General features: G+C 34.6%; 109 protein-coding genes, 2 rRNA genes and 1 CRISPR repeat array (1 of these 112 running past the window's edge). Of the genes, 36 read left to right on the top strand and 75 right to left on the bottom strand.

The window, feature by feature from the left end; translation table 11 throughout:
• Positions 1-81, bottom strand: the 5' end (the start) of a protein-coding gene (locus tag BHX94_RS10035) for a 5'-nucleotidase C-terminal domain-containing protein (protein WP_170120825.1). The gene continues 1,731 nt to the left of window position 1, outside the view; 81 of the gene's 1,812 nt are visible here — the first part of the coding sequence; it begins with the start codon at positions 79-81; its stop codon lies off the left edge, out of view.
• Between the two features lie 112 nt (positions 82-193).
• On the opposite strand from BHX94_RS10035, the gene BHX94_RS10030 reads away from it, so the two are divergent.
• Positions 194-1,012 carry a glucose 1-dehydrogenase gene (locus BHX94_RS10030; protein ID WP_111746367.1) on the top strand — a complete coding sequence of 273 codons (819 nt, stop codon included), beginning with the start codon at positions 194-196 and terminating at the stop codon, positions 1,010-1,012.
• 38 nt (positions 1,013-1,050) lie between these two features.
• On the opposite strand, the gene BHX94_RS10025 is transcribed toward BHX94_RS10030, so the two are convergent.
• From BHX94_RS10025 to BHX94_RS10010, 4 genes are all read right to left on the bottom strand, one after another.
• A complete protein-coding gene (locus BHX94_RS10025) occupies positions 1,051-2,004 on the bottom strand; it encodes a diacylglycerol kinase (protein WP_096075915.1) in 954 nt (317 codons plus the stop codon).
• A 12-nt stretch (positions 2,005-2,016) separates the two neighbouring features.
• Entirely contained in the window at positions 2,017-2,205 is a 189-nt protein-coding gene (locus tag BHX94_RS10020; protein ID WP_111746365.1) for a hypothetical protein, read from the bottom strand.
• Positions 2,205-3,656 (bottom strand): helicase HerA-like domain-containing protein, encoded by a 1,452-nt coding sequence (locus BHX94_RS10015; protein WP_111746363.1) that lies wholly within the window; start codon positions 3,654-3,656, stop codon positions 2,205-2,207. Before BHX94_RS10015 ends, BHX94_RS10020 begins: the two co-directional genes overlap by 1 nt.
• A 98-nt stretch (positions 3,657-3,754) precedes the next feature.
• Positions 3,755-4,282 (bottom strand): GrpB family protein, encoded by a 528-nt coding sequence (locus BHX94_RS10010; RefSeq protein WP_096075912.1) that lies wholly within the window; start codon positions 4,280-4,282, stop codon positions 3,755-3,757.
• A gap of 338 nt (positions 4,283-4,620) precedes the next feature.
• Here BHX94_RS10010 and BHX94_RS10005 point away from each other — a divergent pair, with 338 nt between their 5' ends.
• Entirely contained in the window at positions 4,621-5,415 is a 795-nt protein-coding gene (locus BHX94_RS10005; protein ID WP_111746361.1) for a substrate-binding domain-containing protein, read from the top strand.
• Positions 5,416-5,463: 48 nt separating this feature from the next.
• Here BHX94_RS10005 and BHX94_RS10000 read toward each other — a convergent pair whose 3' ends face one another.
• The 4 genes from BHX94_RS10000 to gatC all read right to left on the bottom strand — a co-directional run bounded on the left by BHX94_RS10000 (position 5,464) and on the right by gatC (position 9,621).
• Positions 5,464-6,267: a tyrosine-protein phosphatase gene (locus tag BHX94_RS10000; RefSeq protein WP_111746359.1), complete on the bottom strand. Its 804-nt coding sequence runs from the start codon at positions 6,265-6,267 to the stop codon at positions 5,464-5,466.
• Positions 6,268-6,432: 165 nt separating this feature from the next.
• Positions 6,433-7,860, bottom strand: coding sequence for an Asp-tRNA(Asn)/Glu-tRNA(Gln) amidotransferase subunit GatB (gatB, locus tag BHX94_RS09995; RefSeq protein ID WP_111746357.1), 1,428 nt, complete (start codon positions 7,858-7,860; stop codon positions 6,433-6,435).
• 12 nt (positions 7,861-7,872) lie between these two features.
• On the bottom strand, positions 7,873-9,318 hold the full coding sequence (gene gatA, locus BHX94_RS09990) for an Asp-tRNA(Asn)/Glu-tRNA(Gln) amidotransferase subunit GatA (protein ID WP_096075908.1): 1,446 nt from the start codon (positions 9,316-9,318) through the stop codon (positions 7,873-7,875).
• 3 nt (positions 9,319-9,321) lie between these two features.
• Positions 9,322-9,621 (bottom strand): Asp-tRNA(Asn)/Glu-tRNA(Gln) amidotransferase subunit GatC, encoded by a 300-nt coding sequence (gene gatC / locus BHX94_RS09985; RefSeq protein ID WP_111746355.1) that lies wholly within the window; start codon positions 9,619-9,621, stop codon positions 9,322-9,324.
• A 167-nt stretch (positions 9,622-9,788) separates the two neighbouring features.
• Here gatC and putP point away from each other — a divergent pair, with 167 nt between their 5' ends.
• A complete protein-coding gene (gene putP / locus BHX94_RS09980) occupies positions 9,789-11,318 on the top strand; it encodes a sodium/proline symporter PutP (RefSeq protein WP_111746352.1) in 1,530 nt (509 codons plus the stop codon).
• Between the two features lie 119 nt (positions 11,319-11,437).
• Here the strand turns inward: putP and BHX94_RS09975 are convergent, their stop codons facing one another.
• From BHX94_RS09975 to BHX94_RS09920, 12 genes are all read right to left on the bottom strand, one after another.
• Positions 11,438-12,616, bottom strand: coding sequence for a CamS family sex pheromone protein (locus BHX94_RS09975; protein ID WP_111746350.1), 1,179 nt, complete (start codon positions 12,614-12,616; stop codon positions 11,438-11,440).
• A 19-nt stretch (positions 12,617-12,635) separates the two neighbouring features.
• On the bottom strand, positions 12,636-14,618 hold the full coding sequence (ligA, locus tag BHX94_RS09970) for an NAD-dependent DNA ligase LigA (RefSeq protein ID WP_111746348.1): 1,983 nt from the start codon (positions 14,616-14,618) through the stop codon (positions 12,636-12,638).
• A 3-nt stretch (positions 14,619-14,621) separates the two neighbouring features.
• On the bottom strand, positions 14,622-16,781 hold the full coding sequence (gene pcrA / locus BHX94_RS09965; RefSeq protein ID WP_111746346.1) for a DNA helicase PcrA: 2,160 nt from the start codon (positions 16,779-16,781) through the stop codon (positions 14,622-14,624).
• A gap of 4 nt (positions 16,782-16,785) precedes the next feature.
• Positions 16,786-17,469, bottom strand: a complete 684-nt coding sequence (pcrB, locus tag BHX94_RS09960) for a heptaprenylglyceryl phosphate synthase (protein WP_111746344.1) — start codon at positions 17,467-17,469, stop codon at positions 16,786-16,788.
• Between the two features lie 94 nt (positions 17,470-17,563).
• Entirely contained in the window at positions 17,564-18,445 is an 882-nt protein-coding gene (locus tag BHX94_RS09955; protein WP_111746342.1) for a M15 family metallopeptidase, read from the bottom strand.
• A gap of 21 nt (positions 18,446-18,466) precedes the next feature.
• A complete protein-coding gene (locus BHX94_RS09950) occupies positions 18,467-19,174 on the bottom strand; it encodes a M15 family metallopeptidase (protein ID WP_111746340.1) in 708 nt (235 codons plus the stop codon).
• 73 nt (positions 19,175-19,247) lie between these two features.
• Positions 19,248-19,550: a YerC/YecD family TrpR-related protein gene (locus tag BHX94_RS09945; protein WP_096075899.1), complete on the bottom strand. Its 303-nt coding sequence runs from the start codon at positions 19,548-19,550 to the stop codon at positions 19,248-19,250.
• A gap of 212 nt (positions 19,551-19,762) precedes the next feature.
• Positions 19,763-21,058, bottom strand: coding sequence for an adenylosuccinate lyase (gene purB, locus BHX94_RS09940; RefSeq protein ID WP_111746338.1), 1,296 nt, complete (start codon positions 21,056-21,058; stop codon positions 19,763-19,765).
• Between the two features lie 182 nt (positions 21,059-21,240).
• Complete coding sequence (locus BHX94_RS09935) at positions 21,241-21,414, bottom strand: NETI motif-containing protein (protein WP_096075897.1); 174 nt, start codon at positions 21,412-21,414, stop codon at positions 21,241-21,243.
• Positions 21,404-21,961 carry a DUF2179 domain-containing protein gene (locus tag BHX94_RS09930; RefSeq protein ID WP_111746454.1) on the bottom strand — a complete coding sequence of 186 codons (558 nt, stop codon included), beginning with the start codon at positions 21,959-21,961 and terminating at the stop codon, positions 21,404-21,406. The genes BHX94_RS09935 and BHX94_RS09930 overlap by 11 nt, the downstream gene beginning before the upstream one ends.
• 76 nt (positions 21,962-22,037) lie before the next feature.
• A complete protein-coding gene (gene nadE, locus BHX94_RS09925) occupies positions 22,038-22,862 on the bottom strand; it encodes an ammonia-dependent NAD(+) synthetase (protein WP_111746336.1) in 825 nt (274 codons plus the stop codon).
• Entirely contained in the window at positions 22,863-24,320 is a 1,458-nt protein-coding gene (locus BHX94_RS09920) for a nicotinate phosphoribosyltransferase (RefSeq protein ID WP_111746334.1), read from the bottom strand.
• A gap of 145 nt (positions 24,321-24,465) precedes the next feature.
• Between BHX94_RS09920 and BHX94_RS09915 the strand changes: the two genes are divergently transcribed.
• On the top strand, positions 24,466-25,629 hold the full coding sequence (locus BHX94_RS09915) for an MFS transporter (RefSeq protein WP_111746332.1): 1,164 nt from the start codon (positions 24,466-24,468) through the stop codon (positions 25,627-25,629).
• A gap of 73 nt (positions 25,630-25,702) precedes the next feature.
• Positions 25,703-26,746 carry a nitric oxide synthase oxygenase gene (locus tag BHX94_RS09910; RefSeq protein WP_111746330.1) on the top strand — a complete coding sequence of 348 codons (1,044 nt, stop codon included), beginning with the start codon at positions 25,703-25,705 and terminating at the stop codon, positions 26,744-26,746.
• Positions 26,747-26,758: 12 nt separating this feature from the next.
• On the opposite strand, the gene BHX94_RS09905 is transcribed toward BHX94_RS09910, so the two are convergent.
• Positions 26,759-27,895 carry a glycosyl hydrolase family 28-related protein gene (locus BHX94_RS09905; RefSeq protein WP_111746328.1) on the bottom strand — a complete coding sequence of 379 codons (1,137 nt, stop codon included), beginning with the start codon at positions 27,893-27,895 and terminating at the stop codon, positions 26,759-26,761.
• Positions 27,896-27,995: 100 nt separating this feature from the next.
• Here BHX94_RS09905 and BHX94_RS09900 point away from each other — a divergent pair, with 100 nt between their 5' ends.
• From BHX94_RS09900 to BHX94_RS09890, 3 genes are read left to right on the top strand one after another with little or no spacing between them, the layout of a single operon-like run.
• Positions 27,996-28,553: a cysteine hydrolase family protein gene (locus BHX94_RS09900; RefSeq protein ID WP_111746326.1), complete on the top strand. Its 558-nt coding sequence runs from the start codon at positions 27,996-27,998 to the stop codon at positions 28,551-28,553.
• 39 nt (positions 28,554-28,592) lie between these two features.
• Positions 28,593-29,513, top strand: coding sequence for a manganese-dependent inorganic pyrophosphatase (locus BHX94_RS09895; RefSeq protein WP_199798150.1), 921 nt, complete (start codon positions 28,593-28,595; stop codon positions 29,511-29,513).
• Positions 29,514-29,531: 18 nt separating this feature from the next.
• A complete protein-coding gene (locus tag BHX94_RS09890; RefSeq protein ID WP_242446687.1) occupies positions 29,532-29,801 on the top strand; it encodes a GNAT family N-acetyltransferase in 270 nt (89 codons plus the stop codon).
• A 99-nt stretch (positions 29,802-29,900) separates the two neighbouring features.
• On the opposite strand, the gene BHX94_RS09885 is transcribed toward BHX94_RS09890, so the two are convergent.
• Positions 29,901-30,863, bottom strand: coding sequence for a Gfo/Idh/MocA family protein (locus BHX94_RS09885; RefSeq protein ID WP_111746320.1), 963 nt, complete (start codon positions 30,861-30,863; stop codon positions 29,901-29,903).
• A 76-nt stretch (positions 30,864-30,939) separates the two neighbouring features.
• Here BHX94_RS09885 and BHX94_RS09880 point away from each other — a divergent pair, with 76 nt between their 5' ends.
• Complete coding sequence (locus BHX94_RS09880) at positions 30,940-32,310, top strand: aldehyde dehydrogenase (protein WP_111746318.1); 1,371 nt, start codon at positions 30,940-30,942, stop codon at positions 32,308-32,310.
• Positions 32,311-32,548: 238 nt separating this feature from the next.
• Here the strand turns inward: BHX94_RS09880 and BHX94_RS09875 are convergent, their stop codons facing one another.
• Positions 32,549-33,319 carry a carbon-nitrogen family hydrolase gene (locus BHX94_RS09875; RefSeq protein WP_111746316.1) on the bottom strand — a complete coding sequence of 257 codons (771 nt, stop codon included), beginning with the start codon at positions 33,317-33,319 and terminating at the stop codon, positions 32,549-32,551.
• A 273-nt stretch (positions 33,320-33,592) separates the two neighbouring features.
• Positions 33,593-34,624: a 6-phosphogluconolactonase gene (gene pglS, locus BHX94_RS09870; protein ID WP_111746314.1), complete on the bottom strand. Its 1,032-nt coding sequence runs from the start codon at positions 34,622-34,624 to the stop codon at positions 33,593-33,595.
• Between the two features lie 207 nt (positions 34,625-34,831).
• Between pglS and BHX94_RS09865 the strand changes: the two genes are divergently transcribed.
• The 6 genes from BHX94_RS09865 to BHX94_RS09840 all read left to right on the top strand — a co-directional run bounded on the left by BHX94_RS09865 (position 34,832) and on the right by BHX94_RS09840 (position 40,298).
• Positions 34,832-36,340: an aminotransferase class I/II-fold pyridoxal phosphate-dependent enzyme gene (locus BHX94_RS09865; protein WP_111746312.1), complete on the top strand. Its 1,509-nt coding sequence runs from the start codon at positions 34,832-34,834 to the stop codon at positions 36,338-36,340.
• Positions 36,341-36,342: 2 nt separating this feature from the next.
• Complete coding sequence (gene speD, locus BHX94_RS09860; RefSeq protein ID WP_111746310.1) at positions 36,343-36,768, top strand: adenosylmethionine decarboxylase; 426 nt, start codon at positions 36,343-36,345, stop codon at positions 36,766-36,768.
• A 13-nt stretch (positions 36,769-36,781) separates the two neighbouring features.
• Positions 36,782-37,642, top strand: a complete 861-nt coding sequence (speE, locus tag BHX94_RS09855; protein ID WP_111746308.1) for a polyamine aminopropyltransferase — start codon at positions 36,782-36,784, stop codon at positions 37,640-37,642.
• Positions 37,626-38,477, top strand: a complete 852-nt coding sequence (gene speB, locus BHX94_RS09850) for an agmatinase (RefSeq protein WP_111746306.1) — start codon at positions 37,626-37,628, stop codon at positions 38,475-38,477. The genes speE and speB overlap by 17 nt, the downstream gene beginning before the upstream one ends.
• 92 nt (positions 38,478-38,569) lie before the next feature.
• Positions 38,570-39,811, top strand: a complete 1,242-nt coding sequence (locus BHX94_RS09845) for an MFS transporter (RefSeq protein ID WP_111746304.1) — start codon at positions 38,570-38,572, stop codon at positions 39,809-39,811.
• 85 nt (positions 39,812-39,896) lie between these two features.
• Positions 39,897-40,298, top strand: a complete 402-nt coding sequence (locus BHX94_RS09840) for a YolD-like family protein (RefSeq protein WP_111746302.1) — start codon at positions 39,897-39,899, stop codon at positions 40,296-40,298.
• Positions 40,299-40,323: 25 nt separating this feature from the next.
• Here the strand turns inward: BHX94_RS09840 and BHX94_RS09835 are convergent, their stop codons facing one another.
• Genes BHX94_RS09835 through BHX94_RS12875 form a run of 4 tightly spaced genes read right to left on the bottom strand, consistent with a single transcriptional unit; the run spans position 40,324 to position 43,890 of the window.
• Positions 40,324-40,935 (bottom strand): response regulator transcription factor, encoded by a 612-nt coding sequence (locus BHX94_RS09835; protein ID WP_111746300.1) that lies wholly within the window; start codon positions 40,933-40,935, stop codon positions 40,324-40,326.
• Positions 40,936-40,945: 10 nt separating this feature from the next.
• The gene (locus BHX94_RS09830; protein ID WP_111746298.1) at positions 40,946-42,919 is read right to left on the bottom strand and encodes a sensor histidine kinase; all 1,974 of its coding nucleotides are present in this window, start codon (positions 42,917-42,919) and stop codon (positions 40,946-40,948) included.
• Positions 42,903-43,712, bottom strand: coding sequence for an isoprenoid biosynthesis enzyme family protein (locus tag BHX94_RS09825; protein ID WP_111746296.1), 810 nt, complete (start codon positions 43,710-43,712; stop codon positions 42,903-42,905). The genes BHX94_RS09830 and BHX94_RS09825 overlap by 17 nt, the downstream gene beginning before the upstream one ends.
• A 1-nt stretch (position 43,713) precedes the next feature.
• Positions 43,714-43,890 carry a hypothetical protein gene (locus BHX94_RS12875; RefSeq protein WP_170120824.1) on the bottom strand — a complete coding sequence of 59 codons (177 nt, stop codon included), beginning with the start codon at positions 43,888-43,890 and terminating at the stop codon, positions 43,714-43,716.
• A gap of 302 nt (positions 43,891-44,192) precedes the next feature.
• On the opposite strand from BHX94_RS12875, the gene BHX94_RS09820 reads away from it, so the two are divergent.
• Complete coding sequence (locus BHX94_RS09820; protein ID WP_111746294.1) at positions 44,193-45,497, top strand: LPXTG cell wall anchor domain-containing protein; 1,305 nt, start codon at positions 44,193-44,195, stop codon at positions 45,495-45,497.
• A 38-nt stretch (positions 45,498-45,535) separates the two neighbouring features.
• Here the strand turns inward: BHX94_RS09820 and BHX94_RS09815 are convergent, their stop codons facing one another.
• A complete protein-coding gene (locus BHX94_RS09815; RefSeq protein ID WP_111746292.1) occupies positions 45,536-46,057 on the bottom strand; it encodes a hypothetical protein in 522 nt (173 codons plus the stop codon).
• Between the two features lie 59 nt (positions 46,058-46,116).
• A complete protein-coding gene (locus tag BHX94_RS12870; protein ID WP_170120823.1) occupies positions 46,117-46,287 on the bottom strand; it encodes a hypothetical protein in 171 nt (56 codons plus the stop codon).
• 129 nt (positions 46,288-46,416) lie between these two features.
• On the opposite strand from BHX94_RS12870, the gene BHX94_RS09810 reads away from it, so the two are divergent.
• On the top strand, positions 46,417-46,794 hold the full coding sequence (locus tag BHX94_RS09810) for a hypothetical protein (protein WP_111746291.1): 378 nt from the start codon (positions 46,417-46,419) through the stop codon (positions 46,792-46,794).
• Positions 46,795-47,043: 249 nt separating this feature from the next.
• Positions 47,044-48,567, top strand: coding sequence for a M4 family metallopeptidase (locus BHX94_RS09805; RefSeq protein ID WP_111746289.1), 1,524 nt, complete (start codon positions 47,044-47,046; stop codon positions 48,565-48,567).
• A 121-nt stretch (positions 48,568-48,688) separates the two neighbouring features.
• Here BHX94_RS09805 and BHX94_RS09800 read toward each other — a convergent pair whose 3' ends face one another.
• Genes BHX94_RS09800 through BHX94_RS09790 form a run of 3 tightly spaced genes read right to left on the bottom strand, consistent with a single transcriptional unit; the run spans position 48,689 to position 49,669 of the window.
• Positions 48,689-49,066, bottom strand: a complete 378-nt coding sequence (locus BHX94_RS09800; protein ID WP_111746287.1) for a hypothetical protein — start codon at positions 49,064-49,066, stop codon at positions 48,689-48,691.
• 10 nt (positions 49,067-49,076) lie between these two features.
• On the bottom strand, positions 49,077-49,451 hold the full coding sequence (locus BHX94_RS09795) for a hypothetical protein (protein ID WP_111746285.1): 375 nt from the start codon (positions 49,449-49,451) through the stop codon (positions 49,077-49,079).
• Between the two features lie 11 nt (positions 49,452-49,462).
• A complete protein-coding gene (locus tag BHX94_RS09790; RefSeq protein ID WP_096075866.1) occupies positions 49,463-49,669 on the bottom strand; it encodes a helix-turn-helix transcriptional regulator in 207 nt (68 codons plus the stop codon).
• 120 nt (positions 49,670-49,789) lie between these two features.
• Between BHX94_RS09790 and BHX94_RS09785 the strand changes: the two genes are divergently transcribed.
• Positions 49,790-50,827, top strand: a complete 1,038-nt coding sequence (locus BHX94_RS09785; protein ID WP_111746283.1) for a C45 family autoproteolytic acyltransferase/hydrolase — start codon at positions 49,790-49,792, stop codon at positions 50,825-50,827.
• A gap of 31 nt (positions 50,828-50,858) precedes the next feature.
• Here the strand turns inward: BHX94_RS09785 and BHX94_RS09780 are convergent, their stop codons facing one another.
• Positions 50,859-51,617 (bottom strand): NUDIX hydrolase, encoded by a 759-nt coding sequence (locus BHX94_RS09780; RefSeq protein ID WP_111746281.1) that lies wholly within the window; start codon positions 51,615-51,617, stop codon positions 50,859-50,861.
• Positions 51,618-51,805: 188 nt separating this feature from the next.
• On the opposite strand from BHX94_RS09780, the gene BHX94_RS09775 reads away from it, so the two are divergent.
• The 4 genes from BHX94_RS09775 to BHX94_RS09760 all read left to right on the top strand — a co-directional run bounded on the left by BHX94_RS09775 (position 51,806) and on the right by BHX94_RS09760 (position 55,157).
• A complete protein-coding gene (locus BHX94_RS09775) occupies positions 51,806-52,846 on the top strand; it encodes an NADH:flavin oxidoreductase/NADH oxidase (RefSeq protein ID WP_111746279.1) in 1,041 nt (346 codons plus the stop codon).
• Positions 52,846-53,499: an HAD family hydrolase gene (locus tag BHX94_RS09770; protein WP_111746277.1), complete on the top strand. Its 654-nt coding sequence runs from the start codon at positions 52,846-52,848 to the stop codon at positions 53,497-53,499. Before BHX94_RS09775 ends, BHX94_RS09770 begins: the two co-directional genes overlap by 1 nt.
• A 60-nt stretch (positions 53,500-53,559) precedes the next feature.
• Entirely contained in the window at positions 53,560-54,006 is a 447-nt protein-coding gene (locus tag BHX94_RS09765; protein WP_170120822.1) for an Hsp20/alpha crystallin family protein, read from the top strand.
• A 98-nt stretch (positions 54,007-54,104) separates the two neighbouring features.
• Positions 54,105-55,157: a S66 family peptidase gene (locus BHX94_RS09760; protein ID WP_242446686.1), complete on the top strand. Its 1,053-nt coding sequence runs from the start codon at positions 54,105-54,107 to the stop codon at positions 55,155-55,157.
• A gap of 113 nt (positions 55,158-55,270) precedes the next feature.
• Here the strand turns inward: BHX94_RS09760 and BHX94_RS09755 are convergent, their stop codons facing one another.
• On the bottom strand, positions 55,271-56,500 hold the full coding sequence (locus BHX94_RS09755; RefSeq protein WP_111746273.1) for an aminopeptidase: 1,230 nt from the start codon (positions 56,498-56,500) through the stop codon (positions 55,271-55,273).
• An 89-nt stretch (positions 56,501-56,589) separates the two neighbouring features.
• Positions 56,590-57,072, bottom strand: coding sequence for a hypothetical protein (locus BHX94_RS09750; protein ID WP_111746271.1), 483 nt, complete (start codon positions 57,070-57,072; stop codon positions 56,590-56,592).
• Positions 57,073-57,354: 282 nt separating this feature from the next.
• On the opposite strand from BHX94_RS09750, the gene BHX94_RS09745 reads away from it, so the two are divergent.
• The gene (locus BHX94_RS09745; protein WP_096075858.1) at positions 57,355-57,906 is read left to right on the top strand and encodes a thioredoxin family protein; all 552 of its coding nucleotides are present in this window, start codon (positions 57,355-57,357) and stop codon (positions 57,904-57,906) included.
• A gap of 11 nt (positions 57,907-57,917) precedes the next feature.
• Here the strand turns inward: BHX94_RS09745 and BHX94_RS09740 are convergent, their stop codons facing one another.
• From BHX94_RS09740 to BHX94_RS09730, 3 genes are read right to left on the bottom strand one after another with little or no spacing between them, the layout of a single operon-like run.
• A complete protein-coding gene (locus tag BHX94_RS09740) occupies positions 57,918-58,394 on the bottom strand; it encodes a DinB family protein (protein ID WP_096075857.1) in 477 nt (158 codons plus the stop codon).
• The gene (locus BHX94_RS09735) at positions 58,387-60,459 is read right to left on the bottom strand and encodes a HelD family protein (protein ID WP_111746269.1); all 2,073 of its coding nucleotides are present in this window, start codon (positions 60,457-60,459) and stop codon (positions 58,387-58,389) included. The genes BHX94_RS09740 and BHX94_RS09735 overlap by 8 nt, the downstream gene beginning before the upstream one ends.
• The gene (locus tag BHX94_RS09730) at positions 60,456-60,965 is read right to left on the bottom strand and encodes a hypothetical protein (RefSeq protein ID WP_111746267.1); all 510 of its coding nucleotides are present in this window, start codon (positions 60,963-60,965) and stop codon (positions 60,456-60,458) included. The genes BHX94_RS09735 and BHX94_RS09730 overlap by 4 nt, the downstream gene beginning before the upstream one ends.
• Before the next feature lie 72 nt (positions 60,966-61,037).
• On the opposite strand from BHX94_RS09730, the gene BHX94_RS09725 reads away from it, so the two are divergent.
• Entirely contained in the window at positions 61,038-61,469 is a 432-nt protein-coding gene (locus tag BHX94_RS09725) for a DinB family protein (RefSeq protein ID WP_111746265.1), read from the top strand.
• 31 nt (positions 61,470-61,500) lie between these two features.
• On the opposite strand, the gene BHX94_RS09720 is transcribed toward BHX94_RS09725, so the two are convergent.
• The 4 genes from BHX94_RS09720 to BHX94_RS09705 form a co-directional block, all read right to left on the bottom strand.
• Positions 61,501-62,616 (bottom strand): FAD-dependent monooxygenase, encoded by a 1,116-nt coding sequence (locus BHX94_RS09720; protein ID WP_111746262.1) that lies wholly within the window; start codon positions 62,614-62,616, stop codon positions 61,501-61,503.
• A 15-nt stretch (positions 62,617-62,631) separates the two neighbouring features.
• A complete protein-coding gene (locus tag BHX94_RS09715) occupies positions 62,632-63,246 on the bottom strand; it encodes a cyclase family protein (RefSeq protein WP_111746260.1) in 615 nt (204 codons plus the stop codon).
• A gap of 84 nt (positions 63,247-63,330) precedes the next feature.
• Positions 63,331-65,409 carry a heavy metal translocating P-type ATPase gene (locus BHX94_RS09710; RefSeq protein ID WP_146606920.1) on the bottom strand — a complete coding sequence of 693 codons (2,079 nt, stop codon included), beginning with the start codon at positions 65,407-65,409 and terminating at the stop codon, positions 63,331-63,333.
• Positions 65,402-65,707 carry an ArsR/SmtB family transcription factor gene (locus tag BHX94_RS09705; RefSeq protein WP_242446685.1) on the bottom strand — a complete coding sequence of 102 codons (306 nt, stop codon included), beginning with the start codon at positions 65,705-65,707 and terminating at the stop codon, positions 65,402-65,404. Before BHX94_RS09705 ends, BHX94_RS09710 begins: the two co-directional genes overlap by 8 nt.
• Positions 65,708-65,932: 225 nt before the next feature.
• Here BHX94_RS09705 and BHX94_RS09700 point away from each other — a divergent pair, with 225 nt between their 5' ends.
• Positions 65,933-66,166 carry a hypothetical protein gene (locus BHX94_RS09700; RefSeq protein ID WP_096075849.1) on the top strand — a complete coding sequence of 78 codons (234 nt, stop codon included), beginning with the start codon at positions 65,933-65,935 and terminating at the stop codon, positions 66,164-66,166.
• Between the two features lie 50 nt (positions 66,167-66,216).
• On the opposite strand, the gene BHX94_RS09695 is transcribed toward BHX94_RS09700, so the two are convergent.
• Complete coding sequence (locus tag BHX94_RS09695; RefSeq protein ID WP_170120821.1) at positions 66,217-66,861, bottom strand: metallophosphoesterase family protein; 645 nt, start codon at positions 66,859-66,861, stop codon at positions 66,217-66,219.
• A gap of 201 nt (positions 66,862-67,062) precedes the next feature.
• On the opposite strand from BHX94_RS09695, the gene BHX94_RS09690 reads away from it, so the two are divergent.
• Positions 67,063-68,391 carry a TrkH family potassium uptake protein gene (locus BHX94_RS09690; RefSeq protein ID WP_111746252.1) on the top strand — a complete coding sequence of 443 codons (1,329 nt, stop codon included), beginning with the start codon at positions 67,063-67,065 and terminating at the stop codon, positions 68,389-68,391.
• Positions 68,392-68,429: 38 nt separating this feature from the next.
• On the opposite strand, the gene BHX94_RS09685 is transcribed toward BHX94_RS09690, so the two are convergent.
• Positions 68,430-68,681: a hypothetical protein gene (locus tag BHX94_RS09685; protein ID WP_111746250.1), complete on the bottom strand. Its 252-nt coding sequence runs from the start codon at positions 68,679-68,681 to the stop codon at positions 68,430-68,432.
• Positions 68,682-68,799: 118 nt separating this feature from the next.
• Positions 68,800-70,200, bottom strand: a complete 1,401-nt coding sequence (locus BHX94_RS09680) for a dihydrolipoyl dehydrogenase family protein (protein ID WP_111746248.1) — start codon at positions 70,198-70,200, stop codon at positions 68,800-68,802.
• A gap of 413 nt (positions 70,201-70,613) precedes the next feature.
• On the opposite strand from BHX94_RS09680, the gene BHX94_RS09675 reads away from it, so the two are divergent.
• Positions 70,614-70,835 carry a hypothetical protein gene (locus BHX94_RS09675; RefSeq protein WP_111746246.1) on the top strand — a complete coding sequence of 74 codons (222 nt, stop codon included), beginning with the start codon at positions 70,614-70,616 and terminating at the stop codon, positions 70,833-70,835.
• On the top strand, positions 70,813-71,649 hold the full coding sequence (locus BHX94_RS09670; RefSeq protein WP_111746244.1) for a hypothetical protein: 837 nt from the start codon (positions 70,813-70,815) through the stop codon (positions 71,647-71,649). Before BHX94_RS09675 ends, BHX94_RS09670 begins: the two co-directional genes overlap by 23 nt.
• A gap of 69 nt (positions 71,650-71,718) precedes the next feature.
• On the opposite strand, the gene BHX94_RS09665 is transcribed toward BHX94_RS09670, so the two are convergent.
• Together BHX94_RS09665 and BHX94_RS09660 are read right to left on the bottom strand one after the other, a co-directional pair.
• The gene (locus tag BHX94_RS09665) at positions 71,719-72,141 is read right to left on the bottom strand and encodes a hypothetical protein (RefSeq protein ID WP_096075839.1); all 423 of its coding nucleotides are present in this window, start codon (positions 72,139-72,141) and stop codon (positions 71,719-71,721) included.
• A 35-nt stretch (positions 72,142-72,176) separates the two neighbouring features.
• A complete protein-coding gene (locus BHX94_RS09660) occupies positions 72,177-72,716 on the bottom strand; it encodes a hypothetical protein (protein WP_111746242.1) in 540 nt (179 codons plus the stop codon).
• Positions 72,717-72,821: 105 nt separating this feature from the next.
• Between BHX94_RS09660 and BHX94_RS09655 the strand changes: the two genes are divergently transcribed.
• On the top strand, positions 72,822-73,574 hold the full coding sequence (locus tag BHX94_RS09655) for a GNAT family N-acetyltransferase (protein WP_111746240.1): 753 nt from the start codon (positions 72,822-72,824) through the stop codon (positions 73,572-73,574).
• A 29-nt stretch (positions 73,575-73,603) separates the two neighbouring features.
• On the opposite strand, the gene BHX94_RS09650 is transcribed toward BHX94_RS09655, so the two are convergent.
• From BHX94_RS09650 to groES, 10 genes are all read right to left on the bottom strand, one after another.
• Entirely contained in the window at positions 73,604-75,478 is a 1,875-nt protein-coding gene (locus BHX94_RS09650) for a DUF262 domain-containing protein (RefSeq protein ID WP_111746238.1), read from the bottom strand.
• Positions 75,468-76,817, bottom strand: coding sequence for a DUF262 domain-containing protein (locus BHX94_RS09645; protein ID WP_111746236.1), 1,350 nt, complete (start codon positions 76,815-76,817; stop codon positions 75,468-75,470). Before BHX94_RS09645 ends, BHX94_RS09650 begins: the two co-directional genes overlap by 11 nt.
• A 484-nt stretch (positions 76,818-77,301) precedes the next feature.
• Positions 77,302-83,287: direct repeats of the CRISPR family, unit length 36 nt; unit sequence GTTTCACTTCATTCTAAAAGATCATAGTTCTAAAAC.
• 83 nt (positions 83,288-83,370) lie between these two features.
• Positions 83,371-84,216, bottom strand: coding sequence for a hypothetical protein (locus BHX94_RS09640; RefSeq protein ID WP_111746234.1), 846 nt, complete (start codon positions 84,214-84,216; stop codon positions 83,371-83,373).
• Positions 84,213-84,536 (bottom strand): CRISPR-associated endonuclease Cas2, encoded by a 324-nt coding sequence (gene cas2, locus BHX94_RS09635; RefSeq protein WP_242446684.1) that lies wholly within the window; start codon positions 84,534-84,536, stop codon positions 84,213-84,215. Before cas2 ends, BHX94_RS09640 begins: the two co-directional genes overlap by 4 nt.
• Positions 84,537-84,547: 11 nt before the next feature.
• Positions 84,548-85,423, bottom strand: coding sequence for a type II CRISPR-associated endonuclease Cas1 (cas1, locus tag BHX94_RS09630; protein ID WP_111746232.1), 876 nt, complete (start codon positions 85,421-85,423; stop codon positions 84,548-84,550).
• Entirely contained in the window at positions 85,420-89,445 is a 4,026-nt protein-coding gene (cas9, locus tag BHX94_RS09625) for a type II CRISPR RNA-guided endonuclease Cas9 (protein WP_111746230.1), read from the bottom strand. The genes cas1 and cas9 overlap by 4 nt, the downstream gene beginning before the upstream one ends.
• A 670-nt stretch (positions 89,446-90,115) precedes the next feature.
• Positions 90,116-91,330, bottom strand: coding sequence for an ATP-binding protein (locus BHX94_RS09620; RefSeq protein WP_111746228.1), 1,215 nt, complete (start codon positions 91,328-91,330; stop codon positions 90,116-90,118).
• Between the two features lie 245 nt (positions 91,331-91,575).
• The gene (locus BHX94_RS09615; RefSeq protein WP_111746226.1) at positions 91,576-92,721 is read right to left on the bottom strand and encodes a DUF5780 domain-containing protein; all 1,146 of its coding nucleotides are present in this window, start codon (positions 92,719-92,721) and stop codon (positions 91,576-91,578) included.
• A 268-nt stretch (positions 92,722-92,989) separates the two neighbouring features.
• On the bottom strand, positions 92,990-94,609 hold the full coding sequence (gene groL / locus BHX94_RS09610; protein ID WP_111746225.1) for a chaperonin GroEL: 1,620 nt from the start codon (positions 94,607-94,609) through the stop codon (positions 92,990-92,992).
• 53 nt (positions 94,610-94,662) lie between these two features.
• Positions 94,663-94,950: a co-chaperone GroES gene (gene groES, locus BHX94_RS09605; RefSeq protein WP_096075825.1), complete on the bottom strand. Its 288-nt coding sequence runs from the start codon at positions 94,948-94,950 to the stop codon at positions 94,663-94,665.
• Positions 94,951-95,165: 215 nt separating this feature from the next.
• On the opposite strand from groES, the gene mroQ reads away from it, so the two are divergent.
• Positions 95,166-95,933, top strand: a complete 768-nt coding sequence (gene mroQ, locus BHX94_RS09600) for an intramembrane glutamic endopeptidase MroQ (protein ID WP_111746223.1) — start codon at positions 95,166-95,168, stop codon at positions 95,931-95,933.
• Between the two features lie 114 nt (positions 95,934-96,047).
• On the opposite strand, the gene BHX94_RS09595 is transcribed toward mroQ, so the two are convergent.
• Positions 96,048-97,490, bottom strand: a complete 1,443-nt coding sequence (locus BHX94_RS09595; RefSeq protein ID WP_111746221.1) for a phosphate--AMP phosphotransferase — start codon at positions 97,488-97,490, stop codon at positions 96,048-96,050.
• A 131-nt stretch (positions 97,491-97,621) separates the two neighbouring features.
• Here BHX94_RS09595 and BHX94_RS09590 point away from each other — a divergent pair, with 131 nt between their 5' ends.
• Positions 97,622-99,316, top strand: a complete 1,695-nt coding sequence (locus BHX94_RS09590) for a M3 family oligoendopeptidase (protein WP_111746219.1) — start codon at positions 97,622-97,624, stop codon at positions 99,314-99,316.
• Positions 99,317-99,363: 47 nt separating this feature from the next.
• Here BHX94_RS09590 and BHX94_RS09585 read toward each other — a convergent pair whose 3' ends face one another.
• Positions 99,364-100,347, bottom strand: coding sequence for a hypothetical protein (locus BHX94_RS09585; RefSeq protein WP_111746217.1), 984 nt, complete (start codon positions 100,345-100,347; stop codon positions 99,364-99,366).
• A 218-nt stretch (positions 100,348-100,565) separates the two neighbouring features.
• On the opposite strand from BHX94_RS09585, the gene BHX94_RS09580 reads away from it, so the two are divergent.
• On the top strand, positions 100,566-101,417 hold the full coding sequence (locus BHX94_RS09580; RefSeq protein ID WP_111746215.1) for a VOC family protein: 852 nt from the start codon (positions 100,566-100,568) through the stop codon (positions 101,415-101,417).
• 24 nt (positions 101,418-101,441) lie between these two features.
• The gene (locus BHX94_RS09575; RefSeq protein ID WP_111746213.1) at positions 101,442-102,065 is read left to right on the top strand and encodes a nitroreductase family protein; all 624 of its coding nucleotides are present in this window, start codon (positions 101,442-101,444) and stop codon (positions 102,063-102,065) included.
• Positions 102,066-102,122: 57 nt separating this feature from the next.
• Here BHX94_RS09575 and BHX94_RS09570 read toward each other — a convergent pair whose 3' ends face one another.
• From BHX94_RS09570 to BHX94_RS09555, 4 genes are all read right to left on the bottom strand, one after another.
• A complete protein-coding gene (locus tag BHX94_RS09570) occupies positions 102,123-102,974 on the bottom strand; it encodes a MurR/RpiR family transcriptional regulator (RefSeq protein WP_111746211.1) in 852 nt (283 codons plus the stop codon).
• A 160-nt stretch (positions 102,975-103,134) separates the two neighbouring features.
• Complete coding sequence (locus BHX94_RS09565; protein ID WP_111746209.1) at positions 103,135-104,085, bottom strand: carbohydrate kinase family protein; 951 nt, start codon at positions 104,083-104,085, stop codon at positions 103,135-103,137.
• Complete coding sequence (locus BHX94_RS09560; RefSeq protein ID WP_111746206.1) at positions 104,082-105,566, bottom strand: glycoside hydrolase family 32 protein; 1,485 nt, start codon at positions 105,564-105,566, stop codon at positions 104,082-104,084. The genes BHX94_RS09565 and BHX94_RS09560 overlap by 4 nt, the downstream gene beginning before the upstream one ends.
• 46 nt (positions 105,567-105,612) lie before the next feature.
• Positions 105,613-106,587 carry a LacI family DNA-binding transcriptional regulator gene (locus BHX94_RS09555; RefSeq protein WP_111746204.1) on the bottom strand — a complete coding sequence of 325 codons (975 nt, stop codon included), beginning with the start codon at positions 106,585-106,587 and terminating at the stop codon, positions 105,613-105,615.
• Positions 106,588-106,685: 98 nt separating this feature from the next.
• Here BHX94_RS09555 and BHX94_RS09550 point away from each other — a divergent pair, with 98 nt between their 5' ends.
• Positions 106,686-107,579, top strand: a complete 894-nt coding sequence (locus tag BHX94_RS09550; protein ID WP_111746202.1) for a nuclease-related domain-containing protein — start codon at positions 106,686-106,688, stop codon at positions 107,577-107,579.
• 8 nt (positions 107,580-107,587) lie between these two features.
• Here BHX94_RS09550 and BHX94_RS12710 read toward each other — a convergent pair whose 3' ends face one another.
• The 4 genes from BHX94_RS12710 to BHX94_RS09535 form a co-directional block, all read right to left on the bottom strand.
• Positions 107,588-107,926 (bottom strand): hypothetical protein, encoded by a 339-nt coding sequence (locus tag BHX94_RS12710; protein WP_170120820.1) that lies wholly within the window; start codon positions 107,924-107,926, stop codon positions 107,588-107,590.
• A 12-nt stretch (positions 107,927-107,938) separates the two neighbouring features.
• On the bottom strand, positions 107,939-108,694 hold the full coding sequence (tatC, locus tag BHX94_RS09545; protein WP_096078055.1) for a twin-arginine translocase subunit TatC: 756 nt from the start codon (positions 108,692-108,694) through the stop codon (positions 107,939-107,941).
• Between the two features lie 61 nt (positions 108,695-108,755).
• Positions 108,756-108,950: a twin-arginine translocase TatA/TatE family subunit gene (gene tatA / locus BHX94_RS09540; protein ID WP_096078054.1), complete on the bottom strand. Its 195-nt coding sequence runs from the start codon at positions 108,948-108,950 to the stop codon at positions 108,756-108,758.
• Between the two features lie 12 nt (positions 108,951-108,962).
• Positions 108,963-109,595, bottom strand: a complete 633-nt coding sequence (locus tag BHX94_RS09535; RefSeq protein WP_111746200.1) for a redox-sensing transcriptional repressor Rex — start codon at positions 109,593-109,595, stop codon at positions 108,963-108,965.
• Between the two features lie 156 nt (positions 109,596-109,751).
• Here BHX94_RS09535 and BHX94_RS09530 point away from each other — a divergent pair, with 156 nt between their 5' ends.
• Positions 109,752-111,668 (top strand): ABC-F family ATP-binding cassette domain-containing protein, encoded by a 1,917-nt coding sequence (locus BHX94_RS09530; protein WP_111746198.1) that lies wholly within the window; start codon positions 109,752-109,754, stop codon positions 111,666-111,668.
• A 442-nt stretch (positions 111,669-112,110) separates the two neighbouring features.
• Here the strand turns inward: BHX94_RS09530 and tsaD are convergent, their stop codons facing one another.
• The 6 genes from tsaD to BHX94_RS09500 form a co-directional block, all read right to left on the bottom strand.
• Positions 112,111-113,112 (bottom strand): tRNA (adenosine(37)-N6)-threonylcarbamoyltransferase complex transferase subunit TsaD, encoded by a 1,002-nt coding sequence (gene tsaD / locus BHX94_RS09525; RefSeq protein ID WP_111746448.1) that lies wholly within the window; start codon positions 113,110-113,112, stop codon positions 112,111-112,113.
• A complete protein-coding gene (gene rimI, locus BHX94_RS09520; protein ID WP_096078152.1) occupies positions 113,109-113,531 on the bottom strand; it encodes a ribosomal protein S18-alanine N-acetyltransferase in 423 nt (140 codons plus the stop codon). Before rimI ends, tsaD begins: the two co-directional genes overlap by 4 nt.
• Before the next feature lie 11 nt (positions 113,532-113,542).
• Positions 113,543-114,205 (bottom strand): tRNA (adenosine(37)-N6)-threonylcarbamoyltransferase complex dimerization subunit type 1 TsaB, encoded by a 663-nt coding sequence (gene tsaB, locus BHX94_RS09515; protein ID WP_096078051.1) that lies wholly within the window; start codon positions 114,203-114,205, stop codon positions 113,543-113,545.
• Positions 114,177-114,647 (bottom strand): tRNA (adenosine(37)-N6)-threonylcarbamoyltransferase complex ATPase subunit type 1 TsaE, encoded by a 471-nt coding sequence (gene tsaE, locus BHX94_RS09510; protein WP_096078050.1) that lies wholly within the window; start codon positions 114,645-114,647, stop codon positions 114,177-114,179. Before tsaE ends, tsaB begins: the two co-directional genes overlap by 29 nt.
• 252 nt (positions 114,648-114,899) lie before the next feature.
• Positions 114,900-115,014, bottom strand: a 5S ribosomal RNA gene (gene rrf / locus BHX94_RS09505).
• A 208-nt stretch (positions 115,015-115,222) separates the two neighbouring features.
• Positions 115,223-115,343 (bottom strand): 23S ribosomal RNA (locus tag BHX94_RS09500); the annotation flags it as partial.

Raw genomic sequence — 115,343 nt, 5'->3', positions numbered from 1 at the left:
CAGATCACTTTCTAAAAAATAATCATATAAACTAATATGACTATGTGTATCTGTCGTTGCTAATATCGATAATCTATACATATGTGCGCCACCTTTCACATTTATTTTATTAGAAATTAAATAGAATGTCATTTTTTCTATCATAGATTAATCTTGTAAATTACGGGTATTGAATCAAAAAGGGAGTGACTTTATGTATAAAGATTTAACAGGAAAAGTGGCTATTATTACTGGCGGGGCATCAGGTATAGGAAGAGCAACAGCCATACGCTTTGCAAAAGAAGGCATCAACGTAGTTATCAACTATCGTTCTCGCGAAGTTGAAGCAAATGAACTTGTCAATATCGTAAAAGAGATTGGTGTCGATGCACTTGCAATAAGAGCAGATACTACAAATAAAAATGAAATGGAAAGTCTGGTAAAGCAGACAATCGATCATTTCGGTGCATTTCATATTATGGTAAATAATGCTGGTATTCAGTCTGATATACCAAGCCATACGATGCCCATTGATGAGTTTGATAAAGTAATTGATGTTAATCTTCGTGGTACATTTATCGGTTGTCAACTGGCGCTAAAGCATTTTATGGATCGCAAATTTAAAGGCAGTATCATTAATATTTCAAGTGTTCATGAAATCATTCCATGGCCACATTACGCACACTATAGTGCAAGTAAAGGTGGCGTAAAATTGATGACGCAAAGTTTAGCGTTAGAATATGCGCGCGTTCAAATTCGTATTAATAATATCGCCCCTGGCAGCATCAATACACCGATAAATGCTGAGAACTTTAAAACACCTGAAGCGAAACGTGATGCTGATTTATTTGTCCCTATGGGCTATGTTGCCGAACCAGAAGAAATTGCTAGTGTAGCAGCATTTTTAGCCAGCAAGGAGAGTAAATATATTACAGGTCAAACGATTGTGGCGGATGGTGGACTAAGTCTTTATCCTTCACATCGTAATTTCGAATACGATGAATTATTAGAATCGTTTACAGATGAAATTTAAATAAAAACTGCTTTCTCGCATTGAGAAAGCAGTTTTTATTATTCCTTTTCAAGGTCTTGCTTATATTGAATGATAATCTCATTTTCTTTATCTGGATGTAATTTATCTAACTGACTATATACATTGATATGTCTTTCTAAATTCACAAAATGCGCCGGTAGTATCCCACCAAACTCACCGTCAACATTGAGCTGTACTTTTTCAAAAGACGATACTTTTATATCTTTCGCTTTTATATAATGTACTTTCGGATGTTTAATGTGATCCCCACGTGAAGCAAGTGAGAATACATGTCCGAATTCAGCAAAATTTACTTTTTCTAAAAATAATAAAGTAAAGTATCCATCATTTATCGATGCGTTCGGTACTAACTTTTCAAATCCACCTACAGAGTTCGTCAATCCGATTAAAAATAACATCACTTCACCACTAAATACCTTACCGTCATATTCAATACGAATATCCGTCGCCTTTATTTCCGGCAACATCTCTAAACCTTTAATATAGTATGCTAAAGGCCCTAGCACAGTCTTAAGTTTGCTCGGCGCTTCATAACTTACTTCAGTAATCTTACCACCACCTGCAATGTTGATAAAATAACGATTGTTCATCTTACCTACATCAACCGGTACAGTGTTTCCTTCTATAATCACATCTACTGCTTGTAAAATATCTTTCGGAATGAGCAATGCTCTACCGAAATCATTTACTGTACCCATCGGTATTACACCAATATTCGGTCGATATTCCTGTTCAGCAATACCGTTTATTACTTCATTAATCGTCCCGTCACCACCCGACGCAATAATAAGATCAAAGCGATCTTCTACAGCTTGTCGCGCCGCTTGTATCGCATCACCTTCTGCTTTTGTTGCATAGGCACTCGTTTCATACCCTGCATCTTCTAGCTTAATTAATACATCAGCCAATGACTTCTTAAATAATTCTCGTCCTGAAGTTGGATTATAAATAATTCTCGCTCTTTTTCTCAAAAAGCACACCACCTATTTCTTCTCTTTTAAAAATCCACGGTCTTTCAAATACATTCTAAATAGAATAAATGTTACAATCACGATACATACTTGTACACCTTTAATAAATATTTCGTTATTCTGGACAGTAGGTGTCATCAATACAATCACCAATGAAATATTAATTGCGATGAGTACAATATAAATCCATCCACTTTTCATTATCGTTTTCTCCCGCCGAATATATTTCGTACAATTTCACGACCGATTTGTCGACCTACACTAGTAAGTACACTTGTCGCAACTTTTTGTAATTCTGATTTTGGTTTTCTTTTTTCAGCTTTTACAGTTTTATCTTGTAATTTTGCTTCAGCTGCCTTTTCCTTTTCAACTTCTAATTGCGCAAACTTTTCCTGTAACAATTCATATGCACTTTCTCGGTCGATTGCTGTGCCGTATTTCGCTTGATAAGGATTTTCTGTAAGTACAGTTTGTTTAACGGTACTATCGATAACGCCTATCTTACTTTCAGGTGGTCGTATAAAGGCACGTTCTACAATGCTAGGTTGACCTTCTTCATTTAAACATGATATTAATGCTTCACCTGTCTTTAATTCACCGATTACAGCCGCCACATCCAGTTCCGGATTTTGTCTGAATGTTTCAGAAGCACTTTTCACTGCTTTCTGATCTCGTGGTGTAAATGAACGTAATGCATGCTGTATACGGTTACCAAGTTGTCCTAACACTTCATCAGGTAAATCTACTGGATTTTGAGTAATGAAATACACCCCTACACCTTTAGATCGTACAAGACGAACGACCTGTTCAACTTGCGTAACAAATGATGCTGGTGCATCTTTAAATAGTAAATGTGCTTCATCAAAGAAAAATACAAGTTTCGGTTTATCTAGATCACCAACTTCAGGTAATTCCTCAAACAATTCTGTTAATAACCACAAAAGGAAAGTTGAATAAAGTACGGGTTTTGTAAATAAGTTATTCGCCATAAGCACATTGATAATGCCTTCACCGTCAGGACTTACTTCCATAAAATCAGTTAAGCTTAAAGCAGGTTCACCGAAAAAGTTCTCAGCACCTTGTGATTCAAATGATAACAGTTTACGTTGAATCGCTCCCACTGATTGTTTTGTAATATTTCCATATTTACTGCTATATTCAGATGCATTATCCGCCATTTCTTTCAGTAAAGATTGTAAGTCTTTTAAGTCTAATAGCAATAACCCATTGTCATCACTAATTTTAAATGCGATATCTAAAATACCAGATTGCGTATCGTTTAATTCTAATAAACGCGCTAAAAGCATCGGTCCCATTTCAGAGATTGTTGCTCTAACTGGTGCGCCATCAACGCCAAATATATCCCACAAACGAACAGGATAACTTCTCGGCTGGTAATCTGTAATATTTAAGTCTTTTAATCGTTGTTCAATTTTTTCATTTAATGTCATCGGTTCAGCGATACTTGCCAAGTCCCCTTTAATATCTGCCAAAAACACCGGTACACCTGACTTTGAAAATTGTTCTGCTAAAACTTTTAATGTTACAGTTTTCCCTGTACCCGTTGCACCAGCTATCAATCCGTGACGATTTGCCATTTGTAATTGTAAAGTTATATCATTTATGTTTTTCGCAATATTTACTGTCGTCATCCATATCCCTACCCTTTTTATTTTGCATAGTTACTATTTATTTTACAATAATCTATATATTATGCAATTTTGACAGAAAAAAAGGCTAAGCAGAATGCTTAACCTCTTTTCGCTTCATACCAGCGAAGTGCTTTTGCTTCTAATTTCAAAATATAGTCATTCTTCGTTACATTATAAGTGTTGAAATCATTTCTATATTGCACTGCTTGTTGCATCTTAAATTTGGCATATGCCAGACGTTCAAGTTTATGTTCACGTAAATAGTCTCTTAATGCGAGTCTTCTTGTAATTGCATTAAAGTTTGTTCTTTCAATCATCGTTACATAGAACGTCAGTTGATTTTTCTTTGCTACAAAGAGTCTGCACTGTTCATCAGTCATCTCTTTTACTTCTACTTCTTTATAACCGATAGCCTCCATCTTATCTTTATATAAACTCACTTGTGATAAAGTTTTTACGATTGGTAATATATCTATCGTCTGATTACCAGGTAAATCTTTCACTGAAGTGCTTCCAAAATGATGAAGTTCAACGATTTCATTTCTGAAAATTTCTATCAGTTCTTTTGCCTCATGGATAAAAATCTGATGATAGTCTTTTTCATTCCAAGGCGTATAATCAATCATAAAGATCCTCCGATTCAGGAAATGATACCATCGACACTTATATAGAGATATTTTACCATATCAATTGTAGTATTACTATCTTATTTTAATCATTTTCCAATTTGTAATGTTCACAACTTAAGCTACACTTTTATAATATATTTACTTATTATTATCCTAAAAATCTAGTCGAAAAATCTAGTATTAAACTTAAAATTTTATTTTAATTATGTCTTAACTTATCATGTTTAGGGTATATATCTTAAAGAAAAATTTATCAAATAGTACTTGTATGTATAAATTTTCTCATTTTTTTGTTACTATATTAGTATTGAATAAAGGTGGAGGAACAATTCGCAATGAAGAATTTATTGTTTTGGATTTATATCGTTTTAGCAGTAATTCTAATTGCAGTGGGTTATACATTTTGGGAAACACGTGTAACTGACTCTGAGGCTAGAGAAAAAGCAATCTCTGAGCAAAGCGATAAAGATTACTATGCTGAACAAGATAATAAGACTAAAAAAGAAGTAAAAAAAGATACAAACAAAAAACCGAATACAAATCTTTTTAAAAAGAAAACTTTCCAGTCTATCTATAACAATGCAGTTAAAGATAAGAAAGTCATGAATATCACACTTGTGTCTACACCGTATCAAACATCTGACGAGAACACGACAGTTAAAGATGAGTTAGCATATGCTTCTGACGATCATATTAAAGTGAATGAAGTAGAAGTATCTGGTTCTTCTTCAACAGTAAGTATCGAAAAAATTAATAAAACTAAACCTGACTTAGTCATTTTAGATGCATTAACTTTAAACGATTTCTATGAAAATGTATCGTCAAACGACCACATCGCAAAGATTGAAAGTATCTATTCTGCAGCAGGTAACGATAATACGCCTGTAGTAATCATTGGTACAAGACCTGAATACAATGATTCTAATTTTGCTAAATATCAAAAAGCTGAAGCAGATTATTTCGGTAGTCAAAGCAATGAATTTTTCTATGTGAATCAATCTAACAAATGGCCGAACAATAAGGCAATTGAAGATTATTACAACGTAGATGATGGTTTATTGACAGACCGTGGTGTAACAAGATGGGTAACATCAATTTCAGATTATTTATTTAACGATAAAGTTGAATAGTTAAAAGCCTGTCTCCAATGATTTTGGAGACAGGCTTTTTTGTTATATTTAAAATAATCCTAAAAATTTCTTCTTCTTTTTCTTAACAGGTTTCTCAATTTTATCTTTCTTCCCTACTTCAATCGGACTGACATAACGAATCGTTTCACCCTTTAACACTTTTAGGGCATTTTCTTTATACTTGTTAACTGCTTCATCACCATATTTCCAGGCAATTGCTTCATACGCTTCATTCATATAATAATTTCTTGAAGTTACATTATGAGCATCACTCGCTACTATATGAATTAAACGATGGTCCATCATCATTTCAGCACACTGCTTGCTAAATTCACCTAAATGACCACAAACAACCCCGGCAGTAACTTGAGCGAGCGCACCAAGTTCTATAAGTTCAGCCAATCTATTTGGATTTTTTTGAAGCTCAGAATTACGCTCAGGATGTGCTATGATCGGAATATATCCTTCTAAAGCCATCTTCGTAAATAATTGCTCTGTAAATATTGGTACTTCATGTGAAGGAAACTCAATTAACACATAAGGACTATCTTCAGATAAAGTTAAAGCCTGAGCATGTTTTAAATCTTCAACAACATCTCCATAAATTCTTACTTCCTGACTGGCATGTACTTTTACAGGTATACCTTCAGCGGCAATAATTGTATTCACTTCTTCTGTTAAAGCTTTAATTTTCGGTCCAAAATTTTCGTACACACCAATTTTATGATGGGGTGTCGCAATAATATCAGTTATTCCTTCTGCATGTGCGGCTCTTGCCATATCAAGCATATCTTCTTTTGTTTGTGCACCATCATCGATACCGAATAATATATGGTTATGAATATCAATCATTCTATTTATCTCCTCGTCCTAAGTTCATTAAAATAATAGTATCAATTTGATAATAATTGTCAATTATTTTATGACTGTTAATTATTACACCTTACTATCATTGTATTATAAAAGCTCTAAAGATAGGCACATATTGTCCTATATCTAGAGCTGATAATACATATATTAACGTTTTTCTAATTCTTCTTTAAGAATTTTGTTAACCATTTGTGGGTTAGCTTGTCCTTTAGAAATTTTCATAATTTGACCAACTAAGAATCCTGTCGCTTTGCCTTTACCATTCTTAAAGTCTTCAATCGATTGTGGATTGTTATCTAAAGCTTCAGTAACGAATGCTTTTAATTGCTCAGGATCAGAAATTTGAACTAATCCTTGTTCTTCCATAATCACTTTCGGTGCTTTTCCACTTTCAACCGTTTCAGCGAATACTTTCTTCGCGATCTTAGAAGAAATTGTACCTTCTGCAAGTAATTTCACCATTTCAGCTAAGTTTTCTGGTGTTAATTTTGTATCATGTAAATCCTTTTGATTTTTGTTTAAATATTCGTTTACGCCACCCATTAACCAGTTTGAAGAAAGTTTAGCGTCTGCATCTAAAGCAATCATTGCTTCGAAGAAATCAGACATTTCTTTCGTTAATGTTAATACGTGTGCATCATATGCAGGTAATCCGTATTCTGAAACATATTTCTCTTTACGTACATCAGGAAGTTCTGGAATAGACGCACGTACGCGTTCTTTCCATGCTTCATCAATGAATAAAGGAACTAAATCAGGTTCAGGGAAGTAACGATAATCATCTGAACCTTCTTTAACACGCATAAGAATTGTTTTACCAGTAGATTCATCAAAACGACGTGTTTCCTGAAGAATTTCGCCACCATTTAGTAAAACTTCTTCCTGACGTTTCACTTCATGCTCTAATCCTTTTTTAACGTAAGAGAATGAGTTTAAGTTTTTAAGCTCTGCTTTCGTACCGAATTTCTCTTGACCAACTGGACGAAGTGAAATGTTTGCATCGCAACGAAGTGATCCTTCTTCCATACGTACGTCAGATACACCTGTGTATTGGATGATTGCTTTTAACTTCTCTAAGTAAGCATATGCCTCTTCTGGTGTGCGGATATCTGGTTCAGATACGATTTCAACTAACGGTGTACCTTGACGATTTAAATCGACTAATGAATAACCGTCTTTATGGCTTAATTTACCAGCATCTTCTTCCATATGAAGACGTGTAATACCGATACGTTTCGTTTCACCTTTTACTTCGATATCAATATATCCATTCTCACCAATCGGCTCATCAAATTGTGAGATTTGGTAAGCTTTCGGATTATCTGGATAAAAGTAGTTTTTACGGTCAAATTTCGTAGAAGTTCTAACATCCATATTTAAAGCCATAGCAGCTCTCATTGCCCAGTCTACAGCTGTTTTATTCACAACAGGTAATACACCTGGATATCCCAAGTCAATCACGTTAACATTTGTGTTCGGTTCTGCTCCGAAATGTGCAGGAGAAGCCGAAAACATTTTTGATTCTGTTTTAAGTTCTACATGGACCTCAAGTCCGATTACTGTTTCAAAATGCATAGTATATTCTCCTTATAATGATTGATAACGTTCAGACATATTAAATACTTGCTCGTAGTTATATGCAACGTTGTATAATGTTTTCTCATCGAACGGCTTACCGATTAACTGTAAACCGATTGGACGTCCATTTGCTTCACCACATGGTACAGAAATTGAAGGTAATCCTGCTAAGTTAATTGGAATTGTTAAGATATCATTAGCATACATTGTTAATGGATCATTGATTTGAGCACCGATATCGAATGCAACAGTTGGTGCAGTAGGTCCAACAATAACATCATATTCTGCAAATACGCGTTCAAAGTCCTGTTTAATTAACGTACGGACTTTTTGAGCTTTTTTATAATAAGCATCGTAGTAACCAGAACTTAAAGCATACGTTCCTAACATAATACGACGTTTCACTTCATCGCCGAAACCTTCCTGACGCGTCTTTTTGTATAACTCTTCTAAGTTTTTAGCACCTTCTGCCTGATAACCATAGCGAATACCATCGAAACGCGCTAAGTTCGCTGACGCTTCACTAGAAGAAAGAATATAGTACGTTGCTACACCATATTTAGAATTTGGTAACGAAACTTCTGAAATTTCAGCACCCATTTTTTCTAATGCTTTAATCGCATTCTGAACTGAAGTACGCACCTCTTCAGATACACCTTCTCCTAAATATTCTTTTGGTACTGCAACACGTAATCCTTTAATGTCCTTTTCAATATTAGAAGAAAAGTCAACATCTTCTACCGGTGCACTTGTAGAGTCCATATTGTCGTGTCCAGAAATAATTTCTAATACTTTTGCATTATCCTTAACATTTCTTGTAATCGGTCCGATTTGATCTAAAGAAGATGCAAATGCCACTAAACCATAACGTGATACGCGGCCATATGTTGGTTTCATACCGACAACACCACAGTATGATGCTGGCTGACGAATTGATCCACCAGTATCACTACCTAAAGAAAATGGTACTAAACTAGCTGCAACAGCAGCAGCAGATCCACCTGAAGAACCACCAGGTACTGCAGAATGATCAAACGGATTGACAGTTTTCTTATAGAATGAGTTTTCAGTTGATCCGCCCATTGCAAACTCATCCATATTTAATTTTCCGACAACAATACCATTTTCCGCATTTAACTTATTCATAACTGTCGCATCATAAACCGGATTAAAACCTGTTAAGATTTTTGACGCACAAGTCGTTTCTAGATCTTTTGTCACGATGTTATCTTTAATACCCATCGGAATTCCGAAAAGTTTACCTGTAGGTTCCTGATTATCCATCGCTTTCGCTTTATCCATAGCAACAGCTTCATCTAATGCTAAGAAAGAATTGATTGTTGCATCAGTTTGTTTAATATTTTTAAATGTTTCTTCAATTAATTCAGAAGGTTTTACTTTTTTCTCTTGAATCAATTTCGTTAAATTTTCTATAGATTCATATCTTAATGACATTTGTTATTCTCCTCCGTCTAAAATCGATGGTACTTTAAATTGACCTGCTTCTGTACTACGCGCATTTCTTAAAATTTCTTCTTGTGTTAAACTCTTTTCTGCAACATCTTCACGCAATACATTTTGAAGATCTAATACATGGAATGTTGGCTCAACATTTTCTGTATCTACTTCTTCTAATTGGTCTGCAAAGTTAAGAATCGCTTCTAATTGAGAGCTGAACTTTGCTGCTTCTTCTTCAGTAATTTCCAGACGTGCTAAATGTGCAACGTGCTTTACCTGCTCGTTCGTTACGTTTGACATGAATATATTCCTCCTGAACTTTATATCATCCTTAGATTTTATCAAATTTTTTAAGAAAAATCTAAAGTTATTAAAAATTATCTTTGAAAACGCTTTAAAAGGACTTATAATAAAGTGTACAAAATATTCTGATTTAATGTATTAAAGGGATAAAAGGGGGATAAATAATGTTTTTATTAGGAAATACGTTTCAAAACGTAAAAATTGAAGCAACATGGATGACCTATGTCATGATTGCTGTGTACTTCTTCATCTTGCTTGGCATCGGATACTATGCCTACAAGCAATCAACAAGCACGCTGGATGAGTATATGCTTGGTGGTCGTAATCTTGGTGCTTTAGTTACAGCGTTATCAGCAGGCGCTGCTGATATGAGTGGATGGATGCTGATGGGATTACCTGGATCTGTTTACTCAACAGGTATTTCAGCAGCATGGATTGCAATCGGGTTAACGTTCGGAGCATGGCTTAACTACATTTTAGTTGCACCACGTTTACGTGTTTACACAGAACTTACAGATAATGCAATTACCATTCCAGATTTCTTTGAAAAACGTGTTAGTGACCATACACGTATCTTAAAGATAATTTCAGGATTAGTAATCATCGTCTTCTTCACATTATATACACATGCTGGAATGGTATCAGGTGGCGTATTATTTGAAAGTGCATTTGGATTAAATTATCATGTCGGGTTAATTTTAACGGCAGGTATCGTAATTCTGTATACATTGTTCGGTGGATATTTAGCAGTATCTTTAACTGACTTCTTCCAAGGGGTTATCATGTTAATCGCTTTAGTATTAGTTCCGATCGTAGCGATTATGAAATTAAATGGATTAGAAGTATTTGATACAGTTGTTGAATTAAAACCAACTAACTTAGACATCTTTAAAGGAACAACAACAGTAGGTATTATTTCGTTACTTGCTTGGGGATTAGGATATTTTGGACAACCACATATTATCGTAAGATTTATGTCAATTAAGTCTCATAGAATGTTACCAGCAGCACGAAGAATCGGTATCTCATGGATGGCTGCTTCATTGATTGGTGCTGTCGTTACAGGTCTTGTTGGTATCGCATTCATCAATGAATCAGGTACAAAATTAGAAAACCCTGAAACAATTTTCGTAGTGATGAGTCAAGTGCTCTTCCACCCGTTAATTGCAGGATTCTTCTTAGCAGCTATTTTAGCGGCCATTATGAGTACGATTTCTTCTCAGTTACTTGTAACAAGTTCAGCTTTAACACAAGACTTTTATATGTTATTCACGAAATCTAGTTTACAGGATACAAGTCGTGAGAAAGAATTCGTTTTAGTTGGAAGAATTTCTGTATTGCTTGTAGCAGTAGTCGCTGGTGCGATTGCATGGAGCCCAAATGATACAATCTTAAACTTAGTCGGTAATGCATGGGCTGGATTTGGTGCTGCATTCGGACCACTTGTATTGTTATCCTTATACTGGAAAGGCTTAACGAAACATGGTGCAATTACAGGTATGGTATTAGGTTCAATTACCGTAATCTTCTGGATCTTCATGAAATCTCATGGCGGCATCTTCGAATATTATGAAATCATTCCTGGATTTATCATCAGCTTAGTTTCTACTGTATTAGTGTCTCTGATGACACCAAAGCCAGAACAACGTATTATTGATGAATTTGATGAAATGAAACGTATTGTTAGAAGTTAATCATTATATTTTTATATGAAAGTGACCTCAGATTTATTTTGAAGACACTTACCCTTCCTAAAATCATTTCACACAAAAAGCCATTCAATACACTTTCGTATTGAATGGCTTTTTTAAATTTACTGACGATATACATGAATCGTCGGTTCTTTAGCACCTTTATTTTTCACGATTAACGCAAGTGGTTTATCGTTATCTACGATAGAGATTTCTAAATTATCAACTTGACTGAAATTCTTCATTGCTAGGTCTGCAATATATTGTGTAACACCTACCACCTCTGCTTTACCAAAGTAGTCTAATGGCACATTAATATTCAGCTCTTTAATCGAATCGTTGACAAAATAACCTGTTCCTATTGATTGCGTAAAGTTTGGAAAATACGTTTGTAGCTGATCGTTAAATTGTTTATAATCATTATTTAATTTCTCATTTAATTTATCTGCATCAGCTGAAGGTAACAATACATACTTTTCATTTATAGACTTCCATTTTCCAATCTTCTTACTGCTTTCCTCACTTACAGCATAAGAGACAAAATTCCCTGGAGTAATACTTTCTGATGATGATTGTATAAAGATTGCAAACGTAATCGGAATATCCTTTAATTCCTGTTTCACACGTAAGCGAGATAGTATCTCATCTGCCATTGCTTTCCCTTTTTTCTCAACTTCTTTTTTATCTAAATTTTCACTATACACTTCACCATATGCTTCTTTTTGATAGTAGTAAACACTATTCATCGCAAGGCCGATTGTCATACCGGAAATTCTCTTACGTTTTGCGTCTGATTCCGTAAAGAAGTCCTGTTCAATAATATGCGATAAATAAGCTGGCGATTCTTTTGCAATCTTCGTTGGATCTGTTTCACCTTTATGCGATGGATTTAAACCGAAGTTGGCATATGCATTTTTTTCGATACGTTCATCCTTGTCCATCTTGTCTATTTCAGTTTTTGTATATTGTGGTTCCAGATAACTTTCTACAGCACTTTTTGTCAGTAATTGGCCATCGCGATACAAATACTCATCAGGAGAAAAAATCTTCTTACTGATACGTAATAAACCTGTTTCAAATGCTTCTCCATTGTAGCTGCTAGACATATTTGTACTTGTTAATCCACGTGCCTGACTTTCTTTAAACGGTAATAACGTTCTAAAATAGTCATTTGAAATTTGAATATCAGTAGCAATTTGCTTTTCTTCTTTTTCTTTATTCTGATCATTGGTTGTCGTTGCAGAATTCGAACAACTTGCTAATATAAGTGTCGATAATACTAAATAGCCTAAACGTTTCATCTTTTTCTCCTAACTATTATTACTTAAGTGCTTCAATCATCATTGTTTCATTCCAGACTTCAATGCCTAATGTTTGTGCTTTTTCAAGCTTACTTCCAGCATCTTCCCCCGCTATGACTAAATCTGTTTTTTTCGTTACAGAACTTGTTACTTTTGCACCCAGATTAGTAAGTGCTTTCGTTGCATCACTACGTGACATTATGTTTAATTTCCCAGTAAGTACAATGGTTTTATTACCAAATACCGGATGAATTTCGATATCTTCTTTTTTCTGTCCATTATACGTCATATTGACGCCGCTTGACGCGAGTTTATCTATTAATTTAATAATATCTTCATTTTGCATATAAGTAACGAGTGACTGCGCCATTTTATATCCAATATCATCTATTTCAGTTAACGCTTCTATTGTAGCAGATTTTAAGCGATCCATTGTATGATATTCCTGTGCTAATATCTGACTTGCTTTAGCACCTAAATGTCGAATACCTAATCCAAATAATAATCGTTCCAGCGAATTGGATTTCGATGCTTCTATTGCGCTAAGTAGTTTATCCACTTTCTTCTCACCCATGCGTTCAAGCGGTAAAAGTTGTTCACGTGTTAAATTATAAATATCTGCAACATCATGAATGATACCTTCCTGATATAAGCTTTGTACAATACGTTCTCCAAGTCCATCGATGTTCATCGCTGTTCTTGAAACGAAGTGTATTACTCCTTCTACAAGTTTTGCATCGCATTTCGGATTAATACAACGTAAGGCAACTTCTCCTTCAATACGCACAAGTTCATGACCACATGACGGACATACTTCAGGCATATGATAAGTTGTTGCACCCTCAGGTCTACGATCAAGTACGACACGCACAACTTCAGGAATAATTTCCCCAGCTTTACGAATAACGACAGAATCTCCAATACGAATATCTTTTTCGTGAATCAGATCTTCATTATGAAGTGATGCACGTCCAACAGTCGTGCCTGCAACATTAACGGGTTCTAAAATCGCAGTTGGTGTTACAACGCCCGTCCTTCCGATAGATAGCTCAATATCGTTTAATGTCGTTACAACTTCTTCTGCCGGAAACTTATAAGCAATTGCCCATTTCGGTGATTTAGCTGTAAATCCTAATTCATCCTGTTTCGCTAAATTATTAACTTTAATAACGATACCATCAATATCGTATGCTAAATTCTCACGTTTTTCTGTCCAGAACTTAATATATTCAAAAACTTCCTGCATATCCTTACATAATCTACGTTCAGGGTTTGTCTTAAATCCAATTGCATCAAGTCGATCTAATGCTTCACTTTGACTTGATGCATTAATCTCACGTAAATCATTCACACTGTACAAGAAGATATCAAGCTTTCGTTTAGCGGCAAGCCTTGAATCAAGCTGACGCAGTGAACCTGCAGCAGCATTACGAGGATTTGCGGCCAGTTGTTCACCATTTGCAGCACGTTGTTCATTTAATGCGATAAATGAACTTTTAGGCATATAAGCTTCACCACGCACTTCAAACGTTAACGGCTCTTTAATTGTTAATGGTATCGCATAGATGGTTCTTAAATTTTCAGTGATATTCTCACCGGTCGTTCCATCACCACGTGTTAATCCCTGAACAAAGACACCATCCACATATTTTAGTGAAACAGCTAATCCATCTATTTTTAGCTCTACCATATATTCTACGCTACCTACTTCGTTTCTAACACGTGTATCAAATGCGATTAAATCCTCTTCGCTAAAAGCATTACCTAGACTTAGCATCGGTGTATCATGATCAACTTTATCAAACTTGGATAAAGGTTCAGCTCCTACACGAACCGTTGGTGAATCCTGAGTTTTCAGTTCAGGATGCTTCTCTTCTATAGCAATTAATTCGTGTAATAGCTTATCATATTCTGCATCCGGTACCGTTGGATTATCCAATACGTGATATTCATAATTATATCGATGTAAAAGTTGATGTAATTCCTGAACTCTTTTTTCCATTGATTACTCCTTTTTTTCAATCGGTGCAAACTGACTTAATAGACGTTTCATACCAACTGATTTAAATATAATATCAAGTTCTGTTGAACCATTCTTTTCACTAACGTTACTTACTAAACCTTCTCCCCAGGCTTTATGCATAACTTTATCGCCAACTTTATAGTCACTCGGTGCTGAGGTTGCTGTAGTCGTCATTCGTCTTGCAGGTCCTCGTTTCACACCTTTAGGGTACGTTGGTCTAGCTGGTGTATCTAAAATATCATCAGGAATTTCAGTAATAAATCGCGACTTTCTATTTGCTTGAGTTCTTCCGAATAAACTGCGCATATCTGCATGTGTTAAATAGAGATGCTCTTCAGCACGTGTAATTGCAACGTACATCAATCTACGTTCTTCTTCCATCTCACTGTCACTATTCAAACTTCTTGAATGTGGAAAGATCGTTTCTTCAAGTCCTGCAATAAATACCACTTTAAACTCTAAACCTTTTGCTGAGTGCATTGTCATCAATGTAATTCCTGCTTCTAAATCTGCGTTATCAACATCTGCAACAAGTTGTAGGTCCGTAAGGAAATTAATCAGTGACTGTTCTTCGTCGGGTGTTTCCTTTTCATAATCTTTCGGTACACTCATAAACTCCTGAATATTTTCAATACGTGACTGAGATTCTAGTGTATTTTCCGCTTCTAACATGCGCATATATCCTGTTTGTTCAAGTACTTCTTCTGCAAGTTCAGAAACAGACAAAAATTCCTGCTGTTTCATAATGTTATCTAACATGTTATAGAACTGGACAAGCTTTTCAGTCGTCTTTTTCGGTAAACCGATAAAGTCTACTTCAGCTAACGCATCAAAATAACTTAAACCATTGTTCTCAGCATACGCTACGATTTTATCTAACGCAGATGGTCCAATGCCTCGTTTAGGCGTATTAATAATACGCGTGAAACTAATATCTTCATTACTATTTGCGATTAATCTCAAATAGCTTAATATATCTTTAATTTCTTTTCTATCATAGAATTTTGTTCCACCGACCATCGTATAGTTAACATTTGATTTCATCAAAGTTTCTTCCAGTACACGTGATTGTGCATTCGTACGATATAGAATTGCCATGTCTTTCAAGGCATAACCATCACGCTTTTTCTTCAATATTTCCGATACAATATATTCTGCTTCAGAACGTTCTGATTGTGCTTTATAATAATTAATTTTAGAGCCGTGATCATTATCTGTCCATAATGCTTTCGGCTTACGTTCTGTATTATTTTTAATGACTTCATTGGCAGCAAATAATATGTTCTTCGTTGAACGATAGTTTCTTTCTAAAAATATCGTCTTCGCATCTTTATAATCTTTTTCAAAACTTAAGATATTATAAATATCTGCACCACGCCAACCATAGATAGATTGATCCGAATCCCCTACGACACATAAATTTTTGAACTTGTCTGCGAGCATCTTAACAAGCATATATTGCGCCCTATTCGTATCTTGATATTCATCGACGTGAATATACTGAAATTTATTCTGGTAATAATCTAATACATCAGGTACACGTTCAAATAGCTTTAATGTCATCATAATTAAATCATCAAAGTCGAGCGCATGGTTTTTAAGTAATTTCTCCTGATATTGTTTATACACTTTTGCAACCATCACACTCATAAAATCATTTGCATCTGCTTGTGCATCATCAGGTGTTTTCAGTTCATTTTTTAAATTAGAAATTTCACCGACAAACATTCTTGGATCATATTTCTTCGGATCAATATTCTCTTTTTTCAGTATATCTTTTACAACAGAACGTTGATCAGTCGGGTCAAGTATCGTAAAGTTGCGTTCGATGCCTATTCTATCGATATCACGTCTTAAAATTCTTACACACATACTGTGAAACGTAGAAATCCATATTACGTCTGATGCATCGCCGATAATATTTTTTACACGCTCTTTCATTTCTTTTGCTGCTTTATTTGTGAATGTTATTGCTAATATTTTATATGGAGATACATCTTTTTCATCGATTAAATAAGCAATGCGGTGTGTTAGAACACGGGTCTTTCCTGAACCTGCTCCTGCCATGATAAGCAGTGGTCCTTCTGTCGTCTTCACTGCATTCTGTTGCTCTTCATTCATGTTCTTTAATAAATCATTCACAATATTAACCCCTAACCTTTACTGTTTGTAATGCACTTTTGATATCTGTATAAATTACGTTTCCTACTACAATCGTATCTGCTACTTCGAACATCTCACGTGCTTTCTGTAATGAATCAATACCACCACCATAGATAAGTCGCGTTTGATTCAGCCTTTCTTTGGCAGCCTCAACCAGACTGACGTCTCCATATGTGCCACTATATTCGATATACATTGCTTTTAAGCCATATAGATGTTCGATCATTTCTGCATAAGCAGCAATATCATCTTGATTTAAATCTGTATTACTACGCGTTAGTTTCGCTACTTTACTGTCCGGATTTAATACTACATAACCTTCCATTGTAAATAAATCATAATCCATCATATGTCCCATCTGTTTAATCGCTTCGTGTAGCATACCATTATGAAAATGAACGTTATCACTATTTAACACTGAAGGAATTAAATAATGATCAAACCCTGGAATCGCACTTTCAATATTTGAAATTTCTAATACACAAGGCACAGGATAGCGTCGGACGCGACTCATTAAATCTAATACATTTTCCATCGTCACATTATCTGAGCCCCCGATAAAAATTGCATCTGTACCTGATTCACAAATACGTTCTAAATCATTATCGCTGATTTCTTTTGCAGGATCTAACTTGAATACATGTTGCCAATCTTGAATCTCGTACATAAGGTGTCTCCTTTTATAATAATAATGAATATTATATCATTTTTTTGTGCATTTTTAATGCGAAACGAAACATATGTTTGCATAAAAATAACACCTACTGTGAGGTGTTATTTTCTATTGTTGGTTGTTCTGTTAATGGTTGTTCTGTTAATGGCTGTTCTATGGTTAACATTTCTGTTGTTGACAGTTCAGCTGTAGATTTTTCAGTTGTTGGTTCTTCCGTTGTGGGTATTTTTCGAGAGATTTTTTTCGCAATCGGCTTTTTGTATACACCTAAATATTCTTCTAAAGTTTGACCAGAGCGGTATAACTTTGCTGCATGTTCGTTACCGACATAGCGAATATGCCACGGTTCATAGCGGTAGCCTGTAATATGCGTTTTATCTTTGCCATAACGGATAATAAAGCCATATTTATGTGCATTTTCTTTCAGCCAATTCCCTTCAGGTGTTTGCCCAAACTGAATACTCATGTTGGCTACTGATTCGCGTGAACCGATATCATATGCAAGACCTGTCTGATGCTCTGATTGCCCAGGTTTTGCACTATATGATTCAGCAATTTGCTGACCATCTAAAGCAACAAATTTATCGTACAATGTTTTCTGGGCCGCATAACTGCGATATGCACTGCGTACAACAAGATGCATATTATCTTTTTGGGCATCCACGATCATCTTATTTAATATCTTTCTGACATTTTTATTTTCTCCAGGATTATACGTTGATGGTAAACTAATTTTTTTATTTACAATAAGAATTCCGTTAATATATGTCACGCCATTTTTAACTTCTTTCTTGTATTTTGTCACCTGTTTTTTCTGCAATGCTTCTTTTTTCTGTTGTACTGCTTTATCTTTCTTTTGTGCGTCTTTTGTGTCAGCTGCTTTTTCTTCGCTTTTTTCAGGCTTAACTATAGATTCCGGAAGACTACAGCTTGTAAGTAATAACACTGATGCTAATAATATTTTCTTCATTTGTTTCTCCTTAATATCTAACTACTTCAAACCAAGGTATTCTTCTAGTGTCAATCCACTTGTTTTGACTTTCTGAGCTATTTCTTTACCTAAATATCTCAAATGCCAAGGTTCATATTGATAGCCGGTAATATCTGTTTTGTCTTTAGGGTATCTTATAATAAAACCATATTCCTGAGCATTTTCTTTGATCCATTTACCTTCATCCGTGTTTTCAAAAGAAACTTTAAAATCATCTGTTCCGGCAGTATTTCCTAAATCAAATGCTAATCCTGTCTGATGTTCAGAATGCCCTGGACGCGCACTATACGTATCCGCTTTACTTTGACCGTCTCGTGCTACATAATTGTTATATAATTCAGTTTGCGTCGCATAACTTCTAAATCCACTGCGTAATACCAGGTTTAGACCTTGTGCATTACCTTGCTGTATCAAGTGATCAATCGCTTGTCTTGCTTCTTGTATTTCGCCTGGTGCATATGACTCAGGTAATGCAATATCTTTATTCACAATTAATATATTATCAATATAAATTATGCCATCTTTTACTTCTTTTTGATGTTTTTTATGGTCTGATGGTATTGTAGTAGAACCATCAGAAACAGTAGTCTCTTTTTCTGAAGACATTTCTGTCTGCTGTGTTGAATTCTTATGTGTTTGTTGATTGGTTTCACCTTGATTACAGGCAGCTAATAGGATAGCTGACAATACAAGCAAAGATTTTTTCATGTCTTCTCCTCATTTCATTTACTATTATATGCCAAAAAAAATACTGAATCAAATATGACCCAGTACTTGGAAATTAAGATTTTGTTTCGATATTCATTCTGTCTAAAACCATCGTATAGGCATCGTTTCCCCATTGTAAAGAGCGTTTCACTCTTGAGATAGTAGCAGTTGATGCACCTGATTCTTTTTCAATTGCAGCGTATGTAAATCCTTGTTTAATCATCTTAGCAACAAGTAGACGTTGTGATAAAGACTGAATTTCATTCACTGTGCAAAGATCATCAAAAAACTGATAACATTCTTCACGAGATTCCAGCGTTAGAATTGCATCGAACAATTCATCTAGTTGTTTCCCCTTAATTTTCTCGATTTGCAATATCAACACCCCTTAAACTTTAGTACTTATATTTTAATGTATTACATTGTTAAAGTACAGCAATACAGTATTACTCTATATCATTTAACAAAATTCGTATAATATAATTTTATTCAAATTTTAAAAAAATGTAAATTAATTTTTAATTTAATATTGTTAAAAAAGTTTAAAAAGACAAAAAAAGAATCTCCGAAGAGATTCTTTCATAAATACTATTCTAATCCAGCACGGCGGAATAATGTATCAATTTGATTTAAATGATGGTTTTCGTTGAAGCATTCATCTAGTTCTTCTTTTGATAATAAGTCAGTAATCTTGCTATCTTGTTCAACTAGCTCACGGAATGGTGTCTTCGTTGCCCATGATTCCATCGCTTTCGGTTGAACTGTATCATACGCATCTTCACGTACCATACCTTTATCGATTAATGTTAACATTACACGTTGTGAGTAGATTAAACCGAAAGTTTTTTCCATGTTCGCTTTCATATTTTCTTCGTAAACTGTTAAGTTATCGATGATATTTGTGAAACGATTTAACATGTAATCTAACGCAATCGTTACGTCTGGTAACATAATACGTTCAGCAGATGAATGTGAAATGTCACGTTCATGCCATAATGGTACGTTTTCATAAGCTGTTGTTAAGTAGCCACGAATAACACGTGCGATACCTGTAACATTCTCTGAACCGATTGGATTACGTTTATGCGGCATTGCTGAAGATCCTTTTTGACCTTTCGCGAATGCTTCTTCAACTTCACGTGTTTCAGTCTTTTGAAGCCCACGTACTTCTACAGCAAACTTCTCAATTGAAGTAGCAATTAAGCTTAATGTTGCAATGTAGTAAGCATGACGGTCACGTTGAAGCGTTTGTGTTGAAATTTCAGCATATCCTAATCCTAATTTCTCACAAACATAGCTTTCAATTTCAGGTGGTATGTTTGCAAACGTACCTACTGCGCCACTCATCTTACCAACTTCGATTTCTTTACGCACTTCTTTAAAACGCTTTAAGTTACGCTGCATTTCCATGTACCATAACGCCATCTTTAAACCGAATGTTGTCGGTTCAGCATGTACACCGTGCGTTCTACCCATCATGAGTGTTGTTTTATGCTTTAATGCTTTTTGTTTTAATACTTCGATGAACCTTTCAAGATCTTTCTCGATAATGTCATTCGCTTGTTTAATCACATAGCTTAACGCTGTATCCACTACATCTGTACTCGTTAAACCATAGTGCACCCATTTCTTCTCTTCTCCTAATGTTTCGGATACTTGACGTGTAAAAGCAACAACGTCATGACGCGTTTCCATCTCAATTTCTTTTGCGCGTTCAACATCAACACGAGCATTCTGACGGATTAACTTCACATCTTCTTTAGGGATATATCCTAATTCTGCCCATGCTTCACTTGCAAGTATCTCAACTTCTAACCAAGCCTCAAATCTGTTTTGTTCCGTCCAGATGTTCGACATCTCTTCTCTTGAATAACGTTCAATCATGAATAGATTCCTCCGTAAATGTTTTATCTTAATCAGTATAACAAACTTTTAAAATTCCGTACATTTTTTATTTATTCATTTATAAAGTTCGTGTATTTTATGCTACACCTTCTATTTTAACAGATATTTCGATGAGATAAAATTCTCATTAAAAAAAACGGCCCTGAACGGACCGATTTTCATTATTGAATCTTTTTCCCAGTAAAAATAATCTGTTCTTTATACACTTCTATTTCACCTTTTTCATTTTCATGAAAAATTGGCTTTTGAAATCTTTTTACTGGTGCATAACCTGCTTGCTTCATGCGTTCTAAACATTGTGTAATTGTTTCATTGTCTTTAACTTCAAACTTCATCTGTATCATACGCCTTTAACTTTTTACTGCGCACACCTTTAACCCAGAATCCACCATGAATATTCTTAGGCTCATATGCAATGATAAATGCTTTCGGATCAAGCTGCTTCACTGTGTCCATTAATTTAAGTTCAAAACGACGTGGGGTTAAAATTTGCATTACAAGACGATCACCATCACGGCCATGTGCTGCATAGTGCGTTACACCGTAACCTAGGTCACGCAAAGTTTTCGGAATTTCCTTATCATATTCCGCAGTCGTCACATTGATAACGATATAGCCTAATGCAATCATTTCTTCAATCTTCATCCCTACAATAATCCCTGCACCAAATCCTAGTGCATAAGCGATGATGTTTTCTATCTTATCTAGACCATTCATTACCATACCTAATCCTACGATATAGACAAGTACTTCTAATACTGAAACAAAGGCTGCGAGATATCTATAACCTTTAAGTGTCAGAATCATACGCATCGTTAAGAACGATACATAAAAAATATTGATAACAAATATTAATAGCACGGTAATCCATGGGTTATCCATTGCCGGCACTGTAATCCCCCCTATAAAAAATCATTCTTAAATTCTACTACTGAAGATAAGGGTTTGCAATGGTAATTTATTTTATGAGTTCCTCGATTGAATAACGTGTGATCGGAAGCATACGCTTATGCTGAGTTTTTATATAATGACTTTCTATCTTTTCTCGAGACTCAGCATCTACTGTCTTACCTTCAAGGTAGTCATCGATTGCTTCATAAGTCACACCGAGTGCGACTTCGTCAGGCAATTGTGGTTTATCTTCTTCCAGGTCAGCTGTCGGAACTTTTTCATATAGATGAAGCGGACAACCTAAATACTTCAGTATAGATTTACCTTGACGCTTATTTAAGCCGGCAAGGGGGAATATGTCGGCTCCGCCATCTCCAAATTTCGTGTAGAATCCTGTAATACTTTCTGCCGCATGATCCGTACCGATAACTATACCACTATGAACTGCTGCGATAGAATATTGTGCTTTCATACGCTCACGTGCTTTTTCATTTCCTTTTTGAAAATCCGTTAAAGTAACTCCTTGGGCATCTAATGTCGCAATACTCGCATCAACTGCATCTTTAATATTGATTGTATAAATTTTATCCGGATTGATATAGTCAAGCGCGTCCTGACAATCTTGTTCATCTTTTTGCACACCATAAGGTAGTCGAACAGCAACAAACTTCACATCTAACCCCTCACTTTGTAATTCAGTGGCTGCAATTTGTGATAGTTTGCCCGCTAAAGTAGAGTCTTGTCCTCCTGAAATACCTAGTACTAGAGATTTGATAAATGGATTTTGTTTAACGTAGTCTTTTATGAAGTCTACGATGGCTCTATAAGTCTCTTCGGGATTAATCTCTGGCTGAACATAAAGTGACTTTATAATATCTTGCTGTAATGTCATTTACTTCACTTCTTTCACTTTTTTAGATACTTCATAAATTTCCTGATTTTTCTTTTCCCAGCATAGCGTACTTAAATCTACAGGATATTCTTCAGGATTTAAATAGCGCGTTGTTTCTTCCCATAACAATGCCAGATTCGCTTTTAAATATGCACGTGACTGTTCTAAAGTAGGTACTTCGTATACTAACTTTCCATCAACAAATATGTCCTCGTGAAGATCTTTTGCTGTAAAATCATTGATCCATTTCTGTTTATACGTATGAATCGGATGGAACATCTTTAACGGCTTTTCTTTAGATGGGTCTTCAAAATCTAAAGTGATATAATCACCTTCTGATTTTTTTGTCTGATTATTTATAATACGATATACATTCTTTTTACCCGGTGTCGTTACTTTTTCAGCATTATTTGATATTTTAATACGATCTTCTAATTGCCCCGCTTTATTTTCAATTGCTACAAGTTTATATACAGCACCTAATGCGGGTTGATCAAACGCTGTAATTAATTTTGTACCAATACCCCAGGCAGTTATCTTTGCACCTTGTAACTTCAAATTAGTAATTGTTTCTTCATCTAGGTCATTTGAGGCAAATATTTTTGCATCTGGGAATCCCGCTTCATCTAACATACGACGTGCTTCTTTTGATAAGTATGCTAAATCTCCGGAATCTAAACGGATGCCGACAAAATTAATCTTATCACCTAATTCTTGTGCTACACGAATCGCGTTCGGTACACCAGACTTTAACGTATGGAAAGTATCTACAAGGAAGACACAGTTTTTATGGCGTTCTGCATATTTTTTAAACGCATTATATTCATCATCATACGCTTGTACCATCGCATGCGCATGCGTCCCTGACACTGGAATGCCGAATAACTTACCTGCACGAACGTTACTTGTTGAATCAAATCCAGCAATATATGCTGCACGTGTACCCCAAATTGCAGCATCCATTTCCTGGGCGCGTCGTGTTCCGAATTCCATTACAATTTCATCACCAACAACTTGTTTAATACGACTTGCTTTCGTTGCAATAAGCACCTGGAAGTTCACAATATTTAATATTGCTGTTTCCAGTAACTGCGCTTGAATTAATGGTGCTTCTATACGTAATAACGGTTCGTTATTAAAGCAGATTTCCCCTTCCTGCATCGAACGGATATTACCTGTAAATCTTAAATCTTTTAAATAAGCGAGATAATCATCCTGATATCCTAAAGTCTTTAAATATTCCATATCCGTTTCAGAAAATTTGAATCCTTTAACATAATTGATTACACGTTCAAGACCTGCGAATACAGCATAACCACCATCGAATGGCATACTTCTGAAATAGACATCAAAGACTGCTGTTTGCTCGTGGATACCATCATTCCAGTAAGTCTCACCCATATTAATCTGATATAAATCTGTATGTAACATTAGGCTATCGTCAGCATAATTGTACATTGCTTCATCTCCTCAACAAGTTTATAATTATCTATTAGTGATTTATTTTACACTTTGAACTGATATATTAAATTCATATTAACATACCGCTTACATTTAGGCATTGCCAACGCATTCTGATACAATCAAAAATAAGGAGGACGCTATGTTTAAGAAAAATTTCATTATACTCACTATCATTGTATCTATTTCCGGTTTAACTCAAGGTATGTTATTACCCCTTATCGCCATCATCTTTGAACGTGATGATGTGCCTAGTTTTATCAACGGATTACATGCATCATCTTTATATATTGGTGTTTTTTTAGCGTCATTATTTTTAGAAGGCCTGCTAAGAAAAGTAGGTTACAAAAATCTTGTCGTCATTGGCGCAATCATCATTGTAATATCGATGTCACTTTTTCCAGTGTATAAAGCAATGACATTCTGGTTTATATTACGACTGCTTGTTGGTGTCGGCGATAATATGCTCCACTTTGCTACACAATCTTGGCTTACTGAAACAACACCAAAGCATAAACTCGGCCGTATCATCTCTTTTTATGGCTTAAGCTTCTCACTCGGCTTTATGGCAGGGCCATTGCTCGCTAAATTATACGAAGTACATACAAGCCTTCCATTTCTATTAAGTGCAGTATTCACACTTACAGCGAGTGCCCTTGTATTTATGCTAAAAAATGAATTTCCTGAAGATAATCATTCAAAAATATCGTTTAAATCAACAACTATCAACTTTGGTAAAGTAATGAAGACGAGCTGGGTTGCATTCTTATTTCCGATGATGTACGGTATATTGGAAGCATGTCTCAACAGCAACTTTCCTGTTTATGCGATGAAGCAGGATATTCCTGTTAATTTGATTATAATTATCTTACCTGCGTTTAGTTTAGGTGCGATCATTTTCCAGGTGCCTCTTGGTATGATTTCTGATAATATGAATCGTAATATCTTACTTACTATTGTGACTTTTATCGGTGCAATGTTATTTATGATGTGCCAGATCTTCAGTCACTCTGGCTATGTGTTAGTCGGACTCTTTTTTATTACCGGTATCTTTGTCGGCTCAATGTATTCTTTAGGAGTAACATTTATGACCGAAATCACTCCGAAATATTTGTTACCTGCTGGGAATTTAATGTGTGGTCTCATATTCAGTATCGGTAGTATATTAGGTCCGATAATAGGCGGACTTGTTATACAGATATCTCATAACACACAATTTTTTAGTTATATCGCTTTTATATTACTCGCAATAAGCTGTGCTACATTTTATGATTATAAAAAGCGACAACAACTACAAACAGATTAATCAAAAAGCCCAAATCGGGCTTTTTTTATTGTAGAATAGAAATAATCAGAATAAATAAAGTGAGGTGACACAATTGTTATTCGAAAAAGCTAAATTATTTATAAAACAGATGGGCAATGAATTAAACATTGATGGAGATGCAACCAACGAAAGATTACTGTCAATTCAACAAGAAATCGAGCGTACCGGCTCTTACATACATACAGCAGAAGAATTGACATACGGTGCACGTCTTGCCTGGCGCAATAGTAATCGCTGTATCGGTCGTCTTATATGGGATAAGTTAAATGTCGTTGATATGCGTCATGTAGCAGATGAAAAAGACTATCTCACAGCACTTGAAACACATATCGTGCGTGCAACAAATAACGGGAAAATTATTCCGACCATCACAATCTTTAATCAGCAATCTAAAATAAATTTCGAACTGCTAAACGATCAGCTTATTCGATATGCTGATGATCCCATCGTTAGTGATACGAAAAAATTAATTGAACATACCGGTTACAAATCTTTCGGAAAATTTTTACCGTTACTCTATCGTTATGATAATCAATACAAAACATATGATATTCATCATGACCTTATAAAAGAAGTTCGTATTGAACATCCTGACTTTCCAAAGTTTAATGCCTTAAATCTTCATTGGTATGCTGTACCGATTATATCTGGCATGGATTTATCTATTGGTGGTATTACTTATCCACTTTGCCCTTTTAATGGCTGGTATATGGAAAGTGAGATTGCAAGTCGTAATTTTCTAGATGATTATCGTTTTAACTTACTGGAACCTATTGCCCGCAGTATGGATTTAGATACAAGCAGAACTACGAGTTACTGGCGCGATAAAGTCGTCGTTGAATTAAACTATGCAGTTTATCATTCATTTAAACAGCAAGGCTATTCCATCGTTGATCATTACAATGCCAGCAGACAATTTTTAAAATTTGAAGAGAATGAAGCGGCAAATAATAGAAAAGTAACTGGAGACTGGACATGGCTTATTCCTCCGATATCTCCTTCCCTTGTTCATAACTGGCACAAAGGCTACGACAATACGTATCACGAAACGAATTTTTATTATAAAATGAAAAAAGCAGCGTGTCCGTTTCATTAGGACACGCTGCTTTTATAATTCACCAACAGATTCATCTTTAGCTATCGTTTCTGCATAAAAATCATCTACTTCTACTTTTTTAATCTGCTTTAAGTTTTTATTTTGCATACAGACAACATTTTTCGCTGCACCTATTTTAATAGTACACATATTATCTTCGCTGAATTCATTATCAATGATATAGATATCTTTATTCTTCTTACCATCGTAACTCAGAAATAATATTGCGTATTTATCATTGATAGAGTGAAAATGATTGTTACGTATAACAGTCATTTCCCCTGCTTGAGCTCCGTGGTCGTTCCCGTATAGATCAAGTGAATATTTCCCCTTCTTCGTTGCTAAATAGCGTATACCTCCGTTACAGTCATTAAAGGTATTATCATATACATGCAATACTTTTGATTTTAGGAAAGTAAGTGCATAATCTCCCATTTTGTCAAAAGTATTATTTTTTACAGTTATATTCTCATAATAAATTTCATACGTGCTGGCATGACTACCTATCGCCCTGTTCCATGGTTTCATCATCGGTTCATTAGAATTACCGAAATAACAGTTTTCAATGATGACATTCTTCGTCACTGTTCCATCATATTCACCGAACTTAGGGAATGAATCTTTCAGCTGTAAGTCCAGTTGAATGGCTTCACTAAAAGCACGTTCTCCACTATCATCACGAAACCCGAGAAACTTACATCCTGATACTTTAAAACCATCGATACCACATGCATCTATCGCATGCCCTTGTACAACATTTTTAAATGTTACATCTTTAATTTCAATTTCACGCGCATGACCGAGCGACATGATACTATTATTGAAATTTAGGACATGACCATATTGATCAAACGTTCCACCTTCAATCTTAATATAACCATTACCATCGTACCCTTTATATCCTTCACTTTTCCTACCATTTTTAAGCATTGCAAAAGGACTCATTCGGCGCAAAACAGCATCAGGATGCAAATGTAAATAAGTGTGTGCATAAATCACTAATTCTTTACCGATGTAATATGTCCCTTTTGGAACATAAACTTCTACAGGCTCTTTTTTTGCATGATTAAGTGCACGCTGTAAGCCAATCGTATCAAAAAGAACATGGCGACCCTTTGCACCAAAATCTTTAATATTAATCTTTTTCATTTATAACACCTTCAAATCATTTATAATGTAATTAAGATTATACCCTGTTTTAATCAGCTGTATACTCTAAATTTTGATAATATATAAAGGAGCGCTGACGATGAGTGAAGCTTTATTAGTTATTGATTATTCCAATGACTTTGTAGCACTTGATGGTAAACTGACGTGTGGAGAACCTGCAATTGCGCTGGAAGATACGATGGTTAAAAAATGGAATGACTATAAAGATAACAATAAGCCGATTTTTGTATTGATGGATCTACATTTTGAAAACGATACTTATCATCCTGAAACGAAATTATTCCCACCGCACAACATTAAAGATACGGATGGTAGAAATCTTTATGGTAAGTTGCACGAACTTTATTTACGCGATAAAGATGATAACAATGTATTCTGGATCGATAAAATACGTTACAGTGCGTTTAGTGGTACGCCATTATTACAACTTTTACGCGAAAGAAATATAAAAGAGATCGAACTTACTGGGGTATGCACTGATATTTGTGTACTTCATACAGCAGTAGAAGGGTATAATTTAGGATTTGAAATGTCAGTCGATGAACGAGCAGTTACTTCATTTAATCCAGAAGGGCATCATTATGCACTGCAACACTTCAAACATGTATTAGGCATGACTGTAGAAGAGATTAATTAATCATGATAAAATAGATAAGACTTATATTAAAAGGAGACTATTATGAAAATTTTAACTTTCGGACATAAAAATCCAGATACAGACACAGTAACATCAGCTTTAGTAATGGAAGATTTACAAAAAGCTTTAGGAAAAGACATCGAAGCGGTACGTTTAGGTGACTTAAATGGCGAAACAGAATTCGCTTTAAAACACTTCAGCGTAAATGCACCACGTGTGATTGAACGTTTACATGGTGAAGATGTTATCTTAGTTGACCATAATGAGTTTCAGCAATCAGCTGACGGCATTGAAGATGCGAATATCTTAATGGTAGTAGATCATCACCGTATTGCCAACTTTGAAACAGCAGGTCCTTTATACTACCGTGCAGAACCAGTTGGTTGTACTGCAACAATCTTAAATAAGATGTACAAAGAACATGGTGTTGAAATTAAACCTGAAATCGCAGGATTGATGTTATCAGCAATTATTTCAGATTCATTATTATTTAAATCTCCAACTTGCACAGATGAAGACGTTAAGGCTGCTGAAGAATTAGCTGCAATTGCTAACGTTGATATTCAATCTTACGGATTAGATATGTTAAAAGCTGGCGCAAAGACAGCTGATAAGACAGCTGAAGAATTATTAAACATCGATGCTAAATCATTCTCTATGGGTGAGCACGAAGTTCGTGTCGCGCAAGTGAATACTGTTGATATCGATGAAGTATTAAGCCGCCAGGAAGAACTAGAAAATGCAATCAATGCTGAAACAGCACAGGAAGGATATGCATTATTTGTACTTGTTGTTACTGATATATTAAACTCTAACTCTAAAGTGTTAGCATTAGGACAACAACAGGCAGCAGTTGAAAAAGCATTCAATGTCGTATTAGATAAAAACACAGCTGTACTTGAAGGTGTTGTATCTCGTAAGAAACAAGTTGTTCCACAGCTTACAGATGTATTATCATAATTAAAAGAGGTGTTTGTCGTGAAAATTATTCAAGGTAATAATAAGTTTTATATCGGTGATGAAGCACAACCAGAAGCAGAAATCACTTTCCAGCCTTCAGGACAAGACACAATCACAATCGATCACACATATACAGATCCATCATTACGTGGTCAGGGCATCGCAAAAGAACTAGTGTTAAAAGTTACAGATTACGCTAAGGAAAATAATTTAAAGATAATACCGTTATGTTCTTATGCGCGTATCGTAATGGAACGCGATGATGCATTAAAACAACTGATTAAATAACAAAAAGAGACGCGGGGTGCGTCTCTTTTTGTAATATTTGAAAGAATGAAAAAATGGTATGGCTTTATTATAATTTAAATTTTCTGAATAATCAATAACTTATTTAATTAAAATACCAATTTGTCTTTTTACTTCATCAATAACTTTCATCGTGTGATGTGAAGTTTCCAAATTGAGTGCATTAAAATCTTTATTTTTAATCGCTTCTATAAAATGTGCTATTTCATATGACATAGGTGGTGCATCACTCACTATTTCATCAACGACTTCTCCATGACGATTCAACTTCTGGACTTTATTTGGTGCAGAGATTTTATCTATTAGTAGAATACCTTCTTCACCAATAATCTCAGATGGTAGATGGCTATCAATAATTTTTGAATAGCTGAGTACAGATGTCATATAATGATGATTACAAATTATCGTACCTTGCCCATCAGCGCCAGTTGACAACAGTTTGCCAGTCGCCTGAATTGTCTTAGGCATTCCGAATAAATTAACTAAAGGACTGATTGTATAAACGCCTAAGTCCATTAATGCCCCATTTCCCAGTTCAGGTTTAAAAGCATTTTCTACAATGCCATCCTTATATTTATCATAGCGAGAAGAATATTGATTATAGTGGAAGTTAGCACGACGTATTGTTCCAATTTCTTTTATCCATTCATGAAGTTTGATAAAAGATGGTGAGTAAATACTTTTCATCGCTTCCATGAAGAACACATCGTTATTTTCCATCGCCTGATACATTAAATTAAAGTTTTTTTCACTTGTGGCGATCGGTTTTTCGCATAAAACATGTTTCCCATGATTCATTGCTTGTATTGCCTGTTGATGATGTAATATATTTGGTGTAGCTATATAAATGATATCCACTGCTTCATCATTCAATAATTTATCCATATTATCTGTAAAGTTAGGAATATCATATTTTTCCGCAAAACTTTGCGCACGTTCAATCGTTCTGGAATAGACACTATGTAGTTCAAATTCTGGAACAGTTTTACCAGCTTCGATAAATCGATCAGTAATCCAATTTGTTCCGATAAGACCAAATTTCATTTATTTCACCCCGGAATTTTTATCGTTTATTTATTAATTAGTATACACCTTAACAATGCTAAATGGAGGAATTTTCATGAATATTCACGAAGATATCATAAAGATGAAAGACTATTTTGCAACACATGAAACAAAGCAGATTAAAATAAGAAGAAAAAAATTAAAAGCGTTAAAAAAAGCAATTAAAGCACATGAAACCGATATTATCGACGCTTTAAACAGCGATCTTGGTAAGGGAAAAGTTGAAGCGTACGCTACTGAAATCGGCATCGTGTTAAAAGAACTTTCTACATATATTAAAGAAATCAAAAACTGGAGCAAGGTGAAGTCTATCAATACGCCGATGATGCAATTTCCAGGTAAAAGTTATTTAATGTATGAACCTTATGGTACTGTGCTTATCATCGGACCATTCAACTATCCTTTCCAACTCGTCATGTCACCATTAATCGGTGCTATCGCAGCTGGAAACTGTGTAGTTGTCAAACCTTCAGAACATACACCTCAAACAAGCATTGTTATCGAACAAATTTTGGAAGAAGTCTTTGAACCTGAATACGTAAAAGTGATTCAAGGAGAAAAAGAAGTGACATCAGCTTTGCTGGACGTTCGATTTGATTATATCTTCTTTACAGGTAGTACAAAAGTAGGACAAATCGTCTATGAAAAAGCAAGTAAACATCTTACACCAGTAACGTTAGAACTCGGTGGTAAGAGCCCTACAATTATAGATGATACTGCTAATATTAAAGTGGCGGCTGAACGCATTGCGTTCGGTAAATTCATGAATGCCGGTCAAACTTGTATTGCACCTGATTATGTATTGATCGACAATAAAGTTAAAGAAAAATTTCTTAAAGCGATGCAATCTACATTGAATGAATTTTACGGAAAGAATGCTTTAGAAAGTGAAGACTATGGTCACATTATCAACGACCAGCACTTTAATCGCTTAACAGCAATGATTGATCAAGCACATGAACGTATTCTTATCGGAGGCACATCAAAAGCAGATGTACTACATATTGCACCGACACTTATTGATGCTAGATTAAACGACTTAGCGATGCAGGAAGAAATATTCGGGCCTATCTTACCAATCATCGGTTACAATAACAAAGAAGAAATTTTTGAAACAATTCATCAATATGAAAAACCATTAGCATTATATATATTTAGCGATGATCAGGATTTTATTAGAGACGTATTCACACGTGTATCATTTGGCGGTGGATGTGTAAATGATACAATCATGCATGTCGCTAACCCTTATTTGCCTTTTGGCGGTGTTGGACACTCAGGTATGGGACACTACCACGGAAAATATACATTTGAATTATTCAGTCATCAAAAAGCATATATGACAAAAAGTACCAAGCTGGAATCCGGTATTATGTTCCCTCCTTACAAAGGAAAATTCAGATACGTCAAACAAATATTTAAATAATATAGTAATAAAAAAGGAAGATCTCAAATTCGAGATCTTCCTCTTTAGGTTAATTATTAAATTTCTTCGTCTCTTCTTTTACGAGAAGCTGCGATGAGTGCGCCACCAGCTAATAATGCTGCTTCACCTGTATCAGGTAAGTTATTGCTATCTGAGTCTCTGTCATCACTTGCATCAAAATCAACGTTAACGATAACAGGTGACCAAGTTAATGGATTTTTAAATGTTACATTAAGTACTAATATATATCTGCTCTGCGTGTTTTTAATAAAGGTATTTTAGTTCTTATATTTCTAATTAACTCTAAATTAACAGTTGCTTGAATTGTCCCTTCTCCTAATATTATTTTTGTAGCGGCTTCCCCTAATGGATTTATCACCATCGATTTTCCACCAAATACCGTATTATCGCACTTTCCGATACTGTTGCTTGCAATGACATAAACTTGGTTTTCAATTGCTCTGGCATACAGTAATTTTTCAAATTGCTTGATACGTTCTATCGGCCACTCTGCTACAACAAATAGTACTTCAATTCCTTCTAAAGCTAATTTCCTCGATATTTCAGGGAATCGCAGATCATAACAAATAATAACGCCCATCTTTACATTATCTATTTCAAAAATTGAAATATTATTCCCTTGTGTTAAATAATTTGGTTCATCTAGCATAGGTACCAAGTGTAATTTATCGTATTGATGTATAAGTTCACCTTTTTTATTAATAACAATTGCTCGATTGTAAATCTTATCTTCGACTCTGACAGCAATTGATCCACCAACAATATTTATTTGATATTGCTTTGCAAGTTCACTTAACTTCTCAATTTCTCGTTGCCCATTGTCAGATGTGATATGCACTAACTCCTTCAATGTATATGAGGTGTTCCACATCTCTGGTAATACAGCAATTTCTACATCATCGAGTGTCGATAACCAATTTGCAACTTTCTCAATATTTTTCTCGGGTTCACCAGGAATAATCTTCATTTGATAAATCGCAATTTTCATATTACCACTCCATTTTTACAATTATTTTACATGTGTTTAATACTATTTTGTTATTATTATTTTATCATTGAAATGGTAAAATGAGTTTTTTTTATGATTATTAAAGAAAGAAAATACGTACATATATGAATACACATCATAAAATATTTAAGAATGGGCCTTTAACATTTTATCGTTAATAACTTTAATTGATGCTGAAATTGGGGTTTTACCAATTTCAAACCTCACTACTCACAAAAAAATTCCTACCTCAATTCGAGGTAGGAATTTTCTCTATAAAAATTGAACACATACGCCTTCTGGTGCACGTTTATCGTTTTCTAACATTGTTAACCTTCCTGTTTCTTTATCTCTTTCAAATAAAGTCAACACACCATCAGCTTCATGCGCACAAACAAGAAAAGTATCGCTTCGATCTATATTAAAGTCACGTGGCCAGTCTCCACCAGTTCCTACAATTTCAACTAATTCAATCTTTTCTCCTTCACCTAATACTTTGAATACAGCAATAGATTGATGTCCACGGTTGGAAGCATATAAATATTTACCGTCATGACTTAATCGAATCGCTGCTCCTTGTGAGTTTTCTGTAAAGTCACTTGGAATAGTAGATAATTTATCTAGCATTTCAAATTTACCATCTGCATATTTCATTACAACAACTTCATTGCTTAACTCTGTAAACAAGTATGCATATTTGCCGTTTTCATTAAAAATTAAATGTCTAGGCCCCATTCCCGGCTCAACTTTTAAAGTCTCAACGCGTTTAAATCCATTATTTCCAAAAGTAAATGTAATTACTTCATCAGTTCCCAAATCAACAGCAACTGCATATTTTCCATCTGGTGTTTCCTGGATATAATGCGTATGTGCATGATCCTGGCGTTCTTTATTCGGTCCGGTTCCTTCTTGCTGTGCAATATCAATTAATTCTAATACTTCACCAGTTGTTTCATCTAATTTATATAACCTCACAACACCTGGTCCGTAAACTGCTTCTAATAAATATTTCCCATCTTGTGTTATCCAGATATGACATGCTGAATCTGTAGAAGATAAGTTGTCATTAATCACTGTTAATGTTCCATCTTCATTAATTTGATAACTTTGTATACCTGCATTGCTGTCTGCTTTTTTAATACCATACAATTTATCACCATGTTGTTGAATATATGTTGAGCCCGGCACTTCATATCCTGTTTCTACTGTCTTGATTGTCTTTTCTTCTGTATCTAATGTAAAGTTATAAATCCCTTTACCGTCTTGCTTTGTATAAGATCCGATAAATCCTTTTACTTCACTCATTGTATCGCCTCCTGTTAATTTCATTTTAACAAAATCACATTCAGATTGCGAAAAGTTGAAAATAATTTAGCAAAAATAAAAATTTTTTGTTGCTAATAGTTTAGTAATACATTACAATTTGTTTGGTATTAATAAATGACAGTTTTACATTACTAATAGTTAAGTAAGACTAATATTTAAATCTTTCCCAATTTTAAGGAGTGGCCAATGACTCAAACATATTACTCCAAGGCTTTTCATAGTATCGATAAATCAAAGCATACATTGACGCCTTTATTTACGGCCTTAAAAGAGTACGAAGAACAACACGTTACAAGTTTTGATGTTCCAGGACATAAGCGTGGCCTGGATCCTGACTATAAATTGAACTACTATGGTACGCGTACTTTACGTCACGATGTAAATTCAATGCCAACGTTAGATAACTTTGATCATCCAACCAGTGTCATCCAGAAATCACAAGCTTTGATGGCTGATTTGTTTCAGGCAGAGGAAGCACACTTTTTATTAAATGGTACGACGTCTGGTATACAGGCAATGATTCTGTCTACACTCAAGCCGAAAGATAAACTGTTACTTCCAAGAAATGTTCATAAATCAGTACTGAATGCGATGGCACTCGCTGATGTTACACCTGTTTATATGGTACCTGAATTTGATACAGAATACGGGATTGCACATAATATCAGTGTAGAAACTATACGCAAAACGATTGCTGCACATCCCGATGCGAAGGCATTGTTCATTATGAACCCGACTTATTTCGGGGCAGTAAGCGATTTAAAAGAAATTGTTTCAATTGCACATAACGCTGGCATTCCTGTTCTTGTAGATGAAGCTCATGGTGCACATTACCGTTTCTCAGAGCACTTACCATTGTCCAGTATGGAAGCTGGTGCCGATATGGCAGCAACGAGCCTACACAAAACAGGCGGCTCATTTACACAGACGAGTGTCCTCCTGTTTAACAGTAAGCTGATTGATAAGCATAAGGTAAAGAGTATTATCAATATGCTGACATCAACTTCTGCATCATTTCTGCTGATGTCATCGCTTGATATTGCACGTCATCATTTAGCACTACACGGTGAAGAGAAGATCACCAATGTATTATCACTCGTTCAGTCATTTCGAGAAAGAATTAATAAAATTCCTGGTTTCTACATGTTAGAGCCAGAGAAGTTTAACAACAAATATCATCAGCAGTTAGACGAAACTAAACTGACCATCTATATTGATCATCGTCTTGATTTATCTGGTTTTGAAGTGTATCACCTACTACGTAGCGACTACGATATCCAAATGGAGCTTGCAGAACCTAATATCGTCATGGGGATTGTGTCATTTATGGATAATGAAAACGAATTGAATCAACTCTTTGATGCACTTTCAGCTATTAGCGCTAAACATTTTAACCTAAACAAACCTTTCGTCCCACCGATTCTGAAGCAAATGTCGATTCCGATGCAGAAGATGGGCTTGAGAGATGTCTTTTACTCTGAGACGAAAGTCGTTCAGATTGAAGATGCACTAAACGAAGTTTGTGCAGAAAGTTTAATGATCTATCCACCGGGTATTCCGATCCTGATGGCAGGTGAAATGATCACCCAGGAAGTCATCGACTACTGGAAATTTATTAACGACCAGCCAATTATTAAGATTGGCGCAGAAAACAAAAACGAAGTATTTATAATTGATAATAAAGGAGATATTTAATAATGAAATTAACTACACTTGGAAGACACGTTTTAATCGAATACTATAACTGTGACAAAGATATTTTAAAGGACCATGATAAAGTTGAAGAAATCATGAATGAAGCTGCCCGCGTAAGTGGTGCAACAATCGTGGAAAGCTGTTTTCATACATTCAATCCATACGGTGTAAGTGGTGCTGTTATCATCTCAGAATCACATTTAACAATCCACACATGGCCTGAATATGGTTACGCTTCAGTTGATGTATTCACTTGTGGTGATACTGTAGACCCATGGCGTGCAGAAGATTACTTACAGAAAGCTTTAAAAGCTGAACTTTCTGATTCATATGAAATCGGTCGTGGTATGGCTGATAAAATCCACAAATATTCTAAAGGTCAAATCGTCGTAGAATCATTCAAACCTGTTGAAGTAGCAGCTAAATAAGGAGGAATTGTACATGTTAGATTTATGGTATACAGAAAATCACACGGATAACGTGAAATTCTCTATTAAAACAACTGAGCATATCTTAACCGAAAAAACACCATTCCAGCAAATTGATTTCTTCAAGTCAGAAGAATTCGGTACTTTCTTTACTTTAGATGGTTTAATGATGGTTAACGAAAAAGATGAATTCGTGTATCACGATATGATTACACACGTTGCAATGGCAACAAATCCTAACATTAAGAAAGTGCTTGTTATCGGTGGTGGTGACGGTGGTACTGTACGTGAGTTAACACGTTACGCATCTATCGAGCAAATTGATATGGTAGAAATTGATGAACGTGTTGTACGTTTATCTCAAGAATATCTTCCAATCACTGCAGGGAAACTTGAAGATCCACGTGTCACTTTATTATTCGAAGACGGTTTAGCCTATGTGAAGAACAAAGAAGATGATTACTATGACCTTATCTTAGTGGACTCTACGGACCCAATAGGTCCTGGTGAAGGTTTATTCTCACATGATTTCTACAACAACTGTTTCCGTGTATTAACAGATGACGGTATATTAATCAATCAGCATGAATCACCTTACTACCCAAGTTACGCACATGAAATGAAACGTGCACACTCTAAGATCAAAGGTCTGTTCCCGATTACGCGTGTGTACCAGTTCCATATGCCGACGTATCCATCTGGTCACTGGTTATTCGGATTTGCTTCTAAGAAGTTCGATCCTTTAAAAGATGCTGACTTAGATGCATGGAACGCGCTTGGCTTAAAAACAAAATACTATAACACTGATATCCATACAGGTGCATTCGCCCTTCCAACATTCGTTAAGGAGATGCTCGATGATGCAACCGAATAAACATGTGTATATGAGTTGCGAAGCTTCATTTGAAGAAGCAACAACAGTAATATACGGTGCACCATTTGACGGTACGGTTTCAAACCGTCCTGGTACACGCTTTGCAGCTGATGCAATCCGTTCTGAATCCTATGGTCTTGAAACATATAGCCCATTCTTAAACAAAGACTTAGAAGACGTTCGCATTATGGATTCAGGCGACGTTGATATTACAATCGGCAACAAAGTGAAAGTGTTAGAAGAACTTGAAGAGACAGCACGTACGATTTTAAATGCAGGCAAACTGCCGTTTATGATTGGGGGCGAACACTTAGTAACGCTTGGCCCTATGCGTGCTGTTCTTGAAAAGTATCCGGATACGGTTCTTGTGCAACTCGATGCACATACGGACTTACGTGATGACTATATGGGGGAACCATTATCTCACGCGACAATCGTACGCCGCATACATGACCTTATCGGTGATAACAGAATTTATCAGTACGGTATTCGTTCAGGTACGAAAGAAGAGTTCGACTGGAGCGATACACATACAATTCTTGAGAAGTTTTCAATTGATACATTAAAGAATTTACCCGGTATTATCGGTAATACGCCTGTATATGTTACAATTGATCTGGATTGCCTAGACCCATCAATCTTTCCTGGCACAGGAACACCTGAACCTGGTGGATTAACTTATAAAGAACTTGAACCTGCATTTAAAGTCTTCGAACAACTGAACGTTGTTGCAGCAGATATCGTAGAATTGTCACCACCATACGACCACAGTGGCGTTTCTAATGCAGTTGCTGCAAAAGTTGCACGTGAACTAATGCTTTCAATTACGAAATAAGTTAGAACTTTTGTTCTAGCTTATTTTTTTATGTATATTTTCAGATTATTATGAAATATAATAAGAATAAAAACAACTAGAGGTATCCCGTAATGAAATTTAAAGACTTTCCATCTAATGTTAAACTACGAATTATTTGTGGTTTCTTTGATCACGCTGCGTCAATGAGCGTTATGCCTTTTATGGTTTTATATATTGCTGATGAACTCGGTAAAGTCACTTCAGGTATCCTCATGTCACTGAATGTTATTTTCGGATTGCTTTGTAATCTTGTCGGTGGCTACTTTGCAGACCGCTTCAGTCGGAAAGGACAGCTTATCTGGGGACAATCTATATTTGCTATCCTTTTTACAGTGATGGCGATTTTCATTCACCCGGATATTAATCTTGCATGGCTTGTGGCCATTATCTTTATGTGTCTCGCTATTCCTAGTGCTATGATTTTTCCGGCACTTGAAGCATTGATCATTGATTCTACCGATGAAGTAAGCAGAAAATCAGTTTATGTGACGACATACTGGTCTAATAACCTCGCTACTGCTGTCGGAACAGCAATTGGTGGACTATTTTATAAAGAACATCGATTCCTGCTCTTTATCATTATCATTGCAATCATGTTAATTAATACGTTTATCTTCTACAAGTTTTTAAAAGATCCAACGACCGAAAAAGAGAAAGTCATCGTTGATATGCACTGGATGCGCGATCTATTCGGTAAATATAAAGTTGCTTTAAAGGACACACGCTTCGTGCTCTTCACTGCTGCTGCCGTATTTATCTTCTCTGCTGAATTTGCTTTAACAAACTATATCGGGGTACGTTTACATGAAGTATTTAAACCTATTGATTTGTTCGGTATACACATTGATGGTGTACGCATGATGAGTTTAATGCTCATTGAAAATACAGTACTTGTTGTAACGATCACTTTTCTTGTCAATAAACTCGTCGAACCATTTAATCAGCGTACAATGCTTGTCATTGGTGGACTAATGTACACATTCGGGTATGCATTAACGCATACAATTACAGTGTGGTGGATGCTCATGCTATGTATATTATTTGCAACTATCGGAGAATTGATTCAAAGTCCGATTTATTCTGTATATATGGCGAAACTGATGCCAGATGATGCACGCGCAAGCTATATCGCATTTAGTTCGCTTGGTTATAGCGGTGCAGGACTTGTAGCAAGTTCCGGTTTAATCGTGGGTGTTGTGTTAAACAGTGTAATGATGAGTGTCTATGTCGCACTTCTTGGCATTGTGGGTGTGACGCTGATTGTCATTGCTCTTAATCTCCCTGGTAAACATCAATTTAAAATGAACAAATAAGCAGTGGAAAATTCCACTGCTTATTTTCATTGAAAATAAGAACGTATGTTCGTATAATGAAAGAAAAGAAGAAGGATGTGAGACAATGATCCACCCTATCTATGGCGAAACTGATTACAGAAAAGTTGAACCGGAGCAACTGAACCGCAACATTCCTAAAGGACGCGGTATGATTAAATGGGCTCCATTTGCTACGATGCCACAACAATTCGCCGATGTACGACGACAAATAGAAAATCAAAATAAAGTTGAACGCCCAGAGCTTTCTGAAGATCGTATGCAGGAAATCAATGAAACATTACACATTGCACTTGCTAAACATCAGGATGTGACAATCGAATACTATATGGATGGTTATATTCAGTCTGTCGATATGACGATAGAGCAAATAGATCAATGGGCAGCCATTATCATAGGTTCTGTAACAAGTAATCATCAGACTTTCTTTATTTCATTTATGGATATCATCAATATTTACACCCATTAAAAAAACGCAGGACAATGTCCTGCGTCTATATTTTCGTTTCACTTTCTTCAATAATCCCTAGCTTTATCCCTTTAATTACAGCACCTAACCTTGATTCCACACCAAGCTTTCTAATCAGCTTCGTAATGTGATATTCAACCGTACGCTTACTGATAAATAAAGCTTCACTGATTTCCTGATTTTTCATATCTTTAGCAATCATACGCAAAATCTCTTTCTCCTGATCACTAAGCAAAGGTTTCGCTAATACCATATCATGCTTTAAATTTTGATTAAAATAGTAAACTGCACGTATGCCATCTACAAGTTTATCAGTAGATTCATCCTTTAAAATAAATCCGACCGCACCGTTTTCATAAGCTTTAATCTTATACTCTTCTAAGTTGTACCCACTAAGCATAATAAACTTTACTTTCGGATATTTTTTAGAATATGTCTTTACGATGTTTAAGCCATTCAAATCTTTTATTTTAATATCACACAGCACAATATTAGGCTGTAACGTTTTAATATAATGCGTGAGCAGATTCGGATCTGTAAATACTTTTAACACTGACAAATCGTCTTCAGCCTCAATAATCTTGGCAACCCCGTGACCGAATAATTCATGGTCATCAAGTATAATAATTTTTACCATGAAACCACCTCTATTCTAACGGCAATGTAACACTTACAATAAGACCTTGTCTGTATGCATTTTCGTCAAACACCGAAAATTCTACAGTACCATCAAACAAGTTTACCTGGTTTATCAAGTACTTTAACCCATTGTTAGATCCTCTTACTAAAATATCGGATACGTTATGATACGGGATACCTTTACCATCATCTGAAACTTTAAATGATAAAGATGAGATTGATTCAACCACTTCAACTTTAATATGTTTAGCATCGGCATGTTTTATCGCATTATTAATCAATTCTTTAATCATGCGATAACTACTAATTTTTATGAGTTTATCAATTATAACGTTGCTTTCCTGATAATCCAGCTGAATATCAATAATTGATTCATATAGATGACGACGAATTAAACTATTTAAACTTTCGTTTAACCCAAAGTCGTCTAAATCTGCCGGAAATAGATCCTCACATGCTTCACGAATCGCATAAATTGATTCATCTAGAATCTCTTCAATGTGCGCACGACTTCCATCTTTATCTAAAGATTTCGTCTCATTCAATGCGAGAATAATATTCTGCAAAATATCATCATGTAAGAAAAGCGATAAACGTTCGCGTTCTTCTTCAAGTGCAGCATGTGATAAATAAATACGATTCTTATAATCATCATCCATTAACTTCGTAGAATAGTTTTTCATAAAGAACTCAAACTGTTCTAATAAATGAACAAATTCAAGATATTTAAACTTTTCAGCCTCGGAAGAATGGATGGCTATAAATGCATTATTTACTGCAGTACGATGAACATATACGGTAATATCCTGCAGCTGATTAATCGCAATCGTTGAACGCTCATAAATCATATGCGTCTTAGAGATGATATCATCATAATTAAACGTTCCAGCCGGAAACTTATACTGTTCAGATTGGTCCTGCGTTTCAATAAATAAATAATAATTAGATAACTTAATATTATTCTGGATTAAAGTATCATATATATTTCCATTAATATTGTTTGTAATATTCACAGCACGATATTTTACAGTGTAACGATTACGGAAATAGTATAGTGCTACACATCCAACCAATAATAAGCTATGGAAAATGATTGCGGTAATGAGCAATGGATGCTCGATGAAAAATATATAGAACACAATCATAGAACATAACATCAATACATTCCAAATCTGGAACAAACCAAAGACAATAGATAAAAATGATTCTGAAACAATTATCTTGAATTTACAGAAAGAATAAAGTAAATACAATGGGAAGATAATGAGTGTCGGTAATAAATAGTAGTAAGGAATACTGCTATTAAAGAAATGCAAAAATAAATTAAGCGTAAACATCGGTAAAATACTAAGTAACAGCGAAGCAAGAATAAAATACAACTCACGACGAATCATACCGTGCGAGTTACGAATGATTGAGAAAATCACATAAAATACACTTAGCAATAAAATGATGCACACTGTGATGAGCATAAACATCGAGAATGTAACAAATTCACCGTGTCTTGCAGCAATATTCAATACTGTCGCAATTACGATAAGTACGATGATAAGATAATTGTTAAATCTAACAATACTACTTAAATGACTTGAACGCGAAAATACTGGGTATACACTAAAAAATTTAGACAACATCGCAAGTACAGTGAATAATAAAAATATTTCAATTGTTGTTACCCAGTCGTTAATTTCATCTCCATGTTTAGAAAATGAGATTGTATTTGCAAGTAAAAGACAAATAATAAAATAATGATTTAATACATAAGAAATAAAATTATTGAATAACTGATATAACATCGATGCAACAAAAAAATTGAATACTACTGTACATATAGTAAAAATCAAAATTTCTGTTTGATCGTCTCCTATGATAATGACTTCTTTACATGCAGCGTAGAATCGGAGATTAAGAATTAAAGTAAAAATAATAAAAAAGAAATATTGATAAATACCAAACTTCTTATTTCTAAAAATTGAATTCATCTTTCAGTCCCTTTAAATCATCTGACATTGATGGAAAAGCATCAAATAAAATAGTATATGCTTTTTCAATGTAATAATTATACAACAGTTTACAGTAATCTAAAGCCCCTGATTGAATAATATTTTCACGTGTACAGTTGATTAAATTTATATCCTCTGAAAAGAATATATATTTTATAAGTGGTAAATACATTTTTTTATCTTCAAAATCACTTTTTTCTTTAATAAGAATGCCATCAATATCGTTTTTTATTTGGGCAGCAATTCCAATATTGAGCATAAAATCTCTTAATGGTTGGTTTTCCTTATCAATTATTACAGCGATAAGTTCCATAAGTTTCCCTGATTTAGAGGTTGTCATCTTGATATAATCATCTTCAGTAATATTACTATACATATTATAAGTAAAATTTATATCTTCAAACTCACCATATCCAGATAAAGCGATTAAAGACATGATGTCTTCTCTTATTTCAATATCAAATAAGTTAATTGCTTTCATCATCACAATATGTGAAAGTACAATCTGTTGCTCATGGGATAATCCAGGCGTCGTCTGATCACCATCTACAGCATCATCAACAAGGTCAAATGCCCAAAAGACAAGCTGAATAGCAACAGAATTCTTTTGCATATCAGCTTGTCTTCGATTAAATAATTTACTAATAATATAATAATAATTTCCCCAGCCATCACGCTTAATCTTTTTTAAGGCATATGACTGAAGTTCATTTTTATGATTTTCTTCTAATTTCAAAGGAGAGATTATATCTTTAATATATTCTTCTAACATATCAAGGATCTTGAACCCATAAGTTAGTCTGCCCTCTGAAGTTTTGATGGATGGTAGAGTCAATTACAGTTACTACGTCTTCGCTAAATCCTAAATTTTTGTTTTGGTTTAGCAATTCTTCTAGAGATAAGTTCATTTCTTTCATCTTTAAAACAACTTGTTCTAACTCTTCTCTCATAATAATTTCCTCCATTCACTAAATGATATATTGCTAATATAATAATACACGAAATATTCAAAAAATTCGATAGAATTTAAAAAAATAATTACAATATTATTTCATTGTAGTCGATTTACTATTTTCACTTAATAACCATTTAATGGGCATTAACAAAGAAAAAACACCGTTTATATGACAATATATTAAACAATATAAATTACGTTTTAACTTACTAAATCAATTGTGAATTATTGGATACTCTATAGCACTTACTTTTGAATTATGTCATAATATATTCAACAAGCAAAAAGGAGTTCCATATGAAAAAAATACTTTTATCATTTGCTATTATGGCTTCCCTCACGACAGTTTCAACAGCACATGCCGAAGCAACCTCTACAGTACTTTATTTTCATGATATACACGATGAACCCATTAAAGACTTTCCTTTTATTATCAATGTAAACGAAGAAGAACAATCTCTTACTGCTTTAGATGATGGTTATTCAGTGATTGCTGAAGATATTAAAGTGATTGAAATAGCCGGACAAGAATATGAAATTAATCCTGGCGAACTGAATAATATCGAAGTTGTTAATCCCGAGAAAGTTATACCTTCTTCAGAAGATATGCCGGTGACTGAAACTCCTCTTCCAGAAGATAATCTAACGATTAAAGTTCATGCAGTAGATCGTTCATTTTTAAATCTAGAAGATGGTACCATTGTATATTTAAAATATGATGGAGAACTTGTTGATCAAGCTGAAGTATCAAACGGAAGCGTAACTTTTAATACAACTGAGCCACACAAGATCTATGAAGTAAGTTTCAACAAAACTATGGAATCAGATAATGTAAAGATTGAACCTGGTGAAGAGAAATTTTTAATCTTTGAAGCACAAACAAAGCCGATTAAACGAGATCGTTCTGTTGAATCGACAACTAAAAATTCACAGTTAAAAGAAACGATTCGCAAATCTCCTGATGATATACCACCATTACTTGCAAGAAGTAAGAAAGAAGATAGCTCTAATGAAGTAACGGATAGAGAACCGTCACGTACACGTAATTCAACTAATAATATTAACGTAAAACCACAGCTTCCAGTAAAACCACAGGCAGTAAATCCGATGAAACGTAATAGTGAGTCTTCAGTTACGTCTGGCACAACAAGTAAAGAAAATGGTTATTATAGTACTGAAAGTAATAATAATATTCCAGCAAATAATTATTCCAGCAACACAACAAGTAAAAAAAACACACGTCCATCATTTACATCGGATGATACGTCACAACAAAAAACGCTAAGTGATGACTATGCATCTGATAGCAGCTATGCATCGGGCAGCAATTATAATGACTATCGTAATAATAGCACTACCAACGGTTCTAGTGATCAATCTGATAGCGCTTCTGATAATCGTATTGGGAAAAGTTCGTATAATAATACTTCAACAAACAATGCAACAACGAACACAAAATCGACAAACAATGAAGAACAATATTTACCGCACACTGGTGAAGCAATGAGCTTATTACTCCCATTAGCTGGTCTTATGACAATCGCAGCGGGTGTTGCATTATTGTACTTCACACGTAAAAAGCGTGATGATGATATTATTTAATGAGAAAACGCACATGCTTATGGCATGTGCGTTTTAATTTATGTAATTTGAATTAGTCCATTACGAACTGAAAAATAAGTACCGAGTTTTGAAGTGCCTTGCATACCTTCAAAGATAAAGATACCACCACTATTAATCATTTGCTGAGATTCTAAAGAAGAAAATACAAATGTTCTATCTGCTTTTACATCTGTGAAACGATGCAATCTTCTCATAATTTGTTCAAAACCTCCAGTTTCTCCGATTGCTACGAAACCATCTGGTATGTGTCTGGCGATACGTTTAACATATTTATTAAATGAAGATGAGTGTGGGTTCCAGCTTACAATTGCAAGCACAGTTCCACCTGTACCTCCTAAACCTCCAAATTGTTCCCACAAAAATTTAAACTGATATGCTTTTATCAAATCAAGATTATTCCTACTACACCCTATTACGATATCATGAATAACTGGTCTTTCTTTTCTCATCAATTGAATCAGCTGTAACATTTCCTGCTCTGAATGAATATTTTCTAAACCATGTAATTCTTCTTGTGAAATAGATTGTAATGGACTCAATTGAACACCCCGGATAAATTTATTTTATGCAAAATAAAAAGACTCTAAATAACAGAGTCTTAAACATTTTCTGATTCAATTTTAGCAATGATTGCTTTCGTACGACGTTCGATATCTTCAAAATCTTTCTTAAAGCTGATAACAAATAAAGCTGCACCAGCAGTAACAATAACAGATAATACTAAAAATGTAATAAAGATTGCTTTGAATAGAGATTTAACAAATTCCATCTGTGTTTCACTCCTCTACTGATTCTTTAAATATATTTTACCACATGAGTAAAATGGAATGAAATAATTAATATTATATATTTAAGATTATGATATAGTATAAATAAAAAAGAAGATAGGATGAGACAAATGCCACACGTACATTTACTAGCTGCTTGGCAGAACAACAACATTGAAAAAATTAAAGAAATCATCGATAAAAATGTTCAAACGAATATCATCTATGATGACGGCATTAAATATGAACAAGGATATGATGAATTCATCGCAGGTATCCAGCGTTGTCTCGATGAAACCAAAAGCTCAAATTTAGAATGGCAATTCGATGTAATGCATAAAACTGAACGCGGTACAGCTAATGTAGTTATTATTAAAATATCTCGTGGTGATGAACATTATAATGTTTCAGAGAAAGCAGCATTATGTATATTTACTTTTGAGACAGTTGGAGAAAAAGATCGTAAATTGATTCGAGCATATGTTGAAAAAGGTGTAGCTAATAATTAGCTACATCTTTTTTTACTTTTTTAAATTAACATCTAATAAATTGTTAATTTTGTTAAATATCTTAAAATCAAAGGGTTTTGTTCAACATAAATTTTAAATAATTCTATGAAAAAGACATAGAATGAGTAAAATACGTTCATGTTAACTTTTTTGAGTAAAAATAATTGCGGTGTATACGAGTGTATTAAAATTGATAATCCGTATAATAAATCTTGTAATTAAATTTTAGACAAATAAGGAGTGTTATTAATGAATAAAAAGTACATTTTACCTGCTGTCGTATTATCATCGACTTTACTAGCAAGTTTATCTCAAGGCGAAACAGCTTTTGCTAAAACAGAAACAAGCAAATCACTTCACCACCTTCAGAAAGTACAATCAAAAATCGATGCAAAAAACTTCTTAAAATCTTTACCAGGTGACAAAGCTGCAAAGAAATTTTATAAACAATATGAAATTACAAAAGTAGAAAAAGACGATAAAGGATTCACACACTATACATTAAAACCTCATAATAACGGTAAAAAAGCACTAAATAAAGAAATTAAAATTCATGTTAACGATAAAAACCAGGTCGTTCATGTAAATGGTGAACTTGACCAAAAAGAAGTGAATCCAACAAATGTACAAAAATTATCTCAAGATCAAGCAGTTGATTTAGCATTTAAAGCAGTCGGTGCAGATAAAGATAAAGTAAAAAATCTTGATAACCGCAAAGTCGTTAAAAAAGCTGAAGTAGCGGTCAATGCAGATAAAAATAAATATGTGTACAATATCCAATTAATCTACGTTTCTCCAGAAGCTGCAAACTGGCACGTTCAAATTGATGCTGAAACTGGCGCAATTCTCAAAAAACAAAATATGTTATACGATGCTGCAACGACAGGTTATGGATACGGTGTTGATAATAAATATAAAAATTTAAATATCTTTCAGGAAGGTAGTTACTTCTATCTAGCCGATACTACACATACTGGGAATATTGAAACTTATGATGCTTCTAACACACAAACAAACTTCAATATCGTAAGAGACACTGATAAATACTTCACATCTTCAAGTCAAAAAGCAGCAGTTGATGCGCATTATTATGGCGATGTAGTTTACGATTACTTTAAAAATACTCACAATCGTGACTCTTACGACGGAAAAGGCGCACCTATCTACTCAGTAGTTCACTATGGTTCAAATTACAACAATGCATTCTGGAATGGCGAAGCTATGGTTTACGGCGATGGTGATGGTGTTACTTTCACTTCATTATCAGGTGCCAACGATATTATCGCACATGAATTAACACATGCTGTAACTGAACATACTGCAGGGCTTGTTTATGAAAATGAGCCAGGCGCAATTAATGAATCAATGTCGGACGTATTCGGTTACTTTGTAGACCCAGACTTCTTGATGGGTGAAGATGTTTATACACCGAGAAAAGCTGGGGATGCATTACGTAGTTTCTCACAACCAGAACTTTACAATCAACCATCGCATATGAATAACTACCAACGCTTACCTAACACTGAAAACGGTGACTGGGGTGGCGTACACATCAACTCAGGAATTCCTAACAAAGCATTCTACAATACTGTGACAAAAATGGATAAATCAAAAGCAGAACAAATTTATTACCGTGCATTATCTTACTACTTAACATCAACATCAAACTTTAAAGATACTAAAGCAGCATTAATTCAATCAGCTTTAGACTTATATGGTCAAACTGAAGCAAATACTATCAAAGCAGCTTGGGATGCAGTTGGTGTTTACTAGTAGTTGATTTTAGAAATGATTATGGGCCGATTCTTTTGATGAATCGGCCCATTTTGTTTGTTTTGGGGCGGTTATCGATTAGAACCGACCATCACTATTCATGCTCAACTTAAATTTTTATTCACATGATAAATTTACTAAGAATTACTCTAGCTATTGATTGTATAAGGATACAAACCGCCATCGGTATGATAATATACATTTCTTTAGAAAGATGAAAAAAACTAAACGAAGCTCCAATGTATAATACAGCCCATATAATATATAAACACATTGTCATCCATCTAAAACTTTCAAGTAATACACGTTGATCCCTTTCATCATCCACTTCAGCACCAGGTTCTATTGCATTAATTAAATAACTTAATCCTACTGCCATAATCATAATTCCTCCATCCATAGTAAACCCTGAAGTGATATAAGCAATAAGGATCATCGAAGTAATTGCCGTACCAAAAATAATCAATTCTCCTCTACTAAGTTTTCTTCTACTAAACATACACATCCTCCTAATATTTTCGCCATAGCATGAAATTACTCACTGAAAAAGATAAAAACATTATAGCCAAAATTATCACAATTGCACTTTCTGCTCTTATAGTGATTAATCCAAACGTATAAAGTGTAAAAAATAGCATCCCTGTAAGTAGTGTCACCATATAAGATGTTTTAAATGCTCTATTGCTTAATGCGACAACGCGTTCATCTAACAATTCATCTCGATTTTGTATTCCCATTAAAATCATATGAATGCCAAGTACTAACTGCATCGCATATAGTTCCGGTTTCTCGAATATCACAACCATAAAAAATAACGACATCAGTAACAATCCACCACCAAGAAAATATAGCATCGGTCTATTGCCTTCTAAATGATTAAACATACGCATCCTCCTCACTCATAGTCACTTTCTTCTAATATAAAAATTGCTTCAACACTTACATTAAAAACTTCAGCAATCATCATTCCAAGTGGTAATGATGGATTATACTTCCCTTTTTCAATTGAAATAATGGTTTGTCTTGATACCTTCAGTTGTTTTGCTAATGTTTCCTGTGAGTATCCATGTAACTTTCTAAATTCAGCTAATTTATTCTTCATACACTCACCTCTTCAATATCATTATAATGTAAAGCTTCCTTTACGTAAAGTTCACTTTACATTATTCATTCTATTTATTCTTTGTTATACTTTCTCTATAGTGTTTACGGAGGTGTATCAATGCAACAAGTTAAAAGTGTAATCACAGAGTTTCGTGGGAGTCATTTCGATTTCGGCATAGAACAGGGAAAGTGGCTTCAAACAACATTAATGATGGAGAATCGCGCACGTGAATGGCGTATTCGTCGCCCACGTTTCGATATAGATATTCAGGAGACAAAAGCTGCATTTAAACGTTTCGCGCCAGGTATCTGGGAAGAATTGCTTGGATTGCAGGCTGTATTAAAGATGGATATGACTCAAATCATACAGAACTTTGGTCATTACCGAGTGTATGCTAAACCTAGCGGATGTAGTGTATTCACCACGGAAAATTTTTTAGTTAGAAACTATGATTATCATCCTGCTACTTATGATGGCCGCTTCACCTTCTTCCAGCCAAATGATTCCGGCTATGCAACGATGGCACCTGTTTCACGTATCACAGGTAGAATGGACGGGATGAACGAACATGGTCTTACGATGGGATATAATTTCATGCATCGCAAAATACCGGGAGACGGTTTCGTATGTTATATGATTGGTCGTATGATACTTGAGTGTTGTCAGTCGGTTGATGATGCTGTGCAATTCTTAAAGGAAATTCCACACCGCTCTAGTTTCAGCTACATTCTGCTTGATAAAAAAGGTATTACGCAAATCGTCGAAGCCACACCGCGCGACATCATTGTACGTGAACATCATTACTGCACAAATCACTTCGAAGTGTTAACACATGAGAATCGACGTGCACTAACAGATTCTGAGATGCGGATGCGTAATTTAAAAGCGCAGACAAATAGTAATACGGATGCCGCTAATGCATTTAAAATAATGAATGACCCTGAAGCTGGCATATTCAGCGAACTATATTCCAGCTGGAGCGGAACGATTCATACAAGTTGTTACTTCCCTAAAGATTTAAGCGTCCAATTTGCGCTCGGTGGTAACAATACACCAACAACCTTAAATTTTCAGGATTGGTTAGATGGTAAACCACTACCAGTACAATCGTTTACGGGACAAATCAACAGCGATATTACTTTTGCCAGTGAATAAAATAAACCCTGAATCGACGTAGATTCAGGGTTTATTTAAATGATTGAATTATTTTATACGGATTATTCTCATACAGATCAAATTTTTGTGCTTTTTTCTCTAATGCATTAAGTATGCGGTCTTCCGAAACTTTACGTGTCACAAACTTCGAAATATTCTTTTTATTGATAGCATAAAATCCAACATCCGTTGTCTCTTCATCACCATTTTGCAATGTACCGCCAATCACTTCACCTAAAAAAGTAAAATTGACGATCCCGCTCGTTTTGTTATGCGAACTGTACAATAAACCTTTAATCGCGACATCTAATCCAGTTTCTTCTTTTACTTCTCGCACTGCACCACTAATCATATCCTCATCTTTATCTAATCGACCCCCAGGTAATTCTAACGTGTCACTACGATGTAAACTTCTTACCAGTAACACTTCATCTTTTTCATTCTGTACGAGTACATTTGTAGAGACGATATGTAAGTCCATCTTATAATCACCAGTCGGCGTTATGATCATATCTTTCTTTGAAATAATCCACTTATCATTTGCTAACTTATCTGGTAATGAGTTTTGATAGTGTTTCGTCTTTTTACGGAGCTCAAAGAAATCTCGATAATGCTTTTCGTCTAAGTATCCCCAAATCTCTGTAATGATTGTCTTGTCCTCATTCACCCATCGACCGATCAACGTAACACCTAACTCTAAATAATTATTTAATACATGCTTATGGAAATAACGGTTTGTAGATTCGTAGCCATCAGGAATAATTTTAATCTCTGTTTTCACTTCAAACATCTCATACACACCCTTTACCTTCACTTACTTTTATTATACGTTATTTAAAATGATATTTCATTTAACTAAAATGTAAATTTAATTAATATTTAATTAATGCTACAGTTCAGCATTGTTATTCAAACAGATGTTTATCATTCTCCGGATAGAAGCTTTATAATAAATAAAAAAACTAAAGGAGCATCATTATGAAAACATTATTAAATACCCCTTATTCATTCAAAGGTCTGGAACTAAAAAACAGAATCGTCATGCCACCGATGTGTCAATATTCTGTAGAAAAAGAGGATGGAACGCCTACTGAATGGCATTACGTCCATTATGCATCACGTGCTGTTGGTCAAACGGGGCTTATTATTGTAGAAATGACAAATGTTGAACCAGAAGGTCGTATTACGAAAAACTGTCTTGGTTTATGGGATGATGCCCAAATTCCAGCTTATAAGCATATTGTAGAAGGTATTCATAATAATGGTGCCAAAGCTGCTATTCAAATTGCCCATGCAGGTAGAAAAGCTCGTGATGTTGAAACGCCAGTTTCATCATCTACAACGCCAGTAGAAGAACCTACAGATTTCGGTCCAATTCGCTATCCTCGTGAACTTTCAAACGAAGAAGTCAAAGCGATGGTCGTTAAATATAAAGAAAGTGTACGTCGAGCAGTTGAAGCTGGGTTTGATGCAATTGAACTTCACGGAGCACACGGTTATTTAATTCATCAATTCCATTCCCCAGGTATCAATAAACGTGACGATGAATACGGCAAGGACCTTTCATTGTTTGGCGTTGAAGTAATTAAAGCTGCAAAATCAGTAATGCCGGAAGATATGCCTTTAATCTTTAGAATTTCAGCACGAGAATATATGGATGGTGGCTATGATATAGAACATGCTTTAGCCATATCAGAAAAATATTTAAATGCTGGTGTCGACATGTTTCATATTTCTACAGGAGGTGAAGCACCTGCTGGCATTGATAAACCAGGTAACTATCCTGGCTATCAAGTACCATTTGCAAAACGCTTCAAAGAAAAGTTTGATGTACCCGTAATTGCTGTAGGTATTTTAGACGCACCCGAAACAGCTGAAATGACACTTCGTAACGATGATGCAGATTTAATTGCAGTCGGTCGCGGAATGCTTAACGATCCATACTGGGCAATCCATGCTGTGAAAGCATTACGCGATGATATTAATGTGCCTATGCAATATGAAAGAGGCATCCATTAATGTATCAACATATACTTTTTGATTTAGATGGCACGTTAACTGACCCTTATATGGGCATTACGAATAGCATTATCTATTCTCTGCAAAAATTAAATATTGAAGCCCCGGATAATGCAGCACTTATTCCGTTTATCGGTCCACCACTGCATGAAAGTTATGAAACTTTCTATCAATTATCAGGCGACAATAATGCCGAAGCAATCAGACTATACAGAGAATACTTCAGCGATAAAGGAATGTTTGAAAATGAAGTATATCCAGGCATTCCATTACTATTACAAGCATTAAAATCGATGGATAAAAAGTTGTATATCGCAACAAGTAAACCAACGTATTTTGCTGTACCGATTTTAGAACATTTTAATCTTGCACATTACTTCGAGTCTATTACCGGTAGTGAGTTAGATGGCACACGGACTAATAAAGCAGAAGTAATCCAGCATGTCATTGATACACACGGACTCAATAGAGATGAATGCATCATGATCGGTGATCGCAAACATGATATCATCGGTGGACAAAAGAATAATATCGATACAATCGGTGTACTCTATGGTTACGGAGATGTAGATGAGATTAGAGAGGCACAACCAACCTATACTATTGCAACCGTCGATTATTTATTAGATGCTATTACAAATGACACTCAATAATTTGACCATATTTGACCTTAGTGTTATGATAAATATATCAAATCAATAGGAGTGATGAACATGGATAATAAATATAGTATCTTTTCTCGCGGACAAAATGTATTTGATGTTGCAAACGACATGTTAACGAAATCGGTCAGTCAATTTGCAGATAACGCTTATAATCATAGTTTTAAGTTAGATATTAAAGAAACAAATAATGATTATACTGTTCATGTAGATTTACCAGGAATTAAACAGGAAGATATCCAACTAGACTATCAAAATGATGCATTAAGTATTACAGCGAAGCGCCTTGAAGAAACTGTAGTAGAGAACAATGAACATAACTATATTAAACGCGAACGCTCATTTGGTTCAATGCATCGTTCTTTATACTTACCAGATGTTCAGGTGGAAGCGATTAAAGCAACTTTTAAAAAAGATGGTACGCTAGATATCTTATTACCAAAACTACATGTTACTGAAGCACCAAAACAATCTATTAAAATAGACAATGAAATATAAATTAATAAAATGAGTAGCAGGAAATTAATCTTTTCCGACTACTCATTTTTTATATTCAGTTTTATTTTCTAAATTTTCTGATATAATTGAGATAATTTATGGAAAGTGGTGATATTATGCTTCAACTTAAGAAACCAAAACGCCTTAATAAAGGAGACACGATTGCGCTTGTTTCATCATCTTCAGGTTTAGCAGGCGAGCCAACGATGAAACATCGTACAACGCTTGGCATTAAACGTATTGAAGAGATGGGCTACAAAGTAAAAGTTATGCCTAACGCGTTAAAAGGTCTCGCATTTAACTATGATCATCCAAAAGCACGTGCTGAAGAGTTAATGGCAGCATTTATTGATCCGGAAGTTAAGGCGATTATCTCTACGCTTGGTGGCGATGATAGCGTACGTTTACTACCTTATCTGGATTTTGAGATCATTAGTCAGCATCCTAAAATCTTTATGGGTTATTCCGATTCAACGTTTACACATTTTGTTTGTTTAAAAGCTGGATTTTCAAGTTTTTATGGTTTGTCACTACTTACGGATTTTGCAGAAAATAATGCTTTTCCAGAGTATTCACGAAATCATTTTAATAAGACGCTTACTCAGAATGAAATCATCGGTGACATTCCGACATCAGACTTTGTATACAAACACGGATTAAGCTGGGATAAAGAAAATGAATTAATAGACCGTGAAAAAATTGATAATACTGGATATGACGTAGTAAATGGAAAAGGACAGGCAAGCGGACCGTTAATCGGCGGTTGTCTGGAGTTAATGATCTCTCTACGTGGCACTGATGTTTATCCAGATGAAACAGATTTTGATGGTGCAATATTATTTTTAGAAACCTCTGAAGTATTGATGCCACAATGGTTGATGGAAGATTTTATGCGTAGTTTAGGTGCATTAGGTACTTTAGACCGTATTAACGGCATTATATTTGGACGTCCTCAAAACGGTGATTTATATGATGAATATAAAGAAGTCGTTCAGAAGATCATGAAAGAATGGGGACATGAGGATAAACCGGTGTTGTTTAATGCATCATTTGGACATAATGAACCAAAATGTATTGTACCGTATGGACGAAATGCGGTAATTGATGCAGATAATAAAACATTTATTATTACTGAAAATGCCGTCGAATAAAAAATGAGTGGGCCGAAAACAATGTTTTTCGCCCACTCATTTATTATTTTGAAGTTAAAATGTGCTTGAGTGGGCGAATTATAACTTAAATCGACCACTCAACCTACTAAAAATTAAATTACCCAGTTACCATCTCTAAATACTGGTTCAACTGTGCCATCTTCTTTAATACCATCAATTGATAGATCACTGCCACCCATCATAAAGTCAACATGAATCATTGATTGATTTAACCCTTTATCCATCAATTCTTCTTTGGATAAAGATTTACCATCTTTAATCGCATTAGGGAACGAACGACCTAATGCAACGTGACAAGATGCATTCTCATCATATAACGTATTGTAATAAAGGATGCCAGAGTTAGAAATCGGAGAATCGTCTGGTACTAATGCAATTTCACCTAGACGACGTGCACCTTCATCATTGTTCAGCAAATTCTTCAGAACGTCATAACCGACTCCTGCTTCAAAGTCAGTAACCACACCGTCTTTAAACGTTAATTTAAAGTCATCTATAATTGCGCCTTGATAAGCAAGCGGGCGTGTATTACCGATAACACCATTAACTCGACGATAGTCTGGTGAAGTAAATACTTCTTCTGTCGGCATATTAACCTGAATCTCTACGCCGTCAGAGTTTATCGCACTCGCTCCTAACCATACATGTCCTTTCGTCAAACCAATTTCAACGTCTGTTGTAGATGATTTATAATGTAATTTATCATATGCTTTTTCATTCAACTGCTGTGCTTTTTTATTTAAAGTTTCATTATGTAGTTTCCATGCAGCTACAGGATCATCCTGATCGACACGCACTGCTTTTATCATCGCTTCAAGTAACTTTAACTTTGCATCTTCTCCTTTGAGTTCAGGGAATACAAGTTCACCCCATTTATCATTCGGAAATCCTACAATACACCAAGAGAAGTCATAACGACCAACTGCTCTTGAGAAATCTTTATTCGCTTCACCTAATGCTTTTGCCTGTGCAGCAATCTTTTTTGGGTCTGCATCTTTCAATAACTCAGGCGTTTGTGAATAGACACGTAAATGTGCTACTTTATTCTGTACAAAATCATTCGTTTCATCAATTCTATATTGCGGAATATGTTCAAACACTTCAATTGGCGCAAATTCAAATTTCATTTGAGATGATGGACCATCTGTTAGTTTCTGAATTACTTCTCTTGCACCTTTTTCATACGCTGCTTTTGTCACTTCACGTACAAAATCAATTGCATCAATATCAGCTGTTACTACAACCGTTTGGTCTGGTTGTACATTTAAACCTACGCTTACAACTGTTTCAGCATATTTTTTTACAATTTCTTTATAATTCATATAATTTCCTCCTCAATCTCTTATTGATATCATTATATCGGAAACCGAAGTAAATGAAAACAAAAAAGATGAGGCGACGATGTCACCTCTTACTCTGCAAATATTTCTATTCTTTTTACTTTATTATCTCTAAAGACAAATTTCATACCGATATGATGCTCTTTATCCTTATAATGAAATTGTGTCTGCTGTTTGGGTAATAACGACTTTTTATAAGTATTTCCGTATGCATCGATAACCTCTTGTTTCGAACTATCGATTGTAATATCACGACTCGTTTTAACAGCGGGGTTCTTAAATAAAGATACTGCTGTGATATGATTGTTTTTATTATCTTTTCTAATGATTAACCCTCTGCGTTTAACAGATCGATAAAATGTTCTACCTTCTAACTGAATACGTGCATCTTTCACAAAATCTTTATCTTTTTCTTCATACTCTTCACCAATTTTAACATCACCTAGGCGTTCTTCACTTAAATCATTGTCAGGCGTAGTACAATAGTTATATAACCATAATGCGATGCTGACACTTAGTATGAGCACGATAATAATTGATACGTATTTTTTCATACTTCTCACACTTTCCTATTTTATCTCTACTAATATACCATAAAATTACAAATGTTGAAAATAAAAAAAGATGGGTAGTTAAACTACCCATAGAGAAGACTTACATGTATGAAAAATTATTAGCTAAGGTAAGTGTATCACTTCACATCACGCTAAACATCCGTATATACCGTAATATTTATGAATTTATGTTCATTTATTTAGTGAAAATAATATCTTTTGTTTGATTATTCTGATATTGTTATAATACATTTATATTATTAAAGCTTACAGGAGGCACTTATGACGACTTTAATCGAATATTTTAATCAAGGCTTATCTTTAGAGCAATATATTAACCAAATGGAAGTAAATAAAGCAGAAATGCATAAAATCTATGAAACTTTTGAATTACCTGCAGATGATCCACGTTTACAAACTGTAAAAGACAAACACTTAAAGGCCATCGTCATCACTGAAGATTGGTGTGGTGACGCGATGATGAACTTACCTGTGCTAATGAAAATTGCGGAAGCGACAGATATGCCGTTAAGCATTAGTTTACGTGATTCAAATCCATCATTAATGGATCAGTATTTAACAAATGGAGGACGTTCTATTCCGAAATTTGTCTTCCTGGATGAATCGGGTAAAGAATATACAAACTGGGGTCCTCGCGCTGAGAAAGTTCAAAATTTTGTTATGGTTTTACGTAAAGATTTACCCGCTAAAGATGATAAACTTTTTGAATCTAAACAAAAAGAAGTCCACCATCAAATTCATGAAAAATATAAAAATACACCTGAATTCTGGAATGAAGTATACGAATCAATTATGGAACAGCTGACAAAATAGTCAGCTATTTTTTATTCAAATAAATTACTTAATCCTTCATCATCACCAAATTGTCTAACCGCACTATACAACTGTGCTCTATGATGTGTTAAATGCGTCAAAATAACGAGTAACCAGTCTAAATATGTTTGACGTGTCTGCCAATATGTCATTTTCATATTAAGCATTTCATCTTCTTCAAGCTGATTATAAAAATCATGAAGCATATTCATGCTGAGTTCAAGTCTCGCTTCAAAAACCTCTATTGATGTCACTTCTTTTTGCCAGTAGTGATAATAATCATCCATTTCAGACTTCTCTGCACCTTTGATAAGCATTACATCAGCTTCAGGTATCAATGCAATATGTGTTAGCAATTCAAAGCAAGTTCTGCCACCCGGATAGATTTCCTGTTCTAACATAAATATATCTACTTTGTTTGCAAGCATTTTTATACTTTCTACCTGAAATTCAATTTGCCTAAATATCGGTTCTATAATACTAATCATTGATATCACCTACCAAATAAAGATGACGTGTCGCTCTACTGGCGATTGTATACAAAAGTAACTGATCTTGTTCCCGATCATACTGATTAAACCCGACAATAAATACATGCGAGAATTCAAACCCTTTGGCCATATAATTCGGCATGATAACTTTTCCTTTAGTGAATGTATATTGATCGTGCGTTAATAAAGTACATCCCTTTAAAGTCTGGGCTATCTTATTAGCATGTCGAACATCACGTGCGATAATGGCGACACTTTCAGATTGCAATGCTTCTACAGTATTAACAAACGCTTCGTAATCTAGTTCTAATACATCTTCGCCTTGAACACCTAAAGACTCTGTATCATTGTTACCTATCAAACCTTTCGTAAATTCAGTAATTTGAACTGTAGAGCGATAAGATTTTGTTAAATGAATGACATTGATGTCATCTGGTAATTTAAATGTCACTGCAGGATGTACAATTTGATTACTATCGCCGAGCATCGTCTTTCGTGCATTGGGATAGACCGCACTAATTGCAGCTAATTGGACGACTGAATAATCCTGCACCTCATCAATAATGATGTGCTGCATCATACTTTCTCTGTGCAATCCCTTTATCTTAACTGATAAATATAGCAATGGCGCTATATCTTCATAATATATTTGTTTGTTTCTAAATTGATTGAGTGTTGCTTCGTATGCTTTCTGTTCTATCGACTTTAATATATTGAGATAAATACGTTCAATATTGATAAACTGAATATCTTTAATATATTGTTTCAGCACTTTATATTGCTTTGTCTTTTCACGTTTAGCACGCTTCTCAAGTTCTTCATCTGTACCGATATATCGCGTTACTTTCTTTAATGCTTTCGTTCTGTCTTTTATCGCTTGCTGTAAATGTTCCTCGTAAATCGGCTCTAATTCTACCTGAATTTTTTTAAGTCGTGCATCAATCGGAGATTCACCAAATTTATCATAAAATAAATAAGATAGATGCTCTTTCGTTACAAAAGGTGTGCCTCCAATTGTTAATATATTAAATTTAATATTTTTCACTGCAATCGATGCAATCTTTTGTTCCATCTTTTGTAGCAGTAACTTACTATTTTTAATTTTAAATAACGCTCGTTCGTGATCATCTGCATGACGCATGCGCTCGATATTTTGAAATAACGATTCGACATGAAAGTGACGACGATTCATTTTATCTTTTAACCTGAAAAAGCTCGTCGCATTAATCGGTGCTTCTCCTAACTCCGGTAATACATCAGATATATAATCGCCGAACATCTCATTGGGTGTAATAAACAGCATATGTTCTGCTGTCATTTTATTTCTATGTAAATATAGAAGGTAGGCAATACGCTGCATTGCAATCGATGTTTTACCTGATCCTGGTGGTCCTAATACTAAAATATCATGATTTGAAGTCATACGTATAATTGCATTCTGATCCTGCTGAATCGTTGTAACGATAGATTTCATCTTATCTTTTGCACTATCAACGAGCAGATGCTGCAGTGCATCATCACCAATATATATTTCTGAATCGAAAACATCTAACAGACGCCCTTGTTCAATAACAATCTGTATACGTGACAACACATCTACGACTTGTGTACCGACAGACGGCACATTATAGCTTACTTCACCAAGTTGGTTCTCATAATATGTACTGGCAATCGGTGTTCTCCAGTCATAGATTATGAGATCTCCTGTTGAAGGATCCTTCAGACTATTTAATCCGATATAAAACTTTTCTGTTTCATGCTCGTCATCTTTTAAAGTGACAGCACCAAAATAAGGACGATTTTTCATCTTATTAAACTGCTGTGTGACCTTATTTCGGTTAACCTGAATTTCTTCTTGTAATTTTAAAGAAGGTAGTACTTGCGAATATTCAATCTGCGCATCATCAGAAATTTCTGTACCGAGCTCTTCAAAGGCAAAGCGGCGTTCTTCGATGAGTTCAGTCGTAGATTTTGTGAGCTCTCCGGTTAATTTATTCTGAATGATATCAATTAAAGCATGCACTGCTGTTAAATATTTCGTTTCACTCTGTTTTAAGTTCAATCTCTAACCTCCTCGTACATGACGCGATTTAAGTGCGAACGCCTCAATCTTTTATGTTTAAGCAGTGCCCCAAATTCTCGCGGCGTTAAATAGGATAATCGAATATGAAAATAATTGATGTATTCAACAATCACAAAGCAAAGTAATAAAGCACTTAACAATAAATATCGTTCACTTGTCATAAACCCATAGAAAAATATCATACTACAAATCATGATGAGTATAATAGATACACGCTTAAATAAAATGAACAAATGCTGCTGCTTAATCGTCATATGCATCTTACCACGCTTCTTTACTACGTCATGCATCAGTTTCCAGAAATGCGCACCAATAGCAAGGATAAAACATAACGTTATGAGCGGAAAAGCAATATGGAGGCTACGTGCTATTTCCTGATACTCATGATTGAAACAACAGTACAACCAGATGAGAAAGAACATTACACTTGAAAATCCTTCACCCGTGTATAAACTTTTTAATTCTTTAATCAATGAATTTTGCATTGTTTCTCCTTTTTATGTCATAAATATATGCTTTCAGGGTATAAGTAACTATCAAACTGTGAGGTGAACTGAATGAACAATAGTAATCAAATTTATACAGAAGTCAAATCTTCAAGAGATGAATTGCTCAGCCAAATCCAAAAACTAAGCGCGTCACAATTTAACTATAATTTCGGATCAAAGTTTAAAAGTATCAAATACAACTTACTCCAAATCGCTTATGCATATCATGAAGGCTTAGATCAACATAAAGACCAGATTGGTGATTACGCGCTATTTAAAGAAAAAGGTCACACATTAAATTTTCATGATGTAGAAAATTATTTCGATAACATTGATTATGCAATCGAACAAAATCCAGTACATCCTAACGATGTGATGCCACTTATCTTCAATGAATATGAGTTACGTGGTAAAATTCGTTTCTTAATGACTTTCTTTGAAGTGCTTGATAACACTCTGGATCAGGAAATTCAAAATTTAAAAGTGACTAGACTTAATTAAAAAAGCTCATGATGAGCTTTTTTATTTTGTATTAATTAATATGACGATGACTTAAGAAGAATGTTTGTTTCTCTAAAAATGATAAAGGTACTAATTTCAACGCTTTGTTTCTTGCTTTAATAAGTGTTTTATTTTCTAGTTGTGCTGATTTACCGATTTGACGTGATTTTAAAATCACCTTTTTCGTGTGATTTACACTTAATTTATCATATGCTTTTAATGCATCATCTATCGGGTACTTCTTGAGTTGATTCGCCAGACATACCGCATCTTCCATAGCGAGTGATGCGCCCTGTCCCATATTAGGTGTTGTTGCATGTGCTGCGTCCCCTAACAATACGACGCGGCCTTTATAAAATGTCTTCAATGGATTGATATCATAAATATCATGTTGAATAGGATCTCCGACAGTCTTTTCAAGCGTTTCTAACACAGCATCAGGGAATGATTTAAAGTATTGCAACAGTTTCTTCTTATTATAATTTCTAAATTCTGTATCTCTTTCTTCGGCATTCATACAGCAGAACCAATACACTTGATTATCTTTCAGTGGTACGATACCAAACCTACCTGTATCTCCCCAATACTCAAGCGCAACTTTATGATCAACAGATACTGCCTTACTCGTTCCTCTAAAACACGTGTAACCTTGATAGATTGCTTCACTATCTTTAAACATCTGTCGTCTAATGTTAGAATGTACGCCATCAGCTGCGATAATTAAATCATACTGATATTTGGCACCATCCTGTAATGTTAAAGCTGGATTATTAAAGTCTTTAATACCTACAACATCTTTTATTAAATGGATATCGGCATCATTATGCTGCAATAAAATATCATGTAGTTGCTCACGCTGAATCGTTATATTTTCTTCTTCTGATAATGATAATATAAGTGTATTTAATAGCTCATCGTTATCTGTTCTAAACTGACATTCAATTAACGGGTTTCCCGCTGCACGAATATCTTCGTCTATTCCATACTGTTTCAAAGCACGTATAGCATTACCCCCAACACCTAAACCAACACCGAGCTGTTTCAATACATGGCGCTTTTCTAATATATCCACCTCATGTCCGGCAGACTTTAGAGCAATTGCAGCAGTTAAACCGCCAATACCTGCCCCGATAATACCGATGCGCATGTAACTCACCTCATCTTATAATTTCTTTTTTACAACTGCACGAATTGGACTGGCATCAGCTTCTATCTTAAGTGGCAACCCGATAAAATCATAATACCCTACTCTCACTTTATTTAATTCTAAATTTTCTATAATCAATATTTGATTTTCTAAACATGCTTTGTGTGCATCGAGCGTTTCATTATCTACAGTATCTATACTTGGCATATCCGTGCCAATCACTTCAACACCAAGGTCTCCCAGATAATGAATGGCAGCACTTTCAAAGGTCATAAAGTCTCCTAAAAATACACTTTGTTCTTTGCTGTATACTGACTTAAACAATACAATTGGCTTATCAATCACAAAGTCCTCTAATAATTTCTGAGTAACAATTTCCTCATCGATTAATTCAATCACCTGCGCTTCACCGATTAAGCGATTAATATCAATCTCATCAATCGTTACGCCTTCATGGTCATAGTGAAAAGGTGCATCTAAATGTGTACCAGTATGTAAACTCATTTTAATACTGCCTACGTTGGCACCAGTTTGACCTTCTAACTGACTATCCATCTGATACACAAAAGGCTGATCCCCTGGCCATGTTGCTATACCCTGCTTTAATGTCTGAGAAATATCAATCCACATAAAAACCCCTCACCTTCAACTGTCTGCTTTACTTACATTATAACGTAGGCACGGCCTTTTTACAGTTTTATGGTGAGGGATGCATTATTTATGTTTCAGTAATCTTAAACTGTTTAAAGTAACGAGTAATGTAGCACCCATATCAGCAAATATCGCTATCCATAACGTTAACCAGCCTGGAATAACGAGTAATATCACAATTAATTTAAGTCCCAAAGCAAACCCGATATTTTGTTTGATGATATTTAATGTACGCTTGCTCAGGCGAATCACTTTCGGTAAATCGCTTAAATCATCCTTCATAAATGTAATATCAGCAGTCTCAATTGCAGTATCAGTTGCTGCACCGCCCATTGAGAATCCTACGTCTGCCTGTGCGAGTGCCGGTGCGTCATTCACACCATCACCAACCATGGCAATGTGACTTCCTTTTCGCTGATAGTCTTTAATTAATTTCAACTTATCTTCAGGTAATAACTCTGAGTGCACGCGTGTGATAGATAAAGTATTTCCAATTGCATCGGCTACAGCTTTATTATCACCCGTGAGCATCAGTGTCTCTATTCCTTCTTTATTCAACCTGCGCACGACATCTTTTGATTCATCGCGAAGTGTATCCTGAATAAAGAAGACAGCTATTATACGCTCTTCTGTACCGAACAATACTTTTGTTGCGCCACTTCTATTAGTTTCAGCAAGTTTCTGTGCATCAGTCTCATTTACATTAAAGAATTTCGGTTGTCCGATACGATATTTTTTATCTTTATAACTACCTTGTACCCCTTTAGCAGTAACAACTTCATAATCTGTTAACTCGACTGTTTCACAATTTGTCAAACTGTTCACGATTGCTTTACTTAATGGATGTCCGGCATCTTTTTCAAGGGTATAGATAACATTTTTTTCGTCTTGCGTTAGTACTGTGAAATCAACACGTTCAACAACAACAGGCTCTCCTTTAGTTAATGTGCCTGTCTTATCAAAAGCAATCGTATCGATATGACCTGCGTTCTCTAAATGAATACCACCTTTTATTAAAATACCACGACGTGCAGCACTACCAATTGCGGTAACGATAGCAACCGGTGTTGAGACAACAAGCGCACAAGGACAACCTACAACGAGTACTGATAAACCTTGGTAAAGATAATGTTTGAAGTCACCACCAAATAATGGTGGGATTACGATTACAAGCAATGCTATGAGCATAATGAGCGGTGTATAGTATTTCGCAAACTTATCTACAAATTTCTGTGTCGGTGCTTTCTCACTTTGCGCTTCTTCCACAAGATGAATCATCTTCGCAAGCTTTGTTTCATGGCTGCGTTTAGTAACTCGCACTTCTAACTGTCCAGACTCATTCAGTGTTCCTGAGTATACTTCGTCATCCATTCCCTTTGTAACAGGGATACTTTCGCCTGTAATACTTGCCTGATTGACATTGCTCTGACCATTTATTACTATGCCATCAATCGGTACTTTCTTACCTGGCAGTATTCTCACGACGTCATCAATCATTAAATCATCTACAGCAACTTCTACGTATTCATTACCAATTCGTTTTAATGCCATGTCAGGTGTCAGATCAATCAGACTCTGAATACTGTCACGTGATTTCTCCATCGCGTATCCTTCAAGCGCTTCACTTATTGCAAATAACAGAACGACCATGGCACCTTCCTGTACTTCGCCAATTAACATCGCACCAATAATTGCAATGGTCATTAAGACGTTCATATTAAAGTTTAATTTGAACAGTTGTTTCATACCTTCAATAAACAATGAATAACCACCGATTGCAATCGCTGCGATAAAGATTACTTTCGTATACAGACTATCTTCACCAACATTAAAACCTGTGATTAAGCCCGCAATAAACAGAATTAAAGCAATGGCAAACGGTAAATGCGCTTTATTCTTATAAAACGGAACTTTCTTTGTACGTTTTACATTCGCCGGACGTACTTTAATATGATCAAATTTCCCCGCCGCTTCTAACTGTTCAACAGTGACGTCACCCGTTACATTCAATTTCGCAGCCCCAAAATTTAAATCCACTGTATCTACACCAGGAATCGCTTCAATATTTTTCACAAATTTTGCTGCACAGTTCGTACAGCTCAAACCTTCCAGACGATATGTTTCCTCTTTCTCCTTACTCATCAGATTCACCCCCATGCGCTAATGCTGTACGGATCAATGTCTTAATATGATCATCTTTCAAACGATAGAATGCATTTTTACCTTCTTTTCTAAAATCAAGCACTTTCGTCTGATTTAAATATCTGAGATGGTGACTTGTCGTAGCGACACTCGCATCCAGTATGTTTGCCAGGTCACATACACATAATTCATCTTCGAGCAATAAACTAAAGCAAATTTTCAAACGTTTCTCATCTGCTAAGGCTTTATAAATAACAAGCACTGGATTTAAATCAACTAAATCCTGTTGTGATTTCACACGCTTTACCTTCTCAACATCAAACAAATATAAATCACAAGTATCTTGAGCTATCTACAACACTCCATTCATAATATATCTTACTGTCATTCAAATATTCATTTGAATATAGTATACAACAATGCACTCATCCAAACAATTATTTGAATGAAATGTTTATTAATTTTTAATAAGGGAACATTAATTAATGAATAAATAATATTTTAAAAGGAGCTTTTAATTTAAATGGATGCAGAAAGCAATTATTTAAACATTGAAATTCAATTAGACAACGGTGAAACAGTAAACCATCAGGAGTTCTTTACGACAGATGAAAAGATCGCATTTAATAACTTCATTAAGAAACTTGATTTAAATGAGACAGGCTTTTTACCGATTAACGATGAATCATCAACTTGCTCAATTAATATCGATAAAATCGTAAAAATTACACCAAAAAACGTTAAAAATATGGGCTAACCATTATAAATACTAAAAGAGAGCGGATAAAATATCCGCTCTCTTTCTGTTTAATAATCACTCTTCAATATTTCCTCAATATACGTTCTAACCAATTTACCATTCTTATTAATGACGACTGCAGCAAGCGCATCATGATTCCCTGCTCCGGCATCAATGTTTAACACATTGTATTGTTTTAAATATATCGGCTTCCCGATTTCAGTTGGTGTATGTCCAATGACCTGAAGCTTCTTCATCTTTTTAAGCTTACCGCGGAAACGTAACACACTCCACATACTCTCTGTATGAAACTTTCTAAACCCTAAAAAGTTAACACCCGCATGAGATACATACAGCACACCATTCTCGTAAAACAACGGTAAACCCCGCATCCATCTTGCATCATCTATATGTTTATCACATAAGTCATAATCTTCTATCGTATGCTTATAATTCTCTTTCATGTCTGACTTTGACGTTTCATTAAAAATATACTGCGCCATTTGATACTCGTGATTGCCCTGAATACAAATTGTATTCGGATAATCCTGCTGAAGCTTGCGTACACAGCGGACAACCTCTTTAGAATGTTTTCCTTTATTGATATAATCTCCGACAAAGATCAGCTGCTCATCTTTTGGATTCCAGTGCTTTAGTATGTTCTTTAATGTATTGTAACACCCATGTATATCGCCAACTAAAAAATAGTTCATTATTAACATCCTTAATGTTTGAATTTCTCTTAGTTGATTATAAAGGAGTTTCAAAGCATTCTAAAGTTAAGATTGTGTTAAAAAATATCCCTATAAATTAATTAATAAATATCTTTTCAAAATATTAAAATTTGAATTGTATTTTCTGTAACTATCATGTACGCTATTCTTACTTAATCATTCTAAAAAAGAGGATGCCAAATGGAAAAAAAAAATAAAGTAAGTACAAGAAACCCATATTTAGTTATTATCAGTGCATTCTTAGTCTTTCTTACGATCGGTACTTTATTACTTTATATGCCATTCTCTCAGAAACAACCTACATCATTTGTAGATTGTCTGTTTATTGCTACAAGTGCATTTACTGTTACCGGATTGGCAACAATTGATATAACAGCCAACTTCAATTATATCGGCTATATCATCATTATGATACTTGTACAGGCCGGTGGTCTCGGGATTATTACGTTGGCCATGATCGTATTTATCATGCTCGGTAAGAAGGTAGGATTCAAAGGAAGATCTCTCGCAACCGAAGCCTTAAACCAACAGAATACAGGCGGAATCATACGTCTCGTACTCATACTTTTCTCAGTCAGTTTAATCTTTGAAAGTATCGGTGCATTGTTACTCTGTCTGGAATGGATTCCTCAACTAGGGTTTAAAAGAGGATTATTTCATAGCGTCTTCACTGCTGTCAGTGCGTTTAACAATGCAGGGTTTGCCTTGCATAGCGATAACTTAGTACAATTCAGAACGAATCCAGTCATCAACTTCATCATTACAAGTTTAATCATCATCGGTGGAATCGGGTTTACAGTTATTCTTGATCTATACAAAACAAAGCACTTTAAAAAACTAAGAGTGCATACGAAAGTGATGTTACTCAGTACATTAATTATTAACTTTTGTGCAACACTCATCATCTTTATACTCGAATATGGCAATAAAGCAACGCTTGGTGGGCATTCAACGTTTGATCAGTTCCAAATGGCTTATTTCCAGGCGATCACGACGAGAACAGCAGGATTTAATACGATTGATATCGGTGCTCTAACAACACCAACCATCCTTATTATGATGCTGCTCATGTTTATCGGTGGTGGACCAACATCGACTGCCGGTGGTATTAAATTGACAACAACCGTCGTTATCATATTTGGTACGTTAAGCTTTATTAAACAAAGAGCACATTTAAGTTTATTTAAACGTACGATTGATCCAAGATTTTTATTTAAAAGTTTAGCGATTGCAGTATTGAGCTCAGGATTCTGTTTTACGATTGTCTTCTGTCTCGTGCTGGCAGAACCAAATCTACCGTTCTTACCACTCATGTTTGAAGTTATTTCAGCATTCGGTACAGTCGGTCTGACGATGGGGATTACCGGTAAACTCTCGGTCATCGGTAAACTCCTTATCATCCTGATGATGATGATCGGTAAAGTCGGTGTACTGACAATCGTCCTTACATTCTCTAGACCAAATAAACAACTTTATAGCTATCCAAAAGAAGATATCTTAACAGGATAAAAAAATTCGTAGCCATTAAAGGGCTACGAATTTTTTCTTTAATATACAGTTTGTTTCGGATCTTCTCCGTATTTATTTGGACCATGATTACCACGGATGAAGTTGCAGATAAATAAGAATAACCAAGGCAGTGATAAAAGAAGTGTCAACATCAGCATCTGTGCCAACCCACCCTTATCGGTGAAATCAATCGGTAAAATAGGATAAACGTGGGTGAAAATGAAACTAAGCACAACGTCGACTGTCATGATTACAATCGCGATTAATATACCTAACAATATCTTTTTCATCATCCATCTCCTATAGGCATTTGTTATTTTTACCATTAATTCATATTAGTACTAAATGTCATAAAAAGTCAATATACATTAAAAAAGTGCAAAAGACTAATGTCTTTCGCACTTTATTTTATAAATCAATATCCACGCCCATCATATGCATGCCAAGAAGCTGGATAACACCACTTGATGCACTTGGAAATGCAAATATCATCTTATTTACTTCCCGACCACTCATTTTCTTATTAATAATCAGTGTTAGAATATTGATTAAATCATCTGCTGCACTGCCATAGATTACAGCACCTTTCAATCTATTACGACCATCAAGCACGACTTTCATTTCAGCATCACGTTCATGCTTATACTGAAATTCAAGCTGTTCACCAAATTTAATCGTCTTCACTTTATATCCCGACTTCTTACTCGCCTCTTCTACGGTCATACCAACGTGTGCAATTCGAGGAAGTGAATACACGACATTTGGAATCGCTGGATATTTAATCGGTAATAACTTTAATGCCTTTAGCGGGAATTTCTTCTTGTCTGCATCGCTTCCTAAAATATTTAATGCAATATAGTTCGATTCGAATGTTGCCGTCGGTGTTAATTTCGGTATTTTCTTACTTACCACATCCCCACTGGCATAGATGTTTGGCACAGATGTCTGCATGAACTTGTTGACTTTAATACCTTGCTTATCGTAATCCACACCCACTTGCTCTAATCCGATACCTTCCACATTCGGTACACGCCCTGTTGCATCTACAACGTAATCTGTATATAGTTCAAAGCCTTTGTCGTCAGTGAACTTCAAACCATCCTCTGTCTGTTCAAGCTTATTGACATCAATATTCAGGTGGAATTTCACACCTTCATCTTCCAGCTTCTTGACCAGTTTCTGTACATATGGCTGATGATATTGCTTCAGCACAGTATCAGAATGACCAATCACCGACACTTCACTGCCCATCTTGGCAGCAATTGAAGCGAACTCTATGCTGATATAACCACCGCCCAGGAAGGTGATGCGTTCAGGGAACGTATCCAGCTCCATAAAGTCGGTACTGTTGTGCATAAGTTCCTTACCTTCAATATCTAGTATATGACTACGCTGTCCCGTTGCAAGCACGATGAACTTCCCGTGGTATTCTGTTCCATCAACGCTCACCGTGTGCGCATCTTTCAGCAGCCCTTCACCTTTGATAATATCAATGCCCTGATCTTTGAAGATTTGTTCCAATCCTTCATGCATCGGATTAATCGTCTCGCGTTTATAATCCATTAACTTCGACCAGTTCACTTGAGGGAGCGTATCTACAATATCACCATAATGCTTGAGAGACTCAATCGCTTCAAATGGTCCTTCTAATAAGATTTTAGGATTACACCCATAATTCGTACACGTACCAGCAATCTTATCTTTTTCAATTATCGCTACACGCTTCTTCATCTGGTTCAAGATAAGTGCGCCGTGCCATGCTGCATGACCACTTCCGATATAAATCACATCATAATGTTTATTGTTCATATATTCCCCACCTCAACTTTATATTATTGTTCTCAATCATACTAATATAATAACACTTAAGATTAACTTACAACAAAGATTATGATTTATTATTCAACAATAATACTAGAAACGCTTTATAATATAACCTTCCTCTATCAAAGAACGTCCTAGAGGTTCGCATTCAATCCACATCTTATTCTCACGTGCTATATGGAAAGATGAGTTCCAGTTCGCCGACAAATACTGCTGAACCATAATCCAGCATAAACAACCCCTTATATGACTTGTAATATTCAAAGAATGATTATATATGAGTTCCCTCAATCTTTATAGTATGTATGTTTTAACATAGTACAGAAAGGTATTTGATCTAGATGTCCTTTTAAGATTTATTTGCTAAGATAGAGGGTATAATAATATACAAATAAACGATGCATCTGAATAATAAGATTGGATACAAAGATATCAATATTACGATGCAAAATGCAAAAGGTATGGACGCAAATGACCTGGCAATTATAATGGAGGACTATCATGCAAAGTATGATAATTCGATTAACTACGAAGCTAGTGAACTTAAACACCAAAAGACTTATCCTATATACATATTAATGTTCGAAAGGATGCACTATGACAAATACGTCACGAAATAAACTTATTATTGTATGCTTCAGCTTAATCGTTCTGATTACTCTATTCATTATCGTCACGAATAAAACGACACATGTTGTAACCCACAAAGCAAATAATCCTGAACACTTCACTACGAGTGATGGTACGCAGATTAACTATCTTATCTACCCTGCAACACACGCAAAAGGAACGTTACTCTGGCTACATGGTGACGGGGCAGCAGAATTTTATGAACCTGATACAAAGTATTATCTGGAAGGACCACACGGCATAAAACAGACAGCTGCAGCACATCAATTAACGCTCATTGTACCGAAGACGCCGAGTAAGGACAAGACTTGGTGGACAAACGGGGAGCAGAATAATGAATATCTCGTCGAGCTTATTCACACATTACCAGCTCACGACAACTTATGGATCGGGTCATTCTCGGGAGGTTCTGAAGAAGTGGCATACTGGTTGCTTCATGATTTGAAGAAAGCAGGTGTGAAACGCGGTGGTGCTGTATTATTTGGTGGCGGGGGCTCACCGAAGTCTGAAGGTATTACAGATACATTACCTAAAAGTGACGTCATCCAGGAACCATTCCCATTAACATGGATTGTAGGAGAACATGATGATGGTACTGACAAATACGCGAAAGGCTTTAATACATTAAAGAAAAGTAAGGAAAGTGAGGCTTTCTATCGAAGTCAGGGATGGGATACAAGACGTATCGTGCTGGAAGGTTATGGTCATTTAATTTCTAAAGACGATGAAGGGTTATACGGTAAATATTTAGACGATGTTTTAAATGGTAAGCGTGATGAGATTAAGTCATTACCCAAGAAATAAAAGGCTTAATACAAATAAACGGCACCCTGAACGTTTGACTTAAAATCTAACTTTCGGGGTGCAGTTTATTCACTTAAACATGGATTTCTCTTTTATTTCTTTTATCTCCTGTCTATCAACAATATGCCTCATGTTCGTACCTACCGCTGCACCGAAAATAGCAACGGTAAAATTGAACAACCCTGACGTATCCATATCATTCATCTTGTAATACATATGCAATAACAAAGAGATAATCAACATCACTGCAAGCACTGTATATTCGTACTTCTTCTGTGCTACACGTTGCTCTAACCCTGCCAGTCGATTTCTATGAAGTAACTGCCTGAGTCTCGTTTCGTGAGAAATGATAAAGAATGGTCCAATTAAAACTACTATAAGAAAAGTAAATATAAACGGTTCCTGCTGCACGCCACTATCAATCAATAACCATAATAACATCACTACAATAATTCCATAGATAAGATAATTTAGCCATAGTTTCTTCGTCATATCACGACATCCTTTCTATATGTTTTAATATAACTTCACTGTTCCAACTTTTCGATATCCTCAAAATCATAGTCTTCATACAATTTGTCGCGGTCGGTCGGTTTATTCTTATTGTTCGCAAACCACGGTATTAAAATGATGAGTAATATGCCGACGGTACTCGTACTATGCATAATAACGTTAGAATAATAACTATAGGCATAGATTAAAGGTAAACCTATGCATCCAAGCGCTAAATACACAGCTGGTGACTTCCTTAGAAATCTGAATCGCTTTATCTCTGTAGATAAAGATGATAAATACAAGAATACGAAGAAAAATATAATAGCACTAAAGCGTTTGAACTGATCCAGTGCCTCTAGACGTTCTGCTTCTTTCAGCGACAAATCGTGATAAGGATAACCACTGAATATATCTTTAAATAAATAGATCATGAATAATGCAAGTATAATAAAAGCACAGATTTGCGGAATAAGCATCAGCTTCTTATACAGATGAAATGGCAGTTCTCCTTTAAAGTTAAATAAATTCTTTATAAAATATTGAAATGTTCTCTTGAAATCCTTTTTATCCATGTAGCACCTCTTTTATCATATTAATACCATTTTAATACAATTACTGTAAAATATATAGTGTATATAAAATCATGTATAATAAATAATAAAAAGCGAGGTAATAACATGCTGTCATTTAAAGATACACATAATAGTGCGGACATATTAGAAGAAAGCGCCCGTTATATTCACTATCATACGTCGAGTCAGTTAATTAAGTATTACGCAAACTACTTCGAATATAAAGAGATGCCGACGCTAGAACTATTTAAAGAAGATTTATCATATCAGCGTGATTTTCATATGAAATATCATCAACAACACCTACTATTCATCTTTCCTGACAACGAAGTGATTCCGGAATCAATTGTCGCTTATGCGAAATCACATGGTTGTAACCTAGAGATGATGGAATTGTATGAACTAAAGCATCCGAAACAGTTAAGACGTAACGATGAGGTCGTTTGCGAGGTAGTTACACAGGACGGACCCATATTCGATGACTTCCTAAAGGTCTGTGCAGCTGGAGAAATCGAGTACGGAGAAGACTTTGTAAAGCTGAAAGACGAGACACATAGACGTGATTTGTTAAAGCATAACATACTACAGATTGTCGCATACATAGACAATATGCCTGCAGGTAAGATAGAAGCGATTATAGAAGACGAGACGGTAGAAATCGATGACTTCTACGTGATTGAAACGTATCGTAAACGTGGTATCGGGAGTCGTCTGCAAGAAGCGGTGTATGACTTGGCCCACGGCAAGCAGGTATTCCTTATTGCAGATGGAAACGATACCGCACGCGATATGTATCAGCGACAAGGTTATGAAAAGATAGCTGAACGCTATGAACTGTTGCTGGCGCCAGACAATTAAGCTTCATTCAATAATTAAAGCCGATTCGATTATGAATCGGCTTTTCTAATATCATTATCTATTATCGTTATCATTTCATCACAATGACATTTAACCTTTTCTTTACTCCACCCTGATTTTTTCGTTATATGTGCCATAATCTCCAGTTTCAAGCTTTGGTTAATGATATGCTCAACTTTAGCTTTCTCTTCCGGTATACGATTGGAGAACATTGAATTGCCACTTACTGATATAAGTGCGAGATTACCGAAGCTATTTAATTCATCGTGTTCATCCCATATATCTCCATTCAAAGGATGTTGTGGATAGAAATGTTCAATTGAGTTTCTAAATTGGAACTCCCAGTTTGATAACTTAGTAATCACTTGCTTTTGTTCATTTTCATACCCATCTCTGTACAATAGATAATCCAGATAATTAAATACGATATGTTCTATCTGAAAACCACGTTTGTTCTTATAATCAGATTTTCTTACGCTTTCTCTACAGTAATCTTCAAGTATCTGAATAACATCTGATTCCTCTTTATTCTCATTCAGGATACTTTTAAGCACTAGCGTAATCCAGCGCATTGCTTTCGGTGATGTATAGGTCACTCTAAGCGCTGATTGTAACACTTTTAATTGTTTATTCTCTGACCCTTTTAAAGTATCAACATAATCAGCTGTATAATTTTCTCTCTCGACATATCTTTTCATTTTCTGTAATGACCATCTACCTTCATTTAGAGCTTTACCTTTGTATTCTCTTTTGATAATTATTCTATCGAATATGATTCTTGTCTTTAATAGTTGAAATAGAAAGTCTTTAGATTGCTTTCCTCTGTCTTCATCGCTTTCATCATCATTTTTCTGCCAGACCCACGCTAAGCTTTGTAATAGCTGTTTATCATCTAAACCCGGTGTTTCATTATCCTCTTTACTTAAGGCAGCGTTAACCTGGAGCAAAAAATTAGGAAATGAAATAATAGAATCGAATCGTTCACCATCATTTTCGAATACAGTGTTGCTCGTATCTCCTTTTGTATCACCTTTACCCTTAATTCTATCTATTAGTGTCATTTGCTCGTTGTGATTTCCACTATTATTATTCGTTGATAAATCATCGAAGCACTTTAGATTTTCTTTAAGATTATCCCAGTTATCATTAAATATTTCTCCCCTAAAATCGCTGCTAAAATTCATCTGTACATATCGATTCATATTGGAACATGCATCCCAGATTGTTGCAGCTAACGTTTGATCATTACTAGATGTCATTTGCTCTAAGATTCTTGCCTTAGCAATTTCATGTAGTTCAAGCTGCTCACCACGTGTATTCATAATTTCAAAGTAATGGTTCAAATCAATATCTTGTGGGACATAGATAACAACTAACTTCACTTTAGTTAACTTAGTTTTAAAGTCTTCTTTAACTATTTTATGTACCAGGAAATAATTTTTAATAATCTCATAACCTTTTAAGATTTCATCAGATAGTATACTGCCATAATTATTAACATTAGCTTCATTAATTAAATCCAACGTCTGATTTGACTGTACTCTCGCTTCAAACCTCAATGCTTCTTTATCAAAGTCGATGCCTAAATAAATACATAGTAAATACAATGTCGTGAGCCTCTGCTGCCCATCAATGACTTCATTCGTATATAGATAGTCTTCGTCAGATAACGTATCTCTTTTATTTAAGATTAAATTTCCTAAGAAGTACTCACCTGTATCCGTATCCAGTGTCACTGCACTGTCTATATCTTCAATGAGTTGTACAATTTGAGTCTCACCCCATGCATAATTTCGTTGATAGATGGGGATCAAGAAACGCATGTTCTTAAAAATTTCGGATGCTGATTTGGTAAATACATTTTTATTTGTATATCCTGATATACTCTGTTTATTATTCGTCATTATTTAAGCTCCAATGATTAATTTTGAAAATTTCTTCTTTCATTATTTTATATTTATTATGGTGTTCAGGTTGTTTAAACAGTATTTCCATAAGTTCATTTGGATGTCTCATTTCTTTAATACGCTCAAATAAATTCAATCCTGGATTAATTTCATGATTGCCTTGCGCATACTTATTAATCGTTAGTTTGCTCACTCTTTTCATATGCAGTCTAATCGAATAACTCCATGTATATAATATATTTTCAATCCTTGGAGTGAATGCTTCCTCTCCAAAACGATCAATACACATTAATACTAAAGCTTCATACAACCTTTTCGTAAGCCAATCGCCTCGCACACTTTCGTCCCCCAGCACTTCTGGATGCTCACGGTTCGCATTATTGATTCTATATGCTACTTTCTTTAGCAATTTCTCGTAATACAATATATATTCAAAAAAACGCCTACCTGCTATAATCGGTTCTGTTAATTGAAACTGCGTTATAGGAGTAGAAGCGAAGAGCTCATTGTTGCCACTTCTATTAAACTGTTCAACATAAAGGTGACTTGCTTTATGATACATTGCATAGTTAAACGTACTGTCAGCGTTAATCCCTTTAAATACATCTATATTCTTTGAAGAATAACCAATACCATCTTTATTTCTTTGCCACTGATGGATTGGATAGAGATACCACTCAAATATCAGTGAAAGTCTCGCTTGATCGATATTCTCCCACTGCTGAATTAAATCCATAGTCGCTTGTTCATCATTATGTTTCATTTCTCGTAAATGATAAGACTTGAGTAAATCATGCGGCGCAAGTGCCTTTCCTCTAGAATTCTGAGAATCAAAGAACTGAAATGCTTCCTGAACGTTGTCTGTAACAATCTGAACGATTGTACATCGTTCTAACAGATACTGCTCTAATCTCTTTATTTCATCCAGACTTAATTCTCCAACACGTTTGTTCAAGATATCAAAGTTACGAACGATCGCTGCATGAGACAAGTCGTCATACTTTTCATTAAGTAAAGATAATCTGTCTTCATAATCACTGTTTTCACTTTTTATAACAAATAATAAGATAGATAATGTGGTAAGCCTCTGCTGACCATCTACAATATTATAGAAATCGTTATCTTTGTGAAGAATCACACTCCCTAAGCGATATTCTGATATATTATTATTAAATGCTTCATAGATATCCATAAATAATTGATTAGCAGATTTAGAACTCCAGCGATAAGGCCTTTGATAGGAAGGAATTTTAAGGGTTAATGATCCTTCTCCATTTGAACTCAACATCAAATCTTTAAGCGATAGTATCTTTAAGTCATTAGTTATAAGTGTCATGTCGTATCCTCTTAATTAATATTTTCTTTATTATAATATAAATACATTAAATATTTGAAAATTATGTGATATAGTGAAAAATTTTGGACATGAAAAAACGATTCGATTAGGAATCGGTTGTAAAGAATCATTTTATATTATTTTTCTAGAAACAATTCTAACTTCTCTTTATCCTTACCTAACTCTTTAACGTTCATCTTGTATTTCTTATTAACGTTTTCGAGCGTATAGTTAAAGTGTTCACTATCCGAAATCAATCTGCATATTCTCTAGATTACTAACCTCGGAACATCTAATTTATAGGGTTGGTCAGAATCCATATTTCACAGAGTACTATAACGCATTTTAAAGATTTATAATACGCATCAAAATCTCACTTATACTAAATTTCGCAGAGTACTAAAACTACAAACTCAATCTCTCTATCCCATCCACCATCTCATAGTTCTAAAACACTCGTGCAATCCTACTCTTAAAGCGATAGGTTTCACTTCATTCTAAAAGATCATAGTTCTAAAACAAACGCAGACGTAGAAAAGCAGTAGATTAAGTTTCACTTCATTCTAAAAGATCATAGTTCTAAAACATACATTCTAAAAGATCATAGTTCTAAAACACAAAGTAAGCTGTCAATGCGTTCTTTTTAGTTTCACTTCATTCTAAAAGATCATAGTTCTAAAACGTAAGTCTAAATATTCAGTTGCAATATTTGTTTCACTTCATTCTAAAAGATCATAGTTCTAAAACGTTGAGAATGCGAAGAATAAGATAAAAGGAAGTTTCACTTCATTCTAAAAGATCATAGTTCTAAAACACGTATGTTGCGCCGGCCTGGTCCGCTGCCGTTTCACTTCATTCTAAAAGATCATAGTTCTAAAACCCAGCTATCGTAATTTTGAGTAATACCGCCGTTTCACTTCATTCTAAAAGATCATAGTTCTAAAACATCAACTCTGCGAACTCTCCTAACATTTTAGTTTCACTTCATTCTAAAAGATCATAGTTCTAAAACAGATACGACCATGTGCAGGGTTCTCGATAAGTTTCACTTCATTCTAAAAGATCATAGTTCTAAAACATAAGATACTCATTATTTAAGTACGGAACAGTTTCACTTCATTCTAAAAGATCATAGTTCTAAAACATTGTTGCTCAAATTGTTGCAGTTGTTATGTTTCACTTCATTCTAAAAGATCATAGTTCTAAAACCGTTAAACCTCCCACAAATTAAATTTTTCGGTTTCACTTCATTCTAAAAGATCATAGTTCTAAAACAACGGAGAAGGCGCAAGTACAGATATAGCAGTTTCACTTCATTCTAAAAGATCATAGTTCTAAAACCTAACTGTTCACTTACATAGCGCTCAACCGTTTCACTTCATTCTAAAAGATCATAGTTCTAAAACACAAACACTGAGACAACAACACAGCTTGTAGTTTCACTTCATTCTAAAAGATCATAGTTCTAAAACATATATTTTAAAGTAATTGCTTCACTACTAGTTTCACTTCATTCTAAAAGATCATAGTTCTAAAACGAAACAGGGTTATTAACATTTGGTCCTAAAGTTTCACTTCATTCTAAAAGATCATAGTTCTAAAACACGAAATATAAACGAAATTAAACGGAGGTAGTTTCACTTCATTCTAAAAGATCATAGTTCTAAAACAAAAAACATGGGAAAGAAAACTGATTTTAGTTTCACTTCATTCTAAAAGATCATAGTTCTAAAACGGATAGATTAAGTGGTTTTTAATACCATTTGTTTCACTTCATTCTAAAAGATCATAGTTCTAAAACGTAGATGTAACAGTATTATCTGTGTTGTTGTTTCACTTCATTCTAAAAGATCATAGTTCTAAAACATAAACGGAGGATTATACCTCCATACTGCGTTTCACTTCATTCTAAAAGATCATAGTTCTAAAACGAGTTAAAGTTATTCTCAACTGATGGACCAGTTTCACTTCATTCTAAAAGATCATAGTTCTAAAACATTAAGTTATAAGATTTTGTCTGATTATATGTTTCACTTCATTCTAAAAGATCATAGTTCTAAAACTATCTTCCCAATATTTAATTGTCTTCTTATGTTTCACTTCATTCTAAAAGATCATAGTTCTAAAACTTACCAACTTTTTTAATTTCCATTTCTTTTGTTTCACTTCATTCTAAAAGATCATAGTTCTAAAACACTTACTAAAGTAATCCATTGGATCGATATGTTTCACTTCATTCTAAAAGATCATAGTTCTAAAACTTCACGGCTACAGATGGCACGCAAAAAGATGTTTCACTTCATTCTAAAAGATCATAGTTCTAAAACATATATGATTATGAGCGTTTAGTAGTTTTTGTTTCACTTCATTCTAAAAGATCATAGTTCTAAAACGTCAAAACAGTAAATCAAGTCACTATGATAGTTTCACTTCATTCTAAAAGATCATAGTTCTAAAACATCGCAGTACTAACCATTTCAGAACAAGCGGTTTCACTTCATTCTAAAAGATCATAGTTCTAAAACCTCCTCACACTCCCTTTGTCATAATAACTTGTTTCACTTCATTCTAAAAGATCATAGTTCTAAAACGTATTCACACGTGATCTATACGTATTTCGGTTTCACTTCATTCTAAAAGATCATAGTTCTAAAACGAGATATGGAACTCATATCAAGTGAGTATGGTTTCACTTCATTCTAAAAGATCATAGTTCTAAAACGCTCCGATTAATCTATAACCGTCACGTCCTGTTTCACTTCATTCTAAAAGATCATAGTTCTAAAACAAATGATGAACCTCTGTATCTCGAAAACGAGTTTCACTTCATTCTAAAAGATCATAGTTCTAAAACTAACTTTAGAAGTTTGTGCCATGTCGCTACGTTTCACTTCATTCTAAAAGATCATAGTTCTAAAACTGAAACGTCTTATATAAAGCGATGAACCTGTTTCACTTCATTCTAAAAGATCATAGTTCTAAAACAACAATTTCCTGTTCCTTACGTCTTGCTTGTTTCACTTCATTCTAAAAGATCATAGTTCTAAAACACCGAAAAAGATATGGGGAAAATCATATGGGTTTCACTTCATTCTAAAAGATCATAGTTCTAAAACACTTCGTAATCCTTGTTCACAAACATATCTGTTTCACTTCATTCTAAAAGATCATAGTTCTAAAACATTGAGAAGATAAAACTTGATAAGACTTTTGTTTCACTTCATTCTAAAAGATCATAGTTCTAAAACAAAATATCACGAAGAACCGTGAAATTTACAGTTTCACTTCATTCTAAAAGATCATAGTTCTAAAACTTATTCGAGTGGGTAGGAAAAGGCTTACTCGTTTCACTTCATTCTAAAAGATCATAGTTCTAAAACTTTACACCCGAGATACGCCACGACTCTGTGTTTCACTTCATTCTAAAAGATCATAGTTCTAAAACATATTCATAGACTGTTCAGTTACAGAAAAAGTTTCACTTCATTCTAAAAGATCATAGTTCTAAAACCATAGGCTCGACATCCGAAATAAATGTGTTGTTTCACTTCATTCTAAAAGATCATAGTTCTAAAACAACATGCGATATGCAGATGGTAAACAGTATGTTTCACTTCATTCTAAAAGATCATAGTTCTAAAACAAACACTACTCACACTATCAACTAAAATTGTTTCACTTCATTCTAAAAGATCATAGTTCTAAAACCGTAGCTTTTTCCATAAGTTCATCTAATGTGTTTCACTTCATTCTAAAAGATCATAGTTCTAAAACACCTGTTATGTAGATTGTACGACCAATACTGTTTCACTTCATTCTAAAAGATCATAGTTCTAAAACTATTCCCATGAGTCCATCATTACAGATGGTGTTTCACTTCATTCTAAAAGATCATAGTTCTAAAACCAACCGTACTAGCTTTAGAACTAGTACGGAGTTTCACTTCATTCTAAAAGATCATAGTTCTAAAACGGCATCTCTTTATCATAAACTAATTCTAATGTTTCACTTCATTCTAAAAGATCATAGTTCTAAAACAAATATCCATCAATTTATGAATTCGGATATGTTTCACTTCATTCTAAAAGATCATAGTTCTAAAACATGGCGCTCATTCCACGGATTGAACGTTACGTTTCACTTCATTCTAAAAGATCATAGTTCTAAAACAAGTAATAATCATATACAAGTTGACCACCAGTTTCACTTCATTCTAAAAGATCATAGTTCTAAAACAGTACGCATCTGCTCCCCACGCTGAATTGCGTTTCACTTCATTCTAAAAGATCATAGTTCTAAAACCAGTCGTTAAATGTAGGCTTTCTATTCTTGTTTCACTTCATTCTAAAAGATCATAGTTCTAAAACACAGATGCCATGGCAGAACCTAAAGCAAGGTTTCACTTCATTCTAAAAGATCATAGTTCTAAAACTGGACGCTTTCAAACGAATCATTATTTGAAGTTTCACTTCATTCTAAAAGATCATAGTTCTAAAACTAAAATTAGTGAAACGGTTTTAATTCAGAAGTTTCACTTCATTCTAAAAGATCATAGTTCTAAAACTACGTATTTGTTTCCTCCAGTTTTCTTTCTGTTTCACTTCATTCTAAAAGATCATAGTTCTAAAACTCGTATATTTCAATAAACTGTGCATCTTCAGTTTCACTTCATTCTAAAAGATCATAGTTCTAAAACAACCATGCTTATAACATTCAATGGTACAAGTTTCACTTCATTCTAAAAGATCATAGTTCTAAAACAATCTTTTTCTTGGTCACTTGTTAAATAATGTTTCACTTCATTCTAAAAGATCATAGTTCTAAAACTTACCTTGAAACAATTGGAAGAATCCTTTAGTTTCACTTCATTCTAAAAGATCATAGTTCTAAAACTACATGAGCGGTTCCTATGATTTCTCTTTGTTTCACTTCATTCTAAAAGATCATAGTTCTAAAACATACTACAACGACATCCAGCATTCTCTTTCGTTTCACTTCATTCTAAAAGATCATAGTTCTAAAACGCAAGCCACTTAACGCCCTCGCCAGCCTTAGTTTCACTTCATTCTAAAAGATCATAGTTCTAAAACGGAGGAAATCGTGCGAATGGGCAACAAAGTGTTTCACTTCATTCTAAAAGATCATAGTTCTAAAACAGAGAACATATGTATTATCAAAACATTTTAGTTTCACTTCATTCTAAAAGATCATAGTTCTAAAACATACTTCCATATGTCGTGACACTCATTGACGTTTCACTTCATTCTAAAAGATCATAGTTCTAAAACAATGGTGCTTTATTAAATGATGCAGTAAACGTTTCACTTCATTCTAAAAGATCATAGTTCTAAAACGGAACCAATCTTTCTTATTACCTACTAATCGTTTCACTTCATTCTAAAAGATCATAGTTCTAAAACAACAAATAATAAATGGTGTGCTTTCATTTAGTTTCACTTCATTCTAAAAGATCATAGTTCTAAAACGTGGTTTGCCTGTCTCTGTTTCAAATCTGTGTTTCACTTCATTCTAAAAGATCATAGTTCTAAAACATAGACTTACTTAAGTTAGTTATCAATCATGTTTCACTTCATTCTAAAAGATCATAGTTCTAAAACACATGATGATTAATTCAATTAGTTCACTTGGTTTCACTTCATTCTAAAAGATCATAGTTCTAAAACTGTACATCATTCTTAAGCACTCTTACGAACGTTTCACTTCATTCTAAAAGATCATAGTTCTAAAACTACTACTTAAGAAATTAAGTAATAGGGTTGTTTCACTTCATTCTAAAAGATCATAGTTCTAAAACGCGCATCATTAAATCATCGCCATAAATGATGTTTCACTTCATTCTAAAAGATCATAGTTCTAAAACTTATGATTTGGACGAAGAAAGGTAGACGATGTTTCACTTCATTCTAAAAGATCATAGTTCTAAAACGCCATTTCAAAAGCTACAGCGTTCCAAGTGGTTTCACTTCATTCTAAAAGATCATAGTTCTAAAACAGCTCTTTTATTGGCACCTTCTCGTCAATGTTTCACTTCATTCTAAAAGATCATAGTTCTAAAACTTGCTGCTTGTGATGTCTGCGTTTCTGCTAGTTTCACTTCATTCTAAAAGATCATAGTTCTAAAACATAACAATATTTACCGTCTTATCAAAATCAGTTTCACTTCATTCTAAAAGATCATAGTTCTAAAACAATATTGCAATATACTCAGATGATAAAACGTTTCACTTCATTCTAAAAGATCATAGTTCTAAAACTTTAATAATGCGAGTGGACCAATCGATATGTTTCACTTCATTCTAAAAGATCATAGTTCTAAAACGAAGCTTTAAATGACTTTGCCATACCTTTGTTTCACTTCATTCTAAAAGATCATAGTTCTAAAACCTACTGCTTGAACTTTAGCAACTGCCATAGTTTCACTTCATTCTAAAAGATCATAGTTCTAAAACTCAAAACACGAAGTTATGAGGTATAAACTACTCTTTGTAATGATAATGAAACAGTTTTTATAGTTATTACTTATTATACACGACTAGTACTCATTAATAAATCTGATATAGCGCTCATCTTTAATAAAGTATTGTCGAGAAAATTCATTAATAGCTATTTGTCTCACAATGTTCTCATCTATCTCTTCGTTTGGGAACATTAATCGAAATTCGTCTCTAACCTGATTAATATCAAATAAAGTCATATTATCCTTACTCATAGACAAAGAATCCGCTTCTATCATAAAATACGGATGATTTGTAACCATAATCGTTGTCATTCCATAATTTTTAATTAAATCCATAAAAGCTTTAACGTCTTTCACACCCAGATTTGATTCAGGAAACAACAGAAAAAGAATATTTTCTTTTTTCTCCTCCTTCATCAAATCAATACATGCTTTCCTCGCCTGTATTGCACTTAAATGACTAAAATCATTATGAACATCTATTTTAAAAAGCTTTAAAAATTGTTTAAACTTCAACTGAGTTTCATCTATCTCAATTTGATAATAATCATCTTTTATCTTCATTATAGAAGATAAAAGGCTCATTTCTTTTTCAATGCGTTCATATATATTTCCTATCTCTTCTTTACCTAGACAATCTTGCTCAAGTCTTTTCATCATAGCATCTTTCATCTGTTTCTCTGATATCAAATCTAAAGTCCCACAATTAAGTATAATACTATGAAATGACTTTACATTAACTGTTTCAATATCTTCATCTATCAGCTCACTAAATAAGTCATCTCCGTCTTCTTTAGCATTAAGGTAGTTAAGCAAATTTCTTATAAATTCATTACATTGATAAGTATCCTCAAAAGTAATTGCGTTAATTTTATTTTCTTTAATATCAATTACTGCAGACAGATTACTTGATATTTTCATAACTCAATCATCCTATCTGTTCGTAATCCAATCATGCCTTGCGGAGGTTCTCCTACCAAATATGTCATTTCACTAAATTGCTTCTCAGTTACTGTTAAGGTCTGGACTGTTCCGTTAAGTGGTACTTCTTGCTTTAACTTATTCATTTGGTGAATCAATGTACCTCTATTAAAGATGAGCTTACTATAGATAGAATATTGTATTCTGACAAAACCTTCTTTAGTCAAATATTTGACGAACTGACGATAAGCACGCCTCTCCCTAGAAGTTTCAACTGGCAAATCGAACATTACAAATAACCTCAAATATTTCGCCCCCATACATATCTCCTTTAATATTTCCAACTTGGAAACTTAATATATTTTTCATTTCCAGTGGATAAATATTTAAATACACTTTCAACATATATTTCTATGGCGTTCACTAAGTAATACATTTTATTATTTACACATATTTTTTTATTGAGAACATCTGCAATTTTTCTTTTTTCTTCTTTTTCAAATGAATCTCTAATTGTATCCAGCACAGTATAATCTATAAGTGGTCGTATTACTTCCATTAGGTCAGATGCTAGATTATATAAATTAAATTCATTTCTATGCATGATTCCAATCTCTGTAAGATAACCTTTACTTATTATTGTTCTTGCAAATATTGCTAATATAATTTGATACCCATAATCCAACCCTGCATTTTTCACATGTTCTGTGTTTCTGGTAATTTCGTTACTGAAGATAATATTAAAATATACTTTCGCTGAATGACCTTCTCTATTTGTATAGTCTCCAGGCTTAACATCACGGATGTATTCATCGAAAATTGAAACATCCAGTGTTTTGAAATAGTACTTAATAATTTGCTTTTGATATTCTATTTTTTTCTTGATAATCAATTGCCACATGCGTTCCTTAAATTCTGGATGCCAATTCATTTGTTGCTCAATAAGTCTGGATTGACGATGATGCCCGTACACTGCATGTAGAAATGTTTGTGGTAAATGATCTTTACCACAAACAATTGTCATAATTTTATTTTCTGTTAAAGCATTCATTAAATGACCTGTTAACGAAATGTTTGGATTTTCAATGATTAGACAAGATATTTCTCCAATAGGAACTTGTGTATGTGTCTCTGACTTCACAACAAGATGATTCATTCGCAATGACAGTTTCGACTCTTTTGTTATCACTATTGTTCTGAAACTCATTTTAATGACTCCGCGAGTTTATAAAGGGATTTTAATTTTGTGGATTTAAGTCCTGTAATTGATTTATATTGAATTTTAGCATTGATATCTTTACCGAAGAAAGTAGTATCTGACAGACCACTCATTCTTCCACCCAGATAATCTGAGCGTCCTGCGTTTGCACCAGCCACTTTAAAAACTTCTTTTATACACTTTTCAAAGTCTTCTAAAGTCATCTCTGTAGTTTCAAAGTATTTCATAATTTTTTCTATTTTAGATTCTTTATCTTTTTTCGGTAGTATAATCGCATAGTCTTCAATAAGTTTTTGTGCGACAGATTGATAAACTACGTTTAATTCTTCTTTAGATTGATTAATCTTACCTCTTAAAGTCTCTCTTAAGTTAATTTGCTCTTCAATTGACATTCTAAATTGACGACCGTTGATAACTTCTCCACTTGAAACGAAATAAGTCGGATGTTCATTAAGATAAATAATATCTCCCTTATTAATTTCAAATAAATACTTTGCTTCTGTTACTTCAAATTTACTTTCTCTATTTGCTAAATACAATGCAAGTTCATCTTTTGATAATCCTTGATTTTGATAGCTTTCAATAACTAGCTCATCTACTACGCTATATTTTTCTTTAGGTTTACCATTCTTACCAACCTCTACGTAATAAATAGCATGCGATTTTAAAACCTTCATTTCTTTATAAACTACAAAATCATTTTTGTTAGAATCGTATTTTGCTTGATTTAATTTTGGTGAATAAGCTGTCTGTTTATAGAATGCGCTCTCTTGACCACCTGTTTTTCTTACGTAATTAATTTTAAAGTTATCGATGTCCATCTTAATCTTAGAAGTCAATAATTCACCTTGTGATAGATCTAAATTTTTGATTTTATTAAAGAAGAAGAAGTCATCTTTTTTTCTATTTTCATTTAAATTTTCTCCCATTGCTTTCCACTTTTGACGAACTTTTTCACGTTTAAAGTTAAAATCAAAGAAGTCAACATCTGGATATAACACTCGACCTGCCAGGTATACAACACCGTTCAAATAAGCATCAATCGCATGATGACTATCATTAAGCTCACGTATCTTCGGAATTTCAAATCGTTTTCTAAATTCACTTGCAAATCTTGATTTCATAGGAATAACTTTAGTATCAGAATATTCTTCTTCTAGAAAATCTCTTACGTGAGAAGAAATTTGTCTCGTTTCTACTAACTGTCTTTGAATGAACCCTTCTTTATCTAGTTCTGATAATGTCTGTTTCATTAATCTAGCCAATTTAGTACTGCTTATTAAACCATTATCATTTAATCGTTTCCAGAAACTAATCATATATCCACGTTTCGTTTCAGACATTTTTTCAAGTGGCATTGCATCCCCAGACTTATGTTGGTTTGCAGATTTTACTACAAGTACCTTATTATTAATACTGTCATCCTTCACTAATCGTTGTGGATAAATATGATCTATTTCATAAACTTGATTTGATTTATCATTTAATAATCTTCCTAAATCTATGCTTTCATGTGTATACATACATTTTCCATTTTGAGATAGATAGAGCCATAACCTATCATTCTGAAAATCAAAGTTTTCATCAGAAGACTCATCAATGACTTTTTTATAATCAGCAACTGACTTCAGTTTATTAACTTTAATATTACTATCCCACTGCTGTTTTCTTGATTTTTGTCGTTTCGCTTTTTCACCATCTTCAGTAGCAAACTCCATAACAATGTATTCAGGTTCACCAAAAATTGTTGTTAATTCACGCACAATTTCTAATGTATTCCAAATCCCTTTCTTAAGTGCTGGTGATGTAGCTAATGCTGCGACATCTTTGTATCTTACCTGATGGTGTTCGATTTGATTTTCGTCAGAGATGAATTCTTTGAAACCATAATCTTTACTCGTAATAATTTCCATAAAGTTTTGATCTGTTCGGCGTAATAGATCAATTACAGTAAAACCTTTATAGTCATGTGTTAATAATTTTTCACTAATTCTACCCCACCCAGAATAGTTGAGCTTCTTCAACTGTTCAATCTGTTTCTTAGATAACTCTGAATATTTTTCTTTAATTTTATCTTCAAGTATATTTTTGTCTTCAAATATTGTAATCCAAAGAACAATTTCTTCAATCATGTCGTAATTATTTTCAACATCACCAATGATACGATTCATATCTTGATATGTTGATAGTTTTGATACAAATTTAGTTTCATCCTGAGTACCAAAAACCCTTAGCTTATCATCGAAAGATGTAAAGAATGACTTATGTTCAGATTTTTTCATTTTATCGATTAATGATTTATGTGTTACAGACTTACTTTTCTTGAAGATTTCATTATAAATATATAGTTTTACGCTTGGTTCAAGTCTATATTTCTTATGTTTAGGTGCATTTTCAGGTCTAATTTGAACACCATTCAATTCATTTAATACTTCCATTTCTTGATAAATCAAACTGTTTTTCGGAAGTACATCTTCATTCATCAAGTAAGTACATTTATTCGTCATTTTGCGTATGAACTCTTCAGCACTCTTAGAGCGGTTTACAATACTATCAAAATTCCATGGTTTAATACGTTCATCCGAATTTCTAGTCATCCATCCAAACTTTTGGTTTTCTGAATGTTTTACTAATGGTCCTACATAATAAGTAATTCTGAATCTAATGATGCTTAAAACTTGCTCAATCATTTCATTTGTAATTTCTTTATGATAACTTTGCTGATTCTTTAATATACGTTCTGCTTCAAAAAGATTATTTTGCATTGGAATACTTGAATTATCAACGGTATTTAACACTCTTAACAATTTGTTTTCTTCAAGTAATTCATAGAATGGATGAGACTTGTCGATATGTTTTTTTAATTCTTTATTCAAGTCATCATATTTGGTTTTTGGATGCTTTAAATACTGATCAAATAAACATAATTTTTTATAATTCTCATCGCTTGGTAATGCATCATAATTTCTTATCGCCTCTTTAGAAGAAACAAATATGTTTGTATACAATTGTTTTGTAGCATCTTTTTTATAAATAATATCTTTAACAGTTGTTAATTCATTTTTAAACTTATTGTAATCATTAACTTTAGAGTGTGATACGCACGATGCATCTTGTAGAATTGATTCAAGCACTAATGACATGTATACTTTATTTCCTAGTTCAATAAATTCACGTTGCTCTTGTTTTAATTGCTCACTCATCGAAGCTTCATAGTCTTCAGATAATGCATATGACTTTTTGTCTTCTTTTAAGGATTCGTAATTGTCCATTCCAGGAAAAAGCTCAAATTCTTTGAATTTCATCCCAAGCAACATTTTAAACATATCTGATAAAGGTTTCTGAATTTTGTTCAGTTGTTTTGAACGATCATTTCTAGTTAAACTTTCATCTTTCAGTATTTCAAATATTTCTTGTAGTTTAGCTGAATCTATTGATAGATTCATTTCATTTAGTGACTCAAATGATTCGATTAGTTCCTGTAAATCAGCGACACCTTCATTTCCTGTACGTTTGCTTAAGTCAAGCTGATCAAACAAAAAATGTCCGCGATATTTCACTAAATGATACAACGCTATGTATATAAGCTCAGGAGCAAACTTTTTTTGTTCTGTAAGCAGTGCATATTGTAAATGATAGATTGTAGGATACTTGCGCCCATCCATACCAAGAAATCTCAAAACTTCCGATAACGATTTCCCTTGAAAATCATGATTATTATTTTTCCACTTAGAAAGGTTTTCATATTTATAGAAGTTCGGATTCTTAACGAGTGGTGCCAATACTTCCTGTAGTAATCCTAATCGTTTTACACGACGGTTATATCTTCTTCTCGCACCTCTTTGCAAACGACGCTCAGCAGCAGTACTCGCTGATTCAAAAGTAAGAACACCGATTGCATGTTTATCGTGATATTTGAGGATATTAAAGTTTTTATCCATTGCACTATAACCGACTGATGCGGTACCGATGTCTAAACTCAAAATGTAAGGCTTAATACTTTCATCCATAAAAACCACTCCTTTGTATTATATTGTAAATATAACATGTAAATTTTTTATTGGGTACTTTTATTTTAGAATTTTCAGTTAATTTTATATAGACAATTCCTTAAAATTTGTTATAATATTTTTAGAAGCCATTCGCTTCATTCTAAAAGATCATAGTTAAGTTAAAATAAGCTTAAAGCGTTAAAGTGGTACTCATACCAACACCTCACTGTGTCAGTGAGGTTTTTATTTTTTTATAAAATTCTAAATTAAGTACGGAATAAAGTACATGTTTTTTACTACTTTGAAATTCTAAAATATGTATCTTAAAACAGATCTCTATAAAAATTAGATTATCCACATGGCTAATCTCAAATATAAATAGATCAATGAACAATTCATTTACAACTATACTAATAAGATGTTATTACATTTTTAACGAGGATTTCTAACATAGATACACCAAACCCCTTTTCTAGTCGGACAGAAAAGGGGTTTTTTGGTGGGCTTAATCATCTATTTTTTTGCTTATCTTTACGAATAAGTCAGTAAGTAAAGTAAACAACTGTGCAACCACGTATAATTGTATAGATTATTCCAATGAAGTCGTCTAACATTAAATACATCTCATTCCTCGTTCTAACACTATCGGCGTAAAATATTCTCTCCAGTCCATCATATCACCTCGTCATTATTCTCCCATCAACCATTGTAATGCATTCAATTTCTGTATCCCGTTATAATTTGCTGTTTGATTAAATTGATCTAGCGTTAATAAATACTTCGGATACTGATCATCAATGGATGCTAATGACCTTAATTCTCTTTTCAAAGTGCTTTCATCTAAAGTTGATAATGCAACTTGATAATATTCAATACTATTATCCGGTGCAATTGCTACAAAGTCGACTTCATACTGATTATTTTCACCAATATACACTTCAAAACCTCTACGCTTAAGTTCTAGATAAATTATATTTTCTAGTATATGTCCATAATCCTGTAGATGATCTCTCAATACTAACTGTCTTAACCCTGTATCAACGGTATAATATTTTGACTGGCTTTCCAATAAGGCTTTTCCTTTAATGTTATATCGCTTTACTTCATACATGATTAAACTATCGAGAATGCCTTTTACATAACGATCAATCGTTTGATGCGCTATTTTATATCCTTTTGAAACTAACGTATTCTTAATTTTATTTACTGTAACTAAACTACCTATTGAAGAGAATAGTGCTGCAATAATTCGTTCTAGTACACCAACATCCTGAATATTCATTCGCTTTACTATATCGTTTAAAACTACCGTTGAATACAATCCTTGTAAATATTCAAAACGTTCTAATGGGTTATCAATTTTAATCGCATATGGAAAACTTGTTTGTATATACGCTTCATACAAATCCGGCAACGAATGATTGCTATCTTTCTGCTTATGCCAGGTCACAAATTCCTTGAAAGACAGAGGTAACATATTAAGTTGAACATATCGCCCCGAAAGTAACGTTGCTAATTCGCTGCTTAAAAAGTATGCATTTGAACCAGTGATATACAAATCGACATTGTTTTTTAACAATAAAGAATCGACTACTTTTTCAAACTGATCAATCATCTGAATCTCATCCAGGAAAATGTAAGTCTTTTCAATTGGGTGTATTTTATCAATTAAATACTGGTATAGATCCATATAATTCAATAGATGATGATAGGATATATCTTCAAAATTGATCGCAATAATCTGTGATTGGTTCACTCCTTCAGACAATAACTCATCCTGAAACAACTTAAATAAAGTTGATTTGCCAGATCTTCTAACACCAGAAACAACTTTAATAACTTGCTTATCACGATGTCGTCTTAGGAAATTGATATATTCTTCTCTCATTACTAATTCACTCATAAGTTTCACCTCAACTTTAAACTTTTATATAAATTATATCAAAGTTTCACTTCAACTTTAAACTTTTAGTTATTTTTATAAAATTTCACTTGGAATTAAAACTTTTTAATATATTTTAATTACAGATAAATTTATAGTTCTCCATCTTTTCCGGATAGTCCGAATATCCGGAATAGTTTACTCCTTTCAACTCAAAATAAAAAAGTAAGAAGCCATTCCGAATAATTTTCGAAATGGCTATAGTTTTAATATTCTTCCTCTATATACTCTTCTTCAACTGGGTCTTCTGAATAATCATATTCTTCATAATAATAATCTTCTTCAGAAACATCTGATTCATCATAAGTTTCTTCCGTTTCATCTTCATAGTAGCTATCTTCAACACTATCATCAATGTCTTCTTCATAATATTCTTCCGGCTCTTCTTCTAATGCTTCATCCTCTACATAGGAATCGTCATAGCTGTCATCGCTATTTTCATAATCATATGAATCCTCATAATCAATGAAGTCATTTTCTGTGTAGTGATTAATATTTTTTTCAGACAAATCATAATACTGATTTATATCAATATTATTTTGTGATTCATAATATTCCAGGTATGAAAGTAATCCCATCAACTGAAGATACGCGATATATTCTTCGAGTGCTTCACTTGATATTTCATTTTTCTCTTTTATCTTTTGACTAATTTCATTGTATTTCACAGGATCAATATTTTCTGTTTGATTATTTTCTGGTTGGGGGGATTTATCTTTAAAATAGATATACTTTTCCGCATCTTTTATATCTTTCAAACGTTTGCCTTCATACATTTTCAAGAAATCTTTATGCAAAGGATTTGTCCATTTTTTACCTTCAAAGTCAATATAACTCACAACAAATGGTTTAAAGCTATGCACTCCAATTGAACTATCAATACGGTAGCCTTTTTCTTCTCCGAATCTACCATACCCTTTAATGTTTGCTGCATCTGCCGTTACTCCTCTGAAATAACTCTTTCCAAAATCGATATCACCTTTAATTTTTATCGGTAATCCATTTTTATCCCACGCTACAAATCCATATTGCACGTCTTTTATATCTTTATCTGTGTTATTTTTAATCGTCGCCTGTAAATTATCAGGATACAACGATTTAAATTCATCATGCAGGACAACATACTTTGCATCTACAGCATATAGATCTTGTTTCTTAATAGCTCGTTCAAGACTAGCTGCAGTAAACTTTTCTTTCTTTTTTTCTTCTTTTTCATCTGATTTTGCCGCTACTGATGTTTTTTCACTGCTAATTAAATCTTTCTCTCCTTTTACATAAGGTAAAGAGAGTAGAAAGAAAATCCCTAGTAAAATAACAGTGATAAATGTTGCAAATAACCCCTTACCTTTCATGAGATGCCTCCTCTTAGATGTTTTTAATTTAAATACATGTCTATCACATATTATATAATCATTTAACTTAAATTAAAATATTAATTTTTTGAAATCTTTTCCGAATAGTCCAAGTATCCGGAATTGTTAATCATTATTTCACCAATTTTATCTCCATCTTTTCCGAATAGTCCAAGTATCCGGAAAAGCCTACCTAAATATCTAAACATCATCACAAAAAAATTCCGGATACGCAATGTATCCGGAATCTTTAAAATCTATTATTAAATTACATCATCCCTGGCATACCGCCCATACCCATTTCTGGTGCTGGGTTTTCTTCAGGCATTTCTGCTACTACCGCTTCAGTTGTTAAGAACATTGCTGCTACTGATGCTGCATTTTGTAATGCAGATCTTGTAACTTTAGTTGGGTCAACGATACCAGCTTCAATCATATTTACCCACTCATCAGTTGCTGCGTTATATCCAACACCTGTTTCAGCGTGTTTAATCTTCTCAACAATTACTGAACCTTCAAGGCCAGCATTAATTGCGATTTGACGAATTGGAGCTTCTAATGCTTTTAATACAATTTTAACACCTGTTGCAACATCACCTGTCGCTTCAACTGCTGCTACTTTGTTGTAGATTGATACAAGTGCTGTACCACCACCTGCAACGATACCTTCTTCAACTGCTGCACGTGTTGAGTTTAATGCATCTTCAATACGTAATTTACGTTCTTTTAATTCTGTTTCAGTTGCAGCACCTACTTTAATCACTGCAACGCCACCTGCTAATTTCGCTAAGCGTTCTTGTAATTTTTCTTTATCAAATTCAGATGTTGTCTCTTCGATTTGTGCTTTTAATTGTCCTACACGTGCGTCGATATTTGATGCATCGCCGCGTCCTTCAACGATTGTTGTATCGTCTTTAGTAACGTGAACTTTCGCTGCATTACCTAACATATCAACTGTTGCATCTTTTAAGTCTAATCCTAAGTCGTCAGTAATTACTTGACCACCTGTAAGGATTGCTAAATCTTCTAACATTGCTTTACGACGGTCACCAAATCCTGGTGCTTTCACAGCAACTGCAGTGAATGTACCACGTAATCTGTTTAATACGATGTTTGTTAATGCATCGCCATCAACATCTTCAGCTACGATTAAGATTGGACGTGATGTTTGAACGATTTGTTCTAATAACGGTAAGATATCCTGGAATGAAGAAATCTTCTTATCTGTAATTAAGATGTATGGATTTTCTAAATCAGCGATCATCTTATCAGAATCTGTCACCATATAAGGTGAAGCATATCCACGATCGAACTGCATACCTTCTACTACTTCTAATTCTGTTTTGAATCCTTTAGATTCTTCGATTGTGATAACACCGTCGTTACCAACTTTCTCCATCGCTTCAGAGATGAATTGACCGATTTCTTCGTCAGCTGCTGAAATTGCTCCAACTTGCGCAATTTCTTCTTTGCTTGATACTTCTTTTGAAATTGCTGCTAATTCTTCTAACGCAACTGCTACCGCTTTATCAATACCTTGGCGGATTCCTACAGGGTTTGCACCACTTGTAACGTTCTTCAATCCTTCTTGGATCATTGCTTGTGCAAGTACTGTTGCTGTAGTAGTACCGTCACCAGCGATTTCGTTTGTTTTGTTTGCAACTTCAGCGACTAATTTTGCACCCATGTTTTCGTATGGATCTTCTAATTCGATTTCTTTTGCGATTGTTACACCATCATTTGTAATTAAAGGTGCTACAAATTTTTTATCTAAAACTACGTTACGACCTTTTGGCCCTAATGTAACTTTAACTGCGTCAGCTAATTTATCTACACCTGCAAGCATTGAGCGTCTTGCATCTTCAGAAAACTTAATTTCTTTAACCATTGTCAAATTCCTCCATTGATTTTATATTATAGAATGTATTTATTATAATTTGATTAATCTTCAATAATCGCGATGATATCTTCTTCTTTTAATACGATGTACTTCTCGTCCCCAGCTTTCACTTCAGTACCACCAAATGGTTCATAAACTACACGGTCACCTACAGCTACCTGGATATCAATTTTTTCACCATTCTCAAGGATACGGCCTGTGCCAACTGCAATGACTGTACCTTCGTTTGACTTTTCTTTTGCAGAATCAGTTAAGACGATTCCACTTGCAGTAGTTTGTTCTCTTTCAGTTTTTTCGATTACAACACGATTTCCGTATGGTTTTATCACGATATTTTCCTCCTTGAAAAAATAAATTCATGTTTTTAGCACTCTATACGCTTAAGTGCTAACATAATTTTATAATAATCAAAGAAGGTCAAGATTGCAAATATTTTAATTTGATTTTTAAAATTATTTTTAATTAATTCGATTGAGTTTTTATTACTACCAATTTAATGTACAATGTATAAAGTATTTAAATTTGAAGGAGAATTAAAATTTACATGAAACGTATATGGATCAACGTGCTTACCGTCTTAATTTACATCGGCTCACAGTTTTTCGTCTTAATTCCTAATATTTATTTTATGAAACAAGGTTTAAGCGAGTCAGATGCATTCTTAAAATCTATCCCTTATTATGTTGCTTCTTTTATTGTTGCTTCTATTTTAGTCATATTTATCAACACACGTATTAAAAATAAAACGCAGTTAGAACGCCTTCCAAAGTCTGATACATTGGCTACAATCGGCTGGATTGTCGGTGGATTCTTTATCTCACTGTTTGCTCAGATGATCTTCGGTATGATTAATACATATATTTTACATCAGCCACTAGAAAGTCAGAATACTAAAAATATCATGGATATCGCTAAAGCTGCACCAGTATTTATTATATTGATTGCTATCGTTGGTCCAATTCTAGAGGAATTTGTCTTTAGAAAGGTTATTTTCGGTGAACTATATGAAGTGATTAAAGGTCCTCGCTGGCTTGCTTTTACCATCGCAGTATTAATTAGTGGATTTATCTTCTCAGCAGCCCACAATGACTTTGACCATACGTTAATCTATATGGGGATGTCGTTAGTGTTCAGTAGTTTATATGTATTAACGAATCGTATCATTGTACCGATTGCCGCGCATATGTCGATGAATGCTTTTGTCGTGATCATGCAGGTCGTGTTTGCAGACAAAGTACAGGAAGCACAGGAACAATTAAAGCAAACGACACAATTTATTGCTCCAATTATAAGATCATATTTTAATCTATAAAGAAACACCGAGTGGTCGGATTACGTCATCTGACCACTCGGTGTTGTTTTATATTTCAAAAATTATGTGAGTGGTCGAAATACCTGTTATTTCGACCACTCACTAAAACTATTATTACCACAGTTTCTTAACGCCCCATAGACGCTCTTCACAAGCTGTAATAATCGTCTTCAGCGCTTTAATACGTGCTGCACGTTTATTATTCGCAGGTATAATTACCCATGGTGCATCGTCTGTTGATGTTTTATCAATCATATCCTTACTCGCTTCAAGATATAGATCCCACTTCTCACGATTACGCCAGTCTTCATCAGTAATCTTCCACTGCTTCTCAGGTGTTACTTGTCTTTCTTCAAAGCGCTTTAACTGCTCATCTTTATCTAATACTAAGAAGAATTTTATAACAATTGATCCTTCAATTGTTAAAGCACGTTCAAATTTATTAATTTCATCATACGCACGTTGCCATTCTTCAGTAGATGCAAATCCTTCAACACGCTCTACTAATACACGGCCATACCAGCTTCTATCAAATATTTCGATATGACCAGAACGGGGTACGTCTGTCGCAAAGCGCCATAAGTAATGGTAGCTCAGCTCCGTTTCAGTCGGGGCACTAACCGCATTTACTTCATAACCTGTAGGATCAAGACTTTCACGTACACGTTTAATATTACCGCCTTTACCTGCTGCATCCATGCCTTCATATACAAGCATCATCGGAATTTTCTTTTCATATAATGCATATTGTAATTCACGAATTCTGTTCTGTAACTTCGGTAACAATTCTTTATATTCCGCTTTTGACATATCATCTGAAGTATCATCAAACATATCTGTTGAGAAGTCTTCAGTAAATTCGCCGTCTACTTTACGGTGTTCAGTCTTTTTCTTTTTCTCTTTCAATGCTTTCTCTAATCGTTTAATAATCGTTTCGTACATTTCATTCGCTGCTTTACCACGTTCTGTATAATCGATATGCGTCCATGGAGAAATATCCTCAGTCGCTTTCATTAAATCGATCATACCTTCCTGATAATCTTTTGTCGGTATACCTGTTTCATATTCTTGTGCTTTCCAGCGTGTCAAAGGATTTTTCTTCGTTTGCTGAATATGTTCAAGGCGCTTTTGTTCATTAACAGAAAGATAGAATTTAATAATTTCATAACCATCTTCTTTAAGCATCGATTCAAATCCAGCAATCTCCTGCGTTAACAAGTCATAATCTTTAATAATGTCTTTTTTAAGTTCATTCATTTCATAATCTAACTTCTGTGCATACCAGCTTCTGAAGAATAATGTTACGCCACCTTTATTCGGTATATTCTTCCAGTACGGATATAAAAAAGGATAGCGCAATAACTCACTGTCTGGACGTGGTGTTGCATAGAAGTTCGTATACTTTGCATCAAGTGTCAATAACAATTCATTTGATAACCTTGATTTCCCTGATGCCGGAATACCTTCAAACACTACCATAACCGGGATTCCCGCTTCATGTGTCTGTCTTACAAGTTCTGCTGTTTTGAGTGCTAAAGATTCATCTATCTTTGTCATATTCATCCCCCTAATCTCATACATTAATTATATCATCTGAATAACAATAAATATATTCCTTATTCTGTATGTTTAGAGTATTATAAGAATAGTAAGAAAAATTAGATAATAAATAGATAAGGAGCATTTTAATGACTACTTTCCAAGACTACAAATATGCGAGACCCGATTTAACAGATGCAAAGGAACAGTTTACACAGTTATATACTGACTTTGATCAGGCACAATCTGTAGAAGAACAGATTCAAGTCATTGATAAAATCAATGCTTTACGTAACAAGATTGATTCAATGTTTAATCTGGCATATGTTCGCGCATCAATTAATACAAAGGATGCATTCTACGAAAAAGAACGTGATTTCTTCGATGATAACAACGGGGAAATCGTCTATTTTGAATCACTTTATTACAATGCATTAAACAGAAGTCAATTCAAAGATGAGCTCAAAGCAGTGTACGGGGAACAACTTTTTGATTTAGCTGAACTTTATGTGAAACAGTTCGATGAATCTATTAAAGATCTATTAAATAAAGAAAATAAGATTTCTTCTGAGTACTCTAAACTTGTGGCTTCAGCTGAAATTGAATATAAAGGTGAAACGTATACTTTTGCTCAAATGGGGAAATTCCTCGAGTCTAGTGACCGTGAAGAACGTAAGTCTGCGACACTTGCCGTACAAAATTATCGTGCAGGGTTAATGGATCAATATGATGATATTTATGACCGTTTAGTTAAAGTACGTCACGAAATCGCAGTGAAACTAGGTTTTGACAACTTCATCGAACTTGGATATGTGCGTATGCGCCGCGTTGATTATACACCTGACATGGTACAAAACTATCGCGAGCAAATTAAAACGCATGTTGTGCCACTTGCACAAAAATTATATCAGGCGCAAGCTGAACGTATCGGCGTTGATCGTTTAAAGGTTTATGATGAACCGATTTTATTTACAGATGGTAATGAGTCACCAAAAGATGATGCTCAGACGATTTTAGAAAATGGTCGTAAGATGTATCGTGAATTAAGCTCTGAAACAGATGAATTCTATCAGTTTATGATGGAACGTGAACTCTTTGATGTGGAAGCGAAAAAAGGTAAACAGGCAGGTGGATATTGTACATTTATCGATGATTACAAATCACCATTCATCTTCTCTAATTTTAACGGCACAGACCATGATATTACTGTATTAACACATGAAGCAGGACATGCCTTCCAGGTATATCGCTCTCGCGAACTAAGTGTGCCTGATTATTTATGGCCGACACATGAATCATGTGAAATTCATTCAATGAGTATGGAATTCTTCACTTACAAATGGATGGATTTATTCTTTAACAATGCGGATAAATTTAAATATAAACATATCGGAGATGCGATTCAATTCCTTCCTTATGGTGTTGCAGTGGACGAGTTCCAGCATATCGTCTATGGTAATCCTGAAATGACACCGAAAGAACGACGTGAGGCATGGCAATCTCTAGAAGCTAAATACTTACCGCATAAAGATTATGATGGTATTGCACCACTAATCGATGGCGCATTATGGCATAGACAAGGACATATATTTGAATCTCCATTCTATTATATCGATTACACTTTAGCTCAAGTATGTGCATTCCAATTCTTTAAACGTTCTAGTGAAGATTTTGAAGGAGCATGGAAAGATTATCTGCATATTTGTGATATCGGTGGATCTCTGCCATTCAATAAAATTGTAGAAGCTGCACACTTAAAATCTCCATTTAAAGATGGAACATTAAAAGATGTGATGGCATTCCTTGAAGACTATCTAGAACAAATTGATACTTCTAAATTTTAATACGTAGAAATACGCTTAGGCTATGAGCCTAAGCGTATTTTTTGTAATTATTTCTTTCTCACTAAAACAGATCCTGCTAGTAGAAGTGCTGTGATATATCCAAATAATGACGTTACTTCACCTGTATCAGGTAATGCTTTTATCTGGTCTTTTTCTTTTTTCGACTGTTTCTCTTTGTCTGAATCTTTTTGTTTATCTTTAGTCGATTTTGTTTGTTTTGAAGTACCCGTTTCGTTCGATACTTTCTTGTCTTTATTATCTGCAACTAAATCTTCTGTCTGTGTTGCATCATCTATATCTTTAGACTTTTCAATCTTTGTTGTCACAAGTTCTCCAACGTGTTTGTCTAACGCTGTATAGTAAGCTTCACCTTTAGCTGGAGAGAATTCACCTGGTTTCTCAGTATATTCATGTTTGTCTTCATCTATACTCCCATCGACAGGTGGCTTTGGTGCTGGTGGTACAGGTGTATCGTCCCCGCCTCCAGTACTCGGTATCCCTGGCTGTGATGGTATACCTGGTGTTGAAGGGTTAGTTCCAATATTATTATCCGTTGGAACATTCGGTTTTTCAGTTGTCACAGGCTCTGTTGGTTGTGTCACAGGACCTGGTACTTTCACAGGTTGCTCAGTAGTCGGCTTTTCAGTCGTCACTGGTGCCCCTACACTTGGCTTAAGGGTCTGATCATTCGTAGCTGGCTTTGTTGAAGGGGTAGTAGTCTTAGCGGGTTCTTCTGCCGGCTTTTCAGTTCCTTTATTATTCGTTTCACTTGTTTGAGATGTAACAATCGTCTTTTCGGTAGACTTTTCCTCAGTAGTCGGTGTTTCAGTGGTTCTTGCTTCTGTCGTAGGGCGCTCTATAGAAGGTGTGTCATTAGTGGGTTGATTCATTTCTGTTGAAACGATTTCTACTGTACTTGCTGGTTTATGTGTGATTTCGTTAGCCTCTGCTGAGTTAATGTCTAATGCATTTAGACTTAACGTTAAAGCAGCTGTCGTTAAAGCAATCGAATGTAGCTTTAATTTGCGCATTATACATTCCTCCAAATTTCCAATTATATTCATTATAAAGCACAGATATATTATTTTCTATTAAGTGAGCGTATTGTTACATATATTTAACATAGTATATATAACTGCAATAAATTTATAAAAGTTGGTATAATAACATTAAATCGTTTTAATTTATAATATGATGTGGTATATTAATTATATATAATATACAAAATATACTTAGGAGTCATTAAACTATGGAAGCAAAATATTTTTCGAACGACACGCATATCGGTGCAATCCATCTAAATGTAAATTTTATGGAGAACAGTTTAGTATTTTACAACGAAATTTTAGGACTAAATATTTTAGAGACAACGGATCAATATGCAGTACTCGGCACTAGAAACCGTCCTTTAATTTATCTGTACCAAACGAATAAAAAAAGAGTAAAGTCAGCTGGATTATTTCATTTTGCATTACTTGTGCCGTCTCGCGAAGCATTAGGTAATATCTTTTTCCACCTCATCAAAACTGGTTATCCGCTTTCCGGCGCAAGTAATCATGATGTATCTGAGGCGATCTATCTACAAGATCCAGAAGGTAATGGCATTGAAATTTATCGTGATGTGCCATCTTCAAAATGGGAATTTGAAGAAAACGGCGATATCGTGATGGGTACAACTGAAATGGATTTCAGCGGTGTACTTGCTACGAATAACAACTTACCTTTCAAAGGGTTACATCCTGATACAATTATGGGACATATGCATCTATCTGTCATCGATCTCGATAAAAGTATTGCTTTCTATGAGAATTTCTTCGGCATGGATGTTATGACTAAATACGGAACGAGTGCTGCATTTCTATCAGCAGCTGGATATCACCATCATCTCGGCTTAAATACGTGGGATAAAGCGACTGAACAACCTGAACAAGACGCACCAGGTATACGCCGTTTCGATATTCAGATGCCAAATGATGAAGATGTTGCGTATTTCAAAAAGTTGTTACACGAAAAAGGATTAATGATGCATAAAGACGGGAATTCTGAAGTTATAAAAGATCCAAATGGTATAGGTATCAGGTTAATGATACGAAGTAATTAATATAATAAAAAAGGAGAAACGACAATGAGTTTATTTAAAAAAGATTTAGCAGAAAGTTTTGAAGAGGCAATCGAAAACAGACGTTCAATTTATCACATCGAACCAAAATCACCAATTTCTGATGAAGCAATCGAAAAAATTATTTCTGACACAGTTAAACATGTACCATCAGCTTTCAACTCACAAAGTACGCGTGTTGTTTTATTATTAAATGATCAGCATAAAAAATTATGGGATATCACTAAAGACAGCTTAAAAGAATTGATGGGGCCAGACCGCGATTTCAGTGAAACCGAACAAAAAATCAATAGCTTTAAGGCTGGTTACGGTACTGTATTATATTACATCGATAGTAAAGTAACTGAAGGATTACAAGAAAAATTCGCTGCTTATGCTCCGAAATTCCCTCTATGGGCACAACAATCAAATGCAATGCATCAATTTGCAATCTGGACAGCTTTTGCCAATAAAGGATTAGGTGCATCATTACAACATTATGATGGTGTTATCGATGAGAAAGTTGCAAGCGAATTCGATATTCCTGCAACTTGGGAACTTGTTGCACAAATGCCGTTTGGTTCAGTTGGTTCAGAAGTTGGTCCAAAAGAGTTCCAACCTGTAGAGAACCGCTTTATCGTTAAAAAGTAACCTTATAAAAAAGATCATTGAAAAAATATTTCAATGATCTTTTTTATTTATTTAACATTATTGTGCATCTTGAATCTCTTTATGTGCATTATTAACATTTGTTAATATTTTAACAACTTCTTCTTTTTGGATTGAGCCAATTCTTAAATATACTGCATCAATAATAGCAAGTTGAACAATACGTACTGTCATCGTTCCAACTTTAATTTCATTTTCTTCTTTCGCCATAGCAAGAGCAATATCAGCCATTCTCAAAGCAGGAGAAGGTACTTTTTGAGTAAGTAAGACAATCGTAACATTTTGTCTCTTAGCATACTTAATTACTTCAATAATTTCTTTACTTCTACCTGATGAAGTTATTGCAAACAATACGTCACCTTGTTCGAAGTTGCCAAGCATTGATACTGCGGTAAATGAATCACTTGCAATATGTGCAAGTTTATCAATTTGCGCAAGCTTAAGTCTGAAGTCTTCTCCAACAACTTGAGCTATCCCAACGCCAAATATCATCATACGCTTTGCTTTGATGATAGCTTGGGCTGCATCATCAATTAATTTTGGCGACAATATCTTTTCTGTATTGTATAAAGCTTGAATTGAATTATTGAATACTTTTTCTTTTAAAACTTCAACGGAGTCTGTAAATTCTATCTTAGAAGGTTTTTTCTCAATGTCAATCGTATGTAATTCTCTTGCAAGTTCTACTTTTACAACTTTTATTCCAGAAAGTCCTAGGCGCTTGCTGAACCGTACGATGGCAGCTTCACTCGTTCCTGCCATTTTCGCTATCTCTTTAATCGGTAAATTCACTACTTTTACAGGCTGATCAATCATCAAATCTGCAATGCGTTTCTCTACGGGGGTGAATGTGTCGTACATTTGTGTAATTTGGCCTAAAACGGAATACATAGCTAATAACCTCCAAACTTTTCATTAAAAACAAGACAATATTACAAAATATTAATTTGTAATTAATACTTATATATATTATATACTACATGTTGTGAATAATTTAAATAAATTTTTAAATTATTCATAAAAAATGCATTTTATTAAAAAAACTACAATTTTAGGAAAATCGTAGTTTTAAGTCATTTTTATTTGGTAAACTTTCGATAGCACCTTTACCTGTTGTGGTGTATGCCCCTACTTGATTAGCAAATGCTAATATATCGTAAGCATTTTCTTTGAGATAGCTAATTTGTTGTGTTTTATTTAACAATTGATAGATTACAGCACCGATAAAAGCATCTCCTGCGCCTGTCGTATCTTCTACCGTGACAACTTCTCCTGGTGCGTGAACATTATGATCTTTAAAATATAGGGTTGCGCCTTTTGGACCTTCTGTATAGATGACCGCTTCTGTATGACCAATAAACAGACTTTGAATTGCTTCGTTAACATCACTGATACCTGTAATAAATTCCAGTTCTTCATCTGAAATTTTCAAAATATGTGCTTTCGGCATAAAAGTCTGTACTGTTTCTTTAAGTAATGCTTTATCTGGCCAAAGTGGAAATCTTAAGTTTGGATCAAAGATGACTAACCCACCTGCTTCATGGAATTTTTCTATCAATGCGATATGTGTGTCTTTCATCGGTGAAGGAATTAAATCAACTGATGAGAAATGCATAATGTCTTCCGGTCGAATCTCTCTAGGTAAGTTGTCTGCTGTTCTTAACATATCTGCAGAAGGATTTCGGTAAAAGGAAAAATCGCGTTCTCCTTCCAGCGTTAAACTTACAAAAGCAAGTGCAGTGTTCGCTTCGTTTGTACGTGTAATATATGAGGTATCGACGCCTGTATCTTCCAGCGTATCGATGATTAAATCTCCAAATGCATCAACACCAAGTTGTGAAATTAAATAAGACTTTCCGCCTAACTTAGCTACACTTGCTGCAACGTTTGCTGGAGCCCCTCCTACTTTTGTCTCAAAAGATTTAACCTCTTTTAATTTAACCCCTTTTGTCTGCGGAATAAAGTCAATTAATGCTTCCCCAATTGCATATAATGCGCTCATTCATTAGCCTCCTTTAGGTCATATTTTGTAAATTTAAAGTACACCTGACCTGATTCAGTCGATGTGCGAATTCCTTTAGCATCTTGAGATGTAAAGATACGCGTTGTCATTACTTTCTCTCCGTCATTGATAAAAATTTCTATGGACGAAGTATCAACGAATATTTGTAATTGCTTTAAATCTTCATCTAATACAACTGAACGGCTATACCCATCAACACCTTCTGGTAATTGCCCACTATCAAATCGATCCAGCGTGATGCGTTTCTCTGCTTTGTTATATGTGATCATGGTACTTTCTTTCTTAGATACACGTAACTCTATATAAAATTCTGTTGAATCATTGTCCAGAACATCAACGATTAATTCATAGTGCGTCCCTTCATAAGGATGAAGTTTTACATTCTTTTTCGTAGCATAACCTTCTGCCGTTTCTACGTTACCACGTAATGATTTAAGTGATTCCACCGGACGTTGACGTAACTTGTTATCTTCTATCGTTAATACGCGTGGAATTGTTAAACAGTGCGCCCATCCTTCTTTATCGGTTGGATAGCCTGTATCAGGTAATCCCATCCATCCAATTAATACTCTGTTTCCATCTTTATCGAGTGTTGTTTGAGGTGCATAGAAATCAAATCCATGATCCAGTTCTATAAAATCACCATGTATCATTTCGAATGTCTCTTTGTCGAGTTTACCGAGCACATAGCCAGATTGATAAATGTTCCAGAACTGATCCTCATATTTATCCACGCCTTGTGGGCAGAATAATAATACATCCGTATTATTCAATTCAAAATAATCCGGACACTCCCACATATATCCAAAGTCGGTATAGTCAGTTTTTAACTCAGAGATAAATGTCCAGTGTTTTAAATCAATTGATTGATATACAACAACAGTACCTGTCTCATCGGTTCTTTGTGCGCCAATCACGGCATAGTAGTATCCATTTTCAAACCATACTTTCGGGTCGCGGAAATGATCTGTATAGCCAGATTGTGGACCACTAATAATCGGTGTCTCATCCTTTGTAATCATGCCGTCTTTATGCAACGTTGCAATCATCTGATAAGGTATGCGTTCCCATGCATCTGTACGATGATTGCCTGTATAGATTAGTTTCAGCGTATCATCTACAACTAGTCCGGAGCCCGAATAAGCACCATGACTATCAAACTGTGTATCTGGACGGAGTGCAATTCCTACATTTTTAAAAGTTGCAAGATCATCACTTACGGTATGATACCAGTACTTCAAACCATGTACGGGTCCTAACGGAAACCATTGATAGAATAAATGATACTGTCCGTTGAAATAAGCAAATCCATTTGGATCGTTGAGTAATCCCGTTGGTGGCTGAATATGAAATAACTGTCTGTGAGGAGATTGTTTCGTCTGTTCTATTAATTTTAAATATTGGTCTTCAGGGAATGTTTCTAATCTTTGATATCGTTCTTCTCGTGTCCATTCAATCATATTTATACTCCTTTTTGGTACCGGTTCCATTCTATTTAGTGTCATTTTATGCTTGTACTGCTTTTTTGTCAACGCTTTCTTTTTCTTCTAATTCAAACGACATTTCCTGAAGTAACGGCACCTCTTTTTCGTCAATTAAATCGAGCATTGATTTAGCTGCTAACGCGCCTGTTTCAAAATAGGGAAATTTAATCGTCGTAATCATCGGCGTCACAATAGATGTCGTTTCATAACCGCCAAATCCAGTTATCGATAGTTGGTCAGGTACTTTTAAGTTTTGTTGTTGGGCTGCTTTCAATACACCGAGTGCAATATTATCTGTTGCACAAATAAGTGCATCATATTTATCTACTAACTGCTTTGCAGTTTCTGTTGCATCCTGAAGTTTAAAAGTTGTTTCGTATATAGGGATGGTTTGACCAAACCCATTAATTACACCTTGTTTTCTTTTTTGACCCACTGCAATATCAGTTTCAGGTACACCAAGATAAGCGATATTTTGATATTCGAGATTTTTAAAATATTTACCGATTTTTATGCCTGCTGCATAATCATTCTGAATAATTGAGTGGATATGTTTATCTTGTTGACCAATAAGCAGGAATGGTTTATCTAATGAAGCGATGAGTTCGATATGTTCTTCAGTTAAAGTCGTAGCCAACAGAATGATGCCATCTACTTTACTCGTATGAAAAGTCTTAATCGCATTTAACTCTAAATCAAGTGATAGATCAGTATTGGCAATTAAAGTTTGATAGTTTTGACGGCGTAGTGTCGTTTCAATACCGAGTAACGTTTCATTAGAAGCAAATGAATTTAGTCGGGGTACGATAACACCTATCATGTTGGTGCGTTTCGCTTTTAAACTTTGTGCAAACTGGTTAGGCTTGAAACCCGTTTCCTGCACAATTTTATCAATTTTCTGTCTCGTCTTCTCACTTACTGAACCACCGTTTAAATATCGTGAGACGGTGCTTTTTGAAACGCCAGCGAGATTCGCAATATCTAATATATTATTCATGCTGCCACCCCTTACATATTGACTTTATTTTAGCATGTTTTAGAAATTCGTGATATAAAGAGAGTGTATTGATCATTGAATATCTAATAGGAGACTTTATGATTATCAAAACAAGACAACCTTCCTCTTCTTTGCTTCAGTTACACCACCTCAAAGGACGCAGTAGTCTCGATTTATCCGATTATGAATTAGAATTAAAAGGCTATTACGGCGAGCAACTACTTGATCGTATTGTTAGTCGTGTAGATTTCGGAAATGCATTAGTCATTCAGGATTTACGATTGTTAGATGGTAAAACAGAACGACAGTTCGATACAATCGTTATCGTGAATCAAAGTGGATATATATTAGACGCGAAATACTATACTAGGGATTCTCGTTATCAAGATGGCAAGTTCTATCACGGTTATAAAGAGATTGAGAATCCTGATTTACAGATCAGCAGATCTGAAACTTTTTTAAGGAATTATATATGGAAGCATTTCGGCGTGAACTTTGCAGTAGTGGGTTTTTTTGTATTTGTAAATAATGATGTGACGTTTAGAAATGACGACAGACATCCGCGCTTGTTACACGCAAACGAATTACAGTCATCATTTCATGAATTAAAGATGCACCCTGTAATGGAAGTTGACTATGATATTGCAGAATCACTTGTGAAAGCTCATCGATTAGAATCAATTCATAGTGTTGAACTGGATATATCAGAAGCTGTGTTTTTTAAAGGTTTGAAATGTCCGAAATGTGCTGTTGTGCAAGACGTAGAATTTTCTAACCTGATAAAGATGTCATGTTGTTATGAAATTTATCGTTTTAATGATGTGATGTACTATGCACTTAAAGAATATTGTGCAATTCATAAAGTGAGCAGTGTGAAAGTTGGTAAATTTACGAAGTTTATTGCGGGAAGTGATAGGAGAAACTACAAAATCGAGCGTTTTATCAGGAAAAATTTAAAACGTACTGATAAAGAAGGTACATATCAAATTTGAGTTGGATATTAATGGGTATAGATGCACACTTCTGATTCCATGCGGGCATTTGTTTGAAGTTTCTTCCTGTTCATGCACACTTCTGATTCCATGTGGGTATTTGTTTGAAGTTTCTTCCTGTTCGTGCACACTTCTAGTTCGTTGTGGGCATTTGTTTGAAGTTTCTTCCTGTTCGTGCACACTTTTGATTCCATGTGGGCATTTGTTTGAAGTTTCTTCCTGTTCGTGCACACTTCTAGTTCGTTGTGGGCATTTGTTTGAAGTTTCTTCCTGTTCATGCACACTTCTGATTCCATGTGGGCATTTGTTTGTAATTTCTTCCATGAAATATCAAAAAAACTAACCACTCTCCAGAGTGGTTAGTCCATTAGTTCTTCTTCAATTAAACGTTGTTCACCTTTTAAAAATTGGCGATATCCAATCTTACTAATTTGTATGCTCACTTCATATAACAACAACATCGGGAATGAGAACATCAAATATGAAATTAGATCCGGCGGTGAAATTAATGCAGTAATCACAAATAAAGCAAAGTATGCGTATTTTCGATTTTTCTTTAAGAACATCGGTGTTACAATTCCAAGTCTTGTTAGAAATAACAGCAGTATCGGTAGCTGGAACAAGAATCCGAATGGAATCGTAAATCTCAGCATTTCATTGAAATACTCCCTGACACCGATCATCTGATTAACCCCCATCTCACTCGCAAGTCCAATGGTGAACTGAATCAAATAAGGAAATACATAAAAATAGCTAAAACTGAGTCCTAATAGAAATAAAATTAAACTGATTGGAATGTATGATAATGTTGCACGACGTTCTTTAGGATGTAATCCGGGTGATATAAATGCCCATAACTGATATAAAATGACGGGCGATATAATGATCAATGCAATAATCATTATCACTGTAATATAAATCGTTAATGGATCACTCACTTTAAAATAATGTAATTCAATACTTTTGGGTACATCATCTTTTGTTAAGAATTTCGTAACTGGTTTACCAAAGTAAAATCCGACTGCCGTCCCTGCTACTAAACAATAGAGCACGACCATAATGCGTTTACGCAACTCGTCCAAATGCTCAACAACGGTTAAATCATCTTTATTCATCTAAGGAATGAACCTCCTCATAAAAAAACGGCAAACACTGTCGCCGTTTTGAATTTCTAAATTATTTTACGTCTTTGTTATCTTTGTCATGGTCTTTCATAATACCATCTGTTGCATCTTTAAATTCTTTTAAAGATGTGCCCATCGCACGACCGAATTCTGGTAATTTCTTAGGTCCGAAAATAATTAACGCGATAATCCCTAAGAAAATAGCAATTGCAGGTGATATCATACCAACTGTATTTACAAATAACATCTATTTTACCCCCTAATGATTTTTCATAAAGAATATTAGCGACTGTAATTCAACACCTAAATCAATGTGATGTACATGCACCCCATTTGGCACTGTTAAACGTTCTGGTGTAAAGTTTAATATACCTTTTATTTGTGCTTTTGTCACTCTATTTGCCACATCTTGTGCTACTGCACCTGGTACAGTTAATATTACAACTTGAATGCCAGTTTCTTCAACAATTTTTTCAAAATTCTTCATATCTTCAACTGTTATCTTACCAATCGTCTTACCGATTGAAGTTGAGCTTGTATCAAAGGCTGCTGTAATCTTCATGCGATCATTGATCGAGAAGTTATAATTAACAAGTGCAGTTCCCAGATTCCCTACCCCGATAATTGCAACTTTTGTAATCATGTCCTGCTGTAAAGTTGTCTTAAAAAAGTTTAATAAAAAGTTAACGTTGTAGCCATAACCTTTTTTTCCTAGCTCACCAAAATAAGAAAAATCTCTTCGTATTGTTGCCGAATCAATTTGTAAGCCTTCACTTAGCTCCTTACTACTGACTCTTTCTACATTTGAATTATATAACGTATTCACAAAACGATAATATAAAGGAAGTCTCTTTAGTGTGGCTTTAGGAATCTTTATTTCGTTCTTTGACATCCTACTCACCTGTTTCAAGTAAATTTGTGATAGATTTCACATCACTTTTGATTATATCACTTAACGTATTAATTGACTATGTGAAATTTCACAAAACTGATTAAAATATTCCCACCTTATCGTACTTCATGTACAATGAAAGTGAGGTGAAATAACTTGATATTATTACAAGCAAGCAATTTAACTAAATCCTACTCAGGTGAAAATATATTTTCGAATGTGAAATTCGAAGTTAAATCTAACGACCGTATCGCTATCGTCGGAAGAAATGGTGCTGGTAAAACCACTTTAATGAAGATTCTAGCCGGGACTGAAGATTACGATACAGGTAATCTTTCAATGTCTAAAAATATCAGACTCGGCTATCTTACTCAGCAAATGACTTTGAATGCAGAAGGAACCGTCTACGAAGCGATGAAAAAGCCGTTCCTTCATCTTGAAAAAATGAAGCAGGAATTAGACAAAATCGCTTTGTATTTAAGCGAAGAAAGTCATAATGCGCACACGGATGCATATCAGGAGAAATTAACGAGCTATGAGAAATTACAACAACAGTTTGAAGCTCAGGATGGCTATCTTTACGAAACTAAGATTAAAACAGTGCTCTCAGGTCTAAACTTTAAACCTGAAGACTTTGATCAGAAGATCGATACATTTTCAGGTGGACAAAAGACACGTCTTGCTCTTGCTGAAATGCTACTTCATAATCCAGACTTACTACTACTCGATGAACCTACTAACCATCTCGACATGGATACAACTGCCTGGCTTGAAAATTATTTATCGACGTATGATGGTGCCATCGTGATTATCTCACATGATCGCTACTTTTTAGATAAAGTTGTAAACACAGTATACGATGTTGCATTAGGTCAAGTTCAGAAATATGTCGGTAACTATTCTAAATTCATTGAGCAACGTGATCAATTTTACGAAAAGATGCAGGCACAGTATGAGCGACAACAGGCCGAGATAAAACGTCTGGAAACCTTTGTCCAAAAAAATATTACACGTGCGTCAACGAGTGGTATGGCGAAATCACGTCGTAAAGTACTTGAGAAGATGACTAAGATTGATATTCCGAAACAAGACGATCACTCGATGAATTTAAGATTTAATATTCAGAAGGAAACAGGAAATGACGTGTTACGAATCGATGACCTTGCTATCGGCTATGATACGCCACTTGCTGAACATTTAACCTTAGATATAAAAAAACAGGATGCTGTTGCATTTATCGGACCAAACGGTATCGGTAAAACAACGCTTATTAAAACTATTGCTAAACAATTAACCGCACTGCACGGTGACATTAAGTATGGTGCTAATCTTTCAATCGGTTATTACGATCAAAAACAGGCAGAATTTTCTTCAAATAATACTGTACTAGAAGAATTATGGCAGTACTATCCAACGATGCCTGAAAAAGATATTCGTACCGTACTGGGACGCTTTCTATTCGTTCAGGATGATGTTAAAAAGATTATCAATGACTTATCAGGTGGAGAAAAAGCAAGATTACAACTTGCTAAACTTAGTCTTGAAGAAAACAATGTGTTAATCCTTGATGAGCCGACTAACCACCTGGATATTGATGCAAAAGAAGTACTTGAAGATGCACTTATCCATTATCCCGGCACCTTGTTATTTGTCAGCCATGACCGTTATTTCATCAATAAAATAGCGACAAAGATATTCCAGATGACTGATAAGGGTGGAAAGCTATTCCTCGGCGACTATTCATATTTTATCGAAAAAGAAGAAGAACGATTAGCCCACGAAAGCTTAGTCGAACAGGAGTCAAAGCAAATTACTAAAGAAACGACCAACGATGACTTTAAAGCGAACCAAAAAGAAAGACGTAAACTAGAACGTCAATTAGAAAGTACAGAAAAAGATATTCAGCACCTGGAAAGTCAAATCAGTAGTATCGAGGAACAGCTTACGCAACCAGAAGTATTTAACGACCATGAAAAATCTCATGCTTTAAATGACGAACTCATTAGATTAAATCAAATACTCGAACAAAAAGTCGAACAGTGGACAGCATTAGAATTAGCATTAGAAAATTAACCGGCATAGCCGGTTTTTTTGTTCACAAAGTTATACACAGCAAAAACCCTTTTATTTCAATAATCCACAGAGTTATCCTAGTTATCCACAGAAAATGTGTATGATATTATAATTAATTTTGTGTAATACTACCTATTGACATTAAGTTATACACATTTTGTGCACAACTTGTGTACAAGTACGTGTGTTCGCGTAGATAAAATACAGACAAATTGAGAAAATGAATGCTTAAATTTATATGTAAGTGGTATATATATTGTAGAAACTTTATTCAATCAGACACCATCATATTTTAAGGGGTATATATATGTATCGATTTCCACGGAGTTGTTTAGGAAGTATTATTCTATCGGTTATTCTTTCAATCATTTTAACGGTACTGTTAAACGGTTGCGTCGCTATAATGCATTAAAAAAAGGACAAAGTTTTCACTTTGTCCTTTTTATTTTAATTCAATATTTGATCTTCCATTTAAATTCATTCCTGCAAAATCTGATTTTATATACTGATAATATGCTGCTGCACCAATCATCGCCGCGTTATCTGTGCATAATTCAAAGCGAGGTATCATCAATTTAATATTCTTTTCTTCACATAGTTGCGTCATACGTTCACGCAATCCTTTATTAGCCGCTACACCACCGCAAATCAGTAATTGTTTGATATTATATTCAGCTAATGCATCAAATGTTTTTTCTGATAACACATCAATTACACTCGCCTGAAAGCTTGCTGCCACATCTTCTGCTTTATAACTTTCACCTTTTTGATTCTTATTATGCAATGTATTAATTACGGCACTTTTTAAACCGCTAAAACTAAAATCATATCCTTCTAAAATTGGACGTGGTAATTTTAGATTATCCTCACCAATGGCGGCTAATCTATCAACATGAGGCCCTCCCGGATAAGGTAGATTAATAGTTCTAGCTACTTTATCGTACGCTTCACCGACAGCATCATCACGTGTCTGTCCAATAATTTCAAAGTCCATATGGTCTTTCATAACAACTAGTTCTGTATGACCTCCTGACACCACTAAAGCTAATAACGGAAAAGTTAATCGCGCTTCAATATGATTCGCATAAACATGCCCTGCGATATGATGTACAGGTATTAAAGGTTTGTTATGCGCTAGCGCTAATGCTTTTGCTGCGTTAATGCCTACAAGCAATGCACCGATTAATCCCGGCCCTTCTGTCACTGCAACGGCATCAATGTCATTCCAACTAAGATTGGCTTCATCAATTGCTTCTTCAATAACGATTGTAATATTTTCAACATGATGTCTGCTTGCTACTTCTGGTACAACGCCCCCAAATCGTTTATGAGATTCTATTTGGCTGTTGACGACGTTGCTCTGCACCTCATATCCATTTCTTACGATACTCACTGCCGTTTCATCACAACTGGTTTCTATTGCTAATATTGTTACATCGCTCATTTTAATTTCACCCACATTACTTTCGCATCCTGATTCGGACCATAATAGTCACGTCTAACTCCACCATATGTAAAACCAAATGATTCGTACAAATGACGAGCCGTTAAGTTCTCTTCTCTCACTTCCAGACTCATCATTTCACAAGTAAGGCGTGCATAATTCATAACATACTCTAATAATAACTTACCGTATCCTTTGCCACGCATTGTTTCATCTATCGCAACCGTAGTAATTTGTGCCTGATCAATAACTATCCACATACCGAGATATCCTATTACTTTATTATCCTGCAACATCGTAAAATAATGCGCAAACTCATTTTTTTCGAGTTCATGATAAAAAGCATCTAAATTCCATGAACCTGATGGAAACGCTTTTTGTTCTATCTCATATATTGCCGGAACATCTTCAAGCAACATCTTTCTAATTGTTAAGCCTGATTGTTCTGCCAATTACGCTCAGCCTCAGATATTCTCAAATACGTAGGTTCAAATGTATGTGCATTGACTAAATACGATTCATTAATGAGTCTTCTCATTTCAGCACTGCGTGGAATACAATAGTAAGATGGACCTTTTAACTGTTCTGCCAGTTTTTCAGCATCCATCCCAATAAATAAATACGGTAAATGTTGTTCTTTTAATTTTTGGTTTAAATCATCAACTGATATATACGTATCATCTTCAACAAGTTCTAATTTAATACCTTTGTATCGATATATGCCCGCATACACGTGGTTACGTCTTGCATCAATAACAGGTACCAATAAAAATTCATGCATTCTCACTGTTGCAGCAATCGCTGCTAAACTAGATACAGCATATAATGGAATATTTAATGTATAAGCAAGTGTCTTTGCAGCTGTAACGCCTATACGTAACCCTGTATATGAACCTGGTCCTTTTGCAACTACAATACCTTCGATATCTTTCATTTCAAGCTTTGTATATTCTAACAAAGATTCAATCTGAGACATCATCGTAATTGAATGGTTGATTCTCATACCACTATTAAATTCTGCTAATACTTCATTTCCCTCGGTAATTGCAACAGATAACGGTTGATTACTCGTATCGATATGTAGTAGTCTCATACTCAATTTGCTCCTTTAAATTTGTTGAACGATTACCATGTGACGCAAGTTTAAATAAACGTCTCGTATCATCAATACGTTCTATTTCAATTTGCAGATAATCTTCAGGTAGAAAGTCAGCAATCATTTGTGGCCACTCAACCAATGTAACGCCTTCACCATAAAAATAATCATCAAACCCTAAATCATCTTCAGCACCTTCTAAACGGTAACAATCCATATGATGAAATGGAATGCGTGCTTCATATGATTTAATGATATTAAACGTGGGAGAACTGATAACAGATGTTACACCTAACGCCTGTCCAAAATATTGACTAAATGTTGTTTTACCAACTCCAAGATCACCTTTTAACAAAATAACTGTTTGTGGCTTTGAAAATCGGGCAATTATTGTAGCAAGTTTTTGCGTTTCTTCTATTGAATTAATTAGTAATTCCATTTTTCTTCACCTATTTTTCAAATATGTATTATTGTATCATGAAATGTTTGTATTAATGTAATTGATTGTTGGATAATAGTATTTCTTTTGGTTATGAGTGGTCTGTATTGTTGTATTACAGTCCACTCACTTTTAGATACTCTGATTAAAAATCGTATGAGTGGGCGAAATAATTATTATTTCGCCCACTCATACAACCATATCATTAAATATATAAAGAAAAAAGAGACCCCGAAGGATCTCTTATGCATTGCCCGGCAACGTCCTACTCTCGCGGATCGTAAGACCAACTACCATCGGCGCTAGAGAGCTTAACTTCTGTGTTCGGTATGGGAACAGGTGTGACCTCTCTGCCATCGTCACCAGACAAATGAAAGATATGATATCCAGTTTCAACTCGCTGTCCCTATTCATTTTCTAAATCTCATATCGAATCTGGCGATTCTCATTCGATTTATCAAAAATAATACGGACCATAACGCTCGTTTCAACCTTAAAATTATACTTTCAAAACTAGATAAGTAAGAAGAAAATTTAGATGTTACTCGGCAATACCGAATAAAAAATCTATAAAATTGATTAAGTCTTCGATCGATTAGTATTCGTCAGCTCCATACATTACTGTACTTCCACCTCGAACCTATTAACCTCATCATCTTTGAGGGATCTTATAACCGAAGTTGGGAAATCTCATCT

Source organism: Macrococcoides bohemicum, from assembly GCF_003259675.1.
Lineage (GTDB): Bacteria > Bacillota > Bacilli > Staphylococcales > Staphylococcaceae > Macrococcoides > Macrococcoides bohemicum.
Note: the sequence above shows the minus strand (reverse complement) of the source record. Positions and strands in the feature narration are given on the sequence as shown.

Coding starts and splice junctions, on each gene's coding strand:
- BHX94_RS09880 (WP_111746318.1), top strand. CDS start 30,940: ATGAATATTCACGAAGATATCATAAAGATGAAAGACTATTTTGCAACA.
- BHX94_RS09595 (WP_111746221.1), bottom strand. CDS start 97,490: ATGACAAAGATAGATGAATCTTTAGCACTCAAAACAGCAGAACTTGTA.
- speE (WP_111746308.1), top strand. CDS start 36,782: ATGTTAGATTTATGGTATACAGAAAATCACACGGATAACGTGAAATTC.
- speB (WP_111746306.1), top strand. CDS start 37,626: ATGATGCAACCGAATAAACATGTGTATATGAGTTGCGAAGCTTCATTT.
- BHX94_RS09975 (WP_111746350.1), bottom strand. CDS start 12,616: ATGAAACGTTTAGGCTATTTAGTATTATCGACACTTATATTAGCAAGT.
- BHX94_RS09720 (WP_111746262.1), bottom strand. CDS start 62,616: ATGCGCATCGGTATTATCGGGGCAGGTATTGGCGGTTTAACTGCTGCA.
- BHX94_RS09750 (WP_111746271.1), bottom strand. CDS start 57,072: ATGAAAAAATACGTATCAATTATTATCGTGCTCATACTAAGTGTCAGC.
- rimI (WP_096078152.1), bottom strand. CDS start 113,531: ATGTTGCTTGAAGATGTTCCGGCAATATATGAGATAGAACAAAAAGCG.
- gatB (WP_111746357.1), bottom strand. CDS start 7,860: ATGCATTTTGAAACAGTAATCGGACTTGAGGTCCATGTAGAACTTAAA.
- BHX94_RS09670 (WP_111746244.1), top strand. CDS start 70,813: ATGACAAATACGTCACGAAATAAACTTATTATTGTATGCTTCAGCTTA.
- tsaB (WP_096078051.1), bottom strand. CDS start 114,205: ATGAGACTACTACATATCGATACGAGTAATCAACCGTTATCTGTTGCA.
- BHX94_RS09790 (WP_096075866.1), bottom strand. CDS start 49,669: ATGAAGAATAAATTAGCTGAATTTAGAAAGTTACATGGATACTCACAG.
- BHX94_RS09555 (WP_111746204.1), bottom strand. CDS start 106,587: ATGAATAATATATTAGATATTGCGAATCTCGCTGGCGTTTCAAAAAGC.
- BHX94_RS09645 (WP_111746236.1), bottom strand. CDS start 76,817: ATGACACTTATAACTAATGACTTAAAGATACTATCGCTTAAAGATTTG.
- BHX94_RS09905 (WP_111746328.1), bottom strand. CDS start 27,895: ATGAAAAAGATTAATATTAAAGATTTTGGTGCAAAGGGTCGCCATGTT.
- cas2 (WP_242446684.1), bottom strand. CDS start 84,536: ATGGGGGCGAAATATTTGAGGTTATTTGTAATGTTCGATTTGCCAGTT.
- tatA (WP_096078054.1), bottom strand. CDS start 108,950: ATGTTATTTGTAAATACAGTTGGTATGATATCACCTGCAATTGCTATT.
- BHX94_RS09805 (WP_111746289.1), top strand. CDS start 47,044: ATGAATAAAAAGTACATTTTACCTGCTGTCGTATTATCATCGACTTTA.
- BHX94_RS09550 (WP_111746202.1), top strand. CDS start 106,686: ATGATTATCAAAACAAGACAACCTTCCTCTTCTTTGCTTCAGTTACAC.
- BHX94_RS09825 (WP_111746296.1), bottom strand. CDS start 43,712: ATGTTAGAAGAATATATTAAAGATATAATCTCTCCTTTGAAATTAGAA.
- BHX94_RS09745 (WP_096075858.1), top strand. CDS start 57,355: ATGACGACTTTAATCGAATATTTTAATCAAGGCTTATCTTTAGAGCAA.
- pcrB (WP_111746344.1), bottom strand. CDS start 17,469: ATGTACGAGATTCAAGATTGGCAACATGTATTCAAGTTAGATCCTGCA.
- BHX94_RS09585 (WP_111746217.1), bottom strand. CDS start 100,347: ATGCGCAAATTAAAGCTACATTCGATTGCTTTAACGACAGCTGCTTTA.
- BHX94_RS09920 (WP_111746334.1), bottom strand. CDS start 24,320: ATGTACAATTATGCTGACGATAGCCTAATGTTACATACAGATTTATAT.
- BHX94_RS09830 (WP_111746298.1), bottom strand. CDS start 42,919: ATGAATTCAATTTTTAGAAATAAGAAGTTTGGTATTTATCAATATTTC.
- BHX94_RS12870 (WP_170120823.1), bottom strand. CDS start 46,287: ATGGAATTTGTTAAATCTCTATTCAAAGCAATCTTTATTACATTTTTA.
- BHX94_RS10020 (WP_111746365.1), bottom strand. CDS start 2,205: ATGAAAAGTGGATGGATTTATATTGTACTCATCGCAATTAATATTTCA.
- BHX94_RS09700 (WP_096075849.1), top strand. CDS start 65,933: ATGGATGCAGAAAGCAATTATTTAAACATTGAAATTCAATTAGACAAC.
- BHX94_RS09640 (WP_111746234.1), bottom strand. CDS start 84,216: ATGAAAATATCAAGTAATCTGTCTGCAGTAATTGATATTAAAGAAAAT.
- BHX94_RS09620 (WP_111746228.1), bottom strand. CDS start 91,330: ATGAGTGAATTAGTAATGAGAGAAGAATATATCAATTTCCTAAGACGA.
- BHX94_RS12875 (WP_170120824.1), bottom strand. CDS start 43,890: ATGAGAGAAGAGTTAGAACAAGTTGTTTTAAAGATGAAAGAAATGAAC.
- BHX94_RS09875 (WP_111746316.1), bottom strand. CDS start 33,319: ATGAAAATTGCGATTTATCAAATGAAGATTATTCCTGGTGAACCCGAG.
- BHX94_RS09770 (WP_111746277.1), top strand. CDS start 52,846: ATGTATCAACATATACTTTTTGATTTAGATGGCACGTTAACTGACCCT.
- BHX94_RS10030 (WP_111746367.1), top strand. CDS start 194: ATGTATAAAGATTTAACAGGAAAAGTGGCTATTATTACTGGCGGGGCA.
- BHX94_RS10015 (WP_111746363.1), bottom strand. CDS start 3,656: ATGACGACAGTAAATATTGCGAAAAACATAAATGATATAACTTTACAA.
- cas9 (WP_111746230.1), bottom strand. CDS start 89,445: ATGGATGAAAGTATTAAGCCTTACATTTTGAGTTTAGACATCGGTACC.
- BHX94_RS09660 (WP_111746242.1), bottom strand. CDS start 72,716: ATGGATAAAAAGGATTTCAAGAGAACATTTCAATATTTTATAAAGAAT.
- BHX94_RS09775 (WP_111746279.1), top strand. CDS start 51,806: ATGAAAACATTATTAAATACCCCTTATTCATTCAAAGGTCTGGAACTA.
- BHX94_RS09580 (WP_111746215.1), top strand. CDS start 100,566: ATGGAAGCAAAATATTTTTCGAACGACACGCATATCGGTGCAATCCAT.
- BHX94_RS09915 (WP_111746332.1), top strand. CDS start 24,466: ATGTTTAAGAAAAATTTCATTATACTCACTATCATTGTATCTATTTCC.
- pglS (WP_111746314.1), bottom strand. CDS start 34,624: ATGAGTGAAGTAAAAGGATTTATCGGATCTTATACAAAGCAAGACGGT.
- BHX94_RS09535 (WP_111746200.1), bottom strand. CDS start 109,595: ATGTCAAAGAACGAAATAAAGATTCCTAAAGCCACACTAAAGAGACTT.
- speD (WP_111746310.1), top strand. CDS start 36,343: ATGAAATTAACTACACTTGGAAGACACGTTTTAATCGAATACTATAAC.
- BHX94_RS09955 (WP_111746342.1), bottom strand. CDS start 18,445: ATGAAGAAAATATTATTAGCATCAGTGTTATTACTTACAAGCTGTAGT.
- purB (WP_111746338.1), bottom strand. CDS start 21,058: ATGATTGAACGTTATTCAAGAGAAGAGATGTCGAACATCTGGACGGAA.
- BHX94_RS09930 (WP_111746454.1), bottom strand. CDS start 21,961: ATGGATAACCCATGGATTACCGTGCTATTAATATTTGTTATCAATATT.
- BHX94_RS09760 (WP_242446686.1), top strand. CDS start 54,105: ATGGAAAGTGGTGATATTATGCTTCAACTTAAGAAACCAAAACGCCTT.
- BHX94_RS09690 (WP_111746252.1), top strand. CDS start 67,063: ATGGAAAAAAAAAATAAAGTAAGTACAAGAAACCCATATTTAGTTATT.
- BHX94_RS09570 (WP_111746211.1), bottom strand. CDS start 102,974: ATGTATTCCGTTTTAGGCCAAATTACACAAATGTACGACACATTCACC.
- BHX94_RS09560 (WP_111746206.1), bottom strand. CDS start 105,566: ATGATTGAATGGACACGAGAAGAACGATATCAAAGATTAGAAACATTC.
- BHX94_RS09725 (WP_111746265.1), top strand. CDS start 61,038: ATGAACAATAGTAATCAAATTTATACAGAAGTCAAATCTTCAAGAGAT.
- BHX94_RS09780 (WP_111746281.1), bottom strand. CDS start 51,617: ATGTTTGAAGTGAAAACAGAGATTAAAATTATTCCTGATGGCTACGAA.
- BHX94_RS09650 (WP_111746238.1), bottom strand. CDS start 75,478: ATGACGAATAATAAACAGAGTATATCAGGATATACAAATAAAAATGTA.
- tsaE (WP_096078050.1), bottom strand. CDS start 114,647: ATGGAATTACTAATTAATTCAATAGAAGAAACGCAAAAACTTGCTACA.
- gatC (WP_111746355.1), bottom strand. CDS start 9,621: ATGTCAAACGTAACGAACGAGCAGGTAAAGCACGTTGCACATTTAGCA.
- ligA (WP_111746348.1), bottom strand. CDS start 14,618: ATGGAAAAAAGAGTTCAGGAATTACATCAACTTTTACATCGATATAAT.
- BHX94_RS09800 (WP_111746287.1), bottom strand. CDS start 49,066: ATGTTTAGTAGAAGAAAACTTAGTAGAGGAGAATTGATTATTTTTGGT.
- BHX94_RS09615 (WP_111746226.1), bottom strand. CDS start 92,721: ATGAAAGGTAAGGGGTTATTTGCAACATTTATCACTGTTATTTTACTA.
- BHX94_RS10010 (WP_096075912.1), bottom strand. CDS start 4,282: ATGATTGATTATACGCCTTGGAATGAAAAAGACTATCATCAGATTTTT.
- gatA (WP_096075908.1), bottom strand. CDS start 9,318: ATGTCATTAAGATATGAATCTATAGAAAATTTAACGAAATTGATTCAA.
- BHX94_RS09710 (WP_146606920.1), bottom strand. CDS start 65,409: ATGAGTAAGGAGAAAGAGGAAACATATCGTCTGGAAGGTTTGAGCTGT.
- BHX94_RS09820 (WP_111746294.1), top strand. CDS start 44,193: ATGAAAAAAATACTTTTATCATTTGCTATTATGGCTTCCCTCACGACA.
- BHX94_RS09810 (WP_111746291.1), top strand. CDS start 46,417: ATGCCACACGTACATTTACTAGCTGCTTGGCAGAACAACAACATTGAA.
- BHX94_RS09565 (WP_111746209.1), bottom strand. CDS start 104,085: ATGAGCGCATTATATGCAATTGGGGAAGCATTAATTGACTTTATTCCG.
- BHX94_RS09730 (WP_111746267.1), bottom strand. CDS start 60,965: ATGCAAAATTCATTGATTAAAGAATTAAAAAGTTTATACACGGGTGAA.
- groL (WP_111746225.1), bottom strand. CDS start 94,609: ATGGTTAAAGAAATTAAGTTTTCTGAAGATGCAAGACGCTCAATGCTT.
- BHX94_RS10000 (WP_111746359.1), bottom strand. CDS start 6,267: ATGATTGATATTCATAACCATATATTATTCGGTATCGATGATGGTGCA.
- BHX94_RS10005 (WP_111746361.1), top strand. CDS start 4,621: ATGAAGAATTTATTGTTTTGGATTTATATCGTTTTAGCAGTAATTCTA.
- BHX94_RS09900 (WP_111746326.1), top strand. CDS start 27,996: ATGAGTGAAGCTTTATTAGTTATTGATTATTCCAATGACTTTGTAGCA.
- BHX94_RS09680 (WP_111746248.1), bottom strand. CDS start 70,200: ATGAACAATAAACATTATGATGTGATTTATATCGGAAGTGGTCATGCA.
- BHX94_RS09845 (WP_111746304.1), top strand. CDS start 38,570: ATGAAATTTAAAGACTTTCCATCTAATGTTAAACTACGAATTATTTGT.
- BHX94_RS09785 (WP_111746283.1), top strand. CDS start 49,790: ATGCAACAAGTTAAAAGTGTAATCACAGAGTTTCGTGGGAGTCATTTC.
- BHX94_RS09590 (WP_111746219.1), top strand. CDS start 97,622: ATGACTACTTTCCAAGACTACAAATATGCGAGACCCGATTTAACAGAT.
- tsaD (WP_111746448.1), bottom strand. CDS start 113,112: ATGAGCGATGTAACAATATTAGCAATAGAAACCAGTTGTGATGAAACG.
- BHX94_RS09840 (WP_111746302.1), top strand. CDS start 39,897: ATGATCCACCCTATCTATGGCGAAACTGATTACAGAAAAGTTGAACCG.
- BHX94_RS09835 (WP_111746300.1), bottom strand. CDS start 40,935: ATGGTAAAAATTATTATACTTGATGACCATGAATTATTCGGTCACGGG.
- BHX94_RS09885 (WP_111746320.1), bottom strand. CDS start 30,863: ATGAAATTTGGTCTTATCGGAACAAATTGGATTACTGATCGATTTATC.
- BHX94_RS09695 (WP_170120821.1), bottom strand. CDS start 66,861: ATGAACTATTTTTTAGTTGGCGATATACATGGGTGTTACAATACATTA.
- BHX94_RS09715 (WP_111746260.1), bottom strand. CDS start 63,246: ATGTGGATTGATATTTCTCAGACATTAAAGCAGGGTATAGCAACATGG.
- BHX94_RS09865 (WP_111746312.1), top strand. CDS start 34,832: ATGACTCAAACATATTACTCCAAGGCTTTTCATAGTATCGATAAATCA.
- BHX94_RS09665 (WP_096075839.1), bottom strand. CDS start 72,141: ATGACGAAGAAACTATGGCTAAATTATCTTATCTATGGAATTATTGTA.
- BHX94_RS09950 (WP_111746340.1), bottom strand. CDS start 19,174: ATGAAAAAATCTTTGCTTGTATTGTCAGCTATCCTATTAGCTGCCTGT.
- BHX94_RS09935 (WP_096075897.1), bottom strand. CDS start 21,414: ATGAAGTTTGAAGTTAAAGACAATGAAACAATTACACAATGTTTAGAA.
- cas1 (WP_111746232.1), bottom strand. CDS start 85,423: ATGAGTTTCAGAACAATAGTGATAACAAAAGAGTCGAAACTGTCATTG.
- BHX94_RS09685 (WP_111746250.1), bottom strand. CDS start 68,681: ATGAAAAAGATATTGTTAGGTATATTAATCGCGATTGTAATCATGACA.
- BHX94_RS09675 (WP_111746246.1), top strand. CDS start 70,614: ATGCATCTGAATAATAAGATTGGATACAAAGATATCAATATTACGATG.
- BHX94_RS09795 (WP_111746285.1), bottom strand. CDS start 49,451: ATGTTTAATCATTTAGAAGGCAATAGACCGATGCTATATTTTCTTGGT.
- BHX94_RS09575 (WP_111746213.1), top strand. CDS start 101,442: ATGAGTTTATTTAAAAAAGATTTAGCAGAAAGTTTTGAAGAGGCAATC.
- BHX94_RS09655 (WP_111746240.1), top strand. CDS start 72,822: ATGCTGTCATTTAAAGATACACATAATAGTGCGGACATATTAGAAGAA.
- nadE (WP_111746336.1), bottom strand. CDS start 22,862: ATGACATTACAGCAAGATATTATAAAGTCACTTTATGTTCAGCCAGAG.
- putP (WP_111746352.1), top strand. CDS start 9,789: ATGTTTTTATTAGGAAATACGTTTCAAAACGTAAAAATTGAAGCAACA.
- BHX94_RS09740 (WP_096075857.1), bottom strand. CDS start 58,394: ATGATTAGTATTATAGAACCGATATTTAGGCAAATTGAATTTCAGGTA.
- tatC (WP_096078055.1), bottom strand. CDS start 108,694: ATGAATAAAGATGATTTAACCGTTGTTGAGCATTTGGACGAGTTGCGT.
- BHX94_RS09765 (WP_170120822.1), top strand. CDS start 53,560: ATGGATAATAAATATAGTATCTTTTCTCGCGGACAAAATGTATTTGAT.
- BHX94_RS09755 (WP_111746273.1), bottom strand. CDS start 56,500: ATGAATTATAAAGAAATTGTAAAAAAATATGCTGAAACAGTTGTAAGC.
- mroQ (WP_111746223.1), top strand. CDS start 95,166: ATGAAACGTATATGGATCAACGTGCTTACCGTCTTAATTTACATCGGC.